Annotated in this window: 62 protein-coding genes and 1 riboswitch; of the genes, 21 read left to right on the top strand and 41 right to left on the bottom strand. The window is 40.5% G+C overall.

Annotated features, from left to right (window positions below; all coding sequences use genetic code 11):
- The first annotated feature begins 268 nt into the window (after nucleotides 1-268).
- Nucleotides 269-1324, top strand: coding sequence for a serine hydrolase domain-containing protein (locus ESV85_RS19185; protein WP_146920495.1), 1056 nt, complete (start codon nucleotides 269-271; stop codon nucleotides 1322-1324).
- A 127-nt stretch (nucleotides 1325-1451) separates the two neighbouring features.
- Here the strand turns inward: ESV85_RS19185 and ESV85_RS19180 are convergent, their stop codons facing one another.
- Nucleotides 1452-5381 carry a T9SS type A sorting domain-containing protein gene (locus ESV85_RS19180; protein ID WP_146920493.1) on the bottom strand — a complete coding sequence of 1310 codons (3930 nt, stop codon included), beginning with the start codon at nucleotides 5379-5381 and terminating at the stop codon, nucleotides 1452-1454.
- Between the two features lie 122 nt (nucleotides 5382-5503).
- Complete coding sequence (locus ESV85_RS19175) at nucleotides 5504-6598, bottom strand: DUF1573 domain-containing protein (protein WP_146920491.1); 1095 nt, start codon at nucleotides 6596-6598, stop codon at nucleotides 5504-5506.
- Between the two features lie 70 nt (nucleotides 6599-6668).
- Here ESV85_RS19175 and trpS point away from each other — a divergent pair, with 70 nt between their 5' ends.
- Nucleotides 6669-7643, top strand: a complete 975-nt coding sequence (gene trpS / locus ESV85_RS19170; RefSeq protein WP_146920489.1) for a tryptophan--tRNA ligase — start codon at nucleotides 6669-6671, stop codon at nucleotides 7641-7643.
- A gap of 415 nt (nucleotides 7644-8058) precedes the next feature.
- Here the strand turns inward: trpS and fabF are convergent, their stop codons facing one another.
- The 3 genes from fabF to ESV85_RS19155 all read right to left on the bottom strand — a co-directional run bounded on the left by fabF (nucleotide 8059) and on the right by ESV85_RS19155 (nucleotide 10954).
- Nucleotides 8059-9312, bottom strand: coding sequence for a beta-ketoacyl-ACP synthase II (fabF, locus tag ESV85_RS19165; protein ID WP_146920487.1), 1254 nt, complete (start codon nucleotides 9310-9312; stop codon nucleotides 8059-8061).
- A gap of 165 nt (nucleotides 9313-9477) precedes the next feature.
- Nucleotides 9478-9900 carry a hypothetical protein gene (locus ESV85_RS19160; RefSeq protein ID WP_146920485.1) on the bottom strand — a complete coding sequence of 141 codons (423 nt, stop codon included), beginning with the start codon at nucleotides 9898-9900 and terminating at the stop codon, nucleotides 9478-9480.
- A gap of 73 nt (nucleotides 9901-9973) precedes the next feature.
- Complete coding sequence (locus tag ESV85_RS19155) at nucleotides 9974-10954, bottom strand: zinc-dependent alcohol dehydrogenase family protein (protein ID WP_146920484.1); 981 nt, start codon at nucleotides 10952-10954, stop codon at nucleotides 9974-9976.
- 118 nt (nucleotides 10955-11072) lie between these two features.
- Between ESV85_RS19155 and ESV85_RS19150 the strand changes: the two genes are divergently transcribed.
- The 3 genes from ESV85_RS19150 to ESV85_RS19140 all read left to right on the top strand — a co-directional run bounded on the left by ESV85_RS19150 (nucleotide 11073) and on the right by ESV85_RS19140 (nucleotide 15267).
- A complete protein-coding gene (locus tag ESV85_RS19150) occupies nucleotides 11073-11840 on the top strand; it encodes an SDR family NAD(P)-dependent oxidoreductase (protein WP_146920482.1) in 768 nt (255 codons plus the stop codon).
- 51 nt (nucleotides 11841-11891) lie between these two features.
- Nucleotides 11892-12770, top strand: coding sequence for a 3-hydroxyacyl-CoA dehydrogenase (locus ESV85_RS19145; protein WP_146920480.1), 879 nt, complete (start codon nucleotides 11892-11894; stop codon nucleotides 12768-12770).
- A 97-nt stretch (nucleotides 12771-12867) separates the two neighbouring features.
- Nucleotides 12868-15267 carry a hybrid sensor histidine kinase/response regulator gene (locus tag ESV85_RS19140; RefSeq protein ID WP_146920478.1) on the top strand — a complete coding sequence of 800 codons (2400 nt, stop codon included), beginning with the start codon at nucleotides 12868-12870 and terminating at the stop codon, nucleotides 15265-15267.
- A 35-nt stretch (nucleotides 15268-15302) separates the two neighbouring features.
- Here the strand turns inward: ESV85_RS19140 and ESV85_RS19135 are convergent, their stop codons facing one another.
- From ESV85_RS19135 to topA, 3 genes are read right to left on the bottom strand one after another with little or no spacing between them, the layout of a single operon-like run.
- On the bottom strand, nucleotides 15303-16436 hold the full coding sequence (locus tag ESV85_RS19135) for a carboxypeptidase-like regulatory domain-containing protein (RefSeq protein WP_146920476.1): 1134 nt from the start codon (nucleotides 16434-16436) through the stop codon (nucleotides 15303-15305).
- 37 nt (nucleotides 16437-16473) lie between these two features.
- Nucleotides 16474-16770: a carboxypeptidase-like regulatory domain-containing protein gene (locus tag ESV85_RS19130; RefSeq protein ID WP_146920474.1), complete on the bottom strand. Its 297-nt coding sequence runs from the start codon at nucleotides 16768-16770 to the stop codon at nucleotides 16474-16476.
- A 37-nt stretch (nucleotides 16771-16807) separates the two neighbouring features.
- Nucleotides 16808-19135 (bottom strand): type I DNA topoisomerase, encoded by a 2328-nt coding sequence (gene topA / locus ESV85_RS19125; protein WP_146920472.1) that lies wholly within the window; start codon nucleotides 19133-19135, stop codon nucleotides 16808-16810.
- A gap of 155 nt (nucleotides 19136-19290) precedes the next feature.
- Here topA and ESV85_RS19120 point away from each other — a divergent pair, with 155 nt between their 5' ends.
- Nucleotides 19291-19758, top strand: coding sequence for a SixA phosphatase family protein (locus ESV85_RS19120; protein ID WP_146920470.1), 468 nt, complete (start codon nucleotides 19291-19293; stop codon nucleotides 19756-19758).
- A gap of 527 nt (nucleotides 19759-20285) precedes the next feature.
- Here the strand turns inward: ESV85_RS19120 and ESV85_RS19115 are convergent.
- Nucleotides 20286-21059 carry a DUF1080 domain-containing protein gene (locus ESV85_RS19115; RefSeq protein ID WP_146920468.1) on the bottom strand — a complete coding sequence of 258 codons (774 nt, stop codon included), beginning with the start codon at nucleotides 21057-21059 and terminating at the stop codon, nucleotides 20286-20288.
- A 189-nt stretch (nucleotides 21060-21248) separates the two neighbouring features.
- On the opposite strand from ESV85_RS19115, the gene ESV85_RS19110 reads away from it, so the two are divergent.
- Nucleotides 21249-22148 (top strand): neutral zinc metallopeptidase, encoded by a 900-nt coding sequence (locus ESV85_RS19110; RefSeq protein WP_146920467.1) that lies wholly within the window; start codon nucleotides 21249-21251, stop codon nucleotides 22146-22148.
- 6 nt (nucleotides 22149-22154) lie between these two features.
- On the opposite strand, the gene ESV85_RS19105 is transcribed toward ESV85_RS19110, so the two are convergent.
- Nucleotides 22155-23519 carry an exonuclease domain-containing protein gene (locus ESV85_RS19105; protein WP_146920465.1) on the bottom strand — a complete coding sequence of 455 codons (1365 nt, stop codon included), beginning with the start codon at nucleotides 23517-23519 and terminating at the stop codon, nucleotides 22155-22157.
- A 298-nt stretch (nucleotides 23520-23817) separates the two neighbouring features.
- Here ESV85_RS19105 and ESV85_RS19100 point away from each other — a divergent pair, with 298 nt between their 5' ends.
- The gene (locus ESV85_RS19100; RefSeq protein WP_146920463.1) at nucleotides 23818-26124 is read left to right on the top strand and encodes a TonB-dependent receptor; all 2307 of its coding nucleotides are present in this window, start codon (nucleotides 23818-23820) and stop codon (nucleotides 26122-26124) included.
- A 10-nt stretch (nucleotides 26125-26134) separates the two neighbouring features.
- Nucleotides 26135-26734, top strand: coding sequence for a hypothetical protein (locus ESV85_RS19095; protein ID WP_146920461.1), 600 nt, complete (start codon nucleotides 26135-26137; stop codon nucleotides 26732-26734).
- Between the two features lie 70 nt (nucleotides 26735-26804).
- On the opposite strand, the gene ESV85_RS19090 is transcribed toward ESV85_RS19095, so the two are convergent.
- From ESV85_RS19090 to ESV85_RS19070, 5 genes are all read right to left on the bottom strand, one after another.
- Nucleotides 26805-27317: a hypothetical protein gene (locus ESV85_RS19090; protein ID WP_146920459.1), complete on the bottom strand. Its 513-nt coding sequence runs from the start codon at nucleotides 27315-27317 to the stop codon at nucleotides 26805-26807.
- Nucleotides 27318-27464: 147 nt separating this feature from the next.
- A complete protein-coding gene (locus ESV85_RS19085) occupies nucleotides 27465-28910 on the bottom strand; it encodes a TrkH family potassium uptake protein (protein ID WP_146920457.1) in 1446 nt (481 codons plus the stop codon).
- 3 nt (nucleotides 28911-28913) lie between these two features.
- A complete protein-coding gene (trkA, locus tag ESV85_RS19080; protein WP_146920455.1) occupies nucleotides 28914-30260 on the bottom strand; it encodes a Trk system potassium transporter TrkA in 1347 nt (448 codons plus the stop codon).
- Between the two features lie 163 nt (nucleotides 30261-30423).
- The gene (locus ESV85_RS19075) at nucleotides 30424-31668 is read right to left on the bottom strand and encodes a DNA recombination protein RmuC (RefSeq protein ID WP_146920453.1); all 1245 of its coding nucleotides are present in this window, start codon (nucleotides 31666-31668) and stop codon (nucleotides 30424-30426) included.
- Nucleotides 31658-32656, bottom strand: coding sequence for an alpha/beta fold hydrolase (locus tag ESV85_RS19070; protein WP_146920451.1), 999 nt, complete (start codon nucleotides 32654-32656; stop codon nucleotides 31658-31660). Before ESV85_RS19070 ends, ESV85_RS19075 begins: the two co-directional genes overlap by 11 nt.
- Nucleotides 32657-32751: 95 nt before the next feature.
- On the opposite strand from ESV85_RS19070, the gene ESV85_RS19065 reads away from it, so the two are divergent.
- From ESV85_RS19065 to ESV85_RS19055, 3 genes are all read left to right on the top strand, one after another.
- Nucleotides 32752-33981 carry an Nramp family divalent metal transporter gene (locus ESV85_RS19065; protein ID WP_146920449.1) on the top strand — a complete coding sequence of 410 codons (1230 nt, stop codon included), beginning with the start codon at nucleotides 32752-32754 and terminating at the stop codon, nucleotides 33979-33981.
- Nucleotides 33982-34229: 248 nt separating this feature from the next.
- Nucleotides 34230-36269 (top strand): hypothetical protein, encoded by a 2040-nt coding sequence (locus tag ESV85_RS19060; RefSeq protein ID WP_146920447.1) that lies wholly within the window; start codon nucleotides 34230-34232, stop codon nucleotides 36267-36269.
- Nucleotides 36270-36277: 8 nt separating this feature from the next.
- The gene (locus tag ESV85_RS19055; RefSeq protein ID WP_146920445.1) at nucleotides 36278-37177 is read left to right on the top strand and encodes a hypothetical protein; all 900 of its coding nucleotides are present in this window, start codon (nucleotides 36278-36280) and stop codon (nucleotides 37175-37177) included.
- Between the two features lie 17 nt (nucleotides 37178-37194).
- Here ESV85_RS19055 and ESV85_RS19050 read toward each other — a convergent pair whose 3' ends face one another.
- A complete protein-coding gene (locus ESV85_RS19050; RefSeq protein ID WP_146920443.1) occupies nucleotides 37195-37734 on the bottom strand; it encodes a GNAT family N-acetyltransferase in 540 nt (179 codons plus the stop codon).
- Nucleotides 37734-38858: a pyridoxal phosphate-dependent aminotransferase gene (locus ESV85_RS19045; RefSeq protein ID WP_146920441.1), complete on the bottom strand. Its 1125-nt coding sequence runs from the start codon at nucleotides 38856-38858 to the stop codon at nucleotides 37734-37736. Before ESV85_RS19045 ends, ESV85_RS19050 begins: the two co-directional genes overlap by 1 nt.
- A 198-nt stretch (nucleotides 38859-39056) precedes the next feature.
- Here ESV85_RS19045 and ESV85_RS19040 point away from each other — a divergent pair, with 198 nt between their 5' ends.
- Nucleotides 39057-39848 (top strand): hypothetical protein, encoded by a 792-nt coding sequence (locus tag ESV85_RS19040; RefSeq protein WP_191322062.1) that lies wholly within the window; start codon nucleotides 39057-39059, stop codon nucleotides 39846-39848.
- 292 nt (nucleotides 39849-40140) lie between these two features.
- Here ESV85_RS19040 and ESV85_RS19035 read toward each other — a convergent pair whose 3' ends face one another.
- The 15 genes from ESV85_RS19035 to holA form a co-directional block, all read right to left on the bottom strand.
- Nucleotides 40141-41322 carry an MFS transporter gene (locus ESV85_RS19035; protein ID WP_191322061.1) on the bottom strand — a complete coding sequence of 394 codons (1182 nt, stop codon included), beginning with the start codon at nucleotides 41320-41322 and terminating at the stop codon, nucleotides 40141-40143.
- Nucleotides 41319-42338, bottom strand: coding sequence for an L-glyceraldehyde 3-phosphate reductase (mgrA, locus tag ESV85_RS19030; RefSeq protein ID WP_146920437.1), 1020 nt, complete (start codon nucleotides 42336-42338; stop codon nucleotides 41319-41321). Before mgrA ends, ESV85_RS19035 begins: the two co-directional genes overlap by 4 nt.
- Before the next feature lie 22 nt (nucleotides 42339-42360).
- Nucleotides 42361-43695 carry a YfcC family protein gene (locus ESV85_RS19025; protein ID WP_146920435.1) on the bottom strand — a complete coding sequence of 445 codons (1335 nt, stop codon included), beginning with the start codon at nucleotides 43693-43695 and terminating at the stop codon, nucleotides 42361-42363.
- 10 nt (nucleotides 43696-43705) lie between these two features.
- On the bottom strand, nucleotides 43706-44830 hold the full coding sequence (locus ESV85_RS19020; RefSeq protein ID WP_191322060.1) for a serine hydrolase domain-containing protein: 1125 nt from the start codon (nucleotides 44828-44830) through the stop codon (nucleotides 43706-43708).
- 109 nt (nucleotides 44831-44939) lie between these two features.
- Nucleotides 44940-45866, bottom strand: a complete 927-nt coding sequence (locus ESV85_RS19015; protein ID WP_146920432.1) for a DUF5996 family protein — start codon at nucleotides 45864-45866, stop codon at nucleotides 44940-44942.
- 49 nt (nucleotides 45867-45915) lie between these two features.
- Nucleotides 45916-46614 carry an SIR2 family NAD-dependent protein deacylase gene (locus tag ESV85_RS19010; RefSeq protein WP_146920430.1) on the bottom strand — a complete coding sequence of 233 codons (699 nt, stop codon included), beginning with the start codon at nucleotides 46612-46614 and terminating at the stop codon, nucleotides 45916-45918.
- Nucleotides 46615-46807: 193 nt separating this feature from the next.
- Nucleotides 46808-47467 carry a tRNA (guanosine(46)-N7)-methyltransferase TrmB gene (gene trmB, locus ESV85_RS19005; RefSeq protein ID WP_146920428.1) on the bottom strand — a complete coding sequence of 220 codons (660 nt, stop codon included), beginning with the start codon at nucleotides 47465-47467 and terminating at the stop codon, nucleotides 46808-46810.
- Nucleotides 47468-48799 carry a bifunctional folylpolyglutamate synthase/dihydrofolate synthase gene (locus ESV85_RS19000; RefSeq protein WP_146920426.1) on the bottom strand — a complete coding sequence of 444 codons (1332 nt, stop codon included), beginning with the start codon at nucleotides 48797-48799 and terminating at the stop codon, nucleotides 47468-47470.
- 3 nt (nucleotides 48800-48802) lie between these two features.
- A complete protein-coding gene (locus ESV85_RS18995; RefSeq protein ID WP_146920424.1) occupies nucleotides 48803-49759 on the bottom strand; it encodes an energy transducer TonB in 957 nt (318 codons plus the stop codon).
- Between the two features lie 6 nt (nucleotides 49760-49765).
- Nucleotides 49766-50155: an ExbD/TolR family protein gene (locus ESV85_RS18990; RefSeq protein WP_092898692.1), complete on the bottom strand. Its 390-nt coding sequence runs from the start codon at nucleotides 50153-50155 to the stop codon at nucleotides 49766-49768.
- A 3-nt stretch (nucleotides 50156-50158) separates the two neighbouring features.
- Nucleotides 50159-50845: a MotA/TolQ/ExbB proton channel family protein gene (locus ESV85_RS18985; protein ID WP_146920422.1), complete on the bottom strand. Its 687-nt coding sequence runs from the start codon at nucleotides 50843-50845 to the stop codon at nucleotides 50159-50161.
- Between the two features lies 1 nt (nucleotide 50846).
- Nucleotides 50847-51632: a hypothetical protein gene (locus tag ESV85_RS18980; RefSeq protein WP_146920420.1), complete on the bottom strand. Its 786-nt coding sequence runs from the start codon at nucleotides 51630-51632 to the stop codon at nucleotides 50847-50849.
- A gap of 68 nt (nucleotides 51633-51700) precedes the next feature.
- Complete coding sequence (locus tag ESV85_RS18975; protein WP_146920418.1) at nucleotides 51701-53419, bottom strand: TonB-dependent receptor; 1719 nt, start codon at nucleotides 53417-53419, stop codon at nucleotides 51701-51703.
- Between the two features lie 3 nt (nucleotides 53420-53422).
- Nucleotides 53423-56410, bottom strand: a complete 2988-nt coding sequence (locus ESV85_RS18970; protein WP_146920416.1) for a tetratricopeptide repeat protein — start codon at nucleotides 56408-56410, stop codon at nucleotides 53423-53425.
- A 108-nt stretch (nucleotides 56411-56518) separates the two neighbouring features.
- Nucleotides 56519-57547 carry a DNA polymerase III subunit delta gene (gene holA, locus ESV85_RS18965; protein ID WP_146920413.1) on the bottom strand — a complete coding sequence of 343 codons (1029 nt, stop codon included), beginning with the start codon at nucleotides 57545-57547 and terminating at the stop codon, nucleotides 56519-56521.
- 326 nt (nucleotides 57548-57873) lie between these two features.
- Here holA and ESV85_RS18960 point away from each other — a divergent pair, with 326 nt between their 5' ends.
- Complete coding sequence (locus tag ESV85_RS18960; protein WP_146920412.1) at nucleotides 57874-58602, top strand: tetratricopeptide repeat protein; 729 nt, start codon at nucleotides 57874-57876, stop codon at nucleotides 58600-58602.
- 92 nt (nucleotides 58603-58694) lie between these two features.
- Here the strand turns inward: ESV85_RS18960 and ESV85_RS18955 are convergent, their stop codons facing one another.
- Both ESV85_RS18955 and ESV85_RS18950 read right to left on the bottom strand, forming a co-directional pair.
- Nucleotides 58695-59537 carry a universal stress protein gene (locus ESV85_RS18955; RefSeq protein WP_146920410.1) on the bottom strand — a complete coding sequence of 281 codons (843 nt, stop codon included), beginning with the start codon at nucleotides 59535-59537 and terminating at the stop codon, nucleotides 58695-58697.
- A gap of 6 nt (nucleotides 59538-59543) precedes the next feature.
- Nucleotides 59544-60464 carry a 2-hydroxyacid dehydrogenase gene (locus ESV85_RS18950; protein WP_146920408.1) on the bottom strand — a complete coding sequence of 307 codons (921 nt, stop codon included), beginning with the start codon at nucleotides 60462-60464 and terminating at the stop codon, nucleotides 59544-59546.
- A 185-nt stretch (nucleotides 60465-60649) separates the two neighbouring features.
- Between ESV85_RS18950 and ESV85_RS18945 the strand changes: the two genes are divergently transcribed.
- The 5 genes from ESV85_RS18945 (at nucleotide 60650) to dprA (ending at nucleotide 65980) form a co-directional block, all read left to right on the top strand.
- Nucleotides 60650-61495 (top strand): DUF2911 domain-containing protein, encoded by an 846-nt coding sequence (locus ESV85_RS18945; RefSeq protein WP_146920406.1) that lies wholly within the window; start codon nucleotides 60650-60652, stop codon nucleotides 61493-61495.
- 359 nt (nucleotides 61496-61854) lie between these two features.
- Nucleotides 61855-63657: a DEAD/DEAH box helicase gene (locus ESV85_RS18940; RefSeq protein ID WP_146920404.1), complete on the top strand. Its 1803-nt coding sequence runs from the start codon at nucleotides 61855-61857 to the stop codon at nucleotides 63655-63657.
- Between the two features lie 77 nt (nucleotides 63658-63734).
- Entirely contained in the window at nucleotides 63735-64439 is a 705-nt protein-coding gene (locus ESV85_RS18935) for an RsmE family RNA methyltransferase (RefSeq protein ID WP_146920403.1), read from the top strand.
- Nucleotides 64440-64527: 88 nt separating this feature from the next.
- Nucleotides 64528-64881, top strand: coding sequence for a MerR family transcriptional regulator (locus tag ESV85_RS18930; protein ID WP_146920401.1), 354 nt, complete (start codon nucleotides 64528-64530; stop codon nucleotides 64879-64881).
- On the top strand, nucleotides 64862-65980 hold the full coding sequence (gene dprA / locus ESV85_RS18925; RefSeq protein ID WP_146920399.1) for a DNA-processing protein DprA: 1119 nt from the start codon (nucleotides 64862-64864) through the stop codon (nucleotides 65978-65980). Before ESV85_RS18930 ends, dprA begins: the two co-directional genes overlap by 20 nt.
- 15 nt (nucleotides 65981-65995) lie before the next feature.
- On the opposite strand, the gene ESV85_RS18920 is transcribed toward dprA, so the two are convergent.
- Complete coding sequence (locus tag ESV85_RS18920; RefSeq protein WP_146920397.1) at nucleotides 65996-66847, bottom strand: hydroxymethylglutaryl-CoA lyase; 852 nt, start codon at nucleotides 66845-66847, stop codon at nucleotides 65996-65998.
- 338 nt (nucleotides 66848-67185) lie between these two features.
- On the opposite strand from ESV85_RS18920, the gene ESV85_RS18915 reads away from it, so the two are divergent.
- Nucleotides 67186-67707, top strand: coding sequence for a hypothetical protein (locus ESV85_RS18915; protein WP_146920396.1), 522 nt, complete (start codon nucleotides 67186-67188; stop codon nucleotides 67705-67707).
- A 70-nt stretch (nucleotides 67708-67777) separates the two neighbouring features.
- Here the strand turns inward: ESV85_RS18915 and metF are convergent, their stop codons facing one another.
- The 5 genes from metF to ESV85_RS18890 form a co-directional block, all read right to left on the bottom strand.
- On the bottom strand, nucleotides 67778-68731 hold the full coding sequence (gene metF, locus ESV85_RS18910; RefSeq protein ID WP_146920394.1) for a methylenetetrahydrofolate reductase [NAD(P)H]: 954 nt from the start codon (nucleotides 68729-68731) through the stop codon (nucleotides 67778-67780).
- Nucleotides 68728-71421 (bottom strand): methionine synthase, encoded by a 2694-nt coding sequence (gene metH, locus ESV85_RS18905; RefSeq protein ID WP_146920392.1) that lies wholly within the window; start codon nucleotides 71419-71421, stop codon nucleotides 68728-68730. Before metH ends, metF begins: the two co-directional genes overlap by 4 nt.
- Nucleotides 71422-71425: 4 nt before the next feature.
- Nucleotides 71426-72478: a homocysteine S-methyltransferase family protein gene (locus ESV85_RS18900; RefSeq protein ID WP_146920390.1), complete on the bottom strand. Its 1053-nt coding sequence runs from the start codon at nucleotides 72476-72478 to the stop codon at nucleotides 71426-71428.
- Between the two features lie 65 nt (nucleotides 72479-72543).
- Nucleotides 72544-72642, bottom strand: a riboswitch (SAM riboswitch).
- A 91-nt stretch (nucleotides 72643-72733) separates the two neighbouring features.
- The gene (locus tag ESV85_RS18895; protein WP_223276048.1) at nucleotides 72734-74050 is read right to left on the bottom strand and encodes a hypothetical protein; all 1317 of its coding nucleotides are present in this window, start codon (nucleotides 74048-74050) and stop codon (nucleotides 72734-72736) included.
- 69 nt (nucleotides 74051-74119) lie between these two features.
- The gene (locus ESV85_RS18890; protein ID WP_146920388.1) at nucleotides 74120-78388 is read right to left on the bottom strand and encodes a PAS domain S-box protein; all 4269 of its coding nucleotides are present in this window, start codon (nucleotides 78386-78388) and stop codon (nucleotides 74120-74122) included.
- Between the two features lie 244 nt (nucleotides 78389-78632).
- Between ESV85_RS18890 and ESV85_RS18885 the strand changes: the two genes are divergently transcribed.
- Entirely contained in the window at nucleotides 78633-78953 is a 321-nt protein-coding gene (locus tag ESV85_RS18885; protein ID WP_146920387.1) for a YbjQ family protein, read from the top strand.
- Nucleotides 78954-79008: 55 nt separating this feature from the next.
- On the opposite strand, the gene ESV85_RS18880 is transcribed toward ESV85_RS18885, so the two are convergent.
- A complete protein-coding gene (locus ESV85_RS18880) occupies nucleotides 79009-81423 on the bottom strand; it encodes a thiamine pyrophosphate-dependent enzyme (RefSeq protein WP_146920385.1) in 2415 nt (804 codons plus the stop codon).
- Nucleotides 81424-81653 lie beyond the last annotated feature (230 nt).

Genomic DNA, 81653 nt, shown 5'->3' with positions numbered 1-81653 from the left:
TGCATACCTCGCGGTAAACCACCTTGCCACTTGCTTGGCTTCGGGTAACGACTCCCGCGCTTAAGGGACTTTCACCCGTTGGAACGACCATCTTTTTGGTCTATATTCACCATTCAAGGCACACACAGCGGCTATAGCTAATGCGGCTTTGAAACTAAAAAATGATATTTTGCAGTTTAAATAAACATCCTCTTGGCGAGGAAAGATTCGGTTCCAGAATGCCGCACTAGCCATAGCCAGGAACGTTAGCATATCCTTCCAAAACACTATGCCCAACCCCAAAATCAAACAAACCCTCCGAATCCTATTTATTCTTGCAAGCATAGGTTCGTTGTATTTTGTTCCTTGGGTTTTAGTGAAGGCTTGGATTACTCCCCTACCGGATACGGTTCAGGAGCAGTTGGAAGAAGGCATTTCACATGGGTTTGATGGAATGATTGTTTACGTGGATCAAGGCGGGAAGCCGCCGGAGTTTTATGCCGCAGGCTGGCATGATCGGGAGAAGAAAATACCTGCCTATCCACAAGCCTTATTTAAGATCGCCAGTATTAGCAAGTTATATGTCGCTGTGGCTGTCGCTAAACTGGTCAAAGAAGGACGTTTGTCTTTAGACAGGACAGTCGCTGAGTTTTTTCCTGAGTTGGAAGGAAGAATAGAAAATGCGGATAAAATCACCTTGAGAATGCTGGTTCAGCATCGATCTGGGATTCCAGATTTTACCCGTACACCTAACTACTGGGAAGATCCACCTCAAGCCAATAGTGATAATCTTGAATTGGTGCTGGATAAGCCTGCTGATTTTTCGCCTGATAAAAGCTATGGTTATTCAAACACGAATTACTTGTTAATAGGCGAGATCCTTGATGAAACGCTGGGATATAGCCATCACCAATATATCAAGGAGGAGATTTTGATCCCACTTAAGCTGAACAATACCTACAGTTTGCTAAGTGAAGTGGATGATAAAGACGCCGTAATGAGCGGGTATTACGTGGGTTATGACGAGGACATGAAGAATAATAATTTCATCAACCCAGCCGGATCTATGGTGGCTACGGCAGAAGATGTAGGCATATTCCTTCGGGCATTAAACGATGGTTCCGTATTCAATGAAGGCGAACAGGAAATCTATTCTTCCATTTACGTGTACGAGCACACAGGACTGCTACCAGGCTATCAGAGTATCGCCAAGTACCACAAAGACATTGACACAGTGGTAATTCAATTTAACAATACCACCAACTTTGATGGCTACGACTGGGGCTTAGCAGAAATCATCTATAACCGTGTCGTGAAGATTGTGAGGCGTGATAGAGAGGAGTAAGAAACACAGCGTCAGTCCGAGCGGAGTCGAGGACCTTTCGATTTCGAGACTCTCGTCTCTCAAGTGCTCAGTCTGACAATGCAAGGCTTTAGAAACAGCCTTTTTTTCATCTGGATTATTTCAATTCCTACTGCTTAATCAACTTCCCCACGAAAACTCTGCTATCCTGACTTTCCACCATAATCACATAAGTTCCTGCAGCTAATCGAGAAATAGCCAGGGTAACCGAACTTGGACTCTGACGAATCACCTCCACACTGGAACTGACTTCCTTGCCATTTTGATCATAAATCCTCATCGAATTCTCTGCAAATTGCAAATCTCCCAAGGCTTGGATTTCAACTTGGGTGGAAGCTGGATTTGGATAGATTTTCAGTTCCTCTGACACTAAGATCCCTGGATTGAATATGCCTGAAATAGTCATAGTTACCGCCGCTAGTCGGGTCGTGCAGCCAGCCTCATTGGTCAACTCCACGGTAAATTCCCCCATCTGGTTTACAGTCAGTTTCTGCTTCGTGTCTCCTGTTAGCTTTTCACCATTTCTAAACCATTGATAAGTGTAATTACCTTCTGGGGCTTTCAGGACATTTCCATCCACTATGATCTCACCACTAGGTTTAGCCGCTGATTCCACAACAAATTTCTCAGTTTCAACAAGGCAACCACCTGCTAATCGAACAATAGCATGGTAACTTCCACCCTCCTTTATTTCAAGTGTTTTCGCTGTAGCTCCCGTAATCTCAGTTCCGTTTCTTCTCCATCTTACCACTTCAAAATCAGCTTCCGAGGCCAATGTCAACACCTGATTATCGCCGGCGCAGATAGAAGCAGGACCACTAATTGAAACTGCTGCAGTGGCGCTTTCTTTTACAATGAAATTTGCTGTTTCAACAAGACATCCACCTGCAGTTCTAACAATAGCCTGATAGGTCCCTGCACTTTCAATTTCAAGGGTTTTTCCGGTTGCTCCGCTAATGTCAGTTCCGTTCTTTCTCCATTTCACTACATCAAATGAAGCTTCCGACTTTAGTGTAAGCGTTTGCTTTGCTCCAACACAAATGGATTCCGAACCTGTGATGGTAACTGGAGTGGCATTGGCGGCTTTTACGATAAAATCAGCTGTTTCAACAAGACAGCCACCTGCATTCTTTACTATAGCCTGATAGGTTCCTGCACTTTCGATTTCTAAGGTATTTCCTGTAGCTCCGATAATCTCAGTTCCGTTCTTTCTCCATTTCACTACATCAAATGAAGCTTCCGACTTTAGTGTAAGCGTTTGCTTTGCTCCAATGCAAATAGATTCCGAACCTGTGATGGTAACTGGAGTGGCATTGGCGGCTTTTACGATAAAATCTGTTGTTTCAACTAGACATCCACCCGCATTTCTAACAATAGCCTGATAGGTTCCTGCACCTTCGATTTCTAAGGTTTTTCCTGTAGCTCCAGCGATTTCAGTTCCGTTTCTTCTCCATTTTACTACTTCAAAAGCAGCTTCGGATTTTAGCGTCAGAGTTTGCGCAGTACCTCCACAAATGGATTCTGAACCAGCAATAGTTATTGGAGTAGAATTGGCCGCTTTAACAATAAATTCTTCTGTTTCAAATAAGCAAGCCCCAGCATATCTGATCACCGCCTTGTAAGTTCCAGCTCCTTCTATTTCCAAGGTTTTTCCTGTTGCTCCTAAAATCTCCGTTCCATTCTTTCTCCATCTTACTACTTCAAAAGCAGCTTCAGATTTCAACGTCAGTGTTTGCTTTGTTCCAACACATATGGATTCCGAACCTGTGATAGTCACAGGGCTAGAAGTAAAGCTTTTAACAATTACTAGGGCATTTTTTTCAGTGACATTGCCTGAGAAATCAACAGCCCTAAGTTCTACTACAATCTCTTTCCCAACATCCTCACAGGTGACTTTGGTTTTGTTAAGCGTAACCTCTTTAACAGCACAATTATCAGTGATTGATTGAATAAAATCTTCCGGGATTAATTCCTTTTGCCCTATAGTCAAATCAAGTTCAACTACCAGATTCTTGGTTTCAATCACTGGTGCTATTTTATCCTGAACAACTACCTCAATTTTCTCCTCCCAAGTATTCCCTTTATCATCTTTGATAGTGACGATGACTACTTGAGCACCTAGATTTTCACAGGAAAATTCTGACTTACTCAAGGTAACTGTGTATATAGAACTTATCGGCCAATTGGTGAAAACCTGCTCTAGCTTTAAAGTTACTTTCCCTTCATTGTTAAGCTCCAACTCTACCCGATCTTTTACAACAGGCTTTGCGTCAGTTTTCCTCAAAGGTATTTTCAGACTTACCTCGTCTTTATACACCCGACGCTCTACCTTCTGGAGATTATAATTTTGATCCACAACAGGAAAGGAATAAACAGGAGTGAAATTGATCAGAGCGAATTCCTGATCACCTTCCACGCTTTTTTCCAGATTCACCTCCAAATGCCCGTAATGCTTTCCACCATCTATTAACACAGGATTGGCACCGGAGGTATCCCACTGCTCCAAAGAACTCTGGTCTGCGGACCATTTTCGGTAAGGATTATAATCTAATGTATTAAATGGGTTGCCTAACCAATCTCTCTTTTCCCCCCTAAGACCATCACCAGCCACACCTACATCGTAATACATCACGCCCTTACCGTCGCTATCCTCATCCACAAAACTTCTTTCAAATATCTCATCGTGTCCTGCGAACACCGCAATAACACCATACTTCTCAAGCATTGGATTGATTACACGCATAGGTGTACCGACTTGACCTATGGAAAGCTCATGATTCAGAGGCACTCCATGTTCACCAGATGAAAAAGCAATGTGGTGGTATTGTACAAAGATCAACTGGCCATTTTCACTGGCATTTTTCAGGTTTTCTTCCAACCAAATATATTGGTCACTTCCAGGTCCAAAACTGCTCAAATCATTTCCTCCAGCAGCATTGTATTGTGCTTGGGTATAGTTCTCCTGCGTGTCAGTACCCGGCAGGGTATATTGTTTTCCTGTAAGTTTTGGTTGTCCATCAAAATCGGCAGCCGTCTGATCTGGAGTACCATTGCTGGAGTCTAGTGTCAAAATAGTCACCGGACCATAATCTACGCGATAATAACTCTGACGATGTTTTTGTAGCGGATCTTCTGTCGGTGTTTCAAAATACGCGTGGAAACGCTTTCTCCCCAAAACAGGAACGAAATCACCTTTCTCATTTGTGCCATATCCGCCATTTATGCCTCCATATGCTTCCCAATTCCCCAATGCTGGAATGATTGCATAGCTGGACAAACCTGTTCCTATTACACCTGCATTTTGTCTAAAAAACTCATCCCAACCTGGCTGATATCCTGCGCCCTGTACTAAGTCGCCTGGCATAATGATAAAGTCAGGATCGCGTGAGTTTATAATCTTCAGGTTTTCAGTATATCCTTTTTCCTCCGTCAATAAATAGTTAGGAAGCTCTAAACCTTGCTCTACTGTACTACCAAACTTTTCCTTCCAAAGTGCCGGAACAGTAGTAATAGGTCGTATTAATGGATTTCCAGGATACCATGCTCTGTTTGTCACTCTTCCTCTCGGGTCTGTTTCAGAATCTGCCAAAGCTATAAATCTGATTTTCTCCCAGCTACTTTTGGAAGTAGGCATCGTGAAATCACCTGAATAATTTATTCCTCCCAGAGTCACCACATAATTCACTTTGGTATCAGCAGGTAAATCCACTGGATACCTATACCGGAACACCTGATCACTTCCGAGCCAGCTCCCCTGCTCCAAACCTTCTAGAACTTGATTTTTTTCTGGAGTGGTGTAATAAATTTCAGGTACAGATTCGGCTACAATTTCACCTTCATAGATCACCGAACCACTGGCATTAGTGAGCTTGATAGAACTCGCAGTCTGCGAACTACTGAACCAAGTCAATTGTATTTTCCCCTGCCCATACACTTGTAGGTAAGGATAGATCCTAAACGGATTCACTTCAGAGATTTTCAAGGAAGCGAAAACTATAAAAATCAATAACCCAACTACAAACAGTATATGTTTTTTCATAATCAAACAATTGAAGTGAATAAAGCACAGCTAAAGAAAAAGCATGCGCATTACAGACACTAAGGTACAAAATATCAAGCTATTTGGTAGATATCAAAAAATCAAAATCACCCTTTCCCTAACTATTCCACCCTACTTTTGAGCAGGAATAATTGCACCGGATTTAATGGATCATTACTGAATATGTAAATGTTCCGCTGATCAATTCCTTGTCTTCCCTTAGGGTCAAAAACCACCTTAAGCAGAATAGATTCTCCTGCTTCCAGGGAAGTCTTCGGTAACTCAAGTTTAAGGCATTCACAATTCCCCTGTACTTTTTTGATTTCCAGCACTTGTTTACCTCTATTGTTCAAGACCACATTCACTACTTGAATAGCATTTGCTTTAATCGTTTTCAAGTCTTTCTCCTTTGGATCGATGACTAGCTGTGGCACTAGATTCAAGTCATCTTTGGCAAAAGGTGCATAGTATTCAAAAACATCAGCCAGTACATCAAGCTGAATAAAAGTGGTGCTGTCTTTCCAATTAAGTGAAACTTGATCCTCGAAATACCCCAGATCATTTTTCATCTTTCCATCATAAAGAACCTGAAGTAATCCTCGGTCATTTGGCATAATAGAATCCGTAAGCTGACTAAACTGAATGTACTCCGGTCCTGTAAACTGAAGGCTGTCTTTGTAAAAAGGGGTTGTGCCAAAATTGTAAACCTCCACCTGCTTCAATTTTGGTTGATTGGTAAACACCTCACCCACATTAATCTTGGAAAGTCGAAAACCCAAATCACCTTTACGTGTTCTATAAGTGCCCTCAGGATCCCCAGCTCTTGGAATAGCATTGCCTTCAATATAAAGCGTATCCTGAACGCCGAATAAATTGCCTTTCACGATGATCATTCTAGAAAACAAACCAGCGCCTGAAGAAGGATCAAATGACACTTGCAAAACCCCGCTTTCTCCTACCTGCAAGGTATCCTGAGTGTATTCTACTGTGGTGCATCCACAATCCGTCACAACAGTTTCGATGAAAAACAGAGAATCCTGCGTATGGGTAAACTGAAATTCTGCTAACTGTGGACCCTGCTCTTCCAGAACAGTACCCAAATCCACCTTATTCACTGCCCAGATCAACTTTGGAGTTATAGTCTCTTGAGCCAGTGTAAGTTGGGAGAAAAAACAAAGAAACAAGAAGGTGTAAAGGGTCTTTTCAATTCTAATCATGCCCGCAATTAACGCATAATTTCAAACGTATTATAGGCTGATTTACTTAATTTGCAGCAAAATCAGACCAATGGCAAGAGTACTTACAGGCATTCAAAGTAGCGGCAGACCACACTTGGGGAATATCCTCGGTGCGATCGTCCCTGCTATTGAATTGATCAAACAGAACAAGGAAGAATCTTATATTTTTATTGCAGACTTACACTCACTCACCACTTCTAAGGATGGGGAACTGAGAAAGCAAAACACACTGGCTGTGGCTGCTGCATGGCTGGCTTTCGGATTGGACATAGAGAATACTACGTTCTACCGCCAGTCCAGAAGACCTGAAGTCACGGAATTGAATTGGTATTTGAACTGCTTCACTCCTTTCCCTATGCTTGCCAATGCGCATAGTTTCAAGGACAAGGCAGAAAAGCTGTCTGATGTAAATGCGGGTTTGTTTACCTACCCAGTATTGATGGCATCAGACATTTTACTTTATTCTGCAGATTTGGTTCCTGTCGGAAAAGATCAGATGCAACACTTGGAAATGGCACGTGATATCGCTTCCACCTTCAACAGAATTGTGGGTGAAGACATCTTGACAATTCCAGAGGCTAGAATCGATGAAGTGGTGAAAACCATCCCAGGTACGGACGGCCAGAAGATGAGCAAGTCTTACAATAACTTCATTGATATTTTCCTTCCTGAAAAAGCGCTGAAGAAGAATATAAATAAAATAGTCACAGACAGTAAGGAACTCGAAGAACCTAAGGATCCAGACACTGATAATACCTTTAAGCTATACAGTTTGATCGCTTCAGAAGAGCAGACCAAACAAATGCGAAGGAATTATGAAGGCGGGAATTACGGCTATGGGCATGCAAAGAAAGAATTCATGCAGTTGATCCTAGATAAGTACAGAAAAGAGCGTGAGTTATTTGACTTCTACATGAGCCATCCGGCTGAAATCGAGATGAAACTTGCCGCCGGCGAAGAAAAAGCCAAGGCAGTCGGAGCAGAATTACTCGATAAAGTAAGAGTGAAGCTAGGGTTTAAGTAAGTTCTCCTTGCGACGCAACGTTTCAACACTTCCATAATGTCACCCTGAGCGAAGTCGAAGGGTCTCCTCCAAGGTTTGGTGTCTTATGTATGAAAATGGCTCCGTCAACATCTGACGGAGCCATTTTCATTTCTATTACTAATCGTGCCTTTGGCACTCTGTCTACCTCACCGATCATACTAACCCAGAATTTCATTCTGGGCATTTACAGACCTTACCTTTGGCAAGAGAATTAAAACATGCAACTTAACAGTTGTGCCAACGGCACGATCAGTCTGACACTCAATCATAAAAGACCCCTTAATCCTTTGCGGAGTTCTTCGCATCCTTCGCGACTTGGCGGTAAAAAAAAATAAACCTTCGAGGAGATCCCGAAATCTATAGATCTTCGGGATCTCCTCAAAGGTTAGAAGGTCTAAACAAACTCCTTGAAAACCACAGTAGCATTATGCCCGCCAAAGCCGAAAGTATTACTTAAGGCAACGGTCACTTTTTTCTCTAAAGCATTCTTGGTAACAATCTGAATTCCTTCTGGAATCGCAGGATCCAGGTTTTCAGTATTTATGGTTGGAGGAACAATTCCTTCATTGATTGCTTTCACGCAAAATATCGCTTCAATCGCTCCGGCAGCTCCTAGCAAATGTCCTGTCATGGATTTGGTAGCCGAGATATGCAACTTATCATAGTTGCCATCCAGTAACTTCGAAATGGCTTTGATTTCACTCAAATCACCTGTAGGAGTAGATGTGGCATGCGCATTTAAGTAATCCACATCCTGAATAGTCAAGCCTGCTTCTTCCAAGGCAAACTTCATAGAATGCATTGCTCCTGCTCCTTCCGGATGTGTAGCTGTCAAATGATATGCATCTGCTGTCATGGCTGCACCTATGACTTCTCCATAGATTTTGGCACCACGCTTTTTAGCATGCTCATACTCTTCCAGAATCAAAGCTGCCGCTCCCTCGCCCATTACGAAGCCATCTCTTTCGGCATCAAAAGGTCGGGATGCAACTTTAGGATTTTCATTTCTGGTAGAAAGTGCCTTCAAAGCATTGAATCCTCCCATGGCTGCTTCGGTGATCGGTGCATCCGAACCACCAGTAATCATCACTTTTGCTTTTCCCCACCTGATATAGTTGAAAGCATCCATGATCGCAGAGTTGGAAGAAGCACAGGCAGTGACAGAAGTATAGTTGATTCCCATAAATCCGAACTTCATAGAAATCACTCCGGAAGCCATATTCACCAAATACTTAGGAATGAAAAAGGGACTGAATCTCGGGGTAAGATCATTGCTGATAAACTCCTTCATCTCCTTTTCAAAAGTGCCCATTCCACCTTGACTTGTGCCCCAGATCACTCCAGCATCAAAAGGAGAATCCAAGTTGGCAACATCCAAACCTGCATCTTCTATAGCTTCTGCTGCTGTATAAAGTGCATATTGTGTGTATAAATCTGATCTTTTGATCTCGTTTCGATCTAATCTTTGTGTCGCGTCAAAGTCTGAGATCTGGCAAGCAAATCGGGTTTTGAACTTTTCTGCGTCAAAATAGCTAATTGCTCCAGCCCCGCTTTTGCCTTGCTTAGCATTTTCCCAGTTGCTCTTCACATCATTTCCAAGAGCAGATAATGCTCCCAAACCCGTAATTACTACTCTTTTTGAATTCATCGTTTAAATATACATCAGGGAAAATTATTCCTTTTCGCATGAAAAAACCCGGCTATTCACCAGGTCTTTTCAATTTAATTATGTCTAATATCTAGATTCTTGATTCTAAAATTTATCATCTTAAATCTTTTCTAACTACTTAATACTTATGTCTTTCTACTAAACTTACCTACTTCTCCAAAGATCCTTCAGCTGCTTGCCGTTGATCAACATCACAAATCTAGCTGGATTCGGGATCAATACGATGCGAACATCCTGCTTATCAAATTGCTCTGATTCGACAGGAACTCCCTGCTGACCACCGACTTCATAACTTACGATACCATTAGCATCCGCAAGAAGTGGCTTGTAAACATTAGCGATGTAGGCTGTAGGAAGTAGGATATCTGTGTCAGACTTAAGTTTATCATGGATTTTCTCCATTTCAGTTTCAAGTCTATCCTCGTAGTTTTCGTTGAAATCATCTTCCAAATCATGAAGCTCTTCTTCCAGATCATCATAACTTTCGTCGCTATAATTCATAGCAGCAAGTTGATTTCTTTTTTTCACTATTTCGGTAAGCTCTTTATCCAGCGTATCCCAATTCATTCCGTTCTGTATTTTTGATTTGAGGTACAAAGATGGGGAATCCCTTTTTTTATGAAGAACTATTTCAAAGAAATTAACTTACTAAGAGGATTTTTCCATTTCTCCCTGGCTTATTATATGCTTCGATTGCAGCTTTTACTTCATTAAGTGGGAACTTCTCAGCTACTTCCGCGGTAGAATCCTCATGCATTAAGTAGGCCTGTGTTTCTTTATAAAGCTCAGCTCTTTCTTCATTGCTAATGCGTTTTAAGATACTACTCAGCCAAAATCCTTCTATAGTAATTTCTTTGAAAATCATCAATCCTGTGTTCAGTGGTATAGGTTGACCACTCAAAACACCAAAGGAATACATCTTACCTAACTGCTTAAGGCAGGTCAAGGCTTTAGCTGCAAGTTCGCCTCCCACAGCATCAAATACTACAGATACCCCTTCACCCACGACTTCAGTAATCACCTTTTTCAGATCTTCTTTTTCAGTATTCACTACTAAATCAGCTCCAATATTGGCTAGGTAGCTTTTCTGCTCATCGTGGCGAACTGTACATGCTACTTTAATGCCTTTGGACTTTGCCACTTGAATAGCAAATTTCCCAAAAGCAGAAGCTCCTGCGGTAAGTAAAAGCCATTCGCCGGCTTTCAATTCAGATTTATTCACCATCGCCACCGCAGTCACGGGATTGACAAAAGCCTGACAAGCCACTTCAAATGACATTCCTTCTGGCATTGGAATGACCTGTTTGGCTGGAAGCGTGATATATTCTCGCCAAGTCCCCATATTGGTTCCCTGAGCCGTAAACATCACCCTTGTCCCTACCGGTAATAATCCATCCACATCTCCCTTACTTATTATTCCAGCAGCTTCAAAACCCGCACTACTTGGTAAACTTGGCTGAATGCCATACTTACCCTGAATAAACAGCAGGTCGGAAGGATTGATATTTCTAGCTTTTACTTCTATTTGAACTTCATGCGATTTTGGCTCTGGAGCAGGTGATTCTTTTACCTGCAATACATCCTCAGGCATTCCAGTTTTTTCAAAAATTACATCTATCATAGTTAGTTAAAATTTGAGTTTGGCAATTAATTAATAGATTCTTAACTAAGAATAATATGCATTCGTTCAGGCTTACTAGGTATCTTTTTTTAACTTGAAAGGAGAAAACTAACTGCTCATGGATCTCTCCTCTTTATTCTCCCTCGAAGGAAAAGTCGCCCTGATTACTGGTGCCAGTAAAGGAATCGGCTTAAGCATAGCCGAAATTTTTGCTGCGGCTGGCGCCAAAGTTGTACTGTGTAGCCGCAAGCAGGAGGCGCTGGACATAGCTGCCAGAACACTGACCTCGAAAGGCTATGAAGCAATCGGAATAGCCTGCAACGTGGGGAACATGGATGAACTTTCACAATTGGTGGAGAAAACCATTGAGAAATATGGCCAACTGGACATCTTGGTGAATAATGCTGCCACAAGTCCTGTATTTGGGCCAGTTCACGAAACTAGCACTGAGGCTTTTGACAAAATCATGGATGTTAATCTGAAGGCTCCATTTGAACTAGCAAAGCTATGCTGGCCACATCTCAGAAAATCTGCAGATGCTTCGGTGATCAATATCAGTTCTATTGGAGGCATTTCCCCAGAACACGGACTGGGCATCTACAGCGTCAGCAAAGCGGCTTTGATATCGATGACCAAGGTTCTGGCCAAAGAATGGGGAGAAGCTATGATTCGGGTCAACGTCATTTGTCCAGGTTTGATAGAAACCAAATTCTCTGAACCACTGTGGGCCAACGAGAAAATAATGAGCATGGTAATGAAAAAACTATCCATCAAACGCGTAGGAACAGCTGATGAAATCGGCGCAATGGCTTTGTTCCTAGCTTCTCCGGCAGCATCTTACACCACAGGATCCGTCTTCACAGTAGATGGTGGCTTTACTATTTAAACTTTCAGTCATGAAATTGCAGTTAATGAATGAATACAGAAACACCTAACTATGGAGATTGCTAACATTTGCATCCTCGGCGCTGGCAACCTCGGCTCTAGAATAGGACTCCAAGCTGCACTTTCAGGCTTTATAGTCACTGTATATGATATTAACCCAAAGAGCCTTGATAGTTCATTGATTACCATGAATAAGGTCATAAAGTATTTAATCAAATCTCAAGAAATTACAGCAAGTGAAGGATTAGAAGCTATACAAAGAATTACCTTCACTCCTGACCCTAAAGCCGCAGTCGCAAATGCTGATCTAATCAGCGAAAGCGTCACCGAAGATCTAGAAATAAAAAAAAGCGTCTGGAAGCAATTTGGCGAAATAGCTCCTACCAAAACCATTTTCACGACTAATACCTCCTATCTGCTTCCTTCCATGCTAGCTGAAGATAGTGGCAGACCAAAGCAATTCTGCGCCTTTCATTTTCATGATGTTTTTCATTCCAGAGTCGTAGACATCATGCCGCACCCTAACACCGACCCAGAGTTGATAGCTGTTTTGGAGGACTTGGGGAGGAAATTGAAACAGATTCCGATTCTCGTAAAAAAAGAGCACTCGGGTTATATTTTCAATACCTTATTGGTATCGCTAATAGATGCAGCGGGAAGACTGGTGACTGGAGAAGTAGCAGAAATCGAAGCTATAGACAAGTCTTGGATGATCAACTTCAATATGCCTATTGGCCCCTTTGGGATTTTGGATAATGTAGGAATCGATACCGCATGGCGCATTACAAGTGTTAAAAGAAATGCAGCATCCAGAGCTTTTGCAGACTTTCTGAAAACATACGTGGATCAAGGAAAGCTGGGAGAAAAAACTGGGGAAGGTTTTTATAAATACCCCCATCCGAGCTATAAAAACCGAGATTTCTTAAAATAATTTAAACAAAACAGACTAATTAGCCTTTTGTATAATCTAATATAGATTTTACCTCGTAATTCACATTACCCTATATCACCCGTTACCTATTTTACCCATGAAGCATTTGTATTTATACATTGTTTTTGGATTGCTATTCATGCATTCCACAAGTGGATCGGCTCAGGTTTCCTTAAGCCAAGAACTAGTGTTTCCTGTTTCAATTCATTCCCAAGCTGATCTCACGCAAGTTGATTCTCCTGATTATACTCTGGAAGAAATCCTCAAGATGGAGGACTCTCTGGATTTTCATGTTTTAGAAAACCCCATTACAGATCTAGGCTTTACAGACCAGACTTTTTGGCTTAGATTTTCTTTGACAAATGATTCTGATCAGCCACAGACTTACTATCTCGAAACTGCCAGGCCTATTACAGATGTGGCCCATCTATACCAATTAACCGATGGGGAAATTATCTCGGATCAAGCAAGTGGAGATTTGATAAAATTTGCAGATAGGCCTTTCAACCATAGAAAGATAATCTTTCCGATTACCCTCCCCGCCAGTTCCAAATCTGATTTTTACATTAAATTCCAAAGCGATGGAGAAGTAATCAGTCTTCCATTAGTCCTTAATGATACATCCTCATTAGTATCATCTTCCTTTTTCAACCAACTGATTTTTGGCTTTTTCTACGGTATACTCTTCCTTGCTGGAGTTACTTATCTCTTCTTTTATTTTGGAATGAAGGAATCGAGTTTCATCTACTATGTGGTATATGTGCTTTCTGTAGCGCTACTTCACATGAATCTAGATGGGTACTTCTTTCAGTACATCACCCAAGAACCAGGATGGTTTGCAAATCGCTCTCTACTGATCTTTGCGGCACTTAGCTCATTGGCTCTTGGAGCTTACAGTTATGTGTATTTGAAAGCTGGTGAAGTATCAAAATTCATTAAAAAATCCTTTCAGCTACTATTTATAGCACATGGGATCCTCCTACTATTTATAGTGTCGTTCACCGCAGGTCAAGCATCATATTATCCCGCTGTAAACGCTTTGGGCTTTTTAATGCTTCTTCTAATAATTATCACAATTTTTAAAATCTTCCTCTCTAAAATACATGTGGATACGTTTTTTAGTATCGGTGTTGCCTGCCTGACATTCGGTTTTGTGGTTTTCATTCTGAATAATTTCTCACTGATGCCAAATTCATTCTTCACAGCAAATGCCTCCAAAATAGGCACTGGCGCAGAAATCATCTTCCTTTCGCTTTCTATGGCAAATAGAATTCGCTTGCTGAAAACTGAAAAAGAAGAAATTCAGGAAATTGCATTGATGCGAGCAGAGGAATCCAATGACATGAAGACTTACTTCCTCTCAAACATGAGTCATGAACTTAGAACCCCTCTGAATGCGATTGTGGGGCTATCTAAATCCATTTTAAGTAGCACTGATGATACCTCTATTAAAAATAACCTGGAGGTGATCCAATATTCTTCTATGTCCTTGCTTGGTTCGATCAATGATATTCTGGACTATTCTAAAATTGAAAAAGGTGATTTGAAACTAGCTCATGTGGATTTTGATCTTCATAAAATCATACAGGAACTGAAGATCGTAACCAACCAAAAGTCCCGTGAAAAAGGATTGGAATTTGTGTACGAGGAGCGAAACAACATTCATAAAAAACTGGTCGGTGACCCGATAAGATTGAAGCAAATCGTTTCGAATGTACTGGACAACGCTACTAAATTCACTCAAAAAGGTCAGGTCAAACTGACCGTGAATACGGAGGAAACACGTGGAAACAAGCTTCTATTAACATTGGATATTGAGGATACTGGAGTTGGAATTGCCAAAGATAAAATCAATAGGATTTTTGATTCATTCAGTCAGGAACAAATCAATGACAAACGCAAATATGGAGGTTTTGGAATTGGACTTTGTATAGTAAAAGCCTTGGTTGATCTACATCATGGAACTATAGTTGTCAGCAGTTTGAAAAATGAAGGAACTCAGGTAAGCATTAAAATTGAGCTTGAAAGATCTATTTCCTCTCAAAAAACTCATGACTTAATGACTCCTGCGCAAGCTGAAAAGCTGATGCAAGACAAGCATTTCCTTGTAGTCGAAGACAATACCGTGAATCAACTGGTGATCAAATCAATTCTGAGAAAATGGAAGGGAGTAAGTTTTGACTTTGCAAACCATGGTCTGGAAGCTCTGGAAGCCATGAAAACAAAAGCCTACGACGTAGTGCTAATGGATCTACAAATGCCAGAAATGGATGGATATGAAACCACAGAGCTAATTCGATCTGGTCGTTCAGGCATGAATTCCAAAGATATTCCGATCATTGCTGTCACTGCCGATACTACCGAGAAAACCAAAGCACGAGTATTCGCAATTGGTATGGATGATTACATCACTAAGCCTATTGACCAGGAATTACTATATGCCAGTGTAGAAAAAGCACTTTACTTAGAAAAAATCAAGCTGGATATAGACCTATAGGAATTTGCCCCCACGGACAAAATCATGCTAAAAAGCTACTGCGCACCCCGTTTAAATTCTGCTGTGTTTAAGTAGTCAATAGGCAAAAGATCTCCGACTCTTTCCCAACCTATATAACCTTCCATTAAGAGCCCAAAAGGATCAGAAAGACTTCCATTCTCAAAAATCTCGAGACTTTCTGCTATTAGTGTCACAATAGAGGTTTGAGTATTACGCATGTTTCGACCCATTCCCATTATATATTGAGGACTTTCTCTCTCATTCAGATAGGTTATCTGTAAATGTCCCTTGAATTCCAAAAACGCCCTCGTTTCCCTATTTTTTCGAAAAGATAAGGATGTGATAAGTTCAGTACCCACGCTATCAATGTATTCTCCTGGATATTTTGGATCATCCTTACGATAAATCCTACGTATCTCAAAGCCTTCAGAGACTGTCGTTCCGGTATAGACTGAACGAAGGAAATGCTGCAAACTCCCATGATAAGCTTCCAGCCTATTTTTCTCCACCCTTTTCTGTTTTCTCGTAGAAAGTGTAGTATCTGGAATAAAGAGCGGATACCCGCCATATGTAACAAATCCCTCCTTATAATTATACCGAAAATCATTCAGCAGATAATCTAGTCTATAGCCTAAATTGGGATTATGAATTTTAAGTATTTCTCTGGACGATGCAATCAAAGTACCTGGTAGGGATTGATCATCCAGAATCATCGAAAGATCATTCTCTAATTCACAAGCCTGCCCATTGTAAGTAGTCCCTAGAAAGTAACTTTTGAAATCTTTCAAATTTTTAAACCAAGCTGGATCTCGGGTATCATTTACATTCAATGTCTCTAATTCTTCATCTACAGCAACAAGCCTAAATCTGTACTCCCGTGGTTTAATAATATCTGTTGGAAGTTTAAATGTTAGGCCTTCGTAGCCCAGCATCCTAACGATTACTTCATAGTTACCATCAGGCAAATTAAGAGAAAACTTCCCCTCATCGTCACAAGTTGTTCCAAAGGTGGTATTGGCTAAAAATACTGTTGCGTATGGGATTGGTTGCCCCGTTTTAGAGTCTTCAATAACGCCTTTAAAAACTGTCTGCGCAAAAGATGAATAGCTCCCAAAAAGCAAAAAAAAGCCAAATACAATCTTATATAACATTGAATTAGGCTTGCTCATATATTCTTAATTTGACCTTGTGTTCCTGAAGCTAAACTTACTTTTTCTTAGCCAATCTTACACCTTTTTTCTTTGGGCCAGGCTGTTTTTCTATACTATGTAAAATCTCTTCATAGTTTCCTTCAGGCAGGTAAAGGGAAAATTTACCTGACTCGTCAGTAGATGTGCCAAAGGTGGTATTTGCTAAATATACGGTGATATAAGGAATACCTTTACCTGTCTCATTATCAGCTACAGTTCCTTTAAAAATCGCCTGAGCAAAAGAAGAGAAGCTGACTAAAAATAAAAACAAGCCTAAAACAATCTTAAATAGCATTGAATTAGGCTTGCTCATACATTCTCAATTTGAAATTAAGTTCTTGATTTATAAGTTACTTTTTCTTGGCAAACTTCCCGCCCTTTTTCTTTGGTTCAGGCTGATTTTCAATGATATGAATCGTTTCTTCATAGGTTAAGGTTTCGGCTTCCTTATCCTTAGGGATCTTGTAATTATTCTTACCCATCTTGATATAAGGTCCCCATCTACCATTCAATACCTGAATCTCAGGATTCTCGTCAAATGACTTGATATGCTTCTTGGCATCTGCTTCACGCTTGTCTTGAATCAATTTGACACCCTCTTCTTCAGTGATGCTCAGCGGATCCATTTCCTTAGGAAGGGATACGAAAGAACCATCATGTCGTACGTAAGGCCCAAATCTACCAATTGCCGCCACCATCTTTTTATCCTCAAACATCCCGATGTCACGAGGTAACTTGAATAACTCAAGCGCATCTTCCATGGTAATATTTTCGATAAACTGACCTTTTTTCAAGCTGGCAAATTGCTTCTCTTCATCTTCGGAGTCACCTATCTGAACCAACGGGCCAAATTTACCAAGTCTCACGATCATTGGTTTGCCACTCACTGGATGATTCCCAAGTTCACGACTGGAGTTGATATCCTGTCTGGAAATCTGCTCTGTATCCTCTACATTCTTATGGAAATTTCCATAGAAAGACGCTAGCATATCTTGCCATACTTGTCCTCCAGCAGCTATATCATCAAACTCCTTCTCTACTCTAGCGGTAAAGCTGAAGTCAATCACATTTGGAAAATGCTCCACCAGGAAGTCATTGACCACCATGGCGATATTGGTAGGGAAAAGCTTTTGCTTCTCTGCTCCAGTGTTTTCAGTTTTGGTCGCGTCTTTAAACTCACCTTTGGCGATGATCATTTCCACATAATCTCTAGGCGTTCCATCTCTGGATTCCTTGATCACGTATTCACGTCTCTGAATAGTAGAAATTGTCGGAGCGTAGGTTGAAGGACGACCAATTCCCAGTTCTTCCAACTTCTTCACCAATGATGCTTCTGTATATCTCGGAGAAGCTCTGGAGAAAGTCTCACGGCCCTTCATTTCCTGAAGAGCTAAAGGCTGACCAATTGTCAATGGAGGTAAGAGTACTTTTCCTTCATTGCTATCGTCCTCTTCCGGCTCCTCATCTGTATCTTCTAAGTACACTTTCAAAAAGCCATCAAACTTGATGATTTCTCCAGTTGCAACCAGATTTTGAGGCTGGTTCGATATATCCACAGTAATAATAGTCTTCTCCAATTCTGCATCAGCCATCTGAGAAGCTATAGCACGCTTCCAGATCAGCTCATAGAGGCGCTGCTCGTTGCGTTCTCCTGTCACATGGGAATTAGCGAAGTCTGTAGGACGGATTGCTTCGTGAGCCTCCTGAGCGCCTTCAGACTTGGTAGTGAATTTTCTTGACTTATGGTATTTCTCTCCGTATGAATCGTGGATCGCATTTTTGGCAGAAGCCATTGCATCATCCGATAGATTCACACTATCTGTTCTCATATAAGTAATCTTTCCAGCTTCATACAGTTTCTGCGCTACAGACATTGTCTGAGCCACTGAGAAGTAAAGCTTTCTACTTGCCTCCTGCTGAAGTGTAGATGTGGTAAAAGGTGCCGCTGGAGATTTCTTTCCTGGCTTCTTTTCTAGGTTAGCTACAGAGAAATCAGCCTTCAGGCATGTCTTTAGGAATTCCTCAGCTTCAGCTTTGGTGTCAAATTTCTTTGGCAACTCAGCTTGGAATGTTCTTCCTTCTACTTCGAAAATAGCCGTAATTCTAAAACTTGACTTTGCTTTGTGCTGCTCAACTTCCCGCTCACGATCCACAATCAGGCGAACCGCCACTGACTGTACTCTACCCGCAGAAAGTCCTGTTTTGATTTTCTTCCATAGAATAGGAGAAAGCTCAAAACCTACCAAACGATCCAAAATACGTCTAGCCTGCTGTGCATTTACCAGATCTATATCAATCCCTCTTGGGTTTTCAATTGCTTTTACAATTGCATTTTTAGTGATTTCGCGGAAGACGATTCTTTTTGTGTTCTCATCCTTTAGCTTCAGCACTTCTTTTAGATGCCAAGAAATAGCCTCTCCCTCACGGTCATCATCACTCGCTAGGTAGACAGTCTCTGCATCTTTTACTAAAGCCTTGAGGTTCTTGATCACATCCTTTTTATCGGCAGTGACCTCATATGTAGGACTAAATCTATTTTTAATATCGATCGCCTTATCGCCTTTTGGAAGATCTCGAACGTGACCGTAGCTGGATGCTACCTTATAGTCTTTGCCCAAGTATCCCTCAATGGTTTTGGCTTTGGCAGGTGACTCGACGATAACAAGGTTTTTTGACATATAAAAGCAATTATTCTGGGTTTTCAAACCCGATAAGAAAAGCTAAAAATAGACGGCATTGTATTCTCGTCCAAATATTTAAAATTGACTAGACTCGATTTGGTGGGATTTTTGATTAAAGTCACAAATACTTTTAAGGGTATAAACCACTTATCATGAAGCAATTGTTTTTACTCAGACACGGAGAAGCAGGTTTTTCTCAAGGTTCAGATTTTCAACGGCAACTCACCAAAAAAGGGAGAGAAAATCTGATCCGTATGGGTGAAAGCTTAGATGAAAAGCTAAAATCGGTGGATTTGATGTACTGTTCTTCAGCACAACGCACCATGGAAACAGCTGATCTGATAGGAAAACGCATTACTATTAAAGAGTCTATTTTCACCCGCGACATCTATCAGGGAAATTTAGGTGATATGATATCTTTATTAGAAAAAACTTCAGCCTCCGTGGATTCTTGTCTTTTCATCGGTCACAATCCCACAATTAGTTTACTTCTGTCACATATTTCCGATGAGAATTATCTTGGATTGCAACCTGGAATGATGGCTGTGATTGACCTAGAAATATCAGATTGGAAAATGATTGGCTTTGGAACAGGAATTTTAAAAGAAATTATCCAATAAAGACAAATCGCATTTGAGCATTTCAACAGGAATAAAAACCACTTTTCTAACTTTTACCAAAAAAAATAAAACAAATACCAAATTATATACCCCACTTCGTATATATTCGCATAATAATTCGCAGATAAATTGAAATAATGAATCACCAAAGTAAATTTTAGCTATATCTGGAATTATTAATATCACTTATACTCTCAACACCCGGAGCCTTACCCCGGAGCCTAGCCCAAAATATTCGAATGAATCCATTGCCTTGGAACCAAAATTTGATTTTAAATCAAATGGCTAAATCATTGAGTACCCTTTGAAAGAATATATATACCCAACTTGTGATTACCCGATTAAAGTTAAAAGCACAAAATACCCCCGTATTAAAATGGGAATTAGTACTAGCTTTTTCTCGTAGGCTTCAAAAGATTATTAGAAGGAAAAACCTCCTTCTTTATTTCCCAGTAGCAGCTAACGATTAAATGCAAAAAAGCCCTGAATCCAAAAGATTCAGGGCTTTTTCATGTATACTTTCCTTATTAGAAATCAGTAGATTTCCCATCCAGATCAAGCTTTTTGATCCAAACATTTCTATAATAAACATCATGTCCTTCAGCTTGCAACTTCAATCCTCCAGGTGTGTCAGTAATTCCTTTACCACCATCATTACCTCCGTCTAGGCCAGAGTTTGGACCTCCCCAAACTTGCTGTATTTCTTTGTCTTCGTGAACTTTTACACCATTCAGATACACCGTCGCACGAGGTTTGGCTACAAGTTTTCCATCCTCAAAACGAGCGGCTTTAAACTCAATATCATATGCATTCCACTTTCCTACACCATAGTATTCTTTGGAAGTTGGAATATGTTCATTGATCAACGCAGCCATACCATGATCCCCGTAGTCTCCATCAAGAATCTGTACTTCATATCTATTCTGTAAGTAGACACCACTGTTGCCACCTTCATCTTTGATAAAAAACTCCACATGTGCACGGAAATCCTCGAATTTCTCGTTGGTCACAATATCAGCGGCACCGTACTTCCCGCCAGCGCCTGCAGGGTCATTGCTGCTTATTGCCTTTCCCCCGTCAACAGGATCAGTCACTTCAGGCCATTTGATAGGCATTTCTGCAGAAAAACGTGGTCCTTCCCAGTATGTCCAGTTTTTCTCAAGTGATTTTTTCGAACCATCAAGGTAAACCTTGGCACCCTTTTCGGGCTTGGCTCCTACGCCGGTCTGAGCTTGCACTAGCGTAAAAGCTCCAATTAATGCGAGACTAAGTGATAGTCTTTGGAAAGTTTTGCAGATCATAGATTTTAGGTTTAAGTTTTTCTTTCAAAAATAGTTCTTGGACACTGTCCGATTGTTCAATTTGGTTAATTTTAAACAAAATAAAACCTTTTATGCTATGAAATCGAGCATGACTCAAGGATCACACCAAGGAATGGTTATCAGCTATGCGAGATTCCATATGACCACTGAAAAGAAAATGACAAACATATGAAATGGGAAGGAAGAAGAAGAAGTTCCAATGTAGATGATAGACGGGGTCTAAGCGGTGGCGGATCACGTGGAGGTGGGTTTAATCCTATGCTAATTGGCCCACTGATTAAAATTCTATTTTCTAAAACCGGACTAATCATAGTCGGGATTATCATTGTCATCTCGGTGGTTACTGGTACAAACCCGCTTACCTTTTTAGGGAATTTTATGGGTGGTGGCGGACAAGGCTTCACCACCGAGAGCAATTACACACCTTCGGCGGAGGAAGACCGTTTGGCTGCTTTTAGTGAAACTATACTGGCAGATACTGAAGACGTTTGGAATAAAATCCTGGAAAATTACAGAGAACCCACTCTGGTACTTTTCAGCGGACAAGTGTCATCTGCTTGTGGTCTTGCATCTAGTGCTACAGGACCTTTCTATTGCCCAGGTGATGAAAAACTATACATAGATCTTAGCTTCTTTAAAGAAATGGAAGTGAAGTTGAAAGCTCCGGGAGACTTTGCTCAGGCCTATGTAATCGCTCATGAAGTAGGTCATCATATCCAGAAAATCTCTGGTATCACAGCAGAAATGGACAAACTTCGAGGTCAAGTAAGTGAAAAAGAATACAATCAGTATTCTGTAAAACTGGAACTTCAGGCAGATTTCTTAGCCGGAGTCTGGGCAAATCACAGTCAAAAGTCTGTAGGATGGATGGAAAAAGGCGATTTGGATGAAGCGCTCAATGCCGCAAATGCTATCGGAGATGATCGCCTTCAGAAGCAGTCTACAGGTCGTGTGATGCCTGATTCCTTCACGCACGGCACTTCCGCTCAGCGTATGAAGTGGTTCAAAAAAGGCTTTGAAACTGGCGACATCAACCAAGGCGATACATTCAATGACCCTAGCTTATAGGAGAACTCAATTAGTTTCCAGAACCAATATCTGCTCAGGGTTGATCTGATGTATAAATTGACGTAAGATGTAAAAGGTCTCGGGCACTTGTGTCACTAGCTCAAGCTGGGATGGAATATCTTCTGTAATCTGGTCATTTTCCAAGTAGGCAAATCTGCTCAGCATACCGCTTTCAAACATGCAGTAAGCAGTCTCATTAGAATTCCGCCCATCTAGCTTGATCAGGATTTCCTTTTGGCTTTCCCTGATTTTGCCCATAAACTCCGCCACTCGCTTATTGTATTCCTCTGGCTTCTCTGTGAAATCACACGCACCGTTACAGCTCATTTCCTCCTCTGGCTCACAGTTCACTTTTCTAAGCCCACATAGTTTGGGACATAAACCATAAGTGCTGATCCCTGTTTTCAGAAAGGCATTAGCCTCCTCCATGGAGAAAAAGGATTCAATCGGCTTGAAAAACTTGGTGATTTTAGAAACTTGAAATCTCCCATAACCTGAATTATCCTCATAATGAAATAGGCCGAACAGACGCTTCGGAAGCTTGGAAGCAGAATTATATTTAGGCCATAGTCTCTTGATTTCCAATGTCTCAAATAAAAGCGCCATTAACTCAGTTCCAGTTAATTCCCATTTCAAATCAAAGACTTCAGTCTTAAGTTTATGCTTCAGATTAGGAAGTAATTGCCCTGAAAAGTGATTCTTAAATCGCTCTCGGATATTTATCGCCTTGCCTACATAGATGACTTTACTATGCTCATCGAGCATATAATATACCCCGCATGCAGTAGGGATTTCCTTGAATTTGGAGTGAGGGAAATTAGGAGGAAGAAAAGCCTCACCTGTATTTTTCTTAAGCGATTGATTGATGATTTGGTAGTCAGATTTGATCATTCTATCAAACAAGATCGCTGTAGCTTTCGCATCTCCCATTGCTCGGTGCCTGGCTTCGATCTGTATTTTCTGGCTTTCGCAAAGCCTTCCAAGACTATAAGAAGTCATTCCTGGGTATACTTTTCTACTAAGTTTGACAGTGCAGAGTTTGGGAGTTTTGAGTTCCTTCCCCACTTTCAGAAATGCCTCCCGAAGAAACCCGTAATCAAAACTAACATTGTGTGCTACGAATACTCTATCATTAAGCAAGTCCCATAATTCTTCTTGAATATCTGAAAACGTGGGCTTATGCCTCACCATGAAATTATCGATTCCAGTCAAACCGGTAATGTAAGTTGGGATAGCTTGCTCGGGATTAAGAAGCGTCTGATACTCTCTTATAATCGATTCCCCGTCGTGAATCAAAACCGCTACCTCTGTTATACCACCATGTTTCGGCGCGCCGCCGGTGGTCTCAATATCTACTATGGCAAATTCCATTGCCTAAAAGTATGAATTAGAATTTTCACTAAAGAATAGATGTCACAGAATGACGCGGTTTGTACGAACTTTTGATTTTCTGTTGTCAAAAAACAGATAATGTCCCACGCTCAAAATTCAGCCTCTCCTGTCTTATGCCATCCCTGCCAGACTTCATGCTGCGGTCTCCTCCTACTAACATCATTAGCATTTCCATCCATATGGTCTGTTAGCCGCTACAATTTACCATTTATCCTATAAATGCAACTTTGTTTCATTTATACTAGTTTATAATTCCAAGGCCTTCTATTTTTGCATTGTGAATTTGAAAACAGGAATACTATTAACATTGATTCTACTGCTTGGATTTAAAATTCAGGCTCAGGATTGCTCGCTATCTATTCGGGGAAAAATCATACACCTAGAAAATAACGAGCCAATAGAGGCTGCATACGTATGGGTAATCGAGGCTGAAGAAGGAGCCGTCAGTGATCAAAACGGAAATTTCACGATAAAGAATCTTTGCAGCGGAAACTATACGGTCACTATTCAATACCTGGGTCATAAAACCATAACAGACAGCATTAAGTTAGAGTCCACCACTTTTAGCAAAACCTATAGGCTGGAAGAAGAAGCGGTGGGTTTACAAGGCGTGGAAGTTCACGGGCATCGTGATGCTGTACAAACTACGACAGCCGTCTCTGCACTATACGGAGAAAACCTCATGGAATCCAGAGGTGAAAATCTGGGAGAAAGTCTAAAACGAATCTCCGGAGTATCTACTTTTTCTACAGGAAATAGCATCTCAAAACCTGTAATCCACGGCATGCACAGTAATCGGATTATGATTATGAACAATGGCATCCGGCTGGAAGGGCAACAATGGGGAGCTGAGCACGCTCCTGAAATCGATCCTTTTCTAGCAGATGAAATCACAGTAGTAAAAGGCGCAGAAACAGTACGATACGGGCCGGAAGCTATGGGTGGAGTGATTTTGGTAAATCCAGCCCCTCTTCCTACTAAAAAATTTAGTAAGACTAATCTTAACCTAGTTGGCGGAACTAATGGCCGTATGGGGAACATTAACTTGGTACATGTAGGTGGCTCAGACAAAATCAAAGGTTTGGGATATAGAATTCAGGGCTCTGCAAAAAGGTCCGGCAACGTGAAATCTCCCGATTATATCCAAGAAAACACTGGGGTAAGTGAGCTAAACTTAAGCAGCTCGCTTGGCTATAGCAGTTCCAAACTTGGAGTGGAAGCTTATTACAGTCTTTTCCATACTGAATTGGGAATTTTGAATGACTCACACACGGGAAATCTCTCTGATCTTCAAAATATTATTGTGAATGGACGTCCATTCGCAGATGGAGAGTTCAGTTATGACATCCTCAATCCAAAGCAAAGAGTAACCCATCATCTAGCAAAGTTGAAGTCTCACTATCATATTTCTGAAAGCTGGAAATTAAACTTCCAGTATGGCTTTCAGCTCAACCACAGACAGGAATTTGACAAGAGAAGAGGCAATTTGAATGAGAAAGCTAGTTTGGACCTGGAGCTTTATACCAACACAGTAGATCTCTACGTGAACCATACGCACAAAAATGAACTGAGCGGGACATGGGGAATCAACTTCATCCAACAGGCAAATAGCAATGTTCCTGGGACCGGAGTAACACCATTGATCCCAAACTATGACATGGTGAATACAGGCTTGTACGCTATGGAAAAGTACTCCAAAGGCCCATTGGAAGTGGAAGCTGGCGTAAGATATGACTTTAGAAATGTCAGCACCGCCAGATACATCAATCAAGAGTTGAGAACCGCCGATATAGCTTATCAAAATTTCTCCGCGTTCTTAGGTGGACTCTATCACATCAGTCCGGATCTGACCTTCAATTCAAATCTTGGTTCCGCTTGGAGACCACCGAATGTGAACGAATTATTCAGTGAGGGGCTTCATCATGGTGCAGCTGCAGTGGAAATCGGCAATCCTGATATGGTGTCCGAAAAATCCCTGAAATGGATTAACGAGCTACAATACGACGGTAAAAGGACTCATCTGGAATTCACAGCATACCTGAATCCTATCAGCGATTACATATATCTAAATCCTACTGGAGAAGTGTATACGAGTCTTAGGGGCACCTTCAATATTTACGAATACTTGCAGGCAAATGCGTTATTCTACGGATTTGACTTTGCTGGCAGCTACGAGTTCACAGAGAAAATAAGTGGCTACCTAAAAGGTTCAATCGTTCAGGCAAAGAACACCGATGACAACAACTATTTTCCTTTTATTCCATCTAACAGAATGGATTGGGGCATTTCGTACGACTTTTCCCAAGCCACTGATTCCCGGACAAATAAGATAACCTTAAGCAATGTCTTGGTTGCGAAGCAAAATAGAGAGCCAGATTTTGATATTGCTCCCCCACCATCGGCTTATGCACTTTTCAACATCTCTTACAATAAGGAATTTAACGTCGGAGATGACAAGTTGAATTTGGGCCTTCAGGTGCAAAATCTCTTCAATACCAGCTACAAAGACTACATGAATCGCTTCAGATACTTCTCCTACGATATGGGAAGAAATGTCCTAATAAAAATCAATTACGAATTCTAACCAACTAATTATGAGCACAAAAAGCAACCTTTACCTTATCGCGCTAGCAGTGGCATCCCTCTTCTTTTCAAGCTGTAAAAGTGAAGATCCGGTTCCAGAAAATGATGGAGAATTGATTACCGATGTCACACTTACTTTTCAAGAAATCGATGCAAGCGGAAATGCTTTGGGCGCCCCTTTTGACTTCACCGCTTCAGATTCCGAGGGAATTGAAATTGGCTCTGCCCCAGATGTAGAAACGGTCATGCTGACCAAAGGAAAAAGATATGAAATGTCAGTTGACGTGTACAATTCAGTAGCCGGAGAAGACATCACGGAGGAAATTAGAGCTGAAGGCGATGAGCACCAGTTCTATTTCTTAGGCTCAGCTTTCACCAGTTCTCCGTTTCTATCTTACGAATACAACGATGATGGAGCTGAGTTAATCGGTCTAAAAGGAATCGTAACTGTTCAGCAAAGCCCAGGGGTTAATACTGCGAATATCCAGCTACTTCTACGTCACGCTTTGGATAAAAATTATCCCGGTGCAGATAATCCAAATTTTCAAGATTACGCTAAAGCAGGTGGAGAAACTGATCTAGACATCACTTTCCCAGTTGTAGTTGAATAATAATTGCTTTCATTTAAAACACAAAAAGCAGCTTTAGAGCTGCTTTTTGTGTTTTGAAGACTATTAATTTTTAGAAATCCGGTGAGCAACTAGTCATTAGAGAGGCATCAAACGTTAGATTTTCATTGACATTGTAGCCAATATTGCCAGCCACCAAAATCACCTTATAATCTGGTCCCTCACTTGCTAAATGCACTTTCACATGCCCGTCGAAAGTCTTCATATCTTCAAAACTCAACTTTGTTCCATTCATTAACGAGCCTAGCACAGTCTTACTTTGAAGAGTAGATCCGCTCACGGGATTCAGCATAAATGCCATGGGAGCTACTGGATTAGTATAATCTCCGAAATGCAAATGTGCTGGAAATGTATTGGCAGAAGTACTTTTCGCACCTACCAATTGTAAAGTCAACTCTAAATTACCATCAGTTAATTCTCTGATTGTAAGCGCACCGGTATATTCATATTCGCTCGCCTTATTCAATTGATACTCTACCTGCTGTCCTGTATAAAGATCAGGATCACTCTCACTGCATGATCCAAAACTCACTAAAAGCAGAAGTCCTAAAATTATATTTCTCATAGATCAGTCTTTGGTAGCTCAACGGAAAGAGATTTCATCCTGTTCGATAATCCTAACATTATCTATTTGGCTATATCCCTTCTCATTATTGAATCATTAATTTAATCGGGATTTTTGATCACCAAAACTCAAATTACAAGACTGTGATTAATTCGCTCTCCAGAAGAAAGGAGTGAATAAAATCAACAAGGTGTAGAGTTCTAATCGTCCAAGCAGCATGATCACAGAAAGGAATATTTTAGCAGCAGGCGAGAAAAACGCAAAATTATCCACAGGCCCAACGGATCCAATTCCTGGTCCCACATTTGCCAAACAGGTAGCGACAGCTCCAAAGGAAGTAACCAGATCATACCCCATCAGTGAAAGTGCTAAAGAGCCCAGAACAAAAGTCAATAGGTAAATCAGCAAGAAATTCATGATGTGTGTGATGATTCTACCTGTTACCCGATCACCATTTATGATCAAAGGAACAATTGCTCTTGGGTGCACCAAGCGCTTAAATTCCAGCCATGAATTTTTGATAAAAGTAAGGTGTCTCACAAACTTGATTCCGCCCGCAGTAGATCCAGCGCAACCTCCTATGAACAGAAGCATAAAGCAGATAAAGGTCACTCCTTCGCTATACTGCGTATAATCATCCGTAACAAATCCTGTAGTAGTAACTATCGAAACTACCTGAAAAAGTGACTTTCTGAATGCCAATTCAGGATCAATACCTGTAGCAGCTATAGGGAAATAAAGAATAACAGCAACTACCAGAAGAGTTAGCCCATACGTTTTAAATTCATCACTCTTAAGTACTCTCTTGAATTTACCTATCAAGCCAAAGTAGATAACCGTAAAGTTAGTGCCCGCCAAAAACATAAATAAGATGGCTACATATTGTATGAAAGCCGAATCATAATACGCCATACTGGCATTTTTGGTAGAGAAACCACCGGTAGCCAAAGTAGTCAGCGCATGATTTATTGCGTCGAAGAAGTTCATCCCTCCTGCCCAATAAAGCAGCATTGCCAATACAGTAAGACCTACATACACATACCAAAGACGCTTAGCTGTTTCTGATATTCTTGGGTGCACTTTATCAGAAGTAGGGCCAGGTGATTCAGCCACAAAAAGCTCAATCCCACCAATTCCCAAAAGCGGAAAAATAGCAACAGTCAATACGATTATTCCCAAGCCTCCTATCCACTGAGTCATGCTTCTCCAAAAGAGCAAACCTTTTGGCATCGCTTCAATATCAGTCAAAATAGAAGCCCCTGTAGTCGTAAGACCTGACATAGTCTCGAAAAGCGCATCTTCGAAACTGACAATTTCATGACTCAAAATATAAGGAAGCATCCCAAAACCAGCCATAAAAACCCAGCTCAAGGCTACTATCAGGTAACCTTCTCGTTTTCTGATATTTTGGTCTTGCTTTGAAAAAGAAAAGAAAAGCGTCATTCCGATGATCATGGTGATCACAGCAGAACTCAGTACTGGCCAAGGATCTTCTTCAAAATGTATTGAAAAAATTACTCCGGGAAGCATCAAAAGGGCTATTAGCACCAAGAGTGCGCCCATGATCTTCCCTATTTCTTTGAAATGAATCATGTCCTAATGAAACAATTTTTCAAGTGCATTCTTAGCTTCAGGTAATGCCAAAACAATTGCCTTATCGTTTATATCAAGCTGAAAATCACCATCCGGTATAAAGACCTTTTCTCCTCTGATTACTCCAGCTACTATAGCTGAATCAGGAAAATGCAGTTCTCTTAGCGGATTTTTCACCAATCTGTTATTCTTACAAACTGAATACTGGATAAACTCAGCATCCACTCCATAGATACCAGATACGGCTTCTACAGTTCCTTTTTTCAGGAACCTGGATATTTCATTTGCTGCAACAAGCTTTTTATTAATCAGCGAATCCACTCCTATACTATGTGAAATATGAATGTATTCCCTTGTATCTACGTGAGCAATTGTCTTATACACTCCGTGATTTTTGGCTGTCAAACTTGCTATAATATTTGTCTCCGAAGATTCTGTCAAAGCAAGGAATGCATCCATCTGCTCCAAGCCTTCCTCAATCAACAACTCTACATTTTTGTAATCTCCTTGGATCACAAGAGAATTTTTAAGGTTTTCCGCAAGCCATTTACAGCGCTCTTTATCTTTATGGACCAGTGTCACACGAAAGTGATCTTCAAGTCTAAGCGCCGTAGTAAGAGCCATATCATCCCCTCCAATGATCATCACGTTCTTAATTGTGTGCTTCACCTGACCCAGAACTTCCATGATAGTCTGTGTATTTTTCTTGTTGGAGATGAAAAACACGTGGTCATTATTACGAATAATCGTACTCCCTCTAGGGATAATGGTCTTTTGATCACGTAGGATAGCGATGATCCTAATGTCCTCAAAAATCGGATTGGACTTGGTGTCCATAATGCGCTGATTGACCAAAGGATTGCTTTGATCAAGCGTGATACCTACAATATTCAATTTCCCCCCTTCAAAGTCAAAAACCTCCGTAAAACTGGAGTTCTCGATCATATTGAAGATATGCTTGCTACAAAGCATAGTCGGTGAAATCAAATTATCAATCCCAAGATTTTGGAAATAGGACATGTTGTCTGGCTCCATATAGGAGTGATTTCTGACTCTTGCCATCACTCGTTTTGCGCCCAATTGCTTAGCCAAAACGGCCGTCACAATATTGGTTTTCTCCGAGGTAGTCACCGCAAGTACCATACTGGCCTTGTTTACATTGGCCCGCTTGAGGATTTCAAATGAAGTCGCATCCCCCTGCACTGTCAAAACATCTAGTTTAGAAGAGACATAGTCCAGGACTTCTCTGTCTGTATCGATCAGCGTGATGTCCTTATTATCGTAGCTTAATTGCTCAGCGAGGTGGTAACCCATATCCCCAGCACCGGCAATCACAATATTCATCCCCATAGAGGTAATTCAGGTGATTTTTGAATTGGCAAAAATAAGAGCTTTCTAAATGGTAATCAGATATTAAGCTATTTCTTTTATGCCTGTAGGGGCAAAGTAACAAAGCATAAATCGAATAATTCATTTTCAGGAATGTTTTTTCCCCAGAAAAGTCCTTCGAGATTTATTCATCCAGCAACTTGGTACTCTCTGCTTCAGGTAGCTCTTCAATATCTTTCAGCTTTCTCTGAATCACTCTCGTTCTAGCTCCTACAAGCTTGTCCAATTCGGAATTTGCCTCAGTGAGCTTCTTCTGCGTTTTTTCTATCAGCTCTCCAAACTTCCCAAACTCAGTCTTGATCGCCCCTAATACCTGCCAAACTTCAGAACTTCTCTTTTGGATTGCAAGCGTCCTGAAACCCATCTGAAGGCTATTCAGGATGGCAGAAAGAGTAGTTGGCCCCGTGACAATCACTTTATAATCCTGCTGTATCTGCTGGGTGAGTCCAGGTTCACGGAGAATTTCAGCATAGAGACTTTCTACTGGGAGAAAAAGTATGGCAAAATCAGTAGTGTATGGTGGATGGATGTATTTGCTCTGTATATCCTGAGCGGCTTTTTTCACAGCTTTAAAAAGCTCATTTCGGTACATTTCTATCTCTGGCTTCGAGGCAATTTCATAGGCATCAACTAGCCTTAAATAGGATTCCTGTGGAAATTTTGAATCAATAGGAAGCAATATAGGCTCACTTTGGCCAGGCATTTTCACAGCAAATTCTACTCTTTCCCTGTTCCCTTTGCCTACAGCAGCATTCAACACGTATTGATCTGCTGAAAGTAAATTCTCCAAAATCGCCTGCAACTGATATTCCCCAAGTACTCCGCGACTTTTCACATTGGTCAATACCCGCTTCAGATCCCCTACTCCCGTGGCCAGACTTTGCATTTCTCCCAAGCCCTTTTGCACCGCTTGAAGCTGGTTGCTTACCATTTCAAATGATTGTCCAAGGCGGGTTTCTAATGTCTTCTGCAACTTTTCATCAACTGTCTCACGGATCTTCTCCAATCGCACCTCAGTCGTTTTCATCAATTCCTCCTGACGGCGATTTAGCTCGGTAAACTTCTCCCGCTGAAGTGTGTTGAATTCCTGAACGTTTTGCCGAAAGACTTCCCCAAAGGATTTCAACGCTTCATTTTGATCTTTGGAATTAGCACGAATACTATTGAATACCAGCTGAAACTGATTGGTTAGATTCTCACTCGCCTCTCTTCGTGATTGCGCCAAAGCTATTTCTAGCTCCTTACTCATTCTAGCCAGTTCAGTCTGTAGAAAGGCTTTTTCCTGATCATTATTCTTTCTCAGGAAAAATAAAACCAGAAAAATCACTTGGAGAATAATTACAAGAATTATCAAATACTCAATCGGCATGCGTCATCAGTTTGGGTTGTTGAAAGTAGTCGTTTCGTACTTCCACCCCTAAAAAAGAGAGATATTTAGCGACAGATTCCGTCGGTAATTCTTCCATTGGGACATGGCCTGCATTTTCAAAAACAATCAACTTCGACCCTGGAATGGCTTTTTCTAAAGCATATCCCTGTGCCACAGGAATCCAAGAATCTTCTTCTCCCCACATAATCATAGTTGGCATAGTCAAGCGGTCAAAGTCAATCCTCGACTCACGAGGAGCAGTCAATCTATCCAAAGTCGCCTGCCGATTTCCATCGCGACGCATCAGTTCATAGTAGCGGTCAATAGCTCTTTCTGTAATCTTGCCCGGATCTGAATACACTTGTTTCATATTCATGGCAAAGAGAAATCTGGGCGTACATTTTAGCAGCAGCTTGGAGAAGATTGGATTATTAGCCAAACTGAAAATCCAGGCTCCACCGGCCTTAGAATTCCCATCCAAATTTGGCTTTGGTGCTCCAGCTGCATCGATGAGATTCAGAGAAAGAACTTTGTCTGGTCGAGTAGATGCGACTTGCATAGCTACAGCTCCACCCATAGAGTTTCCTGCCAAATGGAATTTATCCAAGTTCAATTTCTCAGACAACCTCAAAACCAACAGGGAATAGTCTGTCAGACTGTACCGTTTCTCCTCATCCGGCCCGGTAAGTCCGTGGCCAGGAAAGTCTAGTGAAATAGTCAAAAAATATGGGCTGAGCTCCTGCTGCCAGGCATCCCAAGTATGAAGGGATGAAAAGCTTCCATGCAGCAGGAAAATCGGGTCCCCCTCACCCATTATCCGCACATGTACATTGATCCCGTCTACTTCTATAAAATGTGATTGGGCTGTTCCGTATTTCTCCTCAATTTCATAGGCAGGGATATCACTTCTGAAAATGAGTAGTAGAAAAAATATACAAGCCAGAGCCAGAACGACTAAAACTTTTAAAATTCGTTTGATCCAACCCATAAATTCGGCTTTTTTGAGTTTGTGTTAAATCCTGCCCGATGGGGAAAAGTACAAAAATCTACCCGTTCCTCTTTCTATGCTATTAAAGAAACATTGTGAGCCTTAAATCATTCTTCAAAAATCTAGGGCCTGGTCCCATTATCGCCGCTGCTTTCATTGGTCCGGGCACGGTCACGGTTTGCACACTTGCTGGAGTCAACTTCGGTTTCTCCTTGCTATGGGCATTGGGATTGTCGATCATTTCCACTGTAGTTTTGCAGGAAATCTCAGGCAGACTTGGCTTGGTCACGGGTCAGGATCTTAGCCAATTACTCAGTAATCAGACTGGAAAGCCTATTTTTAGAATTTTCTCTATGGTTCTGGTTCTGATTGCAATCGGTCTCGGAAATGCAGCCTATGAGTCAGGAAATATCTCTGGAACAAACCTGGGATTACAGGTTTTCTGGGAAGCCCCTATCGTAAATCTTGCCGGATTTGAGTTACATACTGGAAATCTAATCCTTGGAGCATTTGCTTTTATATTATTGTGGATCGGAAATTACAAAGCCTTGGAGCGAGTACTGGTGGGGCTGGTGATATTCATGTCCATTGCTTTTACTGCCACAGCTATTCTCACCAAACCAGATTGGTCAGCGGTTTTTGCGGGCTTCATCCCGAGTTGGAATGACGAAAATCTTCCCACGTTGGTCGCTTTGATCGGAACCACCGTTGTGCCTTATAACCTATTTCTCTATGCCAGCTTGGCTAAAACAAGATGGTCAGGATCTGCAGACATTCCTTGGATGCGAAAAGATATCGCTATTTCAATCATTCTTGGCGGGCTAGTTTCCATGGCAATTTTAATAGTTGGCGCTGCTAATTCAAGCAGTGAAATCACCAGCGCTATTGACGTTTCCAAAGGATTGGAAGGTGTTTTCGGGAGCTTTGCAAAGTACCTCATGGGATTTGGTCTTATGGCTGCAGGGCTTACATCAAGCATTACTGCTCCTCTGGCAGCGGGATTGGTGATTTGTGGAATCATGGGTTGGAGTCAGGAAATCCGCTCTAGCTCTATGCGTGCATCGATGGGAGTCATCGTGGGACTAGGTTTACTTTTCGCTTCCCTAGGCATCAAACCTGTACAATTAATCACCTTGGCTCAATTAGCAAATGGCATTCTTCTTCCCCTTATAAGTGGTTGGATAATTTGGATTGCTTCGCAAAAAGAAATTCTCGGCGACTTCCGAAATAAACCTGGACACACCATCCTCGCGGGTATAATTTGGTTGATCACCTTAGCGCTGGGATTAAAAAGTATTCTGGCGGTTTTGGGGATTAGTTTTTAGAAACAGTAGTCCGATTTTTTCACCGCAATACATTAATAAACCTCCCCTTCCAGCTTCAGTAAATTGCCATTCACTAGTAGTCAATACGTTCAGACTTTTAGAGCTAGGTGCATTTTCCGCCAATTTTTAATCTGGAAATAGGTTAAATCAATAATATCACTGATCCTATTTTTTCCATAGAAAACCTGAATACCCCAACTTTGGAGTATTATTTCATATCAATTTTTATATTCTAAACTTTTATCAAAATGGGAAATCTTAATGATGCTCAATTAAAAAAATTACAGGCAAGTAGTAGTCTGAAAACCAAATTCCAGACTATGCAAGTCATGCAGGTGGATAGAAAAAATCTTGCACAAGTCTTGAAAGGTAGTGAGGGAAAAAGCAGCACAGATCTAGACCTCACCTCCAAAGCAATTCTGCTAAGAAGTCAGCAGGGTGATTTTGAAGAGGCTTTTGAATTGGCTTCATGGTCATCAAAAGCAAAACCAGAGTCAAGAAAAGTGGTCGTGAAGAGTTTTTTAAAAAATAGTCAAGCACCGCTATTGGTTCACCAGATAGCTCGAATGAAGAGATCGGAAGCTGGTGATATGATGAAGGATTACTTCGGAGAAGGTGGAGATATCAAAGACGTAGCAGAGTGGATGAGTGCTGCAGGCAAAATCCTCAAAACCGGGGTAGTTCCAGACGAAACAGATGGACTTTGGGGCTGGATCAAAGACACTGCTAGTAATGTCGTAGATGCGGTAGTCGGAGCTATTAATACGGTAGCTGATGCTATCGCAGCAGCTGGAAAAAATCTGGCAGAAGCTGTCTCTAAGGTGGTAACCTGGACACAATCTAAAATCGATGATTTTGTTGAGGCAGTCTTAGCTGCTGGGAAATCCATTTCCCAATTATTATCAGAAGCAGTGAAAAAGGGAGCTGCAGCGGTGAAGAAATTTGTACAGGCAATCATTGAAGCTGGCAAAAAGGCGCTGGATATTCTTAACTGGGCAATCAGTCAAGTAGAAAGCATGCTGAAAGAGGTTCTTAGAAAGCTTGAAGAACTTTTGGGATCGTTTACCTCCCTACTGATTGAAATAGCTAAAATGGCAGCCTCCAGACTTAATGCAATTGTTAGAGCATTGGTAAGTGCAGGAAAAAGCGTGTTAGACTTTATCTCAAGATTGAATCGCTTTGCACTTGATTTCGGAAAAAGATTGGTACAGGAATTAAAAAAGATTGGTAAAACTGTTCGAGAGATAATGCTGGCAGTCATCAATCAAACTCGATTAATAGCGAGAGTAGTCATTGAAGCACTGAAAGATTTGGGTACTACAGTGTTCAGTATGCTAAAAGAAGTGATTACCCGCACTGCTCAGCAATTGTCAGTAATTATTGGAGCAATGAAAGATTTAGCTATTTCGCTGAGCTCTATTATCAATGACATCGCAAGATTTGTAGCAGCAGAAGCAAAGAAACTCATGCAGGCATTGAGAATCATTTGGACTAGAATGAAAGAGATTCTTGAGGTCATTGCACAAAAATCAGTGTCGGTTATTCGCACGTTAATTACAGCAATCGTTGGAACTGTAAATCATTGGAGAGAAGTTTTCAAGGAAATCATCACCAATGTAAGAGACGCATTTAGAGAAGGATTAATCAAAGGTTTGATTGAAATCGGTAAATCAGCTGTGACTTTGATGATCGAAGCCACGAAATTGGGTGCCACTATTGCAGCAGTTACCTTTGCGATTTTGATGGATATTTTCGGTTCACACCGTGGTCTCAATGCTTCTGAGCGAGCTGAAGCTGAAAAAGTTTTTGGAGTATCAATAGACTTGGATCGGGTGAAACTGACCGACGCGAGCCTTGCTGCTGACTTGATTATGTGGATGAATAAGAACCGTCCATTTACCACTATGTACGTGATCAATTACAAGTCTGGCGCCACATTACCTATGGCCACATTAATCCATGAATTAACCCACGTCTGGCAGGCAGTTACTTCTGGCGGAGTATATATGATCGAGGCACTGCATTCTCAATTCTTCGGTAAAGCATACAACCTGTCAGAAGCTGACCTGAAAAAAGCAAATGGTAGACTTTTGAGTTTGGAGAGAGAGCAACAAGCAGTGGTGGTTGAGGAATTCTGGAAAGCTGAATTTGATGGGCAAAGAACCCAAATCCCGGTTGACCTGCTTCGCCCTTTTGCTAAGCAGGTCCACAAATCTCGATTTGTGATCAACAGGTTCGCCTTAAAAGATTTGCAACTCAGCAGTAAACTAGTTTTCGCAACTAAATAATTTTTAAAGTGAATAAAGCGATTGTAATACCAGAATCATGGTCTATTCCAGCTGGATTTTTTATAGCGAGGTTGAATAAAATTCAGCCTCGCTTTTTCACCATTTCGATTCCTGATGCGATCTATTTGGACCCTGAGGCATTATTATATAAGCTATATGCTGCACTGGACTACCATGCTGCAAATTCAGCTTTGGTTGTCTTACCACATTCATGGGCCCAGGTTAATAAAATACAGGATTGGCCACCGATTGTGTGCAATGAAATATTCCGCCCAGTGATTAATTCTATTTTTTTTGCAGATGATTGGGAGGAGCTGAAGGTGGAATTAATGGGGTTTTTAGAGGATAAAATCAATTCAACTCCAAAAACACATTTGACTTGCCAGTATCAAGCTCCCTATACTACAATGCTGAAACTTTGGGCTGATGCAGGAGCCGAAGACTATCATCCGGGCGACTTTTATAAATCCGAAATACTTACTGCTATTTCACATATGACAGGAAATTGGGTGTATTGGGGGCATGGAGAGGCAAATCTTTTAAGAGGCTACGGGCATCTGGAAAAGGAAGACTTGCTCGCTCATACGCCAGATAAACCACTTAATGCAACACTTTGGTTTACCTGCTCGACTCTTGATCATCATAAAGATGAAAATATAGCCCTAAGCTGGTACCGCAGTGGAGCAACCAAATGCCTTTTGGCTAGCCCTCATAAAATAAATACAGAAGCTAACCAACTATTATCATCTGCTTGGCTGGTCGCTGCAAAATCTCAACGGCTAACTAGTATAGCTGCAATTGTATTAAAGCTGATGCAAGAAGAGGCTAAAGAAGTAACTGATGTACTCAAGAATTATTATCTCTTAGGGAACCCATGGGTGCTTGGTGGCTTTGAGACTGAGAAATAATTAATCGAGGAAATGGATTAAGGCTTCCATTCACTATCGAGCACACTGTAATAAATAGTATCTCTACGTCGTCCTTGGGTGAGTAAAGTATGGCTTCTCAGCACTCCCTCTTCTACAGCTCCAAATTTCAGCAGCGCTTTGCGGGCTGGAATGTTGAGCACATCGGTTTTGATTTCAACACGCTTAAGTTTTAGAGTTTCAAAGCAATATTCCAGCATCAAAAGCTTCATTGCTTGATTGATACCGGTCCCATGAAACTCTCTTCCCAACCAAGTCCAACCAATTTCTATTCTTTCATCTCTTTCAGAATAATTCCCAAAAGCAGTACTTCCTACAGCCTTGTTTAATTGCTTGTCCCACACCAAAAACTGTAATCGACTACCTGTTAAAGCAGGCTTTGCCCATTCTTCGAACTCCTCGGGAATGCTGAGATCATACGTGAAATAAGTCCAAAGACTTGGATCATTTGCTATTGGCATCAAAACTGGAAAATCCTGCTCAGTGATAGGTCTGAGCAGGATTTTGTCATTTTCTAAAATTAAATTCGGATTCAACATTAGCCTAGAACTTCTTTTATAGCTTTGTTATATAATGTTACTTCTTCAATAGTACCAGTAGAGACTCTACACCAATCATTCAATGGTTCAAATGGCCTACCGATTATAAAGCCTTTATCATACATCGTCTTATTCAATTCTTTGATATCTCTTCCTGAATGGAAAAAGATGAAGTTTGCATGAGAATCCAAATAAGGCAATTTCAATTCATCTAGCGTATTGGTCAGCAAAGATTTTGCTTCATTAGTTTTTTGAATAGAGAATTGGTAGAAGTCCTTATCAAGAAGTGCCGCTTTACTCGCTTCAATCGCCATAATATTTGTGTTAGCTACCACACGGTCTGACAGCATTTTGGCTAATTCAGGCTTTGCAATCAAATATCCCATTCTGATTCCCGCCAGTCCGTAAACTTTTGAGAAAGTCCGTGAAACTATAACATCATAACCTTGCTTCACCAACTCAACCATTGAAGGGTAGTTCGGTTCTGTGATGTAATCGTAATATGCTTCATCAGAGAAAACAACCGCTTGCTTACTCACTGTTTTGCAAAAATCCACCACTTGATCTGCGGGAAGCAATTTGCCAGTTGGATTATTTGGGTTACACAGAAAAACCATTTTGGTTTTATAAGAAACACGCTTCTCTATCTCCTCCAGATCAAAGTCTAAATCCTTATTCAATGGTACCCAATTGATATCAGTCCCCCATATCTCGGCATAGCTCATCATAGATAAAAATGTAGGCGAACAGGAAATAATCTCACCCCCACCTCCAAAAGTGATTCCTGCAATCTTTAATCCTTCTGTAGATCCCGCTACTAACACAATGTGGTCTTCTGGTACACCCTCCTTTTCAGCGATCATTTTGATCAAGTCAGCATTGAATCCCCAAGGATACCGACAGCCATTATCAAACCCTTTTATCATCGCATTTCGCATAGATTCAGAAGGCCCATATGGGTTTTCATTTGAACCTAAGCGAATAGGCGAATCGATTGGTCGAGGATTAAACTTCCTTATTTCCTCAGCAGAAAGCGAACTTATTATTCCGGTAGTTCCTAATGCAGCTAAGCCACTACCAAACGAAGCTTTTTTTATCCATGATCTTCTTGAAATTCCTGACATGATTTTACCATTTAATTGTTGAAATAATAATATTTAACCACACATATTAAAATATCTTCATCATTAAAGTATTTTTATTAATTATAGCATATTTGGCAAAAGTGGCACTTAGTAAAATTATATATTATAATTAGTTTAGGGCTCAAAATAATTATTTAAATTAAACAAAAGCGCAATTAACCCTTAACCCTTATATTCATGAAAAAGCTATTACTTTTCTTGGTTTGTGGGATGCTTTGGGTAAGTAGTCTCAAGGCTCAACAAACACAGTACATGGTATTCGAATTTGTCAAGGTTGATAACGATCAACTTTTTGATTATATCGAGTTCAAAGATCAAATGGAAAAAGTGTACAGGCAAGCTCTAAACGACCAACGAATCAAAGGTTGGGATTTCTGGTCGTTACAGTCTGGAGGTGATCATTCAGACTTCCAGTACATCATGGTTACCTATTACGATGACCCTGTGAAAATGATGAATGGACTGGATGAACAATCGATGATGGAATACACTAAAATCGCCTATCCACATTTAAACAGCATGCAAGTCAGCAAAATGTTTCAAGAATCTCTTGCCATGCGGGATATGCCTATGAGACTATACATGAGGCAAATCTCAGAAACTAACGACAAGTTCCAGATGAAACCTGGAGTACTAGCTTCATTTGACTTAATGAAAGCCCGAGAAGGTAATTTCGAAGCTTATGAAGAAGCCGAATCACAGATTTTCAAGCCAATCCATCAGAAATTCGTTGAACAAGGATTAATGGGACATTGGAGTTTATTAAGGACGGCTCTTCCACTAGGATCAGAAGCAAAATCCACTCACTTAACGATGAATGTTTACAAAGATTATATGCAGTTTTTCAATGCTCAATCTTATGAAGATATGAATCAAACAGAAGAACAGAGATTGGCTGTAAACGAAGGATTAAACTCTAGAGATCAAAAATGGGTTTATCTAGCAACATTAGAAAACGTAGTTCGATAGTCCGGTTGCAACTTACGTGAAGAGGCTTCGAAAGAGGCCTCTTTTTTTTGTCTTTTAACCACATAGGACAAAGTTCTCATGGTTTAGAAATGTTACCTGATCTTCCTATAAGTCGCCACCACGACTTTGTTGACTTTACGACTTTTGTGGTAGAGATTTTTTCACCACAAAAGGAACAAAGAGCATAAAGTTTTTAAAGTCTACAGATCACTATGTTTTCTATGTCGCTAGGCGGTAAAAAATGATCAATTCTCAATAGTCAAACTCAATGGTCAAGGAGATATCTTAAGGTCTAAATAACCTCCCTCCGATCATACAACCTAAAAAGTATCAGTCCGATCACTGGACCTATAAACAGCAAAGCCAAAACCTGATCAATCCTTAACCAGTTCAGGAGAACATGAGCAAGCTGAATACTCAAAATGGATATCGCAAACCCCATAGAATTCACTAAAGTCAGTGCAGTTCCGCGGTATTCTGCAGGCACACTTTGGGCGACTAACGTAGAAAACTGAGGCGAATCAGCGGTAATGAGAATTCCCCAGATCAGTAAAAGTCCTATCCACACCCAACTTGGTAAACCTGCAACAAACAGCACTAAAACACAGCAAACCCCTGAGCTGATAAGCGCCCATTGAGCTACATTTTTACTGCCAATTCGTTCAGCTATTACTCCGCCTATTGCACAAGATATTCCTCCCACTGCTATTACGAAAAATGATAGCAAGCTATCTTCAGGCTGGATTACATCATTTCCATTCAGAAAAATGATCAGCATAGGTACAAAAGCCCAAAAAGTATACAACTCCCACATATGCCCAAAATATCCAGAAGCAGCACTTTTCAGCGCCCTTATCTTCGAGAGCTTCGGCAATAGACTTAAGTCAAATTTTGAATTGATTTTGTGAAACGGGCCATCTGGAACAAAGAAACCAACGATCACTCCTCCTAGCAAGGATAAGCCCGAGGTAAACCAAAGCACTATTTTCCAAGAGAAATTTAAATCCAAGCCTTTTAAAAGATGAGGAAAAGCAGTACCCAAAACCAAGGCACCAACCAAAAAACCTAGAGCCGCTCCCAAACCTTTTTGAAAGTAATCAGCAGCGATTTTCATTCCTACAGGATAAATACCAGCTAGAAAAAACCCAACCATAAATCTACAGACAAGCACAGTAGTAAGGTGCATCGGTAGAATGATAATCAGCAGATTGGAGCAAGCTGCTAAAATAGAACTGAAAAAGAATACATCACTAGGTGAAAAGCGATCTGGCACCGAAAAAATCGCGAAAACCAGAGTGCCTAATATAAAACCAAACTGGACCACCGATGTAATACTTGCCAAAATCCCCGGTAAATCAAGCAATTGGCTGATTTCAGGAGCTACAGCATTACCAGCAAACCAAAGCGAAGTGCCTAAAAATTGAGCAATTACGATCAAAATCAAGGCACTTCGAGATGTTATTTGGAATTTCAAGCGACTAAGATTCCTCTGATAGTTCTCACTTCCTCAGCACTGAAAACAGAATTCTTTACTGCAGCTACGTTATCATCCAATTGCTCTGGTTTGGAAACTCCAACCAATACAGAAGTGATTCGCTGATCCTTCAGCAACCAAGCAATTGCCATTTGAGCAAGTGTTTGTCCTCTTCCGATCGCAATATCATTAAGCTTGGAGATCATACTGATCTTCTCGTCAGAGATCTGCTCTGCTTTCAGGTATCTACCATCCTTGGCAGCGCGGGAATCTGCTGGAATTCCTTTCAGATATTTATCTGTAAGTAGTCCTTGCTCCAGTGGAGAAAAAGCTATGCTTCCTACTCCTTTTTCTCCCAACACGTCCATCAAGCCATTTTCTACCCAACGGTCGATCATGGAATATCTTGGCTGGTGGATTAAAAGAGGTGTGCCCAAGCGCTCTAAAATCGCGTAAGCTTTCGCAGTATCTTCAGCAGAGTACTGAGAAATACCCACATATAATGCTTTGCCTTGTCTCACTAACAGATCAAGTGCCCCCATCGTCTCCTCAATTGGAGTATCTGGATCTGGTCTATGATGGTAGAAAATATCCACGTAGTCAAGCCCCATTCTTTTCAAGCTTTGGTCACAACTTGCTACCAAATACTTCTTGGAACCATAGTTACCATAAGGACCAGGCCACATATCCCAGCCAGCTTTGGAGGAAATAATTAACTCATCTCGTAAAGTAGAGAAGTCCTTTTTCAGCATTCTACCAAAATTTTCTTCAGCAGATCCAAATGGAGGTCCATAATTATTTGCCAAATCAAAATGACAAATACCAAGGTCGAAAGCTCTACGAAGAATAGAACGTCCTAGTGTGAAATCTGCATTATGACCGAAATTATGCCATAATCCTAGACTGATTTCTGGTAATACCAATCCACTATTCCCGCATCGACGGTACTTCATCTGATGGTAGCGATCAGCGGCAGGCTGATAAGGCAAAAGTGGTGAGTGATCGTTAATGTCCATTATTTTAGGTTTGAGTGTTCGTTTAAGCGAACCAAATTAGAGCGATTAAAACTGATATCAAACCTAAACCCATAAGAAGTAAGTAACTTTTCCATATATATGCCATCCAATTGTTATACTTGATCCCAGCAGCAGCAATCACTGCCATCATCCCACCATTAGTCGGCGTCACGAGATCCGTTAATCCACAGGCATACTGATACGTCAGCACAGCTACTTGTCGGGAGACACCCAATAAGTCCATCAATGGCACTGCAAGTGGGGTAGTTAAAACTGCTTGACCTGAAGTACTCGGCACGGGAATGTGAATAATTGCTTGACTTAGGTACAAACCAACAGCTGCCAACTGTATAGGCATACGCTCCAGTGGCTCAAACATCGCCTGAATCATCGGATCAACAATAGCTGCATTCTGTAAAATCAAATAAACAGATCGAGCTAATCCCACAATTACTCCAGCAAATATCATTTCACTAAAGCCCTCTGTATATGCTCTTGCTGTTCCATTGATCCCTAGTTGTCCGATCAATCCACAGCTAAACCCAACGACAAAAAATAAAGCACTCATATCATTGTAGCCCCAGTCTCTATAGATTATTCCCCAAGCCATCACAGCTACACCAGCGAATGTCAAAAACAGTATCACTGCATGCTGAAGTGAAATCTTCACCGGCTTAATTTCATGAATTTCAGATCCGGCAATTTTACTTTTCCCATATTTAATATGATAACTACACCAAATAAAAATCGCTAGGGCAAGGAAGACTAATCTATAAGCTAAGCCTTCAGCGAAATCAAGTTCTGCGATGGTCTGAGACAGCAGAGAGCCAAAGGGATTGAATGGAGAAAAACTCGCGCCTACAAGTGCAGATCCTAAGGCTAATGCGATAATAGACCGTACATCGTAATTAACTTTCTTTGCCAAAATCACCAATACAGGGGCCAATGCAATTAATTCCTCCTGCATGGCAATAGTACTTCCACAAAAAGCAAAGACAATTCCTATGAGATAAAGAAGCAAATATTGTTTGCTTCGAAACCGATAAATAAGCGCTTCAATTCCAACTTGAAGCGCACCAGTTTTTTCTACGACATAGAAAGCTCCTCCGATTAGCAAAATCAAAACAACTATATCAGCACCAAGAATAAATCCTTCTGGAATAGATAAGGCTATCTCATATAAGCTGGCATTATGGTCCTCTACGGTATGGAAACTTCCCGGAACGATTATTTCCCTCCCGGTATCAAGATCCAATACTCTATCAAAGCTTCCAGATTGAATAAAATAACTAGACAAACCAGCCAGTAAAACAAATCCTAGCAGGATAATGATTGGATGAGGGAAAGATAGTTTCATTTAAAAATCACTATTTAGGACTGATATAGGATATGATTTGCCTGGCAATTTCAATTCTAAAATCCTCCTTGTCTCTTGAATTCGAAAACAGAAAAATACCAGTTTCAGCTTCTTTGGAATAAAACAGCAGACTAGAATACCCTGCCTGTCCCCCATAGTGTCCGACCCACTCTCTGCCTTCAATTTGGGTCTTCTGAAAACCTAAAGGAACCTTACTCCCATCAATAGTGAGCCAGCCAAGTGCTTTTCCAAATGCCCCTGTTTGTCCCCGCAACAAATGAGTAATAGCTATACTCATGTCTTTTGTAGTTGTGATCAAACCAGAGGAAGGAGATGGAAGTATAGGGAAGCTGATCCTTTTAGGCTCTATTCTTTTCCATAAGAAGGTCTTCTGATATCCTGTGATCCCATTGTCCTCAATAGGCCATGCGGTCACAAATTTAGAATTAGTCATTCCGGAAGACGCCAGCACACTATTTTCAATTAGCGCATGAAAATCATGGTTTTCAGATTGACTGATCAAATATCCCAGTAAGTCGTAATTAGAATCCGCATAGTTATAACTGATGGAATCTGTATGATAGGTAGAGGAATTCTGCAGAAACTCCGCGCCCCATTCTTTCAATACTTGAGATTTAGAAGAAGAAAAAATCATCTCAGAAAAATTCTTATCCCGAACTCCCGATTGATGAGTCAACAGATCTTGAAATCGAAGCTTGGCAAGAGAAGATGCGCTGACTTTTCCTTTTAATTCTAAAGAAGACACAGGATCATGGGTAGAAATCCCTTTAGTATTTAAAGTATTTGCCAGGCCTAAAGCAGTAAACAATTTGGAAACTGACGCGACCACTATTGCACTTTCTACAGTCAGAGAATCTTTAGTTAACAGGTTTTTATACCCAAAAGCGTTCAAATAGAATACCTCGTCATTCTTCACAATCGCCACAGAAATACCTGGCAAGAGGTAGGTTGACATGGCTTGATGCAAAATTGAGTCAATGCCTAAGGATTTGGAGTTGACTTCAGAAACAGGAATGACTCGGACTTTAGGGAAGCTATACCACCATTCCCAAGCTATAAATAGAGCGATCCAGAAAACCAAAACAGCCGATAAGATTTTGATTTTCTTGTGCATAGAGGATACTACTTTTGGCCAAATAGAACTTGGCATTTAATGACAATTCTTTGAAAACAAGATTTTCTTATCCATAAAGAATTGGAAAACAGAACTTAGAACACTTCTTCTACATGTACGAGAAATCGCAATCAAGATTTTCCCGATCCCAGTTTCCTAACTGTGCAGCAGCTTCATATGTACTTTGCAAAAACTCAAGAAGCATCTCATTAGGAGCGGAGGATTTCCTCACATCATCGTAATTCAGCATAAACTCGCCCAAATCTTTGCTCCAATATGCCTGCTCAGGTGAAATTTTAGCATGTTGAAAATCAGGATAATTCGGGTAGCAATAGGCGTAGAAAATAGGTGTTTTGAAAGCTTCACTTCCTGGCCAAAAGCCAACACTAAACACTTCATGTGAATAGGCTTCTTTCATTACCGCTAGGGGGATATTGGGAACCTGACCAGTAAACTCTGGAGCTTTTCCTCCCGAAAATCGGGTATAAGCCAAATCAAAAGACCCCCAAAAGAAATGTATAGGACTACTTTTTCCAGTAAATTTTGTCCTGAAAACTCCAAATACATTCTGAATCTGAACCAGCGTCTTCCAGAGATTTTGAGCTGCGTTGGCTTGGTAAATTAGTCGTTTCTTATTCTTTGAAAATGGAATTGGTTCAGGAATTTCATTTGGAATGGAATGGATTTTCACATTAATCCCCAAAAACCTTAGCTTTTCCATCAATTGCTCATAGAAGCTAGAAACCGTCTGCCCTCCCAACCCAAAACGGTCTTGTGTTCCGTTGCTGGTTTTTATTCTCAACTCGTGGTGAATGAAGTCAAATTTGATATCAAAAACTCCATTTTCATAAGGAATCAGACCTGTTGTCAAACCCTGCGAATCAACGTATAGTGACACATGCCAAGAATGATTTTGCCATGGCGATTTTTTGAGCCGTACTTTGCCCACGATCTGTGTCCAATGATGTAGGAGATAAATGGTGTCTTTACTCTCTTCAAATTGAAGTACTGGCCAAGAATTCTTTTTAGGTGCCATAAATAAAAGTTTATCTCTCAATTTATAGGTTTTCCTTGCTGAACAAAAATTATATTTCAGTCTTTAGCATCTTTTCAAGAGTCATTATGCCAGAAGTAGCATTTTCCGAGATATAAAAAACCTTTTTATTAAAACCAACCGCTGGATTGACTGGATCAATCAAATAAATTCTACTTTCAGCAGGAACGTAATGCACTAAACCAGCCGCTGGATAAACTTGTAATGAAGTTCCTATCACTACCAAAATATCTGCCGTTGCGACAATTCCCATGGCTTCATCCATCTTGGGAACTTGCTCACCAAACCAGACGATATGAGGGCGCAACTGACTGCCCTTCTCACATGTATCACCTTCTTTGATTTCCCAATGGTCCAACTCATAAACCAAACTTGGATCCACGGAACTTTGAGCCTTTTTCAATTCACCATGAAGATGAATTACAGTGGAGGAACCAGCACGCTCATGTAGATCATCTACATTTTGAGTGATGATGGAAACCTTATAGTCCTTCTCCATTTCAGCTAAAATCAAATGGGCCTGATTCGGCTCGCATTCGAGTAATTGCTTTCTGCGTTGATTGTAGAAATTTTGTACAAGTTTTTGATTTTTTCTCCAGCCTTCTGGTGAAGCCACTTCCATCACTTCGTGACCTTCCCAAAGTCCACCGGAATCTCTAAAAGTTTTTATCCCACTCTCTGCAGAAATACCCGCACCGCTAAGAATCACCAAATGTTTCTTCCTGCTCATGGGTTATTGGGATTTTGGATCTTGTAAATTTCGAATGAACACTGTTGAATCTACCTAATTCCCCGCAGATTAACGCTGAAAAGGATCGCTGATAATCGCAGATTTTTCCATAGCGATCAAAGTAAATTCACCGAGTCATTTGCGCAAATCTGCGTCATTTATCCGCGAAGCTCTGCGGGAAATCTAGTCAATCTTAAATAAACCTACACTTCAAATATTTGATCTTTTCTCCCTTATCAGAAAACATCTTTTCGTAGCGAGTCTGAATCCCAAAGTGATCGTCCTTCCATTCTGATTGATAGAAATCATGCGTGAAACCAATCAGCTCGATATCTTCCCGGGATTGGAATAGCTCCAATGAATAATTGAAAAGATCTGTATTATCGGTTTTGAAATGTAAAAAACCATCCTTCTTCAGCATGGGCTTATACATATCCAAAAAGCGTGGTGAAGTCAATCTACGTTTCTCGTCGCCATCTCTCGGAAATGGATCAGGGAAAGTGATCCACAACTCAGAAATCTCATCACCAGCAAAGTACTTCTCTAAAAGCTCAATTTGAGTTCTAAGGAAAGCAACATTGTGAATTCCTTCAGCGGTGGCAGTAGAACTACCTTTCCAGATTCTGCTTCCTTTGATATCAACTCCAATGAAGTTCTGATTGGGAAAATTACGTGCCAAGCCCACAGTGAACTCTCCTCTTCCACAGGCCAGCTCCACTACGATTGGATTAGGATTTTGAAACTGTACCTCATTCCAGTTTCCTTTGATTGTTTCAAAAATTGGCTTGCCAGCCTGAATCACATTTGGGTTCTCGTCGTTCTCTTGGAAGCGAACCAGTTTTTTTCTACTCATCTAAAGCTCTTCGATTTCTGCAACCACAAAAGTACTCCCTCCCACAAAAATCAAGTCATCTTCCGCTGCATTTTTTCTAGCAAATGCTAAAGCTTGATTTATATCAGGGATAATTTCACTTTTCAAACCCAATGAAAGAGCCTTTTCTGCCAATTGATCAGCTGGCAAAGCTCTAGGAAGTTTAGCTTCGCAAAAGACATAGTTTGCGGATTTTGGAAGCATGGACAGTACTTTGGAGATATCCTTATCCTGAACCATTCCTAGCACAAGCCAGAGCTTTGCGTAGCTATAGGTTTCTAATTGGGAAAGTATCTCCCGAAAACCAGCTTCATTATGTCCGGTGTCACAAATTACCGTTGGATTAAATGAAAGCGTCTGCCACCTACCCTTCAAGCCAGTTAATTCAGTGACATTTTTCAATCCTTCCAAAACAGCCTCATTCGGCAAGTCCCATCCCAGTTGCCTCATTTGAGCCACTGATTCTAGGATGCCCGGAAGGTTATACTTCTGATAGTTTCCATTAAGCCCGAAAATCAGATCAATCGTTTCCTCTCCCTGTGCCGAGGTCTGTGTCTTCACAGACCACTCTGACTCTTCACTAATGACAACTTTATATTTGGTTTTGCCTTCCTCTTCAGCGACTTTATAAGCTGTCCAGTCTTCATCGGCAAAAGTGATTGGAGCATTCATATCAGCAGCTTTAATCATGAAAACATCTTTCGTTTCCAGATGAGTTTCGCTGATTACCACAGGTACGTTTTTCTTGATAATCCCAGCTTTTTCTCCTGCTATCAAAGGCAAAGTATCTCCCAGAAACTGCACGTGATCAAAGCCAATGTTGGTAATCAAAGAAAGCTCAGGCGTGATAATATTCGTGCTATCGAAATTACCACCCATACCGACTTCTATGATAGCAATATCTACTTCCTCCTGCACAAAGTACCAGAAAGCCATACCCACAGTCATCTCGAAAAAGCTAGGTTTCAATTCCTCCAAGAAGCTTTGATTTTCTTCCACAAACTGTACAACCAAATCAGGAGTTATTTCTAGACCGTTTATTCTGATTCGTTCGGTAAAAGACTTGAGATGTGGGGAGGTGTAAAGTCCAGTTTTATAACCAGCACTTTGAAAAATTGCAGCTAAACTATGAGAAGAACTTCCTTTCCCATTGGTACCAGCTACATGTATTGATTTGAATTTGCGCTCCGGATTCCCGAGATGATCACATAGCAAAATAGTGCTTTTCAGATCCTTTCTAAAGGCTGAAGCTCCCACTCGCTGGAACATGGGAAGGGAATTAAACAAATAATCCAGCGTTTCCTGGTAATTCATTGCTTAATCAACCTTTACGACAAATGTGATTTTCCCTGAAGAAAACTCAGCAGCTGCTCCACCTTGCTTCTTAAATGATATCTGATTCACTACCTGACGGTAATAGGCCAACACATCATTGGACACATTGTATTCTAACGGAACTGCTTGCACTACACGACCGAGATCGTCAATGGTAATTTTGAAAACAATTTTACCGTTACGAGTAGATACTCTATCATTGATATTTGGTCGCTGTGCAAAATCCCATCCAGCAAGGTCTAGACTATATCCATCACCGGAATTCGCCCCTTTTCCGGAACCAACACCCATGATAGCTCTTCCGTCTACCGTTCCTTTGGGATCGCCTTCATCACCCTTTTCCTTGGAAGTTCCTTGAGCTCCGCCAGATGCTGGTTTTGTTCCTGTACCTGATGTACCACCAGCACCGAATATCGCTCTTTGATCGATTTTAGGCTTTTCAGGAGCTTTTTGCACTGTCTCTTTCTCCTCAGCTTTAGCTGGGGTTTCTACAGGTTTAGCAGCTTCTTTCTTTACTGGTTCTGGTTTGATGGTTTGTTCCGTGGCTTTTTCCTCACCTCTGATCGGAGATGGTTTTGTAGTCACGGCTTTATTTACTGATGGCTTTGGCTGAGCTTTTGGCTTCGCAGTCTCTGTTTTTGGACTTGGGGCTGGAGTGGCTGGTTTTGTCACTACTTCAGCTATTTCTCCCGGAGCAGCAGCTTCTACTACTGGCGTAGGGGTTTCTGAAGGGGCATTTGGACTATTTCGTTCTCCTGATCCTGTTGGAGTAAAACCAAGATTAAGCTCTAAACCGAATGTAGGTAAAGGTGGAACTGGCTGCTTCCAGACCACAATAAAATAGAGCGCAATCAAAAGCAACACGTTGAAGATAATTGTGATTACCCACGATTTTTTCTTGCTTTCGCTCTCTATTTTTTCTGCGTTCCAGTATTCCATTGCCTATTAGAATGGTTTTGTTGCGATTGAAACATTTGCTTCCAATCCTGCTGCAATTCCTCCGATCTCCACTAAATACTCCACTGGAACATCTTTGTCTATATGCAACACGACTTGACCTTTCTTATCCTTTAGTAAAGAAGTCAATTCTCCCTTGATTTGTTCCCTTGGGACAATCTTGTCATTGACAGAATACTTAAGGTCCTTAGTGATCGTAACGCTAACTTCCTGCATAATGATGTCCGAAGTTTCGCTGGAAGGTAAGTTCACAGGCAAACCTGAAGGAGTAATGAAGGAAGAAGTAAGCATAAAGAAGATCAACAACAGGAATATAATATCTGTCATCGATGACATACTAAATGCAGGATCTACTTTATTTTTAGCCTGAAGTCCCATAGATTAGTCTTGAAGCAAATCAATAAATTCTATCGAAGAATATTCCATGTTATGAACAAGCTTCGACACTTTTGATACTAGATAGTTATAACCCAAGTAAGCAATAATACCAACTACCAGACCTGCTGCAGTGGTGATCATCGCTTCGTAGATACCTTCGGAAAGAAGTTTGGGTGAAACCATTCCTTCTTCTTGTGCTATTGCAATAAATGCCTGAATCATACCGGCAACCGTTCCCAAGAAGCCAATCATAGGAGCTGCACCAGACACCGTTGCCAGGAGATTCAAGTTTTTCTCCAATTTGTAAATCTCGATTTTACCAACGTTCTCAATAGCTACTTCTATATTCTTCAGCGGCGATCCAATACGCTCAATTCCTTTAGCAATCATATTTGCAACTGGAGTATGCTCACCAGCGCAGAGTATTTTTGCTTTTTCCGTCTGTCCACTTTGCACCAATACTTTCACCTGATCCATCAAATGCGAGGAAGTTTTAGATGCTTTATTAAGGGTGATTAATCGCTCAATAAAGATGAAAATCGCAAGAATGAACAAAAGGTAAAGCGGAACCATCATGTATCCGCCTTTGATTAAAAGGTCAAGAAGTCCTATGTTATTTTTGGTGGCACCCATCGCCAGGCTATCTGCTGCAGAAAGTGTATCTGTAGAGAGCGTTTGAAGTAGAATCATATTAATATTTCAAAATCCATAAATCTTCTTTGTACTGGTCTTTGATTCGAGCTAGCTCTTCATTGATGGCTGTCCAGCCTCTTGAAGTCCCTATTGCCAAACGATAGTTTGTGACGTCTTCGTATGGTGTAATCAGGTAAATCGTCTCTGCTCTATTTTTATATTGCTCTGCTTCTTCCAAAGCCATAGCTTCATTAGGAAGGCTTCCCACTATAATAAAGAATTGAGGGCGATCAGCTTTTTCTGTAACGCGAACCAAAGTTCCAGACACCGTAGACGCAATAGTTGTACCAGTTTGAGCTGATTCAGCGACAGGTGTAACAGAACTTATAGAATCTGAAATATTATCTTGATTGTCAGGTATTTGTGTTTCTTCACTTAGGGTGGAATTGACAGCTACTTCATCATTTTCCTTTGCGGCTACGCCTTCTATAGATTCTGAAATAAGTACGCTAGAATCTTGAGTTGGAACTACAGATTTATTCATTTGCCAAATAATCACGACGACTACAGTCACCGCCAAAATCGCAGCAATCCAAACCCAAGAATTACTGGATTTTTTTTTCTCAATTTTGTATTCAGATCTAGAAACCTTTTCACTCTCAACAAATGAAGGTTTAATAGCTTGAATAGTCTTCTTTTTGACTTCTTCTACATCAATAGGGACTACCTTTTCCTCTTCTTTCTTTGGGATTTCGGCTTTTGCCAAAGGAACAACTTCTACAAATGGAAGTCCATAGTCCTTAGGATCAGTCCAATGCTTATTATCTGTGGTTTTACCAGTCATTGCTTTCGGGGAATGTTACGAAACTAAATGAATTGAGCCTAAACCCCAACCCAAAGCCTCAAACAATCTTAGAATTTAAAGGAAGCCCCTCCTATAAACTGAATTCCTCTCACTGGATAATTCAGCCAACGCATATTTTTACCATTCAGAATGTTATTGCCTTCGGCAAAAATTGAGATTCTATTGGTGATCCCATAATCCGCTTTCAATTGCAGATCTGCGATGGTTTTTAAGTTGACTACATCATACGGCCCACTGTATCCTACGACATCGCTCAAATCACGACCACGAGCTTTTATTCCGCCCATCAAATTCAAATTTGCCTGAACGATCAAACGCTCAAGAGGTGTCACTTGGTTGTTAATTCTCAATTCCCAAACAGGTTTATTCCAAGCTTCAGCTTGAGTACTTAGATTATATTGGTACAGATCCAACCTACTGTTAAGTGAATACATGTCTGAGAATTTATATCCTAGCTCAGCATTGATATTGTAAACCGTGGTCTTGTCATCATACACCAAGCTGAATCTCGCCGAATCAGTAGTCATCATATTATTGGTGTAATTGTTCACAAAGAAGTACATCTGATTGTAACGGCTCATATTGATCGCGCCGCGATAGCTAAATGCGCCATTAAACTGACCTTCTATCCCGCCTTCAACTTTGTAATTCTGAACTGTATTAAGCAATTGCTCACTTGGTCCCAGATATGGATTTTCATTTACAAAACTGTAATAGGTATTTCGTTTCACATCTCCTGAGAACTCTGCGAAAAAGCCAAACTCTTCAGCAAACTGGTAATTGGCTTTTAGAACAGGAAAGACATGAAAATCGCTTGCTTTATTTTCCAAAGAATCATTTTCAGAAACTAGATTGACTCCCGCTGTGAAATTAAATGCTTCATACTTGTAAGAAATCGTAGGACGGATAGCAAAATATGTTCTCTTCAATGAATAGTTCACATCTTCAGGACTAGTACTGAAATAGGAAAACCCAACTTTCCCAACCCAGTCATCTGTTGGTCTGAATGTCCCGCTTGCTTCGACTCCAATCTGATTTTCTTTGACTAGGTAGCTATCAGTGAAGTTTCTAAAACTCAATTGACCTTCATAAGAAAAAGGACCAACTTTCTCAAGCTCTCGAATCCCTGCTTTCACCTCAACGGCCTGTAACACGTTGCTATCAAATCCTTTAAAGGCGCCATTATCATCAAGCGTATACCTAGGATCTAAACCATAAAACTGGTAACTATCCTGATTCCAACTGATTCCACCAAAGACCTCAAATAGATCTGTAAAGTAACTTCCGTCAAAACCTAAATTCGTATGAGACTCCTTGGATTCTTCAGCCAATACAGGGCCTTTTCCAAAACTCTGATGATTCAATTGCAGTGAATAATTGAAATCAGCAATGTCAATCCCCATGTATCTGGCCTCCAACAACGGAGAAGCAAAATTACCATAGCCTGCGCGCACATATCCTGGATATAGTTCCATTCGCTCAGGAGTATAGACTTTCTGAGAAGGCTCAGCTTTCAAATCCAATGGTTTCAGATTCAAAGGATAGCTTGTTACCAAATACTTGTATTCATTCATTCCTGTTGGCTTAGGAAGCACAGGCAGTTTCTCGTACATTCTTGGCTGTACTGGCACCGTGAGGACACGGTCTTTTCGGATTACAAACTCCTGATCAGTTACCGCTCCCCTTTGCTGGGTTTGCGCCATGACCAAACCGGATGTCAAACCTATAATTCCTGTAAAAAGGATAGTTTTCGCTAGCTTTTTCATGGTTTACTTAAGGGTTTGAAGTTTGGATTGAGCCATTTGTTTGATTTCTGCATTAGTAGAATTCTCTACGATAGATTCCAAGGTCGCTTTCGCCTGGAACTCCTCCCCGCTTTTCACATAGTTATCTGCCAAAAGCAAGAAGATCCTCCCATACCAATAATCATAATTGACAAATGGGCCTGACTGATCAAATATCAAGTCGTTAGATTGTGCTACTTCACCCTTCTCTTGGGCAGCTAATGCCAATAAATACAGCCCTTCGGCTCCTTGCTCCGTTTTGTAATCAGCAACTAAAGCAGTTAGTGTTAACTCAGCTTGTGGCTTTTGATTCAATTCCCGTTGAGATTTTGCTTTGATAAGTAAGGCTTTTGGAGAAGATTCAGGAATGACTCCATCCAAAGTAGCCAAACGCTCAGCTTGTGAGATCGCCTGCTGATATTTCTTAGTCTGAAAATTCGCAATCATCAACCCTTGAACAGCCTCGGCTTCCTCAGGTTTGCTACGTGCATTTTGCACAGAAGTCTCCAAGTATGGAATTGCTTGCTCGTAGTTCCCTCTTTCCAACTCAATCGCTCCTATCTTCTGCATAGCACGAAGACGCTGCGGAGAAGCTGGCTCTCTTTCTAATGTTTTGAATTGCGCGAGCGCTTTTTCCGTATCACCCACTTGCATATAGCTATCTCCTAAGAAATAAAGTGCATCTGCCCGCTGAGCTGATTGCGGATAATTTTTCAGGTAATTTTCGAAACCTCGTATGGCTTGGGAATAGTTCTTATCGAAAAATGTCCCTTTGGCAGCTTCAAATTCCAAAGATTGAACGCTTCCATTACTTGGATTAGCTCCTTTGTATTTGGTCAAGTAGTCAGAAAACTCACCGGATCTTCCTTGAAGAGCAAGTGTTTCCTGAAGACCTTTTAGCGCAGTTTCAGCATTTTCTGCATTGGGGTGATTATTAAGTATTGTGCTGTAATCCTTAATTGTCTGATCGTAATTCTGAAGTGAGAAATTCGCCACAGCTCTACCTTCCAATGCATAAGGAACGAATGGGCTATTTGGCTTGGTGCTCAGCAAATCAGAGAACGAAACAGAAGCAGCTTGATAGCTGGTTTCTTCCATATAGATCTGTCCTCGCTGATAAAGCGCATCTTCCAAGTACAAACTATTCGGATAGCGAGAAATCAGCACATCCAATTGACCTAGTGCTTGCTGATTGCTAGATTGGAAATTTTGCACCACAGCCAATCTATAGTAAGCATAATCAACTCCCGAATTCCCCTCATTGATTGCTCGTTGGAAAGTAGAAGCAGCTTCGCCAAATCTCTTCTGCACATAGTAGCAATCGCCTAGTCTCAAAATTGCATCATCGTATTGCTGCTTGTTGGCAATGATCTGCCGATTCTCTGTAAACTTCCTGAACTGCTCTTCAGCTTTTGGATATTGCTGGGAGTTGAAGTAAGCGTAACCAAGTCCGTAATGGGTTTTGGCAACCGTACCATTATTTCCAGATGGACGATTACTTAGCACTTGCTCGTATGATTTGATCGCCTGCGGCAAATTGTCCGCTGCAGAACTGATTTCCCCTTTCCAGAAATAGGAATCTAATACCATGCTTTTATCAACTGGATATTTCAGCGATTTATCTAAATAGGCTAAAGCTGGATTCCATTTCTGATCACGGTAATAAACCATAGCCTGATAGAATGCTACCTTTTGGTAAGCTTCCTGAATTCTTGGTGACTTATTCGCGATTTTATCCATCTGATCGATGGCACGTAGGTAATCGTTGGTATTTACTAAAGCTTCAGAAAGTAAATTCTCAGCTTCTACTCTATATTTTCCCGAAGGATAGTTGTCTATATATTCATCCAAAGCAGTAATCGCAGACTGGAAACTACCTTTCTGCAAATTCACTTTAGCATAATTAAATATGGATTCTTCTTTAATTGCAGGATTGAAGTCAGATTTTGCCGCTGACTGAAAGCTCGTGGAAGCAAACTGATAATTCTCAAGTTTCAGATACGACTGAGCCAGGTAATAACTGGAAGCTTGTCCAATTTCATCATCTGCTGATGCAGACACTTTCAGGTAATCAGTAGCTCGTTGATAGTTTTTGATTTCAAATTGAGAAATACCCGCTTTGTAGACTTCCTCTCGTCCCAATTCACCTTTACGGGAATTGATATAAGCATCGTAGTTTTCGGCCGCTTTCGGAAAGTTCTTTTTGGCATAATAAGCTTCCGCCAAATACAAATAAATCACTTCCCTTTTCTCAAGGTTTTGACCATTTATCAATTTTGGCTCAGCAAAACTGATCAACTGATCGTAGCTACCTTGCTTGTAATATAGGGCTGCCAATAGATACGGAACCTTATTAGCATAGTAAGTAGATTGGGAAGCAGTTTGAAGATCAGAAATGGCTTTTGCAGTATCCCCATTTTCCATAGCGATAAAGCCACTGTAATAATAGGAATCAAAACTCGCCTGCTGATTTAGCGCTTTGCCTGCATCAAAATAAGGAGCAGCTTCTGCGTATTGATTTAGTTGAAAATGAGAATATCCTTGTTTGAAAAGCACTTCGGCTCGGTTCTCAATAGTCAGCTTTTCGGTATTCACCAACTTATAGCTAGCTATCGCCTCTGGAAAATTCCTTTTGAAGAAAAAATGATCTCCCAGATACAATCCCGCAGTTGTTACCGAAGGATCATTTCCATGATCATAAATATAGCTTTTCATCAAACCAGCTCCGTCTGGGCTTTCTACCTGTAGGGCGGCCATGGCTCGATTTAATTCAGCATTTTTTGCTTGACCAGAGTTTACAGGCTTATCTAAAAGCCTGGTATTATCATAGATACTTGCTGAAAAAAGCTGCTTCTCAAAAAGCTCCAGATTGTGATCTAGCTTCTGTTGTGGACTGGTCTGGTAGAGGCTAGACTGGGAATACGCCTCCAAACTAAGTCCAAGGCTCGCAAGGAGCACAAGGTGATATTTCATATGCTTAAAATTTGTCCTTTAAAGGCCATATGGAATCTCGTATTGGTAATAAGTATTTCACCTTTTGATGGTTACGAAATACTCGATTTCATAGTGTGGCTTAGGTAATCAATGCAAAATCTTGTAAACAAGCTCGCGGAGGTTTTCGGCTTCGCTCATACTTCCGGAGTCAACTCCTTTGAAACGAAGATCCGCCTCTTTGATGTATGCGAACACATCAATTACCTTGCCCAAATTGTAGTTTCGGGACGCTACCATATATTCTTTGACTACAAAAGGAGGCAACCCCAAAAGGCTGGCTAGCTGCTGCTCATTTGCTCCTGTTTTCTTCGCCTGATGAATCAAAGCGATTCTGGTGAAGTAGTTAAACATCAGTGAAAACATAGGAATCACCGGGTTCGCCTTTGGATTCTGGATGAAATACTGAATGATCTTGTTTGCTTTGATCACATCTTTAAATCCAATTGCTTTCAAAAATTCAAAGTTATTGTAGTCCTTATTGATTCCAATGTACTTGGAAATGTGCTCATTGGTGATTTTCGTAGGCTCCCGAAAATTGATCAGCATCTTCCCTATTTCATTGGAAAGCACTTCCAGGTTATTACCGATAGAATCCGCCAAAAGTAATGCTGCACGCGTATCTATCGAATGCTCGGTTTCCTTGATAAACCCTTCTATCCAATCCGTCAGCTTGTAATCTTTGACTTTGTCCGAGCGAACATAGACAGTTTTCTTATCCAGCTCTTTGTAAAGCGCAGATCTTCCATCCAGTTTTTTATACTTATGAGCAAAAACCAAAATCGTACTTGGAAGTGGGTTTTGTACATAGCTCACTAGCAATTTCTGAGAATCTTCTTTTGTTAGATCAGACAAGCTCTGGGCTTCCTTTACGATCACTACTTGACGATCTGACATCATGGGGAATTTCCTCGCATTATTGAGGATCATGCCGACATTGGAGTCTTTTCCATAAAGCACCACTTGGTTAAATCCGCGCTCATGCTCTGCAATCGCATTCTTCTCAATGAAGTCTGTGATCTGATCAATAAAGAAAGGTTCCTCCCCATCCAAAAAGTAAATTGGAGCGAACTTTTTCGCTTTCAGATCCTTAAGTACAGCTTGTGGTTGTTGGGGCATAAATTTGGAATATTCTCAAGCCTTAAAGATAACAGGCCTATCCATTTGCCTGCAAAAACCAAGGAAAGATTCTTTGGTAAACTATTCAGGAGTTACCTTTGTATTTGTGTAGCAGGAGTTAGAAAGTGAAAAGTTTGAGGTAAAAGTAATGAGCCTCAGAAAATATTTAGAAAATTGAAGCAACACGAATTTCGACATGTCGCCCAACGGCAGGCGAGCGCTCAGTCTGATAGACTGAAAACAATTGATATTTAAAAAGAGTAGTAAAATAAAATATTGCGGCCTCTGCGTAATCTCCGCGAACTCTGCGGTTAAAAAAAAACATTATGAGCTTCGAAAAAGGAATAGAATTATATAAATCAGGGAAATTTGAGGAGGCTTTGGCCATTTTTGATGGATTGGTAAAAGCCAATCCGGATCAGCCACAGCTTCATCTTAGTCGTGGCAGAATACTTTCCCGACTAGGAAGAACTGAAGAGGCTTTGGTGGAATTTGACCTGATCACTTCTCTAGAACCATACAATACAGATTTCATCTCTGACCGAGCGGTGGTTTTGCACTTGCTAAAAAGAAATGAAGAAGCACTCACCGAACTGGATAGAGCAGCCAATCTAGACCCAAAAAACCCCTATCGATACAGTAGTCGCGCTTATTTCAAAGATAGAATCGGTGATCTGGAAGGAGCAATTGCAGACTATGAAACAGCCATCGAGCTTGATCCTGAAGATGCAGTCTCGCATAACAATAAGGGTATGGTAGAAGAGAAATTAGGCTATCAACAAAGATCAAAGAAGAGCTTCGAAAAGGCAGACGATCTGGTCGGCTACAAATCAAAAGACCCTTCCATACCAAGCCCTAATCCAGCTGAAGAAAGCTCAAACTTCCCTGAGATTGATCCAAAAGTTAAAGCTAGGCCTGTAATTCCATCGCAAAAGAAAGAAATGAGCTTTGGCCATTTTATGAATACACTTGGAGCTGTTTTCACTGATGCTAAGGCAAGAAAAGAATTTACTGACTATTTGAAGAGCATGTTTGGTGGCAAAAAGAATGACTAGTGGGGCTTGGCTTTTCTAAAACAAAGATGCTATAACTTAAATCATGCAGCGTCCTTTGCGCCTTTCTTCGTGCCCTAAGTGATAAAAAAAACTTAAAAAGATTTAATCACCCAAAGTGGCTTATTAATGAAATAGGCCATTTTTTTTGATAAACTTTTCGAAAAAATCTGATCGAAGAAAGACTTTTTCTCACTTAGCGTAACTAGGATATCGCCCTTTGCAGTTTGCAGGTAATTCTCCAATCCCAAAGCAACGTCATCGCGGAAAGATTTCAAGATAAAATTTACTTTATCATACTTAATAAAAGGTTTGATTTCCTCTACCATAGTCATGTGCAAAGATTTGTCCAGCGCTTTGTGCGTAGTACTCACATGAACCAAATCAATCTCAGAATCAAAAAACTTGGCCACTTCCACTATTTTCTGAATAGCTATTTTATCCTCTTCTAAGTAATCACTTGCATAGACAAGCTTGCGGGGAGCTTTGAAATAAACTTTCCTAGGTACTACTAGAATATCCCGATCAGACTGCTCCACGATTCTACTGGCACGAGAGCCTATGATATTTTCTCTGAAATCATTAACTCCTTCTGTACCTACTACAATTAACCCTGCATTTATTTCAGTAGCATACTCAAGTGTCTCTTTGACAATACTGCCTTCTTTCACTATAGAAATGCAACTTTTCAAGCCATTCTTTAAGCTTTCCTTAAGGACAGCATCTTGTAGGTTTTGAAGCTTCTCAAGTACAAAGTCCATTTGATGCTTACCTAATGCATCGGAAGGTGACAGTTTCTCATAATCCTCCCGGTTCAGTACATGAAACAAAATCAAATCTGCCTTGTACTTTTCGCCCAATCTAGTAGCATACTCAATAGCGTTCAATGAGCATTCAGAAAAATCTGTAGGACATAATATTTTAAAAGTTTGCACCATAGCTTGTTAGTACCCTCTAGTTCGATTAACAACATTTACCAGTTCTCTATTTTCCCTGACCCGCTTAATATTCTCTATTACTTGCGGTGCAGCAGCCTGTGGATTGGTCACACTTGCTATATGTGGAGTCATCGCTATTTTCCAATTCTCCCAAAATGGATGATCCTTTGGCAAGGGTTCTTCGCGGTACACATCAAGCATAGCCCCAGAAAGCTGACCATTATCCAAAGCTTTAATCAAATCATCCTCAACTAAATGCTTACCGCGAGCTACATTGATAAGGTAGGTATTAGGATTGCATTTTGCGAAAAGCTCGGCATTGAGGATATTTTCAGTATCAGGAGTTAGAGGAAGTAGGCAAACCAAAACATTGACCTCTTTTAAAAACTCATCTAATTTGTCTTTAGTATAATATGGGTATTCAAAATCAGATTTTTCTGAAAAGCCAAACCCAACCACTGGAAATCCCATAGAGTGGAGCTTGTCCATTACATCCTTTCCTAGAGCTCCCACTCCCATCACGCCTACAGTCACATCCATTTCCGGAGAACTCATATCCCAGATTTTTCGAGTCTGGTTCATTTGGTAGCGAGCGGTCTGCCTATGATAATTCAGCACTGCCATCACCACATAGTTGGTCATAGAAAATGTAAGCTTTTCATCCACTATTCTCACTATAGGTATTGAGGAAGGAATTGATTTATCCCGCAAAATGTGATCAACACCAGCTCCCATCGAACTAATCAGTTTTAGATTTGGGAAATCAGAAAGGATTCCTTCTGGATGTTGCCAGAGGAAGACGTATTCGACTTTTTCTGGTTGGGTGATTTCTGGATATACCTCAAGATCCAAATCAGGTGCAAGGGCTTTAAATTCTTTGATCCAAACGTCCGGGTTTTTACCGGGACTTATAATAGCTAAACTCATAATGTTCTATACGGAGGATATAAATTGAGGATGAAAAACAACAGAAAACCTTCTTGTCATCGCAAAAAAATGAGCATTGAGTTTTATACTATTGACTCAAAAGCATCAAATTGCATAGCGTTTCAAAACATCCTATCAAATTTTACGCTTAAGTAACTTTAAACCAAATTAAAACTTCAATTTCAATGAAACAAAAAATCTCACTCACTTTAGCCTTTTTGCTGTTTAGCCTAGTTTCCTTCGCCCAGCAAATCCAAATGCCTCAGGCTTCCCCATCTGCTAAGATTGCCCAGAAAGTAGGCTTGACAGATGTGACTGTAGACTACAGTAGACCAAGTACGAAGGATCGCAAAATTTTTGGGGAGCTGGTTCCTTTCGGACAGGTTTGGAGAACAGGAGCAAACGGCGCCACGGTTCTTTCATTTTCAACTGACGTGATCATTGACGGCACGAGTATCCCTGCAGGTCAATATGCACTTTACGCTATTCCTGAAAAATCGGATTGGACTATGATTCTTTCCAAAAACATTAAGCTTTGGGGAGCGATTGGTTATGATAAAAGTGATGATGTAATCAGATTCAAAGCAGCGCCTGTCAAGCTTAAAAAGAAGAATGAAACCTTCGAAATCAGCTTTGCAAACATGACGGACACAGGTTCTGACCTTTCTTTGAAATGGGAGAATACAAGAGTTGATTTTAGAATTGAAACAGAAGTAGATCCACTTGTGATGGCTCAGATCAAAGAGTATATAATTGACGGAGAAAGCACAGATCCAAGCCTATTATATTCTGCTGCTAGCTACTATTACACCAATGATAAGGATATCAACCAAGCATATAACTGGATAAATGAGTCGGTGGAACAAGAACCTAAATACTGGACAATGCATCTAAAAGCTAAGATAGAGGCTGCTTTAGGTAAAAAAACGAATGCTGTAGAAACTGCTGCAGAAGCAATTGATTTAGCAGAGGAAGCAGGAAATCAGGATTACGTAGGATTAAATGAAAGACTCATCAAGTCACTGAAATAAATCAAAGGCTAAGTAGCCAAGTACTATAGAATAGTATGCTTGGAATCTGAATCCCATCCAATTAAGCTGCTCTCCATCGGGCAGCTTAATTTTTTTTATGGATGAATTTTATAAGTTTTCAATAGTAATCCCTGTTTGGAGATACTTACAAAGTGTCAAACCAAATATTTTTTGCTAAAACGCCTCATTATTTAAGTAATATTCTAAATATTTTCAGAGACAGTTTGGATATTAAAAAAGTTAATCTTACTTTTGTGCCGTCAATAAGACATAGAACAATTTTTCATGCCGTGAATTCCTTACTGTCGCTTGTCGGGATATTTATTAGGACCGAATGGCAGGGAAATTAAGGAAACATCATGGATCAAACACTAAAGTTCTCAGACTTGGGGATTTCTGCGGAAATTCTTAAGTCAGTGGAAGAGATGGGCTATACCCAACCTTCCCCAATTCAAACACAATCAATTCCTTTTATCCTACAGGGTAGAGATGTCATCGGACAAGCTCAAACCGGAACAGGTAAAACAGCAGCTTTTGCTATCCCAATCATTGATTTGGTTGATGCTGATATCAACAAGCCTCAAGCAATCATCCTTTGCCCTACTCGTGAACTTGCTGTTCAGGTAGAAGGCGAAATCCAAAAACTTGCTAGATATCACAGAGCGATTAATTCTGTAGCTATATATGGTGGAGAGTCAATCGATCGTCAGATCAGAGTTCTTCGTAAAGGCGTTCAGATCGTAGTTGGTACTCCAGGTCGTGTACAAGATCACATCAACCGAGGCACATTGAAACTTGATTCTGTTGGCATCCTAGTATTGGATGAAGCAGATGAAATGCTAGACATGGGCTTCAGAGACGATATCGAAGCAATTCTTCAGGAAATGCCTCAAGAAAGACAAACAGTATTCTTCTCTGCTACTATGGCCAAGCCTATCATGGACTTGACTAGAAAGTATCAGACGAATCCTGAGATTGTCAAAATCGACAGAAAGGAACTTACTGTTTCTAACATCGAGCAAACATTCTACGAAGTTAAGTCCCAATTGAAATTGGAATTGACAGCTCGTCTGATGAACGTTCACAACATCAACCTAAGCGTAGTATTTTGTAATACTAAGAGAATGGTAGATGAGGTAACTGAAGGCTTGATCGCTAGGGGAATCGCCGCTGATGCACTTCATGGTGATCTTTCTCAAGCTCAGAGAGACAAAGTAATGGGCAAATTCCGTAAGGGACATTGCAAAGTATTGGTTGCTACAGACGTAGCAGCAAGAGGTATTGACGTTGACAATGTAGAGGCAGTATTTAACTTTGACCTTCCATTAGACGAAGAATATTACGTACACAGAATTGGTCGTACTGGCCGTGCAGGTAAAAACGGTAAAGCAATCAGCTTCGTGACTGGTAGAAGAGATAGCTTCAAGATGAGAGATTTGGAAAGATATACCAAAGCTACTATCACGAAGATGTCCCCTCCTTCTGCTGCTGAATTGATCGAATTGAAGAAAGCTAAATTCGTAAAAGACGTAACAGAGCAAGTACAGAAAGAAGAAGACAATCAAGTTTTCGAAGCAACTATCGGTCAGATGCTTGCTGAAGGTCTTACTCTTGATCAGGTTGCAGTTGGTTTGATCAAAATTGTAATGGGTTCTTCAGTTAAAGAAATGGCTGATCAGAACTTCAGCATTGATGCATCCGGTGGAGATAGAAGAAGAGAAGGTGGACGCGATGGCGGACGTGACGGAGGAAGAGATCGTGGCAGAGGAGATCGTGGAGATCGTTTCGGTGGTCGCAATGAAAGAGGTGGAGATAGAGATAGAGGCGGAGACAGAGAAAGAGGTGGTGAGCGCAGAAAAGAATTCGGCAACCGTGAAGGTGGCTCTAGAGATGGAGGCAACAGACCTGAGCGTGTGCGTGAAGCTAATATGACTCGTCTATTCTTGAATCTTGGTAAAAAAGATAGAATCCGTCCAAATGATATCGTAGGTGCAATCGCAGGCGAAACTGGTGTACCAGGACGTAGCATTGGAGGCATCGACATTTATGACAACTTCTCTTTCGTTGATGTTCCTACTAAAGACGCTGATCAAGTAATCAACGGAATGAAGAACAACACCATCAAAGGCAAGAGCGTTAGCATGGAAGTTTCAAAAGGTTAATAGATTTAAAGGTTTATATTGTTTAAAGCACATTTCCTCGGGAAATGTGCTTTTTTTGTGTCTTAGAAAATTTGCCCATGCAACTCTTTTTTCAAGAAAACATCTCCCCTCCTCTAATCACACTTGAGCCTGATGAATCCAAGCATCTCTGCAGAGTGCTACGCAAAAAACAAGGCGATCAGGTACATGTCACAAATGGAGCAGGAACTCTATTCGAATGCGTGATCCTGGAAGCGAATCCAAAAAAGACTACCCTGAAAGTTCTCTATACAAAAGAAGTAGCGGAAGATAATTTTCACATTCATTTGGCAATTGCTCCTACCAAAAGTCCTGATCGGATGGAATGGATGGTAGAAAAAATCACAGAGATCGGCTTTCATGAACTCACACTTTTGGAAACCATGAATTCTGAAAGGAGCTATCTCAAGACTGATCGATTGGAGAAAAAGATTATTTCAGCCTGCAAGCAAAGTTTAAAATATAGAATTCCTCAACTTCATGCTTTTTCAAAGCTGGAAGAAATTCTCGAGTCTGATAAATTTGAAGAGTATCAGAAATTCATCGCTTACGTAGATGACCATCATGATCATCACTTGTTTGACAGTGCAAAGATCAATGGTAACTATCTGATTTTAGTAGGTCCAGAGGGCGATTTTGATCCAGTCGAAATTGAAAAGGCATTTGCAGCTGGCTTCAAACCTGTATCCCTTGGCAAAGCTAGACTACGTACAGAAACAGCAGGATTAGCAGTAGTTCAAATGCTACAAACACTAAATCGTTAAAATATTCGTTTTTTTCTTCAGGAGTTAAAGTACTTGTTGAAGAAACTATTGCATTTTCATTAATTTAGAGTCAAAGACAATTTTTACCGTGCCATACAAAGAGCGAGAAATAGAAAAGAAATATCATTCCATTGGAGAAGTAGCACTGATGTTCAAAGTTGCGCCTTCGTTGATTCGATATTGGGAAGGCGAGTTTGATATTATTCGTCCGAAGAAGGACCGAAAAGGTAATCGACGCTACACCAAGATTGATATTCAGAAGATCAAATACATCTACCACCTAGTGAAGGAAAAAGGATATACTCTTCAAGGTGCGCAAGATGTGATCAAAGCTGGCAAAGAACAAGGATTTGATAAAGTACAGGCGGTACAAAAGCTTCAAGAAATCAAGGACTTTTTAATTAATATCCGGGACGAATTCAATGCTAAATCAGGCTCATGAAGATTTACGATATTTTCTAGCATTATCACTAGCTCCTAAAATAGGGCCTGGAGTATTTAAAGCTATTATAGCCTACTCCGGCTCAGCAACCCATTTTTTCAAACTCCCAAAAGGCAAAGTTGCCAAAACCCCAAAAGTTGGAGAGAAGCTTTTAGCACTTCGAAATCAAGAGAATGAATTGCTTCGCAAAGCAGATGAGCTAATTAACGAATGTGAGAAAAAGCACTTCAGTATCCTCACTCCCCTTCATCCTGATTTTCCTCAGCGTTTCAAAATGCAGGAAGATAGTCCTGTGGTGATTTTTGCTCAGGGCATTACCAACTTGAATTTTGATCGTACCATAGGAATCGTAGGAACCCGAAGTGCCACGACTTATGGTAAATCCGCCACTCGAAAGATTATTGAAGATCTGGCTATTTATCAACCCGCAATTATTTCCGGTTTGGCCTACGGAATAGATATAGAAGCGCATAGGACAGCGCTAGCTTTAGGTTTACCGACTATCGCAGTACTGGGCTCTCCCATCGGTCGTATTTACCCTGCAGTTCATAAGAAAACAGCAGAGGCAATTATGGAAACTGGCGCTGTCATCAGCGAATATTCACCTGGAAGCACTATGGTCCCAGGAAATTTCCCAGCAAGAAACCGGATTATTGCAAGTCTTTCGGATGCTTTGATAGTAGTAGAAGCCGCTGAGAAAGGTGGCGCGTTAATCACTGCGGAGATTGCTTACAGCTATGACAAAGATGTCTTTGCTGTGCCTGGAAACCTGCAATCCCAATATAGCGAGGGCTGCAATTTGCTTATCAAGAAAATGAAAGCAAATATCTACACTGGTCCAAATGACGTAGCTGAAGCACTTTTGTGGAGCAAGCCAGGCGAGGTAAAATCACAAAAACCTCAGCTTGATTTAACCAACCGTGATGAAGAAGAACAGGTGATTTTGAAACTTTTGCAGGAAAAAGGTGAATTGGAAATTGACACCTTAAGTATAACATCAGAAATACCTCTAGGCTTACTTTCTTCTAAATTGCTATCCTTAGAATTTGAAGGAATTGTTAAGTCCTTACCGGGAAAAAAATATAGGCTGTTGGTTTAGCTTGTTAAGCTGATTTTAAGGATTAAAAACAAACCCAGCTAGTTTCATCGCCTCATCAAATTCTGGTTTGTTAAGCTTAAGATCAAATCCATTTTCCTCCAATGTCTGGATCATCACTTCAGTCGCCATATTACCCACCAACTCATCATCAGCCATCGGGCATCCTCCAAAACCTTTTAGCGCTCCATCGAAACGTCTACAACCAGCTTTGGCTACTGCTCTTACTTTTGCGCCAATATCCTCTGGCCTACTATGAAGATGTGCGCCAAATTCAATAGTTGGAAAAGCAGATATCTGAAGGCTTAGCAAACTTGTAATCAACTGTGTATCTGCCGCTCCGATCGTATCTGATATAGAGATTATTTTAACACCCAACTGATCCAACTTCTCCACAAATCCTGCAACCAGTTCTGGTGAATAGCGATCACCGTATGGATTCCCAAAGCCCATACTAAGATAAGTGACTAAAGTTTTACCTTTTACTTCACAAAGATTCTGAATCTCCTCTACCGTAACCAACGCTTGTTTAATACTTGCATTTGTATTTCTTTTTTGAAAAGTCTCCGAAACAGAAAGCGGAAAACCCAAGTAATCAATCTCCGGAAAATCCATCGCATCTTCTGCCCCACGGACATTGGCTACAATCGCCAATAATTTACTCTTAGCATTATGCAAATCCAGCAAGCTCAACACTTCTGCTGTATCGCGCATCTGTGGGATAGCTTTCGGACTCACAAAACTCCCAAAATCAATGGTATCAAAACCGACTTCCAACAATTGATTGATATAAGCAGCTTTGATCGCTGTATCAATAAATCCCGGAATTCCCTGCATCGCATCGCGCGGACACTCTATCAATTTTATCATGATCCAAGTTACCAAAGATCATTTACTACAAAACAATATTTCGTAGGAAGTATAATTCTTACAGATAACCGACTTCGTAATAAGTGTAGTAAAACGGCTTTTGATATCTGTTAAAATGCATAGATGCTGGAAAAATTGGGTAATAATTATCTTAAACTGGGGAAAATCAATAACACACACATTTCAATTACTCCAATCAAAAATAGTGATTAGAGCCAATAGAAGCACTTTTTGAGTATCAACCTCCCTTCAACGAGGGATTGGAAACAGTATTGCAAAGGTATGAATAGATTCAACCATCAAAACCTTAAAATTTTACAACCAAACCAATCTTGAAAATGAAAACTAAAGCAATTTTAACTATCGGAGCAGCAGTAGTAGCATTGTATTCTTGTGATACAAAAAATTACACAGAAGCAGACCGAGTTCAGGTAACAAAAAATTTAGAAAATTATGTGGACAGTGTAGAAAATGCTGTCAAAATGGTACCTGTTCATAACTGGTCGGTGATCGACGAAAGATATGACAGCCTAGATTCAAGAGCTGAGAAAGTTTACAAGGACTTAGACATTGAGGATGATAATCTTGAAATGATCGAAGAGCGCTACGAAGTTGCAGTAAAAAATGGTAAAGCAGAAGCTGAAAACTTCGAAAGAACTGCCGATATGCACATGAAAAATGTGGAAACTTGGTGGGACAAAACTACAGCTGAAATAGAAAAGGGCGCTAAAAACACAGCTGATGATATCGAAGATGCCACTCAGGAAAGTATGGATTGGCTAGAGAAAAACTTTGATAAACTAGACGATAATTCTAAAAAGAAATATGAAGAAATCACCTTGAAACTTCGTAAAGATTAAGAAATAATGTAAAAGCAAAAGCCTTCTGAAATGAATTCAGAAGGCTTTTTTTTGTCTAAAATCACGAATTCTAGAATATTTCTTTAGCAATTTTATACGTAGTATCTGCCTTACTCATGGTATAAAAATGCAAGGATGGCGCCTTCTTTTTCACCAATTCCTTACACTGCTGAATAGACCATTCTATCCCTACTTCTTTGACTTCTGCATTCGTTTTACATTTCTCCAATTCGTCCATCAGCGGATCTGGTAAGTCCAAGAAGAAAGTTCTAGGTAGCATGGTAATCTGTCCAAGGGTAGTAATTGGTTTGATTCCAGGAATGATCGGCACAGTAATGCCAGCTGCGCGAACTTGATCTACGAATTCGAAGTATTTTTGATTATCAAAAAACATCTGAGTCACGATGTATTCAGCTCCTTTATCAACTTTTTCTTTCAGATACTTCAGATCAAACTTCATCGAAGGAGCTTCAAAATGCTTCTCAGGATATCCTGCCACACCTACACAAAAATCAGTTTGAAAACCAATTTCAGTCTCCTCATGTAAATAGCGTCCTTGGTTCATTTTTGAGATTTGCTCCACCAATTCACTGGCGTAGCCATGACCCTCAGTTTCAGGGATAAATTTCCCCTCAGTCTTAGGTGCATCACCGCGAAGTGCCAACACATTTTCTACACCGATAAAGTTTAGATCTATCAGTGCATTTTCTGTCTCTTCTTTGGTAAATCCTCCACAAAGAATATGAGGGACTGCATCCACATGAAAGCGATTCATGATCGCCGCACAAATCCCTACTGTTCCTGGTCGTTTTTTGGTGCTGATTTTCTCCAGCAATCCATTTGGGTGCTTCTTATAGATATATTCTTCTCTATGATAAGTTACATCGACAAAGGGTGGCTTAAAATCCATCAAAGGCGCAATGCCTTCCAGTAATTCCTTCAAGCTTTGACCTTTCAGCGGAGGAAGTATTTCAAAGGAAAACAGCGTGTCTTTAGCGCTCCCTAAGTGTTCTGTTATTTTCATAAGGTAGGTTCTGCAAGGGTTAAATTAGGTTGATAAGCGAGGTTTGGAGAAAGTAAGCGCTCCGCATCTTTAAGTGAAACTCCTTTTCGCTCGGCATAGCTGGCTACTTGATCCTCACCTATTTTTCCAAGACCAAAATATTTACTCTCGGGGTTTCCAAAGAAATATCCGGACACTGACGAAGTCGGATACATCGCATAGCTTGAGGTCAACTCGATACCAATTTCATTCTCCATATCCAGAAGCTGTGAAATAGTAATTTTCTCTGAATGCTCTGGGCAGGCTGGATAACCAGGTGCAGGCCTGATACCAGGATATTCTTCCCGAATCAAGGAGTCATTTTCAAGATTTTCATCTTGAGAATAACCCCAATATTCTTTTCTTACTTGCTCGTGAATGTATTCAGCGGCAGCCTCTGCAAGCCTATCTGCTATAGATTTGAACATGATGTCATTGTAATCATCTCCATCCTTTTGAAACTCAGCAAGCTTGGTTTCCATACCAATACCCGAAGTCACCGCAAAGCATCCTAAATAATCTGTTTGCGAAGGATGTAGATAGTCCGCCAATGAACGATTAGGCACACCTTTACCTTTTTTACCTTGCTGACGCAAAAAGTGAAAAGATGCTAATTGCTTACCATCCACATCAAATACAGCGGCATCATCATCGGCCCGCTGAACTGGATAAAGTCCAAAAACTGCATTCGCAGAAAGCCACTTCTCAGCAATTGCCTTATCAAGCATTTCATTCGCTTCATCGTAGACTTTCTTAGCTTCCACCCCCACTACAGGATCTGAGAAAATCTTTGGAAATTTCCCGCTTAGCATCCAAGTACTGAAGAACGGAGTCCAATCAATGTATTTGCGTACAATATTCAAGTCCAGATCTTTAAGGACTGTTCTGCCAAGCTTCTTAGGAACTACAGGCACATACGAAGCCCAATCAATCTCCACTGGATTGGCTTTGGCTGCTTCATAAGTGACCAATTGCTTCAGTGATTGTTTTGCCTCATGCTCTATACGAAGCTGCTTATAAATTTCTTTGTATTTCAGTCTATATGCTTCTTTTGTTTCCTCAGAAATAGCTTCTCCCGCGATAGGAACAGACTTACTCGCATCCATTACATGGATTACTGTTCCGCTATATACTGGATCTATTTTTACTGCGGTGTGAATTCTCGAAGTAGTTGCACCACCGATGAGTAAAGGAATTTTGATTCCCTGACGCTCCATTTCTGAAGCCACGTTCACCATTTCATCCAAAGATGGAGTAATCAAACCACTCAGTCCGATAATATCCACCTTATTCTTTACAGCTTCATCTATAATCTTCTGAGCATCCACCATCACGCCCAAATCTATGATTTGGTAACTATTACAGGCCAAAACCACACCCACGATATTCTTTCCGATATCGTGCACATCGCCTTTCACCGTAGCCAAAAGGATCTTTTTCAAGGAAGAAACTTCTCCATCTTCCGGAAGAGGCATAAATGGTTCTAGATAGGCCACGGCTTTTTTCATCACACGGGCAGATTTCACCACTTGCGGAAGGAACATTTTCCCTTCACCGAAAAGATCACCTACCACATTCATCCCGTCCATCAATGGCCCTTCGATCACCTTCAGCGGATTTACAAACTCTAATCTCGCTTCTTCTGTATCTTCTACGATAAAGTCCAATATCCCCTTCACCAATGCATGCTCCATTCGCTTTGCAACAGGATCAGAACGCCATGCTTCATTGACAACTTCCTTCTTATCAGCCGACTTTACTGTTTCAGCAAAGTCAAGCATACGCTCAGTAGCATCTTCTCTACGGTCAAATAGCACATCTTCCACTCGATCCAAAAGATCCTTTGGAATATCATCATAGATCTCCAACATACTAGGATTCACAATCCCCATATCCATCCCGCTTTTGATCGCGTGGTATAAGAAAGCCGCATGCATCGCTTCTCTTACAGGATTATTCCCTCTAAAAGAAAAACTTACATTACTTACACCACCGCTAACTTTGGCACCGGGTAGATTTGCTTTGATCCATTTGGTAGCGTTAAAGAAATCCAAAGCATTCTTGCGATGCTCGTCCATTCCCGTAGCTACAGGGAAAATATTAGGGTCAAAAATGATATCCTGAGGATTAAACTTCACTTGATCCACCAGGACTCTATAACTTCTCTCACAGATTTCGATTCGTCTCTCATAGGAATCGGCTTGTCCATTCTCATCAAAAGCCATCACTACTACCGCAGCCCCGAATTTCTTCACGGTCTTGGCTTGCTGTATAAACTCTTCCTCCCCATTCTTCAGTGAGATAGAATTGACAATGCCTTTTCCTTGCACACACTTCAATCCTGCTACGATGATCTTCCATTTGGAACTATCGATCATAATAGGGATTCTGGAAATCTCTGGTTCTGAAGCAATAAGATTCAGGAATTTGACCATGGCAAACTCCCCATTAAGCATTCCTTCATCCATACAGACATCCAGCACTTGAGCTCCGCCACGTACCTGATCCAAGGCTACTTCTAGCGCTTCATCATAGTTTCCATTCAGTATCAAGCGGGCAAATTTCTTCGAACCAGTAATATTAGTTCGCTCGCCTATATTGACAAAGTTGATTTCTGGAGTAAAAACCAGTGGCTCTAAGCCTGATAGTTTCATGTAATTAGTTCTTGCCATCTTCTCAGTCCAACGTTTCTTCTAATTCTTCTTCTTGTAATTTTCTAGGCTGGAAATTCGCAGCCATATGTGCCAGGGCTGAGATATGCTCAGGCGTAGTTCCGCAGCATCCTCCCAGAATATTGAGCATTCCTTCCTTCAAAAAGTCTCTTACCTGATCAGCCATTTCATTGGCTCCCTGATCGTATTGCCCAAATTCATTTGGTAAACCTGCATTTGGATAAGCACTCACCAAGAAAGGAGCCTTTTGTGCCAGCACTTTCAAGTAAGGTCTCAATTCCTTTGCTCCCAATGCACAATTCAATCCAACAGAAAGCAGAGGGACATGAGATATTGAGATCAAAAATGCTTCTGTAGTCTGTCCAGAAAGCGTGCGACCTGAAGCATCCGTGATAGTACCTGAAATCATTATAGGGATTCCTCCTTCTTTTGGATCAAGTGGAATACCTCTTTCTTCATACACTTCCTGAATCGCAAACAAAGCCGCCTTGGCATTCAGCGTATCAAAAATAGTTTCGACCAAAATAATATCAACTCCACCATCTAACAAACCACGAACTTGCTCTGAATATGCTTCCGCAAGCTGGTCAAAAGTAACTGCACGATAGCCTGGATCATTCACATCTGGGGAAAGCGAAGCCGTTCTATTGGTAGGCCCAATTGCGCCAGCCACGAAGCGCGGCTTATCTGGGTTCTTCGCTGTGAATTCATCAGCTACTTCCCGAGCTAGCTTGGCAGATTCTATATTGATAGTATAAGCCAAATGAGAAAGCTCATAATCCGCTTGAGCTATTGTAGTGGCAGAAAAGGTGTTAGTTTCTATAATATCTGCTCCAGCCTTAAAGTATTCGGCATGAATATCCTTGATGATCTGAGGTTTGCTCAGAGAAAGGAGATCGTTGTTACCCTTGAGTGATTTAGGATGTGAGGCAAGCTCAGGTGTTCTAAAATCCTCCTCAGTAAGTGTATATCGCTGAATCATGGTACCCATGGCTCCATCGAGTATCAAAATTCTCTGAGAAAGTTGTTGAAGTAGGGATTCCGTTCTGTTTTGCATACTAATCTTTCGTTAATCTAAAAGCTTGTCGAGCAACACACGGAGAAAAGTACAAAGTACTAGTCCGCTCATCTGTTTCCGGATATCCGGAATGGGAGTTAGCACCTTATTTTCAGGTTGCTAAGACGTCATAGGGCCCTTCCCTCGGTCTTTCTCGATAAGCAACTCAAAGGTAATAGCATTTTGATAATAAAACAGCGGATTTCCTTAAAAGGACTTACTAAATATAGAATCGCATTACCAAAAGCATAAAAATCATGGCCTTATTCCTACTCCAAAACTTAAATATGGGCCTGCCATATAGCTGGACATACTATAATCTCCAAGTTTATAATTAGCCAACGGTATTTCATAACCAGCAGCTGCTGTAAGCACCAATTCAAAAAGTTGTCTCTTTGTCATAGGTATTCCATATTCAGCAAAAACCTCCGGCTTGACCATCAACCCACTATTTTTCAAATATCCGTCAAATTCACGCTGCTGAAATAATTCCGGAAAATCAGGCTTATTTTCCGTGGATAAAGTATAACGGATATTACCGTAACCCAGACCAGCGAGTGCTCCCAAACCGAAATTTCTATATTCAATCAAGTTGTAACCAAAATTGCCGTAAACTCTCAAGCTATTTAAAGAATGTTCCTTATTGGTTTCAGCATCTCCATGTAAGGCTAAGTTATAGAGTTCTGCCCCATATAATATCCGTTCCGTATTTCCCAAAATCCTCAACCCCCAATTAGTAGGAGTACCGTTCAGTGGATTAAGACCTGCAGCTTCTAATTTGGAATTGAATTCCTTAGCTGTTGAAAAGTGTATACCTCGAATCAATGAAATACCTATGCTTGCATCTTTGTAGAAGAAATTTCGATCTGGAAGAGAAATCCCAGCTCCTACTCTTATAAATGCTCCACTCTGTGCATTGTCAAAAGATATCCCTTTCATATTCCATTTTCCTTCCAATGGACTGAATGAATACCCCACTTTAGTAATGATTTGAAGTGCTTCTGCCCTATTAGGCAAGTCGAAATCATAGCTTAATTGAAAGCCTATCTCGGTCAGAAAATTACCATAATGAAACGTTCCTTTTTGGATATCCTTTTCTCTAAGAACAAAACCTTGCTCTGGCTTAGCTAAAAAGGCTTCTAAATCATCTGGCTTTTCGGATGGTAGCATTTGAAAATTGAGAAAACCAACTCCCAATGACATGTAGTGTATAAGCTGAAAACGTGACTCTTCAGTAAATGAATAGCCAACATTAAGCAAGGCTCTGGACGTTCTATAGTTCATTCTAAAGTTGTCCAATTCACTCACTCCTCCTCTATTGTGGAACACGTCCATTCCAATGACAAAATCATTGATTCTTGCCTGATACCCCAATCCGATCGTCTGATATCTATTTTGCAAACCTGTTAAGCCTCGCTCTTCAAGCATTTTGTCAAACTGGTTGAGTTTGCCTCCCGACGTACCTAGCAAGGCATAGAAAGTCGATCGTTTTGTCATTAATTGCTGAGCATGTGCTTCAGCAACTATAAAAAAAATAAAAAGCAAAACTATGGATTTATTAAAAAGAGGCATTGAAGGGTCGATTTGAAATAAGCTTGCGTGAATCCATAGCCCACAGGCAAAATTAATGCTAAACCGATTTTAACTGCGATCTTTTGGCTTCAGATATTCTGTTACTTTCTGATACAAGTCTGCTGGAGTGAATGGTTTTTCTACAAAATCATCAATTCCAGATTCTTCCATCTCTTCTTTTATTTCCTGGTACGAACTTGCTGAAAGGACTAAAATTGGGACTTGAGCTTTGTTAGAATCCTTGTTTTCACGAATCAACTTTGCGACCGCAAACCCATCCATGACTGGCATCTGTATATCTAACAACACAATATCAAATATGCCAGAATTGAACTCATCGATTGCCTCCTGGCCGTCTGATGCTATAATCAGCGTTCCAACATGCCATTTTTTTAGAAATTTCCTGATCAAAATCTGATTAACGATGTTGTCTTCTGCTACCAGAATTGAAGCATCGTGCAAGGATCTTTCTCTATTTTCTAATTGTTGAGTATGAGCCAAATTATTTTCTTCCACACTAGTAAATTTCAATATAAACTCGAAGACAGTACCAACATTTAAGGTTGATGACACCTTGATTTTTGCATCGTGAAGTTCTACTAATCTTTTTACAATAGCTAGTCCTAAACCTGTCCCTCCAAACTTACGGGTTGTATCTGTTGATGCTTGAGTAAATGCTTCGAATATTGAAATTAGCTTATCTTCTGGGATTCCAATTCCAGAGTCTTTGATTCCAAACTTAATTTCACACTCATTATTGGAGGCATTTACCAATTGCAGATAAAGTTGAATTTGCCCTTCATTCGTGAATTTGATTGCGTTGGAAAGCAAATTATTCATGATTTGACTAATCCGAACAGAATCTCCGATTAATGTATTGGGTATCTCTGCATCAATCTCAGCACTAATTTTCAAACCTTTTTCCTTCGCATGAAAGCTGTAAGAATGTGCAATCCTATTTATTAAAGCCCTTAAATCGAAGGTGACATGCTCGAGCTCTACTTTCCCCGAATCAATTTTGTTAAAGTCAAGGATATCATTGATGAGCACCATTAAGTTCTCTGCTGAAAATTTAAGGGTATTGAGAATTTCTAGTTGATCTTCTCTTGGGTTTTCCTCCACCAGTAAATGAGACAATCCAATCACTGCATTCATCGGAGTACGTATCTCATGACTCATAATCGATAAAAACTGGGATTTAACGCGTGATGCCTCTTCTGCCCTTTCCTTTGCGTGAAATAATTCCTTTTGAGTCTGTTTTAACTCCGTTATATCTCTGGCTATCCCCGTGTAATTGCGACCGCTTCCTTCTCGGTTATTGACCATTTTACCGTTCGAGCTGAACACGCGGTAATGTCCATCTATATGCTTTACCCGGAATTCTAAATATTGGTTTTCAGCCAGAAAGTCTCGATTTCCGTCAAGCCTGGATTGGAAGACGTCCAGGTCCTCAGGGTTCAAATAATTTAATACACTTTTTCCTATCACATCTTCAGCAGCATACCCTAGAAACTGCCGAACATTTGGAGATATATAAGACAAATCAAATGTCTCAGATAGCGAGAAAATAATCTCAGTGGATTCCTCTACCAGCGTTCTATACTTTTCCTCTGACTTTAAAAGATTCTCTTCTGTCTGTTGCTCTTCAGTTTTATCCCTAACTACACTTAAGGCATACTTCACTTCACCATTCTCAAGGATAGGTCTGATGATACGATGATAAAATCGATCCTTAACAGTAAACTCCGTTTCAACTATTTCTCTATCTATATAAACCTGATGAATTAGCGTTTCCAGAATGGCATAATCAGTCAAGGAGATTTCGGATATATTTTTGCCTTCAAAATCCAAACGGGACATCTCCCAATATTCGAAGTTTGTACCCTCAGCCAAAATAAAATTCCTGTCCTTATCGAGCAAAAAGATATTAATCCCTGGAATATTAGCCGCCAGTATACGATAGAGCTTATCTTTTTCTTGATTGAAAATCTCAAGATTTTTGCGATCAGTTATATCTTGGAGATATCCTTCGTGTAGGATGATATCACCCTGATCATTCAATACATCATAGGTACGATCTTCTACCCATGCATAAGTGCCATCCGCTTTCCTAAACCTGTACTCTCCAGAAACTGAAGGAATTCCAGAACTCCCTTTTGCCTGTTCAGCATGGAATCTAATATTTTTCGCGTCGTCAGGATGAAGAAAATCCACAAAGGAAATAGATTTTAGCTCCGAAGACTTATATCCATATTGACGTATATTTTCTGAGATATAGTTAATAGTATATGATTTCTCTGGATCTACCCGAAATAGCACGGCAGAGCTATTTTCTACAATCATTTGAGCTCGCTTAGCCACGCGCTCGTTTTCATACTTTTCTACTAGGCTGCGCAAAATGAAAGAATACCCAATGAGATCTCCTTGTTCAGCTTGAAACATCTGAATGGAAATTTCGAAAGGTGCAGATTCAGTTTGTTTATTCTCTAAATAGGCTACCTTTTTCCAATGTCCTCCTACTTTCAACTTCGAGGAAACCTCTTTTAGATCTCTCCCATCTTCCAGCTTTAGCTTAAACAATTCATCTATTTGACCTGAAAACCCTGAAGCTGATTCAGGACAGCACAACTGAACTGCTGCTCCATTCAGATAGATCACATTTAGATTTATATCTGTCACTAGAATAGGATCGCTTACTTGTGCCAATATTTGAGATTGCAGCTTCAGGTAATTCTCCGTTGCTCTCCTATGCGTAATATCATTGCAAAAGCCAAAGACTTCTAGGCCTTGAGTCAGCGTATCTTTTCTGGCTTCAATTTCATAATTGATATAGGTGGATTTCCCTAAGCTATTTTTAATCACAAACTCACCGGAAGCTTTGTTCAAATCCCTAATGACACCTTTTAGATTCTTAATGAAATCAGGCCTGTTTGATTTCTCTATTTTATAAAGCAAAGTTGAAAAATCCGCAGCCCCTAGGTCTCCTTCAAACTCAAAAAGATTAGATAGACCTTCGGAAATGAAAAATATCTTGAGTGAATTGTTAAATCTCCAAGAGCCTGATTTTGAGAGCAATTCAGTAGTGACCAACAAACTCTCGTTTCTCTCAATCTTTTTGGTCAGTTGGTTTCCTTCATAAGCGCTCGCCAATAGGTCACCCAATTGGCGGAAGATTTGAAGCTCATTATCCTGCTGTGAAATAGAGTCTAAAACAAGCGCAATCACACCATTCATCTGAGACTTGGAAATCATTGGTATGAGCAACACCGACGATACACCGCAAGGCTTTAGCGAAACTTCCCCCGCTTCAAGACCTTCCTTACAATTTCCAACCAGCTTGAGTAATTCTACATCCGTATAAAAGGCAGATTCATTCGGATTCAATTCTAATCCCGCCAGAGATTCGAATCGCTCGGAATCCTTATTGAAAATGAAAACCTGCGATTTGACTGTCTTAAAAAACTCTTCAAAATATTTTAACGAATCTTTAAAAAGAGTCTCAATCTTCAATGAGGAAGATTTGATCAACTGGCTTGAAATCTGATAAATCAAATTTTCTATTTCATACCTTCTTTTGAGAGAATTCTTTGTCTCTATATAATTCGTGATATCCCGAGAACTAAATAAAATCCCATTGATCTGGGGATGGTGAAGCAAGTTTTTCGCAAAACTTTCCAAATAGATTCTTTTCCCATTTCTCTGCTTTACCCAAAAATCTATGCTGACATCTTCATTTGAATTGAAAACTTCCTCGAAACTACCCACAACCAATTCCAAAACTCCAGACTGTATAAGTTCTTTATAATTTTTACCAATGATTTCCTCCACAGGAAACCCCATTTTCTCACCTACAGATAGGCTGACAAATTTATAATTCCCTTCTTCATCCAATATTGCAATCAGATCATGGCTATTAGAAAGAATACTTTGCACATATTTCAGTTCTTCTGGAAAGGATCCTTGTGCATGAAGTAGCAACTCCTTATTGTTCCAATCTTTTTGGAACTTCATATCGTGGCCTCTTACTATCAGAAACTTGGAAGTGTAGCTTGAAGGAAGATTGGCAAATGACCATTCAAAATCGTGATCACTGGCTATTTTGGTCTCAAAATCCTGTATGATTGTATTTTTGGGTATTTCACCGGATTCAAAAAAATCTTCCAATTCCTTTAATAGCTCATCATCCTTAAAAAAATCCATCCAATTATCAGAGATTGGGAGAAAATTTTCAATGAAAAACTTATTGAAAAATATAACCTCCTCTTCATCTATGATGAATAAAGGATCATTAATTTCATTGAAAACATCAGAAATATCAAATTGACTAAATTGATTCATGAGCTAAAATTTTCAAGAAATCATCAGATTCCTAAACGAAGGTTGGGTTTATACGCAAACCAAATATCACAAAAATTGGAATCAAAATATCAGAACTAAAACTTACAATTGTTTATTTATTCTAATTAGCCTAACTAGTTTTACTTTTAAAAAGAAAAGAAGCCTAACCCCACTTCAAACTTTTGGCTCGTAAATTCGTGAAGTGTGACATAATTACATATTCTAAAACTATTAACTTATCACAATGATTGTAACAACTACTAACACGCTTGATGGCTATAGCGTGGAACAATATCTAGGAATTGTTTCAGGAGAAACCATCATAGGAGCCAATTTATTTAAAGACTTTTTCGCCAGTATCACAGATATAGTCGGAGGGCGTTCTTCAGCATACGAGCAGGTACTTAGAGAGGCAAAAGCAACCGCTATGAATGAAATGGAAATGCAAGCTAGAGCTTTCGGAGCAAATGCAATAGTTGGAATTGACCTAGACTATGAAACCATTCGTGATGGAATGCTCATGGTCACTGCAAGTGGAACGGCAGTTAAGGTGATTAAGCATTAATATAGAAAAAGCCCTTTAAAAGGGCTTTTTCTATATATTGAATCGAATACTTTCTTTATATCGATGGATATTTTTTTGGATTCACCTCATTCATCATCGCATATACTTTCTCTACTACATCTTCTACACTAGGTTTGGAGAAATAATCTCCATCAGAAGAATAGGCCGGTCTATGTGGTTTTGCCGTAATCGTTTGAGGTTCTGAATCTAAGTATTTAAACACTTCTTGCCCCTCTATCACCTGCTGAAGCATAAATGCTGATCCGGCACCAGGCACATCCTCATCTGCAAAAATCACACGATTTGTCTTCTTGATAGATTCTCCTATAATCCCGTGAACATCAAACGGTAATAGAGTCTGCACATCCAGCACCTCTATTTCAATCCCAATTTCCGCAAGTTCGTTAGCTGCTTCCATTATGATTTTACACATAGAACCATAAGTCACTATGCTCAGATCGCTTCCTTCTCTTAGAATCTCAGGCTTGCCAAGTGCGACAGTATATTCACCCAAATTTGAAGGCATTTTTTCTTTCAACCTATAGCCATTCAGACATTCAATTACTATTGCCGGCTCATCAGATTTCAACAGCGCATTATACATTCCTGCTGCCTGTGTCATATCTCTAGGAACGCACACCACCATGCCTCTCAGCGTAGAAAGTATCATTCCCATAGGTGAACCAGAATGCCAAACGCCTTCCAATCTATGACCTCTGGTACGGACTATCATAGGAGCTTTTTGACCTCCTTTAGTGCGGTACTGTAGACAAGCCACGTCATCTGCAAGCATCTGAAGGCCATATAGCAGATAATCTAAATATTGAATCTCAGCCAGTGGTCGTAAACCCCTCAAGGAAGCCCCAATCCCCTGACCTATAATTGTACATTCTCTAATACCTGTATCTGAAACTCTTAGCTCTCCATACTTAGCTTGAAGCCCTGCAAAAGCCTGATTCACATCTCCAATTCTCCCAACATCTTCACCGAACGTAAAGAAACGCGGATCCTTCTCTAAGGTGTAATCAAAATAAGACTGCAAAATTTCTCTACCATCGACATATAGCGACTTGTCATTGAATTTTGCAGGCACCTCCTCCACATTCAACACGCTCCATTCTGAATGACTATATAGATGACTATTATACCTATCGAAATTCAGATCTGTCTGCTTCGCATACCAAGCTTTCAAATCGGCCTTGGCCGCAGGAGCATCCAATCTTAAAATCAACAGCGCCTTTCTCACTGCTACTATAACGTCCTTTCTTATAGGGTTGATAGTCTTGGATAGTTCTTCTGCAAGTTGATTGATTAGAACTTTGCGTGTACTATGTTGTGCAGCTGCTCTCAATAGAACTACTGCCTCATTTAACTCATTTTTGATGTCATTAGAAAACTTGGTCCAAGCAGCTTCTTTCTCTTGCTTTACCACTGCTTTTGCTTCAGCTTCTATTTTATCTAATGTATCTGCACTGGCAATCTTGTTGCTTAAGATGTATTCTCTGAATTTGGAAATACAATCCCAATCTTTCTCCCATTGAAGACGCTTTTTATCTTTATATCGCTCGTGGGAACCCGAAGTAGAATGTCCCTGCGGTTGTGTCATTTCCAGCACGTGAATCAAAACTGGCACATGGGAGGTTCTCGCCAATTCACCTGCTTCAACATATGCATTTAACAAAGCCTCATAATCCCAGCCATTAACTCGGATTATTTCAATGCCTTTTTGTGAATCTGTTCTTTCGAAACCAGCTAAGGCTTCAGAAATGCTGCCTTTGGTCGTATGAAACTCATTTGGCACAGAAATACCGTAGCCATCGTCCCATATAGAAATCACCATAGGAACCTGCATCACGCCGGCGGCATTGATGGTTTCGAAAAACATACCTTCAGAAGTAGATGCATTTCCGATAGTACCCCAAGCGACCTCATTGCCATTTACAGAAAACTTGGTCATATCCTTCAACCCTTTATTTCCTCTAAAAAGCTTTGAAGCATAAGCTAAACCAAGAAGTTTAGGCATTTGAGCAGCTGTAGGAGAAATATCTGCAGCCGAATTATATTTTTTTGTTAGATCCTTCCAGCTTCCATCCTCATGGAGAGATCGAGTGGCGAAGTGACCATTCATTAGGCGCCCAGCACTCGCTGGCTCTGCCTCGACATTGGTATATGCGTATAGTTGAGAAAAATATTGCTGCAATGTCAGCTCACCAATTACCAGCATAAATGTCTGATCACGGTAATAACCTGATCGGAAATCTCCAAGTTGGAAGGCTCTTGCCATAGCTATTTGGGCAATCTCCTTACCATCTCCAAAAATCCCAAACTTCGCCTTTCCCATAAAAACCTCTTTCCTACCAACCAACGAGGCATGCCTACTAATCATCGCGACTCGAAAGTCTTCAAGTACAGCTTCCTTAGAAAGATTCGGAGAATTCAGGTTTTTAGGTACTGATTGAACTTCTGACATAAAGGTTAATTTACTAAAGTTATCTGGGTTTTGCTTTTATGATTTTTTGAATCATTCAAAAATAGCCAAATCCCATTTCTATGCAAATTTCATTATTATTATTCACTACTGTCCGAGAAACGGTTTAAAATTTAGGGGAAGCTTCGTTTGAGAAGCTTCCCCTTTTCTGTATTTTCAGTTTACCACAACCAATAAATACAGCAGATGAAAAATACACATTTCTTCGGACA

This window comes from Algoriphagus aquimarinus (assembly GCF_007997215.1).
GTDB classification, from domain to species: Bacteria; Bacteroidota; Bacteroidia; order Cytophagales; family Cyclobacteriaceae; genus Algoriphagus; species Algoriphagus aquimarinus_A.
The sequence above is the reverse complement of the archived record's forward strand: the minus strand, read 5'-3'. Positions and strand labels throughout refer to the sequence as shown.

Coding starts and splice junctions, on each gene's coding strand:
- ESV85_RS19025 (WP_146920435.1), bottom strand. CDS start 43,695: ATGAAACTATCTTTCCCTCATCCAATCATTATCCTGCTAGGATTTGTT.
- ESV85_RS19135 (WP_146920476.1), bottom strand. CDS start 16,436: ATGAGCAAGCCTAATTCAATGTTATATAAGATTGTATTTGGCTTTTTT.
- holA (WP_146920413.1), bottom strand. CDS start 57,547: ATGCCCCAACAACCACAAGCTGTACTTAAGGATCTGAAAGCGAAAAAG.
- ESV85_RS18945 (WP_146920406.1), top strand. CDS start 60,650: ATGAAACAAAAAATCTCACTCACTTTAGCCTTTTTGCTGTTTAGCCTA.
- ESV85_RS19015 (WP_146920432.1), bottom strand. CDS start 45,866: ATGGCACCTAAAAAGAATTCTTGGCCAGTACTTCAATTTGAAGAGAGT.
- ESV85_RS18955 (WP_146920410.1), bottom strand. CDS start 59,537: ATGGTGCAAACTTTTAAAATATTATGTCCTACAGATTTTTCTGAATGC.
- ESV85_RS19105 (WP_146920465.1), bottom strand. CDS start 23,519: ATGGAATTTGCCATAGTAGATATTGAGACCACCGGCGGCGCGCCGAAA.
- topA (WP_146920472.1), bottom strand. CDS start 19,135: ATGTCAAAAAACCTTGTTATCGTCGAGTCACCTGCCAAAGCCAAAACC.
- ESV85_RS19020 (WP_191322060.1), bottom strand. CDS start 44,830: ATGCACAAGAAAATCAAAATCTTATCGGCTGTTTTGGTTTTCTGGATC.
- ESV85_RS19060 (WP_146920447.1), top strand. CDS start 34,230: ATGGGAAATCTTAATGATGCTCAATTAAAAAAATTACAGGCAAGTAGT.
- ESV85_RS19180 (WP_146920493.1), bottom strand. CDS start 5,381: ATGAAAAAACATATACTGTTTGTAGTTGGGTTATTGATTTTTATAGTT.
- ESV85_RS18980 (WP_146920420.1), bottom strand. CDS start 51,632: ATGACTGGTAAAACCACAGATAATAAGCATTGGACTGATCCTAAGGAC.
- ESV85_RS18885 (WP_146920387.1), top strand. CDS start 78,633: ATGATTGTAACAACTACTAACACGCTTGATGGCTATAGCGTGGAACAA.
- ESV85_RS18880 (WP_146920385.1), bottom strand. CDS start 81,423: ATGTCAGAAGTTCAATCAGTACCTAAAAACCTGAATTCTCCGAATCTT.
- ESV85_RS18895 (WP_223276048.1), bottom strand. CDS start 74,050: ATGCCTCTTTTTAATAAATCCATAGTTTTGCTTTTTATTTTTTTTATA.
- ESV85_RS19155 (WP_146920484.1), bottom strand. CDS start 10,954: ATGATAGATGTAATTTTTGAAAAAACTGGAATGCCTGAGGATGTATTG.
- ESV85_RS19085 (WP_146920457.1), bottom strand. CDS start 28,910: ATGATTCATTTCAAAGAAATAGGGAAGATCATGGGCGCACTCTTGGTG.
- ESV85_RS19075 (WP_146920453.1), bottom strand. CDS start 31,668: ATGCCGATTGAGTATTTGATAATTCTTGTAATTATTCTCCAAGTGATT.
- ESV85_RS19185 (WP_146920495.1), top strand. CDS start 269: ATGCCCAACCCCAAAATCAAACAAACCCTCCGAATCCTATTTATTCTT.
- ESV85_RS19120 (WP_146920470.1), top strand. CDS start 19,291: ATGAAGCAATTGTTTTTACTCAGACACGGAGAAGCAGGTTTTTCTCAA.
- ESV85_RS18985 (WP_146920422.1), bottom strand. CDS start 50,845: ATGATTCTACTTCAAACGCTCTCTACAGATACACTTTCTGCAGCAGAT.
- ESV85_RS19045 (WP_146920441.1), bottom strand. CDS start 38,858: ATGTCAGGAATTTCAAGAAGATCATGGATAAAAAAAGCTTCGTTTGGT.
- ESV85_RS18995 (WP_146920424.1), bottom strand. CDS start 49,759: ATGGAATACTGGAACGCAGAAAAAATAGAGAGCGAAAGCAAGAAAAAA.
- trmB (WP_146920428.1), bottom strand. CDS start 47,467: ATGAGTAGAAAAAAACTGGTTCGCTTCCAAGAGAACGACGAGAACCCA.
- ESV85_RS19000 (WP_146920426.1), bottom strand. CDS start 48,799: ATGAATTACCAGGAAACGCTGGATTATTTGTTTAATTCCCTTCCCATG.
- dprA (WP_146920399.1), top strand. CDS start 64,862: ATGCTAAATCAGGCTCATGAAGATTTACGATATTTTCTAGCATTATCA.
- fabF (WP_146920487.1), bottom strand. CDS start 9,312: ATGAATTCAAAAAGAGTAGTAATTACGGGTTTGGGAGCATTATCTGCT.
- ESV85_RS19050 (WP_146920443.1), bottom strand. CDS start 37,734: ATGTTGAATCCGAATTTAATTTTAGAAAATGACAAAATCCTGCTCAGA.
- ESV85_RS18970 (WP_146920416.1), bottom strand. CDS start 56,410: ATGAAATATCACCTTGTGCTCCTTGCGAGCCTTGGACTTAGTTTGGAG.
- mgrA (WP_146920437.1), bottom strand. CDS start 42,338: ATGGACATTAACGATCACTCACCACTTTTGCCTTATCAGCCTGCCGCT.
- ESV85_RS18960 (WP_146920412.1), top strand. CDS start 57,874: ATGAGCTTCGAAAAAGGAATAGAATTATATAAATCAGGGAAATTTGAG.
- ESV85_RS19130 (WP_146920474.1), bottom strand. CDS start 16,770: ATGAGCAAGCCTAATTCAATGCTATTTAAGATTGTTTTAGGCTTGTTT.
- ESV85_RS18890 (WP_146920388.1), bottom strand. CDS start 78,388: ATGAATCAATTTAGTCAATTTGATATTTCTGATGTTTTCAATGAAATT.
- ESV85_RS18920 (WP_146920397.1), bottom strand. CDS start 66,847: ATGATAAAATTGATAGAGTGTCCGCGCGATGCGATGCAGGGAATTCCG.
- trpS (WP_146920489.1), top strand. CDS start 6,669: ATGGCAAGAGTACTTACAGGCATTCAAAGTAGCGGCAGACCACACTTG.
- ESV85_RS19010 (WP_146920430.1), bottom strand. CDS start 46,614: ATGAGCAGGAAGAAACATTTGGTGATTCTTAGCGGTGCGGGTATTTCT.
- ESV85_RS19140 (WP_146920478.1), top strand. CDS start 12,868: ATGAAGCATTTGTATTTATACATTGTTTTTGGATTGCTATTCATGCAT.
- ESV85_RS19150 (WP_146920482.1), top strand. CDS start 11,073: ATGGATCTCTCCTCTTTATTCTCCCTCGAAGGAAAAGTCGCCCTGATT.
- ESV85_RS19110 (WP_146920467.1), top strand. CDS start 21,249: ATGAAATGGGAAGGAAGAAGAAGAAGTTCCAATGTAGATGATAGACGG.
- ESV85_RS19160 (WP_146920485.1), bottom strand. CDS start 9,900: ATGAATTGGGATACGCTGGATAAAGAGCTTACCGAAATAGTGAAAAAA.
- ESV85_RS19095 (WP_146920461.1), top strand. CDS start 26,135: ATGAGCACAAAAAGCAACCTTTACCTTATCGCGCTAGCAGTGGCATCC.
- trkA (WP_146920455.1), bottom strand. CDS start 30,260: ATGGGGATGAATATTGTGATTGCCGGTGCTGGGGATATGGGTTACCAC.
- ESV85_RS19115 (WP_146920468.1), bottom strand. CDS start 21,059: ATGATCTGCAAAACTTTCCAAAGACTATCACTTAGTCTCGCATTAATT.
- ESV85_RS19070 (WP_146920451.1), bottom strand. CDS start 32,656: ATGGGTTGGATCAAACGAATTTTAAAAGTTTTAGTCGTTCTGGCTCTG.
- ESV85_RS18975 (WP_146920418.1), bottom strand. CDS start 53,419: ATGAAAAAGCTAGCGAAAACTATCCTTTTTACAGGAATTATAGGTTTG.
- ESV85_RS18950 (WP_146920408.1), bottom strand. CDS start 60,464: ATGAGTTTAGCTATTATAAGTCCCGGTAAAAACCCGGACGTTTGGATC.
- ESV85_RS19175 (WP_146920491.1), bottom strand. CDS start 6,598: ATGATTAGAATTGAAAAGACCCTTTACACCTTCTTGTTTCTTTGTTTT.
- metH (WP_146920392.1), bottom strand. CDS start 71,421: ATGGCAAGAACTAATTACATGAAACTATCAGGCTTAGAGCCACTGGTT.
- ESV85_RS19040 (WP_191322062.1), top strand. CDS start 39,057: ATGAAAAAGCTATTACTTTTCTTGGTTTGTGGGATGCTTTGGGTAAGT.
- ESV85_RS19145 (WP_146920480.1), top strand. CDS start 11,892: ATGGAGATTGCTAACATTTGCATCCTCGGCGCTGGCAACCTCGGCTCT.
- ESV85_RS18990 (WP_092898692.1), bottom strand. CDS start 50,155: ATGGGACTTCAGGCTAAAAATAAAGTAGATCCTGCATTTAGTATGTCA.
- ESV85_RS18900 (WP_146920390.1), bottom strand. CDS start 72,478: ATGCAAAACAGAACGGAATCCCTACTTCAACAACTTTCTCAGAGAATT.
- ESV85_RS18940 (WP_146920404.1), top strand. CDS start 61,855: ATGGATCAAACACTAAAGTTCTCAGACTTGGGGATTTCTGCGGAAATT.
- ESV85_RS18935 (WP_146920403.1), top strand. CDS start 63,735: ATGCAACTCTTTTTTCAAGAAAACATCTCCCCTCCTCTAATCACACTT.
- metF (WP_146920394.1), bottom strand. CDS start 68,731: ATGAAAATAACAGAACACTTAGGGAGCGCTAAAGACACGCTGTTTTCC.
- ESV85_RS19090 (WP_146920459.1), bottom strand. CDS start 27,317: ATGAGAAATATAATTTTAGGACTTCTGCTTTTAGTGAGTTTTGGATCA.
- ESV85_RS18915 (WP_146920396.1), top strand. CDS start 67,186: ATGAAAACTAAAGCAATTTTAACTATCGGAGCAGCAGTAGTAGCATTG.